The sequence below is a fragment of the Microcoleus sp. B4-D4 genome, from assembly GCF_036705185.1.
Taxonomy (GTDB): Bacteria; Cyanobacteriota; Cyanobacteriia; order Cyanobacteriales; family Microcoleaceae; genus Microcoleus.
Genome location: NZ_JAUBTX010000006.1, coordinates 1 through 115,343, shown reverse-complemented (window position 1 = coordinate 115,343; position 115,343 = coordinate 1). Strand labels below are relative to the sequence as shown.

Genomic DNA, 115,343 nt, shown 5'->3' with positions numbered 1-115,343 from the left:
CCCTAGGTTGACTTGAATTTGAGATATTGCACCATTGTCAAGAACAGGCTTTCTGGCCTGTTCCACAAGAGATAAATTATTGTGGAGGTAAGGTGGGCCACAAGCCCCCAGCACTGTTAAAGTGCTGATATATCTACTCGTTTCAATCTTGAAGAATACAGCGAATCAATCAAAGTTTAATGAATCTGTATCGATCGCACTTAAAAGCCAATAAAAACCTAAGACTACCATAAATCATGGAAATTACGATCGCCCTTCCCGACAATCTCCCCCTGACTGAAGCCGATGTGCGGATAGAATTGGCGATCGTACTTTATCACCAACACAGCCTCAGTCTCGATCGAGCCGCTCAACTCGCTGTAATGTCTGTGGACGACTTCTACCAACTATTAATCACCCGCCATATCGTCAGTCCGCCCGCAGATGCCGATGACGAGCCCGCCGAACTCGTCCTAGCCAGCCTCCGTAACTCCCTCCAGCAAATTAAAGAAGGCAAATTACATCCTATTTCCGAACTGTGGGATGGAATTGATGACTGACGAGACACCCCAAATCCAACTTCTTTTTTGCGATGACTGCAAAACACCTATGCGTAAGTCCTGTTTGTGCTAAAATTGAGAACAGAATTTAAAGGGAAAATGCCATTTCAAAACAAGACATCGCTACGATCGTGACGGTCGAACCTGGTAAGCGATGTGGTAAACCTTGTATTCGAGGCATGAGAATTACGGTTGATAACCTGTTGGAATATCTTGCTTCTGGGATGAACGATCGAGAAATCCTAGATAATTTCCCCTATTTCACACAACAGGATATTTTGGCTGATTTGAGTTTTTCGTAAGAGGTAAGTATGTCAACAACTGCGATCGACATCGGCACGCTGGTTGTCAGTACCCCTGAAACCTGTGGAGGGCGTCCCCGCATTGCGGGAACTAGAATTTCTATCGCTCAAATTGCCGTTTGGCATCAACAAGGGATGAGCCCAGAAGCAATACTTGAAGAAATTTCCTATTTAAATTTAGCACAAATTTATGCAGCGCTATCTTACTATCACGCTAACCGCAATGAAATTGAGGCTGATTTAGCTGCCGAATTAGCTGAGTACGAGCGATTGGAAGCCGATCGCAGGGCTGGGAGAATTTAATGAGCCAGATTCGTTTGTATTTAGATGAAGATACGCTCAGAAAAGCTTTCGTGCAAGCCTTGCGAGAAAATGGGATTGATGTAGTAACTGTCTCAGATGCCAATAATTTAGGACGTATAGATGAAGAACAATTGATATGGGCAACAGAGCAAGGTCGAGTCATTTATACTTTTAATAGTCGAGATTTCTGTCGGCTGCACGGGAGCTTTTTTGCAGTAGGCAACAGTCATGCAGGAATTATTGTTGTGCCGCGACAAAGTTATTCTGTCGGCGAACAGTTGCGCGGTTTGTTGAATTTGATTGGTAGCAAGTCTGCTGAAGAAATGATGAATCAACTGGAATTTTTAGGTACTTACATCAGGTCTGAATAAAGGCATCTAATATTAGGTACGATCGATCGCTGGTAATATACGGTTGAACGATCGGTCGCGTTTGAAAAAGCAACCAAATTCATAATAATCCTAGGACGATCGCGCTAAAAGTAACTGCGATCGACTATTGAAATTAAAAGATACCGTAAATCATGCAAATTACGATCGACCTTCCCGACAATCTGCCCCTGACTGAAGCCGATGTGCGACTCGAACTCGCGATCGTGCTTTATCAGCAGCACAGCGATCATAACTGAAATATTGAAGTGCGATCGGGCGTCATTGTAAAGTTTTATGGTTGAGTTTGCGATTTACCACAGACATCGACATTGTAGCTTAATAGGGCAAATCTTGGAAGCGATTGGATTTCGGCGGAGGTTGAGATCCCTCAGTTTAGTCAAAGATGTCAAGGGTTTGATGTCGCTGATTTGATTGTTTGCCAGTGTGATCCCCTTCAGGTTAGTTAATGAGGCTAGTGGTTCAATGTCACTGATTTGATTGTCTTCGAGATTGAGACCGTACAGCTTAGTCAAAGATGCTAGCGGTTTGAGGTCGCTGATTTGATTCCTAGAAAGTTGGATATGGCTCAGGTAAGTGAGGGATGCTAGCGGTTCGATGTCACTGATTTGATTGTCTTCGAGATTGAGTTGCGTCAGGTAAGTGAGGGATGCTAGCGGTTTGATGTCACTGATTTGATTGTGTTCGAGGTTGAGGTGCGTCAGGTAAGTGAAGGAGGCTAGCGGTTTGATGTCACTGATTTGATTGTGTTCGACGTTGATCCCAGTTAGCTTAGTTAAGGAGGCTAGCGGTTTGATGTCACTGATTTGATTGTGTTCGAGTTTGAGTGCCGTCAGGTTAGTGAAGGAGGCTAGCGGTTTGATGTCACTGATTTGATTGTTGTTGAGGAAGAGTGCCGTCAGGTTAGTTAAGGATGCTAACGGTTTGATGTCACTGATTTGATTGTTGTTGAGGAAGAGTTCCGTCAGGTTAGTTAAGGATGCTAGCGGTTTGATGTCACTGATTTGATTGTGTTCGAGGTTGAGGTGCGTCAGGTAAGTGAAGGAGGCTAGCGGTTTGATGTCACTGATTTGATTGTGTTCGACGTTGATCCCAGTTAGCTTAGTTAAGGAGGCTAGCGGTTTGATGTCACTGATTTGATTGTGTTCGAGTTTGAGTGCCGTCAGGTTAGTTAAGGAGGCTAGCGGTTTGATGTCACTGATTTGATTGTTGTTGAGTTTGAGTGCCGTCAGGTTAGTTAAGGAGGCTAGCGGTTTGATGTCGCTGAGAGGAGTTTCATAAATGCTGATCCAAGTCAGGTTAGTTAAGGATGCTAGGGGTTTGATGTCCCTGAGAGGAGTGTTATAAACGGTGAGATGAGTCAGGTTAGTTAAGGATGCTAGTGGTTTGATGTCACTGATTTGACTGTATTGGAGAACGAGTTGCTTCAAGTTAGTCAAGGATGCTATTGGTTTGAGATCAGTGATGTTACTGCCATAAAGCTCGAGTTCCGTGAGAGTCGAAAGTTTTCGACCGGCTGTATCGCAGTGAGTAGTTTTTACTATTTTCAACAGCAATTCAACAGTATGTTTAGCTTCTGGAGTCAATAAATCTTTTTTGCGACACCAAGAATCAGCAAATATTAATCCATTATTTCCAGGTGTCGCTGCGGAGACTAACGCCGCAGGTTTATTTAAACATGATGCTAGACCCAGCCCCATACAAGTAACTGCGAGCGACTGTGATAAATTCATCTGTTTCTGTGCAACTATAAGTTTCACCGTCTTGTACCTCTGATTTCCCGAACAGACAATGGCAGGTTGGAAAACTGTCACGACACAGCTATAAAGTTCTAAAATAACAGTGATATTACACTTGTAAGCAATAATTTTATTTGCGAAAACTCTGGAAAATAATTATGAACCACCCCGCACCTGATACCCACTCTCACATGACCGATCGCGATCGCGCTAACCTCAGCCAGCTAATCGATTACAGTTCCATTGAATCTGTACCAGAAATTTGGGCGATCGTCAAACAGCGATTTCCCCAAACCGTCGCCCTCCACGACCCCCACAGCCAGCCAGAAATCAAACTCACCTACACCGACCTCTACCACCAAATCCAGCAATTCGCCCGCGGCTTGCAAGCCCTCGGCATCGAATCCAATCCCGAAGAAGCAATCCCTCCCCGCGTCGCCCTCTTCGCCGACAACAGCCCCCGCTGGCTGATAGCCGACCAAGGCATCATGACCGCCGGGGCCGCCAACGTCGTTCGAGGTGCCACCGCCGACCCCGAAGAACTCCTCCACATCATCCAAGACAGCGGCAGTACCGCCTTAGTAGTCGAAAATCAGGCATTACTCAAAAAACTCCAACACCGCCTCCCCGATTTGCCCATTCAACTCGTCGTCCTCCTCTCCGACGAAGAATCGGAAACCAACCAAACCCTCAACACAGTCAAATTTTCTGAAGTCATGGCCACAGGGGCAAGTAGCACCCTCAAACCCACCAACCACAACCCGCAAACCCTCGCCACTCTCCTCTACACCAGCGGCACCACCGGCAAACCCAAAGGCGTTATGCTGACCCACGGCAATTTGCTGCACCAACTCACCACCTTGGGGACAATTCTCCAGCCAGAAGCAGGCGATGGCGTTCTCAGCATCCTCCCCAGTTGGCACGCCTACGAACGCACGGTTGAATATTTCATGTTTTCCCAAGGATGCACCCAAATTTACACCAGCATTCGCTATTTCAAACAAGACTTTAAAACTTACAAACCCCAGTACATGGTCAGCGTTCCGCGCATCTGGGAATCGATTTACGAGGCAGTACAAAAGCAATTTCGGGAACAGCCTCCCAACAAACAAAAATTGGTGAATTTCCTGTTATCTGCCAGCCAACAATACATAGAAGCCCGCCGGATTGTCGAAGGATTAACTCTCAATTTACAACCTGCATCAGTTTCTGAAAACTTGATCGCCCGGATCAAAATCATTCTGTTGTCGCCCGTTTACGCCCTTGCCGAAAAACTCGTTTACCAAAAAGTCCGGGAAGCTACGGGAGGACGTTTTAAGTGGGCAATCAGCGGCGGCGGTTCTTTGGCGGCGCATTTAGACAATTTCTTTGAAATTGCGAATATCGGTTTGTTGGTGGGATACGGTTTGACCGAAACATCCCCGGTTTTGACAGTCCGCCGCCCTTGGCACAATCTTAAAGGTTCTGCCGGACAGCCTATTCCAGGTACGGAAATTAAAATAGTAGACTCGGAGACTCGGCAACAACTGCTTCCGGGCCAGCGCGGCTTGGTATTGGCAAAAGGGCCGCAAATCATGGCGGGCTATTATCTCAATCCCCAAGCTACCTCAAAGGTGATGGACTCGATGGGCTGGTTTGACACCGGCGATTTAGGCTGGCTGACACCTGGAAACGACTTAGTTTTGACCGGGCGGGCCAAAGATACGATCGTCCTCAGCAACGGCGAAAATATCGAACCGCAGCCGATCGAAGATGCCTGCATCCGCAGCCCCTACATCGACCAAATTATCGTAGTAGGTCAAGACCAGAAATCGATCGGCGCCTTAATTGTCCCCAATTCAGAAGCCCTACTCAAATGGGGCGAAACTCAGAGTCCGCCCATACAGGAAATTGACTGGAATAGCAAGATAATTCAAGACTTATTCCGCCAAGAGTTGAACCGGGAGGTGAAAAATCGCCCTGGATACCGCGCGGACGATCGCATCGGCCCGTTCCGGTTGATTCAGGAGCCATTTTCAATGGAAAATGGAATGTTGACCCAGACCCTGAAAATTAAGCGCCCGGTTGTGACTGAACACTACCGCGATATGATTGACGGGATGTTTTGAAAATATTCGCAGGACTTGGGGAATGGAGAAGCAAAAATGATCCCAACAACCGAGTCCCAATTGGTGTCAACAATCGCCTGAAAACCTTTGTATCTCTCGTTGATAGCAGAGGCCAGATCCCCCTCGCATCCCCCTTAAGAAGAGGGGTTGACTTTGAGAAGATTCTTATCCCCCCCGACCTAGGGGCGTACCCGCCCTGGGCTAGGCGGGATCTGACCTAAATCGCCAGACAGAAGACCGATCGTAGGTTTGAAGGTTAAGTTGACACCAACGCCCTAGTCTCGAATCCGAGTCCTCAGTCATTAGGAAATGTTTGCGAACTAATGACTAATGACGGATGACTTAGGACGAATGACTAATGACTAATTCCCCTTGATAATTGACAAGCAACAACATGGAACCACAATTACTCTTGAAGCGATCGATTAGCGTGAAAGTCATCGTTACTCCCCGCTGGAAAGAAGAAGCTCAACAACAACTCCAAGGCCAAATCAACCAAATAGATTCTCAGCTACAACAGCTAGAAATGCAAGGGAGCCGGATGATTTCTGAAATCCAAAAGCAAAACCTGCAACCCCCAGGCCCGCAAGTAACGCAGCAAATAGAAAACATTCAAGTGCAAGTGAATCAAAGAAAGAGCGAACTGCTAGAACAAAAAAACCAAAACCTGCAACAACTCCAACAAGTACAGGTTTTAGACCTCGAACAAGAAGTTAGTCAAGGTCAAATTGACGGCACGTTCACCGTCGGGATGGGAGAAAACTTGATTCAAAAAATGCAAGTAGAAATTCTACTCCGCGACGGCATAGTTGAAGAAATTCGAGGTGATATTTAGAAGTTAGAAATTGGTAATTGGTAATTGGTAATTGCTAATTGGTATGTAATTTTGAGTTGATAGTCGCACATCTTCGGACTAGAGGCTGGCATAATAATAATTATTGCCGATTGCCGATCGCCAATTATCAATCGCCAAATACCGATCGCCAATTACCAAATCAAAAGGACTTTTTACAGATGATTCGCGAAGTTTTCATGCCAGCCCTGAGTTCTACCATGACAGAGGGCAAAATTGTTTCCTGGGTCAAATCCGCCGGAGACAAAGTAGAAAAGGGCGAAACCGTAGTCGTAGTTGAATCCGACAAAGCCGACATGGATGTCGAGTCTTTCTACGAAGGCTATCTAGCAATAATTATTGTAGAAGCTGGCGAAGTTGCTCCGGTGGGAGCCGCGATCGCCCTAGTCGCGGAAACAGAAGCCGAAATTGCAGAAGCTCAGAAACAAGGAGCCGGCGCCCCAGCAGCCTCCGCCCCAGCCCCAGCAGCCTCCGCCCCAGTCGCAGCTACCGCATCAGCAGGTTTGCAGCAAAACGTCAGCCGCCAAAACGGCCGCAGCGTCGTTTCTCCCCGCGCTCGCAAATTAGCCAAAGAATTTAAAGTAGATTTGAATTCGATCAAAGGCAGCGGCCCCAACGGTCGCATTGTTGCAGAAGACGTGGAAGCAGCAGCCGGTAAAGCCCAACCAGCCCCGGTTCAGCAACCGGTAACAGTCCCCGCAACTCCCGCACCCGCAGCAGCAGCCGCACCCGCAGCAGCCAAACCTGCACCCGCACCAGTCCCAGCAGTGGCGCTTTCCGGTAACAGAGTACCGATGAACGCGCTGCAAAATGCGGTGGTACGCAACATGGAAGCAAGTTTGAGCGTGCCCTGTTTCCGCGTGGGTTACACAATTACTACTGACAATCTCGACAAACTCTACAAACAAATTAAGTCGAAGGGCGTCACGATGACGGCTATGCTGGCGAAGGCTGTAGCAGTAACTTTACAAAAACATCCTCTGCTGAATGCTTGTTATGTAGAGTCGGGAATTCAACACCGCGCTGATATTAATGTAGCGGTAGCGGTGGCTATGGACGGCGGCGGTTTGATTACGCCGGTGTTGCAAAATGCCGATCGCCTCGACATATATTCTCTCTCCCGCACTTGGAAGGATTTAGTCGATCGCGCCCGCGCCAAACAGTTAAAACCCGATGAATACAGCACGGGAACTTTTACTCTTTCCAATTTGGGAATGTTTGGAGTAGACAAGTTTGATGCGATTTTGCCGCCGAATCAAGGCTCGATTTTGGCGATCGGTTCTTCGCGGCCGCAAGTAGTAGCAAACGAGGAAGGTTTGATGGGAGTGAAGCGACAAATGCAGGTGAATATTACTTGCGATCACCGGATTATTTACGGTGCTGACGCTGCATCTTTCTTGAAAGATTTAGCCAAATTGATTGAGACAAATCCTCAATCTTTGACACTTTAATTAGGACTAAAGTCCTGACTACAAACCTTACTCTGAGGTTCGTAGTCAGGACTTCAGTCGGGAACATCTCAGTATTGCAAAAAGGATTTTTATGATTATAGAACCCATTTAACATCTTTTGTAAAATCCTTACAGGGCAACTATTCTAGCCTAAATTTAGGATTCTACTGATTCGCCCCAAACCTAGTTGTGGTAATAAGTCTGGAATAGATGTCAAATGGGTTCTATAGGCCTGAACTATGCCTACAGCCATACCCTCGATAATAAAGAAAGCATCTCCAAATTGAACGTTAATAACGTGTAATTTCTCAGCGTTAAAAAAGCACGCAATTCGGAAATACGTAAAAGGAAAATTATGAAAAATACTGTTTATCACCACCAAACTTTGGATTCAGGATGCCGGTTACGAAATCGCAAAGAAGGCTTTTGAAATATCTTTAGTGTGAGTGTGCAAAAAAGGAGATAACAGCCTAAACTTTTGCCTGCATCCCCTAAAAATCAAGTATTAAGTAGTTGTACAAAATTAATTACACAAAATATCCCCTGAAAGCCTTACAGCCTAAATAATCTTTATCTAATTAATTTCGTTTGGTTACTTACGTAGGCTCTAAATACCACGCGATTCCAATGCTTTTGCTAAGCGTTCTAAAACTTCTGTCATCCTTTCCTGGTTGAGAGTAGCAGCATCAACAAGTGCAACTTCTGCTTCTGCTTCTGCTGCTTGCCGACGAATTAATCTTTTTTTTGCAGATTCTACGCTTCGGAGTAATAGAAAAATAACAAAGGCGATAATCACAAAACTAATTACAGATGCCAGGAAAACACCCCATTTTATACCTCCTGGTGCCCAACTTTCCAGGTCTTTAGCTCCCGCAGCCGTTAAAGCAGGATTAAGAAGAATGGGAGTAATAATATCTTTGACTAAAGAATCAATGATTTTTCCAAAGGCTCCACCAATGATGACGGCAACTGCCAGTTCAAGGACATTTCCCTGAACTAAAAACTTCCAGAAATCGCTCCAAAATCCGCTACTACTTCTTGCCATGATGGATGTTCCCCTATAGATATGCCAGTAAAATTTATTTTCTCATGATTCAGGAAAAACTTTATTATATTTTAAACCAAACAAACTGGTCAAAGGCGATCGGGTTCAATCGAAGAACGGAGTGGCGCGACTTTTTGGTGCAACGGATGTTGTCCTTACTTTTCACGCTATCTCTGAAAGCCCTGTCAGGCAAGGGTTTCATCTGAAGACGTTTGTCAATGATTTCTACTTAGGGCTTGCTGAAAAAGTGTACGCAGTGGAAAAACGAGGCTACACAGCTTGAAAAATAGTAGGTTTATTGGTGAATTCCCAAATTTAGCCAGAGACGAACAACCAAGGTGCAAACGTTTTGAGCCTCTATAAAACCCGTTTGACATCTTTTATGCTGTTGTACGTGACCGCAAAAGCATTATCCAGCAGCAGCAGCCATGCCTTATTGTAGCAGTCTGACGGATTCAGAATGGGAAATAATTGAACCCATACTACATGAGATATTGCCCAGGAAGAAGCTAACTAAACCATGTAACTGGACAAAAAGAGAAATCTTAGACGGAATCTTCTATCAACTAAAAAATGGCTGCAATTGGTAAGACCTACCCAAGGATTGGCCCCCTTACAAGGGCCGTATATTGGCTTTACTTGCAGTGGCGAAAGGGAGTGATAGAAGAGCTGATGAGAGTGCTACATGGGCAAGTGCGTGAGCAGGTAAAAAAAGCCCAATGGACTACATTTTAGTTTTTCTTGATGCGGACTAAAGTCCTCACTACAAACCTTTGACTACTGACTATAAACTAATTACTCGATCGCACTGTCAAGACTTGCGGCGGCGTCGCATCCGGCGGATACAAAAAATCCACCTGAACCAAACGGCGTTCCCCCGGCTTCATATTCACATTCACCAAAGGTTCCCCCTGCTGTCCCCGGCGCTGCACAATGTGAATGTAGCGCGTCAAAGTCTTGCCCGTATCGTCATTAAATATCACCCGCACCGTACCTCGGAAAAATATCCGATTTTCCGGCGGATCGTAAAACATCAATCCACCCGATTTTGTATTTGCTTTAATCGGTGTTTGCATTCTAATGCTCACCGATTGAGACTCGCGAGATTTGTTGTAAAGCGGAAAAGCTAAGTTGTATTGAATCCCGTAATTGCCGTGAGCAAAATAAGCAGTATCGGGATAGCGAGCTAACATTTTAGCGCTTTGAACTTGGCCGGTGCCAAAAGTACCCGTATCCGTAGTGCTCAGAGCATAGGAAAATGACTCACCGCGCTTGGGAACAGTTAAATAATCGGTTCTAGAATTATCAGTAATTTTAGCTTTCCACTCCGAACCTTCAGCTACTCCCGCCACGCGGCCGTAAATTTTTTGCACCGGATTTTCGTCTGTCGGAGTTGGTGCTAAATCTCTGGGCCCCGCTAAACCTTTGGTGTTTAAAATATTTTCCCACTGTTCTAAAGTCGGAGATTGTTCGAGTCCATTTTTAGTTGGAGGAGCAAACATTGCTAAACTAGCAACATAAACCGAATTGCTGCTCGACATTCGCATCAAAGTCGATCGCCCGTTGGAAGCAGGCCTAATATTCCCCACAGGTATCGGCAAATTCATCAGCATTCGGCTCTGCATGGCCGGAATTTCGATCGCAGCGGGCAAAATGGCTTGTCTGTACCCCCGCAGCACATCGCTGGTAATCCGGCTTCCAGGCCCCGCAAACACGGTGCCGAATCGATTTTCTAAATACGAGGGCAAATCGACAAACAACGCATCCGGCTGAGTTAAATAGGTAGCTCCTTGCAAGACTTTTAAAGTAACAGGTTCCGAGTTGGGATTGTAGACAATTATTCCTTGAAATAAGGTGCGAGTTTCGTTGCGATTTTTAGCTTTGGCGATGTGGTGGGCGAAGATATCAAATCGATTTTTGAAGGGAAAGTTTAAGTGTGCAGAAGGTACTTGTTTACCTTCTTGGGGAAATGTGGAGAGCAAAATGCCTTCGGTTTGCACGACTTCCGGGCTGTTGCTGTTGAAAACGGGAATGTTGTCGAGTTTTCCCGGCAAAACGCGCACTTGCTGGGGCACTGTCACAGTATTCAGCGGGCTGCTGCTTGGCGGGGGCGGCTGCACATCTCGTTCGTTTTCCGGTAGGGGGACTTCTGGCTGGATAATCAGTTGCTGTTGGGTGGGAGGTGCGGCAATTGCTTGAGCTAAGGGTAGAATTGGTAAAAACATAGCTGCGATCGCGTTTAACTGAACTTGTGCTGATAATTCGATCGGGCGATCGACACAAAACTTTACCACAAGTTGGTTGATATTTTTTGGGGAATTTGGGATGTTAGGTCAATTTTTGTGGAAATTCTGGCATCGCAAATTTTTTGTTCTACTTAATGACAAAATGTAGAGCAAAAATAAGAGCCAGAAGCACTATAGCTGCGCTGGCTCTTATGAGTTGATACTAGAAGTTAACCTGAATTCACTAGAAATGGGACGAGCTTTTCTTTTCTGCCGATGGATGGCCTGCACCCCTGAGAAAATTTAAGCAAGAGCTTTTTTTGCCTGCTTGCGGCGGGCTGCGACTAAACTTCCCAACCCCATCACCATACCTGCGATAGTAGTTGGTTCGGGTACTGGCTCAGCATCAGCCGAAACTCCGGCCATAACTTTGTCACTGGTACCAACATTAGACCCATCTACCTGTTGGAAGCGAACTCCTGCCTTGAGCGTACCATTCTGAAATCCCGTCAAGAAAGCATTTTCTGCCTGAGACGCACTCAGACTGCTGCCAGTTAGCAAAAAGCTAACCAAAGTAGACTGATTTTTATATAAGCCTCCATTAGCGTTGCCACCATTAAACTCTTTGCGCGGAGTGCTAATGCCATAGTCGAAACCGTCTTTTTGCAAACCTTTAATTTCAACGTTTTGCCAAAACGCTGTAAAAGTGCTGCCTGCGGTAGATTTAACCGATGCATTAACGCCGCTCAATACGTCAAATGCCACCCCAACGAGAGAAGAGTTGGTTGCGCCACCGGCTGTAGTCTTAGTGCCAGTGGTATTGGTGATGCCCAAATTCAGGAGCAAGTCGGCTCCACTTTGGACAAAGTTGAAGTCCAATGTTGCAGTAGCACCGGTGCCAATGCCGTTGGTCGTACCGTACTCAGGAGCCACGGATAAACTGAATGCTTGGGCTTGCGTTGCAGTTAGTAAGGAAGAAGCAACAACTAAACCAGCAGTAGCTATACAGGCGGTTAGTGGTTGGGCGAAGTTGGTTTTCATAAGAGTAATACCTTTTTTATATCCTTTGGGGATTGACTTTATTGATTTATCCTGGTTTCTGTTTACATCATCTATCATGTAAAGGTCTTTGTCTATACATTTTTGATACCTTTACCAAAACAATATTTTGCGAGGTTTAAGAATAAACCTTTCGTAAACTTGGTTGTATCGCCAAGGCTAGGATGACTGCTGCTGAGGGATTCCACGCCTAACTATCCGTTATTGCAACTTTCGGTATCATCGGTTGTCACAACCGCTGACTACGTAATTTTACTAACAGTAAGTAATATATTATACAGATATTGAGAAATGTGTTGGTCGATCGCCTGATGTACGCGAAAGTAAATATGGAATTAGTAACTCTTCCCGGGCGCAGATAGCGGGTTTGAGCCACTAAAGTACGGCGTGGAGAACCCAAAATTTAGGCTGTTGTTCAATCTCCAAGATTCATCTGTGGAGTAAATCTAAAATCTAAAATCGACAGAATCCCCGCGACACCCTACAATTTGAGATTGCCTCGACTCGCCCGCCAGTGACACAATAACGTTACTAACAGACAAATTTTCAATGATAATTTTAACCAACGACGACGGAATAGACGCTCCGGGGATTCAGGCACTTTTGCAGGCTGTAGAAGGCAAAACAATTATGGTGGCTCCGCAGGGGCAATTGTCGGGCTGCGGGCATCAGGTGACGGCTCACAGTCCGATTCATGTCGATCGGCGATCGTCCGTGGAATATGCTGTAGGGGGAACACCTGCCGATTGCGTGCGTATTGCTCTTCATCACCTTTGTGCGAAGCCGGATTTGGTGCTTTCGGGTATTAACGCAGGTGGCAATTTGGGCGTTGACGTGTACATTTCGGGTACGGTTGCGGCTGTGCGGGAAGCAGCCATGCACGGTATTCCGGGAATCGCAATTTCCCACCGGATTAAAAGGCCGCTCGAAATAGATTGGGATGTCGCTACTCGGTGGACATCGCGGGTGTTGGCCCATTTGCTGAACCGGGAACCAAAGTCGGGGTGTTTTTGGAATGTGAATTTGCCGCATTTAGCGCCGGGAAGTGCGGAACCGGAAATAGTGTTTTGCCAGCCTTCGACGCAGCCGCTGCCTGTGGTTTACCGGGTGGAGGGAGAATACTTTTATTATGCCGGAGAATATGGCTCGCGCGATCGGGCGGCGGGGACTGATGTTGACGTGTGTTTTGAGGGTAATATTGCGGTGACTGAGATATCTCTATGAGCGGATTTTGAGCTGTTTGGGCGATCGAGATATTTTTTTATTGGTAAATTAATAGACTGTGTTAAATACGGCAAGGGAATATTTGATATTGATAGCTAAAAACTGAACTACACATACCCTAAATAAAATATCGTGTTCGCTCAATTACCAATAATAAACAAGGTTTGTAGTGAGGAATTTAGTCCTGATAACCAGAAGACTAAATTCTTCACTACATACGAATCTGATTATTAAGCTTCTTCGAGCGACATGACATAAGAAACAGATTTTCGGATTATCCCAAAAAGGGATATTTCGATGTTGGAAATTGTAGTAATGACCATTGCACAGCATTAATAGCCATCCCGAAATCGGCTGCTATCTCTACTTGCTGCCGTCACTGCTACCATGACTTTTTTTTGTCATCCTTCGGCTTAGCCGCAGCGTCAGGCTGTTTCTTGGGCTTTTTGACTTCTTTGTTGCTTTTTTTTTCTTTTGACATAATGATTCCTCTCTTTTGACTCAGCATAACATAGATTGAAACATCTGTCTAACTGCCCTTAAAACCGGTTGCCTCAAACTGATTTGAGAGTGTATCCGCTAAATTACCCTGAATAAAATAGGTTTGTAGTTAGGACTTTAGTCCACAGCATTTTCAGAGAAATTTAGTCCCAACTACAAACTTATTTCTTATTTCATTGCATATTTTTAGCAGACACAAGATTGCTTGCGGTTGATTTTTGATAATTTTTGGTAGATGACCGACCCGATTTTGCACAAAGAGCATCTACAGATATCATCGGTAAAATGTCGGAAATTACTTTTAACCGAACAGTTTTGATGTCGCAGCCTCAAACCCTTTATTTACCCGACAGCCTATAACCTGCCTCGGCCAGCGCTGCCTTCGTACCGCTCCCCTCAAACCCCTCTTCTAGGGTTGACTGTCCAAAACTGTCCGCAGCGTTGCAAAAAAAACCGAGTATCTTGAGAAATATCAAGTTAGTTTGTAGCTTTATCGAAAGTGCGATCGCCTCCGCTTCATTAGATATAAAATATTTATTAAGAGCTAAGAATTTTTAGAGAAATTTTCGCTATTAGGAATCTAACCGCTATGGAAGTCACTGAGCTACTCAAAGACTACGAAAATGGCAAAAGAGACTTTGTAGGTGCCGAGCTGAGCGGGGCCAATCTCAGTGGAGCTATCTTGGACGGAATAAACCTTTCGAGGGCTAACCTTGCGGGAGCTAACCTGAGTCGGGCGCATCTGACCAAAGCAGCACTCAACGGCGCAAACCTTTGCAGGGCAAATCTGAGTTTTGCCAAAATGGGCCAAGCCAGACTAGCCGACGCAGAGCTCACGAAAGCCAATCTCAGCGGAGCTTTCCTCGTCAAAGCAAAACTCCCCAGGGCTAAGTTGACCGGAGCTCAACTCATAGGTAGCAACCTGCGGAACGCCATTCTCTGGAACGCCAATCTGTGTACGGCAGACTTGCAATTCGTCAACCTGCGGGGAGCAAACCTCACGGGAGCAAACCTCAACTGGGCGCACTGTCCAGAGGTAAAACTCAGCGGTGCAAAGCTTTTTGGCGCTCAACTCACAGGTATCTATCTCAGGAAAGCTTACATGAACGGCATCGACCTCAGCAGGATAGACCTCAATGGTGTCAATCTCAGCGAAGCCAAACTCAACGGGGTCAACTTGGAAGGCTCCAATTTGTTAGCAGCAAATCTCAGCGGGGCTCAGTTGCGGGGCGTTCAGTTGAAGGGAGCAGATTTAACCAGAGCGAACTTGGTGGGAGTTTCTTTGGTGCAGGCAAACCTCGATTGGGCTAGGCTGTGTTATGCAGACTTGAGCGAGGCAGACTTGAGCGGCGCAACATTCTTGGGAGCTAACTTTGAGGGTACTTTGTTAGCTGGCTCGACAATGGGCGCATCTGTGAGCCTTGATGTCTGCTTAACTGCAACGAGTTGTGTCGCAGCCTAAGCATTTGGGAAAAGTTACTCTGGCATTGATTCGACTTGTGTTGCATAAATATTCGATATGTTAACCGCAGATTTCCAGCGGATAAACACTGATGGACGCAGATAATTCAATTTTGTCTGCGATGCAGAGTGCAACTCAAGTCTATGGAACTCACCCGATTAATTTTGCGACTCGCAAAGCAGAGGTAATCGCTCCTTCGTGCAAACCATCTCCCAAATAAGCTCCCGCATGATAAGTGTGGTTCTCGCCGTTAGTCTCGATAACTTCGTCTCGGTATCGAAAAGACTCGACATTATACATGGGTGTATGATGTTTTTGAATGTGAATAATCTGGTTTTGGTCGATCGACTGTTCCAGTCGAAATGCTAAACTGTACTCTCGCGGTGACGAAATGCCGCAAAGCTGATTCAAGCTCGCATTGTAGCCCCATCCTTTGTCCGTCTCGAAAAAATCAAATTCTGATAACTTGCGGATGCCGTAGCGATCGTACATCGAAGTATCGGAATGCAGCACAGTCGTGGCATAATTGGGTTGCCACGCCGCAAACCGCTTCGTTTCCGCCTCAGTCGGGTCAGCCAACAGCCTCATTACTTGGTCTGGCGGCATCGCAAAAACCACCTTATCAAACTCCTGAATCTCCCCATCAGAAAGCACAAATTTTACAGCATCAGCACTTCTAAAAATCTTGGCAATCTCCACATTTAGCAGTATATCGCCCTGAAAGCGCTCCAGAATCTTTTCAATGTAAGAATACACGCCGCCTTTAATCCTTACCCAGTTAACCAACGCATATTCCCGCAGCATGGGAATCGCCAACTCTGCCGGGAAATCGTCGAGCAATTCAAACGGTATCGAGTAGCTGTACATCGTCAACAACTTCAGCCAATCGTTGCGGATGCACGAACTTTTCAAACTCTGAGAAAGCGGCACATCGTAGAAATCGTGCTGTTTAGCAAACCGCATTTTTAAAATAAATCCAGCCGAACGAGCATAAAGAGCATCCAGCCGCAAATATTCGATCAGACGTTGAATTCCCGTGAAATTCTTTTTGATTGAAACAGCAGACAAAAAGTGACCGCCATCTTTAAAAAACAGCGCTGATCCAATCTGCACTGGTTCTAATTCAACGCCTAATTCCTGCATTAAAGCCGCAAAATTGTAAAACACTGTGGGAAATTCCAGAACCCCATTTTCTAATATTTCATTGCATTCAGATTGATTTGGCAAAACATTTTTATTGAGCGTGCGTATGTGTCCGCCTAAAATCGGTTGCTTTTCCAAAACAGTGACGTGATGTCCCTGTTTATCGAGCCAGTAAGCTGTGGCCATACCGCTAGCTCCGCCCCCAACAATTGCAATTTTCATAGTTCGCTCCTAGAAGTCATTAGTCATTAGTCATCAGTCATTAGTCATTAGTCATTAGTCATTAGTCATCAGTCATTAGTCATTAGTCATTAGTCATTAGTCATTAGTCATTATTAGTCATTTGTTACATGTTGTTTGTTATTGCTAACAACTGACAACTGACAACTGACAACTGGCAACTGCTTTCCGTACAACTTCATCAGGAAGATGGAAGATGGAAGATGGAAGAAATTCTCGTTTCCAGGTTATACCTGGGAACGCATTTCACTCTTGCTGTGCCTCGTCATTTTTAAGAGGAGGCAGAGCCTCCAGAAATTCATTCCTTGGCAGAGCCAAGGAACGAGATCAAGAGATAATTCATTCCTTGGCAGAGGCAAGGAACGAGATAAAATTCATTCCTTGGCAAAGCCAAAAAACGAGATAATGAGAGCAGAAACGAGAGATTTTTAAGAAGAGGCAGAGCAAGAGTGAAATTCATTCCTTGGCAGAGCCAAAAAACGAGAGAAACAGGAAAATAACCAATTGCTAATTTTCCTTAGCCTAAAATCGCATCGCCGGATAAACGTTGATAAAGCAGCGCCCCCGTCCAAAATGTCGGCGCAAAGCCTGGATAGCCCGATGAGGCGTTGCAGAAATAGAAATTGTTGAGGGATGTTTCGTGATTTAGCCGATCGATTCCCATGTTTTTCGGTGTCAGCCTAGAACCGTAGGAATTGCCGTTAGGACACCAACAGAAGCGCTCGTTAGTTGTAGGACTTCCGGTAATGTGAAATACCATGTGTTTGCGAAAATCTGGAACATAGTGTTTTTCAACTACGTCTAAAATCGAGTCCAGAATCTCTTGTTTTTTCTGTCTGTAAGCTTTGCGATCGGTATCCCAAAGTTGTTTAAAATAGCTGTAATTCGCAACAGTCAGAAATTCCACAATTTGACAATCTTCAGGACAATCCCCCCCCGCTTCGGTGAGTAAAGTGGGTGTGGTAATTGCAAAACTCGGACTAGAAAAATCATTATTATCGTACATTTGAGCAAAAGCTTCATTCAGATTCAAATGTTCCGAATGAAACGTATTCCATTTGCCAAATCCATAGTCTCGCAGGTCGATATCTTTGACAACACAGTAGACCATGTAATTAGATGCAGAATACTCGTAGTCGAGTTTCCGCCGCACTGTTTTCGAGAATAGTTCCTCTCCAATCATCTTGGCCGCTCGTTTGGGATCGAGGTTGCAAATCACCGTGTCGCCAGTGAATTCATGGGTTTGATGCGTGGTTAAATCCATCGCTTCAACTCCCGTTACCGTTCTATCTTTCACCCTAAAATTTGTGACTTCGTAGTTTAGAGAAACTTTCCCGCCGTTGGATTCAATGACTTTAACTAAAGAATTGATGACATCTTCAAAATGTTGCGTTGGGTAAAACGCACCTTCTTGATAGCCTCGAAACAAAGCAATCCAAGCATAGAAAGAAAGCTGGTTCGGAGGCAGCAAAAAGTCCGGCCATTGCAAAGCTAATAGGGTTTGGGCTGCTTGCGGGAGTTGGAATTTGTCGAACACGTCTTGAAGCGTGCTGTTGAGGTGTTGGACGGCACAGAATACGTCACTGAAATTTTTGATTAATTCAATTGGTTTGACGGGAGGAGCGAGTTTTCTGAGTCCTTCGCCGGTGTTTTCGACTTCGTTGACGAATTTGCGAATTCTCTCGCTTGCTTCGGGAAACAGGGCCGACAATCTGCGGATCAGTTCTTCTGATTCCGAGGGAATATCTAGTGCGTACCCAGGCATTCTCATGTGGTCGAAGCCATTCGGATCGTACCGTTCAAAGGTGACATCGCGATCGAGATTGAGTTTTTTGAGGACTCGATTCACTGTATGTCCTTCGCCGCAGTCCCAAACGTAGTGGAATTGGGCATTAAAGGTGTATTTTTTGGCCATTGTAAAGGTGTGGCCAAAGCCTCCGGGGTGTTCGTGAGCTTCAAGGATGTGTACGGTTTTGCCGGAGTTTGCCATCAAAGCTCCGAAAACCAGTGCTGATAAACCACTGCCGACGATGAGGTAATCTGTTTTCATGGGACATTTCCTCGATCGATTGAATCGGGCGATCGTTGTCTATTTAAACTAACTCTCAATTCTGAGGAAAGTGTGAAGTCCAGCAACAATTTTTTGAGGCGCGGTGGTTTAAGGATTGTATTAAAGTCTGAGTACGGTTGCTGTTAAGCTTAATTAACCTGTTGCGGATAGAACTTATAGCTGCGGAGGCGGACTGGAAAGCCCGCCCCAAAAAGGAAGAAACCGGGTTTATACCTTTGTTCTTAGTCTTAAGGTATAGAGTAGCCTACCTAATTAGGAGTATGTTAATTAGAGGCGCGATCGCCTATTTGTGCGGCACGATCACATCAAAAAAAGCATCCTCCAAATCATAACCAAACATTTGGGACATCGCCATCAACTTCGATTTGCTGGGAATTCCCTGCTGGTTCAACCAATCAGTCAACACAAAAATTTTGCTCATCAAAAACATTTCTAAAGCTTCAGGATTGTACTGAATGCCTTGGGTGCGGTGGAACTGATGCGGCACCAACATCGCCGCGTAGCGGGCCAATTCTCCACCTTTCCAATCTAGCAAAAATGGCAGCCAAGGATAACAAGCATCCAAGCGGATAAACCACAGCCGCACTTCTGGAATTTCGGATATTTCTCGCGGATCTAATTCTTCGCGCGGATACTCAATTTCAAATTGTACCTGTTGTTCGTTTTCGGCGATCGCCCCGGATGCCAGCCAATTTTCGATCGCACTCCGCACCGGAGACAAATCTAAACTGTTTATGCGATCGGCATCAATCGATATCATAATACTCATAAAAAGTCAACCTTATAACATTAAGTTTTAGATTAATCCCACAGATAAATCCGGGAGTCCAGTAACCAATTGCTTGATAGTCAACTGTATACCGTTTAGTTATCATACCACCAGCTATAAATATTTTAGCTGACTAATGACTAATGACTGCTGACTGCTGACTACTGACTACTGACTACTAAGAGGGCGGGCACGCACCATCCACTGCCCCTACCAACTGACTAATGACTAATGACTAATGACTAATGACTACTGCCAACTGCCAACTGCCAACTAACTAATTACCCATTTTTCCCAAACTTGCCATCCTGCAAAGAATTACCAATTCCCTGAATAATTCCCCGCCCGATCAAACCAATTCCCCGCCCTATCACCTGCGTCAAAACATAAACAACAGCAGCACCCAACAGCGAAATCACCGCGCGAACCCTAGGCGCGATCGCATCCCTAGCTTCCAGCAGCAAAGTCAACACCAACTGCAACCCAGAAAGCTGGGCCAACTCCCGATTTCTCGGAGCATAAATAGAAATTCTCTTAATTCCCGCATCCCCCAAAACAAACAGCCAAAATCTGCTTTCAAAAATGGCTTTTGGTTCTACAAAATAGTTGTCCCAGCGATATCTCCAGGATAAATTATTCCGAAACCGCTCAATTTCCCGCGTCGAAATCAACTTTCCATCATAAAAATTTTGCTTAATTTCCTCAATATTTGCAAAATTATTCAGTAGGGGCTGCACTACTCCGCTAGCAATTTGAATTGCCAAATTTTCTAACAAAGCTTCCGCTCGCTGCATTGCTTGCGGGCTGCCAGCAACACAAGAAAGATTGCCAACTGTCAGAGGAATTTCAAATAATAAATGGGCAAAAAAATCAACAGTCATCGGTATTTTGTCAAGAATTTCTGCCGCCACGGCTGTTTCTTCTGCCAACAGCACCGGCACCATTTCTACGCTACTGCCGTTTAATAAATTAGCAGCGGTTATCGCTGGATTTTCTGACAGTTTCAAGCTTGTTTGACTGTTGTCTAAAAGCAGATTTTCTTCTGTTTGTAGCGTATAATATTTGCCAAAAAAATCTATGATTGTTGCTTCCCACAAATCCCGCAAAATAGCAGGCATTTTTTCTGACAATTGAGTTGGCTGCACTTGCGAAAAGCGCAATTCCTCTAGCAAATCCTCTAACTTCCGCAGGATGGAACTCATCAATTCGCGCTTTTGAGCCGATCGCAAAATATCGATTTCCAAAGGCACGCCAGTCAAATTCACCAAATCAAACTGTAATTTAGCAGCCGCCGAGTCAAACAAACTCCCTTGCCAATCATTTGCCACCACCAAAGATTCCGCCGCCACTTGAGATTTCGCGACTTGCAACTGAGAATTATTCAACAAATTCTCTGCTTTTCCTTCTGCCTTCTCTCTTCTTTTTACATTGAGCGAAGCCCGATCGCCCTCTTGCTTCTTTTTACCTTGAGCGGAACCCGATCGCCCTCTTGCTTCCAATAATAACTGACTGACAATCCAGCGAGCAGCCAGCAATTCTCGGCGGTGTCCGCTGACTATAACCCGGTCTAAAATAGAGGGCAAATCCGTCGCATCTGCCGCTTTCACCTCTTCTAAATCAGCTTTGACAAGCGCCAAAGCTGAGTCTATTTCCCGCAATCCAGACACAAAAGCATCAGTCAGGATGTTTTGGCGTAAAGGGCGATCGACTATCCGATCATCTAAATTTTCCTCAGCAGCAATTGCTGCTGAGTTTTCTATTGCTGAAACTACGGCTGAATTTAGCTGTATTGTCGAGTTAGCCGTCGCATCCGCCGGCCAATAAGTGCTGCCCGAACCCACCGCGCGAATAGCTTCCATTGTCACGGAAATATCTCTACCTTTAGGACAATAGCCATTCGCGCCCGCAGCTTGTACGACCGCCAACAACTCCGGTGTCAGCGGTTCGCCTAGCAGCAAGAGCGGCAGGTTAGGGTACAAACTTTTGAGTTCGCCACAAGCTGCCAGCGCCGAATCTTGACCCGATCGCAAATTTAAGGTTTCAACACCCAAAATTGCCAAATCTGGGGGCTTCTCGGCCGCTCCAGAGTCGAGGGAGCGAGCTTCTAAAACCTGCAGGGCCTCCGAGACAGTCGAAACCTCTGCGACAACCTCCAAGTCTGGAGATTGTTCGCAGGCGACTCGCAATCCCAGCCGGAAAATGGGGTCGTTATCGATCGACAGCAGTTGCAAATTACTCACTCGATTTTAGATGTTAGAGGTCGATCGCCAGAAAACCCAATTACTCGGGGAGCAAATTAGCATCAGGAGGCCCAGCCGATTCAGGAATCGACGGCGGAGCCGGAGCTGGAGCCGGAGCTGGCTCTGGAGCTGGAGCCGGAGCCGGAGCCGGAGCCTCTTGTCTGGCGGGCGGATAGTAAGGTTCAGGCTCCCTCGCCGGAGGATAGTAAGGTTCAGGCTCCCTCGCCGGAGGATAGTAAGGTTCAGGCTCTCTCGCCGGAGGATAGTAAGGTTCAGGAGCCGGAGCCGGGGCCTCTTGTCTGGCGGGCGGATAGTAAGGTTCAGGTTCAGGAGCTGGCGCGTACTCCTCCTGTCGCGGAGCTGGCGCGTACTCTTCCTGTCGCGGAGCTGGCGCGTACTCCTCCTGTCGCGGTGCTGGTGCGTACTCGCGAGCGGGTTCAGGCGGTGGTGCAGTGTTGGCTCTGAGTTCGGCACTCCAGCGCCCGATCGCCCCTGCCGCCTCTGAATGCAGCGCTCTACCGTAACCGATTTGCGAAGCCATATCGATCGCCGCCGACAGACTACCTTGAGACGCCAATTCAGCAGCTCGATCCAGAATCGGTCTGTCTCTAGCAATTTGCAGTTCGCTCACCCACTGATAGATATTATCCTGAGCTTTGGCGTACAGAGTCCTACCGCTCTTAATTTCCGAAGCTTTATCAATAGCCGCGCTCAGTTTTCCTTCCTTCGCCAGGGCGATAGATTCATCCAAAAAAGGCTGATCTTCAATCACTTCAATGCGTTTCGTCCACTGAGCCAAGAGAGTTTGCGCCTCTATTCTCCGGGGGCGGTTGAGAGCCACCAAACGTACCTGAGCCATGCCGCCCTTTAGTCCTTCAACCGTTCCCGACTCTGCCAACTGCTTCGCCAGAGTCACAAAAGATTTGTCTTCGATCCGCTGAATTTCCCGGCGCCAAGTAGCCACCAAAGTTTGAGCGTGAATCCGCCGTGGCTGAGAAGGGCCGATGGTTTGCGCTTCAGCGATCGCTACCTGAAATGCCCCGACTTGACCCAAACCAGCGATCGTACTCGCCACTTGCAGCCGCACCAAATCTTGAAACTGCACCTGCAAATTTTCAATTTGAACTTGAGCCTGCTTGTACAGAGGGCGGCCCGGAGCAATTTGGCTAGCAGCGCCCTGCCCTTCGAGCAAACTAAAAATATGTTGTGGTAGCGGTGTGGAAATCGACTGATTCCACGTCACCGCCTTAGCCCTACCCAACTGCATCAAATCTTGAGCTTCCGCAAACAGCGGCGTATTTTGCGGCACCACAGAAGCCGCCTCCATCGTCCCCGGCAAGTCTTTCGCCTCCAACCGCTTAGTAGCCATTGCCAGCAAAGTCCGGCTCCAACCCTCAATTTCCTTCTCTGCTTTAGCGCGCGCAAAAAGCTGCGAGTCTATTTTACGAGCTAGGACGATCGCCTCAGCGAACTTTTGCGGAGTCCCATCCTGCGCCAAATCTCTCGCCTCTTGCAAGCGCTGCCAGCCGTTTCTTTCCAAAGAAATCTGCTGGATCAGCTCGTTGTAGCGCTTCTGACTCCAGAAAATATTTTCCAGCTTGAACAAAGCTTGAGCGTAATCCCAAGCCTTCTTTAAATCCTCGCTTTTCAAAGCTGTTAAGGCTGTATCGTAGAGTTTTTGACCCTCCTGCCAATTTTTTTCCCAAGCAGCAACAGCTTCCTCTACATCTGGGTAAGACGGACTGGTTTTGGGAATTTTCGCCACAATCTCCAGAGCCCCCTTCAAATCCCCTTGCTCAATTTTTGCCCTGGCAAAACGCAGCATGGCTTTTGACCATTCTCCGATCAAATGTTGCCCCTGCGAGTATAGCGGGTGTTCTTTGGGCCAAGCCTGCACCAGTGCAATTGCCGATTCTAGCTGTTCTAGTTTTCCCGACTTAGCCGCTTGTTGAGCGCAGTAAAGTCGCTCTCCATCCGCCGCCAGCGGCGACAGTTGTTGGCAATTTGGTGGTGGAGGCATAGTCAGCAACCACAGGAATGCGGCCGCACCGGTGACTCCAAATCCCACTAGGAGACTCAGCCAGATGAGCTGCCACTGCCAAAAAGTTCTTTTGCCCTCGTTGCTCGGCAGCACCCTTGCTGAGGTACTCGCATCGCCTATCGCCTCTGCACTCAATTGTGCTGTCGGCTTGGGTGATGGGTTGTACTGCGGTGCTCTGTGGAATTGGTCAGATTGTCGTCTCGCCATTACTTCAGCTTGTCCTGTAATGCGCTCTATGCGTGACACTCCCACATCAAATCCATAGATTGTGATGTGGGATTCTGACTCCTGTTAAGGAGATCGAGAACTTCCTTCAAGGTACTGGCAATCTTTCCCTTTACGGCATTTTATAGTGAGGTTTGTGTCCCGCCCCACTGCTGGCTTTGGAGTATTTTAGGCTCTGTAAGCACGTAGATCATACCAGTTATCAAACTGTTATTCACAGCTCTCGCTGGCAGTTTAGCAGAAAAAACTGTATTAAGCCCCGTCAGTAGATTTTAGATTTTAGATTTGACTCTGCTTTTGAATTAGGGAGTTTCACTAAAGTTTTAACTTTTTTGCCCGAAAAAATGGGTTTAAAGTCTCCCCCTTGTAAGATCCAAGGAAAAATTAATTTCCCTCAGAGACAATCTCCTGGCGATCGCCCGAAGTAACTGTCCCAGCTCAGCAGTCAACTGTTGAACGTACAGAATTGCTCTGCGCCCGACGGCGATCGATCGCCGTCAGGCGCAGAGCAATCATACTGAAATCATTTTATACTGCCGACAGGTTTATTTCCAACATTGCTTTAACAGCAGGCAGCCTAGGGATTTCTGGTTAAAAAGCCTTTGGTGTCTCGCTAACACTCGATGCTTCCGCCTCTGCCCCTGCCGAGCGGTATCCGTAGAAATCTATCCGGTAGTCTACAATTTTGACACCAGTTTGCTGTTGAATTTGTTCGATCAACTCGATCGGCAATTCCACATGAACGTCGAGAATCTGAGCCGTATCCAGACAGTTGACATGAGAGTGAGAGTCGCTGACATTCCCGTACAAGCGTCCCTCCGAGCGTTCTATGCACTCAATAATCCCTTCTCTCGAAAGAGCTTCCAGATTTTGATAAACAGAAGTATGACCGATCGAATGCGCTTGTCGGTTCAGGCGATCGTAAATTTCTCGAGCCGATAGGTGTTCTTTTGCATCCCACAAAAGCTCTAGAATAAATCGACGCTGGCGGCTCAAGCGCATTCCCGCCGCCTGACAGCGGTTTAAAGCATCTTCTAATGAACGAATTGGTTTCACAGCTACCGCCTTCTAGAGCCTGCTCGATGTTTAATTCTGGTACAATACTGCACGCCGATCTTAATATCTAAATTCTAACGCAGGGTTGCCCAACAGTAGAAGATAGAAGGCAAAAATCAAAAATCCGTAAATCTTCAATGCCCCTACCGACTAACCGTTGCCGCACTAGACCAGAGTTGCACTCAATCGCTTTCAATTATTGAATTATCTGCGTCCATCAGTGTTTGTACGCTAGAAATCTGCGGTTAACAGATCGATCGAATACTTGTGCAACTCAAGTCTACGAGCCTGCTGTGAGCGCGCAGCAGAAAATTTCCGTTTCAAAAATATTGCTTTGACCTTATTTTCTACTGCAACAACTCCTATTTCGAGGATTTGATAGCATGAACCAGTAACTTGGCAATTTCCGAAAGTTGCTTTTTGTTGAAAGTTTTGAGCAAAAGCTTTACTACCGCCTTCGGGTCGGCGGGAAGAGCTACTTCCTTCGATGCCGGTGGTGCTGCGGTTGCTGGGGCGCTTGCTTCTACAGTTTTTGGGCTTGCTGCCAAAAGTAGCAAATTTTTACTTGGAGCGATCGTCTTAACTTTCCCCCCTTGCACCAAATCCCCAGCCTCCTTGAGTTCTTTGATAATCAGCGGAGCTAAGACTTTATAAGAGTTTTTGGGATTAACGATCGCCCCTCTAGCTATTTTCACTAAATTTTGCCAAGTCTCAATTTTACCTCCCAACTTATACAGGCGAACGCACACAGCCGCCAACTGCTCGCGACTAGCAGCCGATTCTTTCTGTTTGAACCCCTGCAACATTTCTTTCAGTAAAACCATCACTTCCGCAGCAAAATTCGCCGGCACACCGCCCGCTGTTTGAGCGGCCCCGGCCCCGCGAGCCACCGCAGCAGCAGCCGGAACTTTACCCGCAGCCAAGTTTTTGAGATGAGTTTCCAGTTGAGCAAAAACTGGCATCACCTGTTGAACGAGTTTTTCTCCCTCTTCATTCCTCAAGCCAAAAGGCCCTTCCAGTCGCGCCAGCAAATCTTTAAGCGTATCAACTCCCTTTAAAAATAGGGATTCTGCCGTTTGGTCAACCTGCTTGACGGGCCCGTCCTTGAGTACCTTAAAACAATCTTCCAAGCGGTGAGCGGTTGTTTTGATACTATCCAAACTGAGCATCGCCGCCCCTCCTTTGACGGAATGGGCGGCTCGGAACATCTCTTGAACGCTTTCGGGGTCTTTCATCGTGGACTTCAAATCCACTAAACCATTTTCTAGAGTATCGAGGTGCTCCTTAGCCTCCTCGATAAACAAACGCATAATTCGATCTTGCTGATCTGACACGACAGTTCTCCTAACAATCTCAGCCCCCCCTCCAGAAAGCACCATCTTCGCGGGAGGAAACAGGACTCCTGCCAAAAGTCAGAAGCTTCCATGCAAAATATTCTAGCCTGACTAACATAGCAGGCTCAAAATACTGTCGGGCCAGTCTTAATCTGTAAAACTGGTGCGGTGCAGATTAAACCTATAGTTCTGAAGGAGTATCGGGAGCGATTTCAATGCCCCTGCCTTGTTTCATCATCTGCTGATCCGTAATTAAATCGCTCAATTCCTTAACTTCAACGCCGATGTTTTGGCAAGCCTGTTTCAATTCCCGCTGGAAGCTGTTGAGGTCGGCTTCGTAGCCGCAAAGCTGCGCGGCTGTGACGATTCCTTGTTGGGCGTTTGCTTTGGCGCAGTCGATTAATTCAAGGCCTGTGAGGGGTTGAGAGGATGCCATAGTGTCAAACCACAATTTATATTTTGTCCCACTGTACCGAAAATGTTGAGATCGATCGATCTATCAAAAGGCATGAAACATCCTGTCTGTGCTGCGCGTTATCCATTCTTACCTTTTTTTGGGGAGTTCCTGGCAAGATAGCAGTAATTGGCATTTTTTAATCTAGATTGTGCCTAACTTCATATTGAATCGTAGTGAAAAACCTTCGCTTATCTAAAATGCACTGGCTTTGGAGCGTCCGGCATCGCCTTTTGGTGTCTGTTCTGTTCGCTATAGCAGTTACTGTTGTCCTGCCGCCTGACTATTTCCTCCTGACTCGGATGCTGTGCATTTGGAACGCAGGCGCTGTCAGTTTCCTAATTTTGACTTGGATGCTGATGCTGCAAGGCACTCCAGAACTGATGCGCCACCACGCTCAGCAGTTGGATGCAGGTCGCTTGACTATCTTAAGTACGATCGTCGCAGCCGCTTGTGCTAGCTTGTTGGCGATCGTCTTCCTGCTGCGCGATACCAAAGGCTTGCCCCCCGATTTGCTATTTTTGCACTTGGGGCTTTCTGTGCTGACAATTGTTGGCTCTTGGATGCAGGTGCACACTATTTTCACCATGCACTATGCCCGCAGCTACTACGGAAACAGCAGCAAGCAGCACAGCAGCCATTCGCAGGCGAAGGGTTTGGATTTTCCCGGCGACGAGGAACCAGACTACAAAGATTTTTTATATTTCTCCTTTGGGATCGGGATGACTTGTCAGGTTGCAGACGTGCAGACAACCTCTCGTTCCATGAGGTATCTCGTGCTTTTTCACAGCGTGTTGTCGTTTTTTTTTAACACTGCTATTTTGGCTATGAGCGTGAATATTATTGCTGGATTGAGTTGATAGGAATCAGTAGAATTGGCAAACAGAAAGATTGATATCATATCAAATTCGGTAGTATATAAATTATTAGCTATCATCGTTCCCACTCTGGCAGATCTAACAATATAATTTCAATGGAACCGGAAACGATCATGAAATATATTCAGCCAAATTACCCAGATTTGTCTGACGCAATATGAATAACAACCAAAATAATAGAACTAGCATCTTGCACAATTTTAATCGCTTTGAAGATATCGATTATTGGCGTTGTTGAGTTAAACTATGAATAGTAAAAATATCGGTTTGCTCGATCGGAATATGAGATCGCATCCGGTCAATTAAGTTATTAAATTTTCATTCTTTAATCACAAAAACCATTTGTTCGTAGTGCGGAATTTAGTCCGCACTACGAACCTGATTTAAACCCGTCAATCGACCGAACACGAGTTCAAAAGTAACCGTACAAAAATTCTGATTTTTTGTACACAATAGTTAGTTGTGGGATTTGTATATTTAGCCGTTCATACTCTAACTCAGCAACGCCCGATTATTTGGCTGCGATTGTTAAAGCTGTATTTGCCGCATAACTTGGGAATATCGTCAATATTTTTTTTCAACCATAAAGCGATGAGACAGTTAGTTTAAGGACGCATCTCCTGCATTGGATAAATTATTTTTTGCTTGATTGCTGTCCCCGAAGAGCGAGTTGTATAATAATAATTGCGATCGTCTCCGCTCGCACTGTAAAAAAAATGCTTTTTGTCAACCCGGAGATGCTCCCGAAAAAGTTCCCTCAAATAAGCTTAAATTTATGCTACTTAAATCGTTTCTATTGCAACTGCGCTTAGCCTTACCGCTCTTAATACTAGCCTGTGCGCTCACATCTCTAGCGCTCAACTACTACGTCAAACTTGTTACCAGCAACTACCGTCACAGCGATATAGCTAAGGTTCCAGCAGAACCTATCGCCATTGTTTTTGGTGCTGGAATTTGGGAAGATGGCACTCCGACTCCAATGTTAGCCGATCGAGTGCAAGCGGCGGTCGATTTGTACAAAACTGGGCGAGTGCGCCAAATTTTGATGACAGGAGACAACAGCAGCCCAGATTACAACGAAGTCAAAGCAATGCAGGAGTACGCCCAAGCACAGGGCGTACCGCTAAATAATATCACTCTCGATTATGCTGGTTTGAGCACCTACGAAAGCTGCTATCGGGCGAAAGAGATTTTTGGCATCACCCAGGCTGTTTTAGTGACTCAAAACTTTCACATAGCCCGCGCTGTTTATACCTGTCGCCAGTTGGGCGTACAGGCGATCGGCTTGGGAACCCCCGATTGGGGGAAATTTCGCCAATCTAGCATGATCCGTTACAGTTTTCGCGAATTTTTGGCAGTCCTCAAAGCGCTTTGGGAAGTGCGCGTTTCCCGTCCCAAACCGACTTTTTTGGGGCCGTTTGAAGGAATAAAATAAAAAATATGGGCGATAAGTTGAAGAGTTAAGTCCTTAGATAGAGGAATTTAGTCCGAACGATCGAACTAATTTGTTTAAAAAGAAGCCGTAAGTTTTAATTGAAGCAAAATTATCAATCCAACTCACAGCTTACTTGGGTTTGGAAAGTCCTGCCAGCGACCAAGTTAGGCTCACCATCATCAAACGGCCCAGAGCCTTCATACGGTCTTCGGCGTTATTTTCAACCAATTGAGACAGAGTTTCCGAATTCAGATTTATCGAGGATTCTTCAGCGACTACTGCTGGTTCTTCTAACGGGACTTGTTCCGCAAATGTCTCAAGGCTGACTTGTCGCTGCTGATTTTTTTGTTCGGTCATTTCTGAGTCACCTCCTGGAGCGATCGCATACATAACCCCTACTACAAATGTAACTTATGTGTATCCGGGATTCGGCAATTAAATTTTTCTGTACCCAACAATCACAATTACCAACAAACTTCTAAGCTTTGAGCTCATTTATAAGTTATCTTCATCAAAACTTATGCACTTTCCCTCAAAAACCAGGTTCTTTGATATAAATATTGTTAAATTCCCAGCTTGTATTATGTCCGGGAAAATAAGCTGCAGCGCGTTGGTAGTGAGGATTTTAGTTTTGTGAATTTTCTGGGGACTCATCTGGTCACTACAAAACCAATTTAATTGTAGTCGTGACTGCAGACACGATATTACGCATTCTCGGCTCGCACGCTACTGCTTGTGATGCACATCACTGAATTGTTATATTTACTTAAGAGTAAGATTTCCGAGATTCTGATATTGTTAAAGCTTGTCTAATGAATTTTGCTCAAATTTATCTCAAGCTGAAAGCAAGCGTCTGGAAAATATTAAGAAACTAAAGGTGTAGAGCCGATGGCAATTTATGTTGATACTGCAATTATAGCAACTGCCGCACGGGCGATCGAGTTCGGATGGATAGCGGGAATTACTACTAATCCCACACTTTTGGCAAAAAGCGAGCTAGCTGCTGATGAGACACTAAAACAACTGGCACAACTGACTTCTGGAGAAGTGTACTATCAGCTAACGGCATCTGATTTTGATGGCATGGTAGCAGAAGGAAAGGCTGCTTTTGAGTCGATCGGGCGGCAAACAGTTTTGAAAATTCCAGCAACAGCGGCGGGCTTCCAAGCAGTAGCTTATTTGTCGGGGGAAATTCCTTGTGCGGTGACAGCTATTTACAGTGCCGCCCAAGCCGTTGTGGCGGCCGAAGCGGGGGCCAAATATGCGATCGCCTATGTGAATCGCGCCACCAGATTCCTCGGAGACGGTTTTGCCTTAGTGCGGGATATGGCAAATGTTTTAGAGAGAACAAATACAGAGATTTTAGCAGCTAGCATTAAATCGCCGGAAGAAGCAGTCAAGACTTTATTAGCCGGCGCGCATCATTTGACATTGCCTTTTGACGTGTTGGAAGCAATGGCAGTTCACGAATTATCCCAGCAAACTGTAGATGAATTTGCCAAAAATGGGCGGGGAATTTTGGGATAATAGCAAATCCAGTTGCACAACCTGTTGATTATTTGGAAATTGGTAATTGGGAATTGGCTATTAGTAAGTACGGGCGGGTGCGGGTTGATGCAATTGTTGGTACTGCCAGCAAGAGCTGTATCATACAAAATTAGTCATTAGCAATGATTCAATTTGTTCATCTAGAATCTCAAGTTTACAGTGGTTTGACTAAGGCATTCGCCAAATCTTAATAGTGTGATCGGGACTGCCACTTACCACAGTCTTACTATCTTTGGTAATAGCAATAGAATTCACAAACTGACTGTGACCCGAAAGAGTGGCTCTTTCTTTTCCCGTCTTCAAATCCCAAACTATAATCTCTCCGCCCGCGCTAATCAAAGTGCGACTGTCCGGGCTAAAAGCGATCGCCCTCACCCAACTCGAATGCCCTTTAAAAGTGCGGGTACGCTTTCCGTCTCGCACGTTTGACAAACGGATTGTATTGTCGTTGCTCGCACTAGCCACAAGTTGCCCGTTGGGGCTAAAATCTACAGCATTAACCGCGCCCCCGTGACCGGTGATAATTCTTCTGACTTCTCCGGTGTCGAGATTCCACAAACGCACAGTCTTGTCCTCGCTGCCGCTGGCGAGAGTTTTACCGTCTCGGCTCAAAGCGATCGCATTTACTCCTCCAGCGTGGCCGCCCAAAGTCCGCAACCTGCTGCCGGTTTTGGCATTCCACAAACGCACAGTTTTGTCATCGCTGCCGGTAGCCAGAGTTTTACTGTCACTGCTAAAAGCGATGGCGTTGACGGCGGCTTGGTGAGCGGCAATTGTCCGAATCCGCCGCCCAGTCTTCAAATCCCACAAAATCAGATTCTTGTCGTCGCCACCGCTGGCAAAAATCGAGCCATCCGGGCTCACCGCCAGCGACTTGACCGATTTTTTAGAATGCACCCCATTCAGAGTCCGCACGAGCAGTCCCGTCTTCACGTTCCACATCCTAATTGTCCCAAAGCTGGCGCTGACTAAAGTTTTACCATCTGGCGACAGGGCGATCGCATTTACACTCCCGACATTATCTAAACTTCTTTCCAAAAACCTACTGCTAGGCAAACTAGAAAGCAGCCACACCGGGTTTGCCGGAAACAACCCGTAACGCATCGAACCGTAAATTTGAGACGCACCAATACCCAGCATCAAGACAGCAGCGCCTGAGAGCAACTTCTTTTTCCAATCAAAAACATTTTTATCGGCCTTGTTCAAGCCCGAATTCAGAGGTCTGAGGCGCTTCATCAAACTCTGCTTCGTCGCCCCAGATCCCACGGAACTTGCGCGAATTTTAGTTTGCCCCGTCGTCGGTAACTGAGTTGGTAACTGAGTTTCTGCCGCGTCTAGATTAATTTCCTCCAAGCACTGCAAAACCATCTGGGGACTTTGAGGTCGATTTCCAGGAAAAGGTGCCATCAGGTAGTCGATCACATTAGCCAAGGGATCAGAAACTTGAGGAGCTCCCTTGCGCCACATTAATCTGCCCGTGCGCGGGTTTTCGGGAAACGCAGTCGGCGGCTTCCCTGTCAGCAAATAAACAAAAGTGCGCCCCAATGCAAAAAAATCCGACTGCGGAACAGCTTTGCCATTAGTTTGTTCCGGCGGTGTGTAGCCAGGCGAAACGATGCCAGTCACATTTGCCCCCTGACCCACCTTAGCGAAATAAGTCGCCGACACTTCCCTAGCAGTCCCAAAATCAATCAGCACTAACTGCCCGTTGGGCTTGCACATAATGTTGTGCGGCTTGATATCTCGATGAAAATAGTTGAGTCGGTGAACTTGGTCTAAAATTTCCGACAGTTGTTTGAGCCAGTTGAGAGCTTGTTGTTCGCTGATCGGGCGGCCCCGATGTTTCAACCAGTCTTGCAAATTTGCACCAGCAATTTTCTCCATCACCAGACAGTGAAAAGACTCTGTGCTGTGAGCTGGCGAAAATGTAAAATAACCGTCGCGATCGACTTTTGGAATACCTGGATGTCTCAGCCTGACCAATACGTCGGCTTCTTGCTTAAACAGTTCTACAGCTTTGGGATGTTCTTTGAGTAGGACTTTGATCACTTTTCGGGTGCCGTTGTCGTCTACTTCAAAGGTTCTGCCAAAGCCGCCGCTTCCGAGAGGCGCGACTAGGCGATATCGACCTTGCAACAAAAGTTCAGACCCGCAGTGAATGCACGCGGGTTTACCAGAGTTGGCTGGATCGGAGGGATTCGGGCATTTGGGATTGAGGCAATAACTCACGAAGCCACATAACCCTGATTGAGGTTGCTCTATCAAGTTTTACTCGGGCATTCTCAGCACTGTGTTGTGACTGAGATTCTTGCTTGGGCGAACTCACTTACTGGCGACTGGATTGCTCCAGCCTTGGGTAGAGGTGTTTTCTCCTCAAGCGTCAATTCCGGTATGCCCTACCGTATTCGATTAGTCGTTTTTATCTAGTTCGGTTTTTTTGCGAGTGCCAGCTTTCCCAGAGGGCAACACCGTTAGGTGTGACTGCACGCTCAACAACCTAGTTAAATTTTTACCTGGTCTACTTATACTCAATCTTCAGATTGTGACGATCGTAGCACACCTAGTACAACACTCATCAGCACTTGCTGATTGAAGTCCAGAAGGGTCGATCGAGCCAAGCAGACGGATTAAAGTTAAAGTCTCGATCGCGAGTGCGAATCCAATCTTTTTCTAGAACTTACGCCAGCTATATTTCAATTGTACGATCGCCACGACCACTTTCAAAAAAAAGAAGTCCTGCAAGCAGAGCGTCCGGGGAACATCGATCGCCCAAGCATTTGTAGTGCCAGCGTCCTCTTCGAGAGATTATATACTCCCTCGAAGAGGACGCTGACAAGTCGTCAAAAAAATACTGGAAAACGGAGAGGCTTTTGAGTGGGAGAGTGGGGGAGAGTTTGAAAATCCACCATCTTCCTTCTTGCATCTTGCTTCTTCCTTCAGCACGAGAAAGCCTGTTAAACAAGTCCCTCGATTACCGGATGGAAGTAGAACGCCAGCGCCAAAACCGCATAAGCTGCCAAAAGCAAAGTACCTTCGAGCCAGTTAGACTTCCCATCAGAACTGATAGAATTGGCGATCAGCACCGACACCGTAACCGCTACCAGCTCAAACGGGTTGAAGTTCAAGTCCATCGGTTTTCCCAGGATAAAACCTGCCAAAACCAACACCGGCGCAACAAACAAAGCAATTTGCAAACTCGAACCCACGGCCACAGAAACCGACAAATCCATTTTATTTTTCATCGCCACCGTCACCGCCGTCGTGTGTTCGGCCGCATTGCCAATAATCGGCACTAAAATCACCCCGGTAAACAGTGATGTCAGCCCCAAAGTGGCGGTAGCTTCTTCTAGGGTACCCACCAGCAATTCTGACTCGATCGCTACCATGACAGTACAGGTCAACAGCACCCCAATCCACAGCGGCAGATTGACCTTGTGGTCGGGACTGTCTGGCGCTAAATTACTTTCGGCTAATTCTTGAATTTCGACTTCTGCTACCCCAGCATCGTACAAATAACTGTGGGTTTTCATCGAAAACAGCAGCGTCAGCACGTAGACGAGAATCAGGACTACAGCCACAGCGCTAGAGAGGTTCTGCATAGTTGCCTCTGGGATGCCGACAGAGGTGACATCAACAGCAGTCGGCACCAAAATGGCAATCACGGCTAAGTTCATCGCTGAAGCGTTCAACCGGGCGACTGTCGGCTGAAATTCTTGTTCTTTGTAGCGCAAGCCGCCTAGCAGCATTGCAAATCCCATCACTAGAAGCAGGTTGCTGATGATTGAACCGGTGATGCTGGCTTTGACAACATCTATTAATCCGGCGTTGAGGGCGACGATGCCGATGATCAATTCTGTGGCATTTCCGAAGGTAGCGTTGAGCAAACCCCCCAAGTTTGCGCCGAGCACGACGGCGATTTCTTCGGTAGCCGTGCCCATCCAGGCGGCTAGGGGGATGATGGCTAGGGCTGATGTAATGAAGATTGTGGAGGATTCCCAGCCGAGAAAGTGTCCAGCGATGGAAACTGGGATAAATATCAGCAGGCTGGAAATTATTGTAGTTGTGTTTGGCATTTAGATTGTTAAAAGCTCGCAACTGTCAATCATAGCCTGCCACAAAGTTGCAAGAAGGTGGAGGAAAGGAAATTTGGGTTCGCTCAAAGCTTGGGGTGGCGCTCTTCTTTATTGGCCTACTCCTTTGTCGGGCTTTCCCTGTCGCGACGCTGGAGGGAGAGCAACTTTACACAAAGGGCGATCGGGCGATTTGAAATTTCGCTCCCAAACAGTCAGTTTTTCCCCGTTATCCGTATGTTTAAGAGTTTTGCGCGCAGCCGGTAAATGAGTAATGATAAAATCAGTGTCGGTTAAATGCGATCGTCAACTCATCTGAAATCACAAAAGCCGCAAATAATTATCAGTCATGTCAATAAAACTAGATTTTTTCAAAGTAGAAGTCGTCCCCCACGATCCAAGTTGGCGAGACGCTTTTGAAACTGAGTCGAAACAGATTGCACTTGCACTTGCCGAAAATGCGATCGCTATACATCACATCGGTAGCACAGCCATTCCACAAATTTATGCAAAGCCGATTATCGATATGCTAGTTGAGGTCAAAGATATTATGAAAGTCGATGCACAGAGTTCGGGAGTTGAGGCATTAGGTTATGAAGCAATGGGTGAGTTTGGGATACCGGGCCGCCGTTTTTTTCGTAAAAGTAATGAACTAGGGATTAGAACGCACCACATTCACACGTTTGAATTGAACTCAGCACAGATATATCGCCACTTAGCGTTTCGAGATTATCTGATTTCCCATCCTGAAGACGCGCAGCAATACAGCGAACTTAAAATAAAACTTGCAAACACTTACCAGGATAACATTCAGGGGTACATGGACGGAAAAGATGAGTTTATTCAAGAAATGGATCGAAAAGCAGCAAATGGGCGATCGCCAGATTAAATCTATGATATTAGAAGTTGCAATTCTTGATGTTAAGCCTAATATGTCTGCTGAATTTGAAAGTGCTTTCAAAACAGCTTCAGCTATTATTTCTTCTAGGCCGGGGTATATTTCGCACGAGCTGCAACGGTGTATCGAAATTAGAAATCGCTATATTCTGCTGGTGCGATGGCAGAATTTGGAAGACCATACTGTGGGATTTCGAGAATCGCCAGATTATCAAAAGTGGCGTTCTTTATTGCATCACTTTTACGATCCTTTTCCAACAGTGGAACATTACGAAGTCATTTGATCGTGACTTATAGAACCCATTTGATATCTTTGAGTTTTTGGGTTGGGTGACGATAAATATAGAGAAAAACTGATTTCTGAGATTTACGCAAGGGGCGAGAAACCGGGTTTCTAGGAGTTTTTGGTTGGGTGACGAGAAATATAGAGAGAAACCCGGTTTCTGAGATTTACGCAGAATAGATATCAAATGGGTTCTATATCGTATACGGTGGATTGACTGGTTTCGGATTGGTTCGTATTGCGGACTTTAGTCCGTAATAATGAGCGGAAATTTTCATCTAAATCAAAGATTTATGCAAGAGATTTAATATGTATAATTGCATGACTGTTCGCTTTTTTAACGGATCTTGCACACAATGAACATCTCTATTCGACTACTTCAAGAAAATGAGTTGGCGGCGGCTGAACATATTTTTCGACTGGCTTTTGGTACTTTTATTGGATTGGCTCAACCGACGGATTTTGGTGGTGATGCGAACTATGTTCAAACGCGATGGTTAGTCGATCGCACGGCGGCTTTCGCAGCGGAGGTTGACGGGCAGCTAGTTGGCTCGAATATAGCTGTTTGTTGGGGGAGTGTGGGTTTTTTTGGGCCGCTGAGTGTTCATCCTGACTTCTGGAATCAAGGTGTTGCTCAAGGTTTGATTGAATGTGCGATCGGGAAATTCTCGGAATGGGGGACGCGACAGGCGGGGTTATTTACTTTTCCCAACAGTCCAAAACACCAGGGGCTTTATCATAAATTCGGGTTTTACCCGCGTTTTCTGACTTTCATTATGGCAAAACCAATTCAGTTTGTGGATCGGGATTTTCCGGTAATAAAATATTCTGAATTAAATTCACAGGAGCGATCGCACTTTCTGAAAGAATGTTATGAATTGACGGATGGTATTTATGCAGGGCTGGATTTATCGCGGGAGATTTTGGCGGTTGAGGCTCAAAATTTGGGCGATACGGTTTTATTGTGGGATGACAAGGGTTTGGCGGGATTTGCTGTTTGTCATTGCGGTGCGGGTAGCGAAGCTGGTTCTAATGTATGTTATGTCAAATTTGGAGTTGTGCGATCGGGTGTTGGCGCAGGCGATCGATTTGAACAGTTGCTGGATGTCTGTGAAGCGTTTGGGGCGAGTGAAAAAATGTTGCGTCTGATGGCTGGAGTGAATACGAGCCATGATGTGGCCTATGGTAAAATGGTCGATCGGCATTTTCGCACAGAAAGTACAGGTGTAGTAATGCACAGGCCAAACGAGCCCGGTTACAATCGATCGGAGGTTTTTGTATTAGACAATTGGCGCTAATTCAAGGTTGTTTGGCGATGTTTAACAGACATTTACCGCCTGTTAATCGGATTTTTAGGTTCTTCCTCACTTACTATGCTAAATCAAGAGCTCAATCTTTCTCAAAATTTGAATAGATGTTTAATAAAGTAAATCAACTTTTTGTCGGGCTTGATATTTAGACTTGTTTAATTGTCCACTCTCAAGAGCCAAAAGAATTTTTGAGAGCGAATTACAGTCACGAGCGCAAAAAGGGTATTCATACCAATTCACTGGTTCATGACTTTAGCCAACTATCAATCATTTTGGCAAAGAAGGCGGTGCAGGTGGAGACTGAGAAGGTCGGGGAATATAGCTCGGTTTAGGACGGCAAGCTTCTATTATTTCGTTCCTAAACTGGTTAATTTTATCACTTTTTGAATAAAACAGAATTAAATTATTGCTACTCGTGTAAATAACAATATAACGCTGTTTTACAACAAAAGCCAACACAATGAAAATAATACCAATAAAGAAGATCCCCAGGGTCAAAATTCCCAGTCCGAGCAGCCACCAAGTACAGCCTTCCCCAATTTCAACAGCTTTGACATTTTGAATCGGAATGATAATTTCTTTGATTTCTAAGCCAAAAAATGAAGTAAAATTTCCTTGTAAGGTGTCTCCAACTATTTTAATAGTTCCTGTACCGCTGGTTCGGAGTGGAACTGCACCGACTAATTGACCGGGAAGACCGCTGATTTGCGTAACTGATTTAGACTTCATTTTTTTTGATGATTGTTGGATTAAGAATTACCGGGATCGCGCAGTATTTGTTTTCCGCTGTGCCTGAGTTCCTGGTAGGGACACGGCAATGCCGTGTCCCTACACCGATCGCTCTGCTGAGTTGGTATTACATGAAACCTTGAAGTCTTTTCTAGTGCTTTCTTCTGTTTCAGGAATTTGAACTTAGTTACTGTCTTTGCTTTTTAAACAGCAACTTTTTGGTAAATATAATCAACAGCCTGTTGAACTGTTTCTATTTTCTCCGCAGCTTCATCGGGAATTTCAATGTCGAATTCCTCCTCAATCGCCATAATGAGCTCTACTGCATCAAGAGAATCGGCTCCTAAATCCTTGGCAAAATTAGCGTTGATGGTGACTTTACTTGCATCAACTTCTAGCTGATTGGCAACAACCGCTTTAAGTTTTTCATAGATTTGCTGCTTAACCTTATCATTTGGGTAAGATTCAGCAACAACGTTAGGAGTAGCAGTATCAGTCGTAGTTGCATCAGAATTTAATTCTGATTCGTCTTCCGATTTATCCCGGACTCTGAAGTAGTGAAAGAGATTAGCAACAGCCAAATCTGAGGCTTTTTCCAAATTCGACGCTACTAAACTTTTATGACCAGCTATTTCCCCTTGCTCAATAATATAATTTTCATGCTCTTTTCGTTGCTGCGGATCGAGCATAAATTCCAGTTGAGTGTAAAGCGCATAAAAATGAGACTTCGGCCTCAAATTCTCATAAAATAACTGTTCATCTGGTATTGCTAACGCTGTTGTTGCTGATTTTTTATCTTCAATAACAGCTAAGTTTGATTTGCTGAAATCAGCACTTTGTAGCTCTTCAAATTCACTGGGCGGCAAAGCTTTCGTCCATTCAATCTGATTCAGCCAAATGTCTAAGGCGGCTAAATCATGATTGTGAATTCGCGTGATTTCAGGAAAGAGAAAGTCAAGCTCTTCGTCGGAGTCACAGCATTGTATAATACCGAGGCCATCTTGACGGATTTGTTGTTGAAGTTGAGAAATGCGATCGCCCGCAGCACCAAATTCATTCTGCACCTGATACGTGCCGATAATACTTTGCTCGATCGCCCAACTGCACTCTAACCGCCGCAACTGTCCCGCCGCACAGGTTTCTGCCAACAAATGCGGATTTCTGTAATCTGCTAAAGCTTCAAACAGCATCCCCCGCGCGGCATCAATTTCAGCATTGCGGCGGTTGATATCTTGCAGTTGCAAAGCCGATCGCATTCGTTGAATTGCTTGATTGAATAACCCGTAAGCCCGCACTAAAACTAAACGGTGGTTCTCAAATTTTATATCTGCAACAACTTCCGAAATTAATTGCTTAATTTCCGCGCCTTGGCCTTTCACAAGTTGTTCTAAATTGATGAAACCATTTTCTACTTTAACTTCCAGCCTTTCTACCGCTTTTTTTAATTTCAAAGTCTGGTGCAAATTCACCGCTGACAAAGCTACCCCAGCCGCAACTCCCACACCAATGACGGCTGTAGTCGCTTGCAGCACCCCCAAACTCGCTTGGACGGCTTGAAAGCCCATGTGCGTTTGGTGCATCTGCAAGCCGCCCATAACAAGCTGCACGGGAGACACTAAGGGCGATAGTGGGCTGTTGTTGACCACCGCACCAACGGCATGGGCCGCAAACTGTCCCGTGGCTGCATCTCTCGCCATGCCGATCGGCACTCCAGCCGATGTAAACACTTGTACGTACTTGCCAGCCTCGATCGCAGCCTGTACCGCTGCGGGAAATACAAAGTTCATCATCAATTTTTACCCTGGTAGCAACCCACAGAACAACTGATCTATTATGATCCATTTAATAAAAGAAATATTATTAGGCGCTACAAATGAATACTTCGTTAATTAGTTCCCAAACAGTTGAGCTTGTTTCGCGGCTGACCGGGCAAAACCTACGAAAAGAGGATATTACTCCTCCGATTCTGTTTCTGGCGGCGCTGATAACTGTGTTGCTGGGAGTCATTAATGCCGACGGTACTTTTGGCGCTGAAGAAAAGCAGCAACTGGCGACAACTTTGAAGGAACTTATTCCTGCTAATAACAGTTTGCAAAAATTGGTAATGCCAATGCTTAAAAGCGTGACGCAACATCAAGTTTACAAGAGATTTCCGGTGTTGTTGGCGCTGACAGCGTGTTTTTCTGAGGTGGAAAAATTGCTGCTAATTAGTTTTGGCTATCAGATGTCGGCAGCCGATGGAACGATGGACGATCGCGAAAAAGAGTATTTGAAAATCATCGCTAGCCGACTCGGAATCGACGGGCGATATTTGACTGTTTTGGAAGCGAGTTTTAGCAATCAATCAATAAGCGATACAGCAGCTTTAGCAGAAGTCCACTCGTTACTCGATCCAGCAAGATTTCAATCTCTCGATTCTTTGTTTGTCCGTGCAGCCAGTCACATTATCGGACATTTACCAGCAAAACCCAAACAGCAAACAAATCGCAAACAGTCAGTTTCGTCCTATCAGGAGTTGAAAAAGTTTCAGGAGTATCGTCAAGAACTGAACGATGTTTGTAAGACACTATCTTCAAGTCTGCGAGATGGAAGCGATCGCAAGGTGTTCTCTCCTAATTTAACAGAAGAAGTAACAAAAATATCTCAGAGATTGAAATCTCAATGTTTTCGCGTGGCTGTTGTCGGCGACTTTAGTAAGGGCAAATCAACCTTACTAAATGCTTTGGTGGGCGAGAAAATCCAACCAGCGAGGGCTACTCCCTGTAGCGGTACGGTGACTATTTTGAAATATGGCTCGAAGCGGCGGGTTATTTGTCACTACAAAAATGGATGTAAGGAAGAGATTTCGCCGGAAGAATATAAAGAGAAAGCTGCTATTTCTAAAAAGGCGGCTTCTGGTTCTATTGCAGATGAAATAGCCAAATCGGAAATTGCAGAAATCGTTTTTGAGCATCCCGAATTAGAGTTGTGCAGCAATGGCGTAGAAATTATTGATACTCCCGGATTGAACGAACAAGCGGAACGCACATTGGCGACTCAGCAAGTTCTGAAAACGGCTGATGCAGTTATTTTTTTGACTAATGCTAACAATGTTTTACCACAGACAGAAGAAAAACTGCTTTTCTACTTGAAAAAAGAATTGAATTATGGTAAAGAAGATGAAGGTGCAAGAAACATTTTTATTGCAGTGAATTTTTTCGATGGGCTGGAGACTGAAGAGGATCGCCAGGATGTAAAAGAAAGGGTAGAAACAATTGTTAATGGGGAAAAACCAATTATTGCTGGTGAAAACCGGATTCATTTTATTTCTGCTAAATCTGCACTAGATGCGATTTTGGACGGGACGGAAAATGAGTATGTGAAATCTTTTCAGGATTTTACCAAATCTCTGGAACAGTTTTTGACAGTTGAACGAGGGGCGATCGCACTTCGGCAATCAGCCACCGGAATTAAGCAAATTATTAATGCTGGCTGCGATAAATTGAATCAAATGCGGGAAATTTCAGAAGGAAAGCTGACACTTTCTCAAGGAGATAAGGCGAAGATTTTTGAAGAAATGGCGGAAGCAAGCGGTCGCGATGTTAAGATTAGACTTTTAGCTAATAAACTGAGGGAGGAATCTTTAGAAGAAGCTCGTGAATCTTGGCACGAATGGGTGAAAATATTGGACGATCGCATGGCTACAAAAAGTAAGAAATGGACTTCAGAGCATAATCATATTTGGAGCCAAGACAAGTTAATCCGAGATTATGCCAAACAATTTGTGTGGGAATTAACACAAGAAATTGATGTTTGGAGCGACCAAAAAATGCAGTTTATATTAAAACAAAAAATAGAAACTTTAGACTTCAAAATTAAGGAAGAGTTTTATGCAATCCGACAAGAGTTTCAAGAGTTCGATCTGCGACTTAGCACTAGCCTTGTTACTCAATTCAATAACTTAGGAATAGCAAAAAATTTGGGTGGAATTGGCATCGGTGGAAGCAGTATCGCTTCATCAATTAACTCAGATATTGGAGGTCCTGGAGGTTTTCTTGGCGGTTTAGGTCTTGGTGGAGCCGTCGCGGCGGGATTGCTGTTTTTCGCAGGACTTGGTATTATTCCAGTTATTTTGGGTGGCTTAGCTGCTGGTGGGGGTGGCGCATTTGGATTGGGAATGCTAGATGTTGATGGAATTCATAAGCAGATTAAGCAAAAAGTCGTTATGTTAGGCTATGAGAAGTTTAATGAATCTTCACAGTCTATTTTTGATAAAATACAAGAAAGAATTATTGCAGTATTTGAAGAAAGAGTTGAGACGAGTAGCGGTGCGATCGCCCAAGCAATGTCTCTGTGGGAAAATTTATTGGAACAGCAGGAAAAGCGCGATCGCCAAAATCAAGCAGAATGCGACACCGAAAAAGTTTGGCTGGCTGAAAAACGCCGAGAACTCGAACAAGTACAGAATCAAATTGAGGCTATTTTAAATCAGAGCGATCGGCTAATTCAATAAGTAACGGGTAAACGCAAAAAAACCATAGTACGTTGTAAATACTATGGTTTTGTCGCATTGCGTGACAGTCAATAGTCCCACCGCCACGAGTTAAAGTTTTCCCGTTGTCACGCACCCTACCACTGATATCTTGCACAGAGTACGATCGCACTTAATCAATCAATCAATTCCGCTTCTTCAAAAATCTGCCGAGTTGTTAACTCCAAACCAGGCAGCAACTCATCCACAATCGGTGTATTATCCGTATAAACTTGACTAGAACCATCGGTCAAAAAACTTCTAATTAAAATAGCCTCTGGATCTATCACCCAAACTCGCGGAACGCCCGCCGCCAAATAATCTTTCGCCTTCTCTTCAAATTCCTTCATACTTTGATCCGGCGATATAATCTCAATCACCAGTTCAGGAATTGCCGGACAAGCTTCATTCCGCCGCCAACTTTTCGGCAGACGCGCATAAGAAATGTACGTTAAATCGGGAACAGGTGCCCAATCTTTACCCTGACGTTTTAACAAAATCGCCCATTCTGGAAGCACTCGCCCGCGACTTTTACACCATCCACGAATTAGGAGACACAAAGCTCCCTGTAAACTGGAATGAAAAAATTTTGGAGACACTTTAGGAACTGCTTCACCATCTACAAACTCATAATATACATCTGGGTCGGGCAAAGCTAGAAATTCTGCTAAAGTGAGTTTGGTTCCGATGCCTACCATGAATCCCAGCCCTCTCGCTAATTAACTCAAATATCAATTATACAAAATTTCCCAACATTCCTAGAAGTACGATCGCCCTTCTCCCTCTCTTCCAAAAACCGAATAACAAAATCCCCGACTTCTTAAAGAAGTCGGGGATTTAACCCAATACGCTTGGGTTAAAACTGTTCATTCCCCGGAGATCCCCCTAAATCCCCCTTAAGAAGGGGGACTTTGATCAATTTCTTATTCCCCCCTTTTTAAGGGGGGTTAGGGGGGATCCGCCGAGGCTAAATCCTAGTGACTGATTACCGATCTTTCTACGCCAAAACTGGCACGGGTTGCGGCCAACGTTTCATGACTTTACCAATCACCGCCAATTCTTCCATCAAGTTGTCGAACTGATCCGGTGTTAAAGATTGCGGCCCGTCAGACAAAGCTTTTTTCGGATTCGGGTGCACTTCTATCATCAGGGAATCTGTACCCGAGGCGATCGACGCAAACGCCATCGAAGGTACAAACTGCGCCCAACCAGTCCCGTGACTCGGATCAACCATAATCGGTAAGTGAGTCAGGGTTCGCAGCACTGGAACCGCCGACAAATCCAGCGTATTCCGCGTATACTGCCTGTCATACCCGCGAATGCCGCGCTCGCACAAAATCACGTTCGGATTGCCCGCAGCCATGATATACTCGGCAGCCATCAACCATTCTTCAATGGTGGCCGAAATGCCGCGCTTCAGCAAAATCGGTTTGTCTTGAGCTCCGACTTTCTTCAACAGCGAGAAATTCTGCATATTTCGGGCTCCGACTTGGATCACGTCGGCTACTTCTACGATCGCACTTAAGTCCGCCGCATCCATAACTTCGGTAATAATTCCCAAACCGCTAGCTTCCCGCGCCGCCGCCAGCAGTCCCAAAGCACTCTCGCCGTGTCCTTGGAAAGCGTAGGGAGAGGTTCTCGGTTTGTAGGCTCCACCGCGCAAAAATTGAGCGCCAGCAGCTTTGACACGCATCGCCGTCTCGACAATCATTTCTTCGTTTTCGACCGAGCAAGGGCCTGCTACGACTGCGATCGGGTGATTTAAGCCGATCGTCACAGTTCCCAAGGGAGTAGCAATCGCGACTCCGCTGGGTTCACCTTGGCGGTATTCCAGAGAAGCGCGTTTGTAGGGTTTTTCTACCCGCAGCACTTCTTCAATCCAAGTGCTCATTTCGCGCAGTTGCATCGCTTCGAGCTCTGCGGTGTCGCCTACCAAACCCATGACGACTTTGTAACGCCCAACGATTTTTTCTGGTATCAAACCCCAGTTAGTGCGGAGTTCTTCGTCTAGTCGATCGATCTCGGCTGCTGGAGTGCCGACTTTCATGACAATAATCATATTTTTTTTCCCTTGGTCTGTTGCGCTCAACACGGATTATGGCACGGATGCACGAAGAAAAACTGATGTAATTTTAATTCTGCATTCATCTAGATTCTTTCACCTGTCATCATTTCTCAGTTAGCAATTGCCCAAATCTATTATAACAACCTGTTTATAGTAATGACTAAAGTCCTTACTGGCAATTTTACCTAGAAAAAACTGAAGTTTTTACTAAAAACATTTGAAATTTTGGTAATTTTGTCTGTTAGCTAAATTACTGATGACTGATGACTCAGAGGGCGGATTTTGCAATTTTTTTAGTCACTTGTATCATATATCCTCTTCTAAACCCGCCCCTACAAAATGCTAATGACTAATGACTGCTGACTAATGACTGCTGACTAATGACTAATGACTAATGACGAATGATTTTTAACTTTTTGGTTTAGCGGCGCGCCATGCTTCTCGCATCCGTCCAAAATTGGTAGTGAATTCTTCCCACCCCAGAGTGCTTCCTGAAGTTTCTTCATCCCAGGAAGCTGAGAGGAGTCCGTAGCTCAATCCCAATACGCCTAAACCAAAACAGCCCATGCTTACCAGCAATACTGCTGTGTTCGGCAAGTCAAACAAGCCTTTGCTGACTATCAAATAACTCACAAAAAATGTGGAAATTCCCAGAATGGTCGGTATGCCGCAAAATACCGCTATGCGCGATATCATGCGTTTGCTGACTGCTTCTGGGATGGATTGCGCCTGTTTTCGTGTTTTGTTAGCTGGAGGCTGCTTGTCGGCAACATTTGACTCTAAGGCTGCATTTGTTTCAGGTTCTGGGGGCTTTTTAGGCGTTTTTTTACGATTTGTGACCGGTTCAAACGGTAAGCGCTGGCGGGGTGGTTCGGAGGACATATTTTATCTCTAACCTGAATTCTCGAACATTTATTCAATAGGTCTTGGTTTTTGTCCAAGATTCTTGAATATTGTCGCAAATTTTGGCTTTGATGTTTAGCCGCGAATGCCTAGACGGGCAATCAATGCTTTGTAGCGTTCAACGCTTCCCTTTTGGATGTAGGCTAGGAGGCGCTTGCGACGGCCGATCATCATCATTAAACCGCGCCGGGAGGCGAAGTCTTTTTGGTTGATTTTCAGGTGGGCGCTGAGTTTGCTGATGCGATCGGTCAGCATGGCGACTTGGACATCTGCCGATCCGGTATCAGTTTCATGGGTTTGGTAATCGCCCATGATTTCTAGTTTGCGCTGTTGTGTAAGTGGCATGAATTGATTTTATGTTTTTTTGTACGATGTCACAATCTGGGATCTTATCACAGATCGAGAACGGTGGGGGTTGATTTTTTGGCGGCAAGGGTTGACCGGGCGATCGGGCGAGTTTAAATCCCCTTGGGGGGAAGTCAATTCCGCTACAGCGAAGTGGCGGCTGCTTGTCGCCAACTGATTTAGTTATCGGCTTAAATAGCTGATCGCCTCGCGTATCCAATCATCCGCATTACCTTTGTTGGACAAATTGCTGTCTTGACTGAGGGTTTGCAAGGCTTGCAAGACTTCCGCCCCAGTGTATCCCATCGCCAGCAGGATCATCTCGACTTCTTCTTGAATAGCTGCGGGGACTCCGGCGGCGACAGAAGTTGTCAAACCTGCTTCCTGTCTCCATTCCGAGAGTTTGCTTTTGAGTTCCAAGGCGAGGCGTTCGGCGGTTTTTGTACCCACTCCGGGGGTTTTGGCGAGGATGCGGGTGTTTCCGCCGACGATCGCCTGGACTAAATCTTGCATTCCTAAAGTATCCAAAAGGGCGATCGCCAGTTGAGCACCAACACCGCTAACACTCGTCAACTGCCTAAACAAATCGCGTTCTGCCGCGCTACCAAAACCGTATAATACGATTTGGTCTTCCTTAACTTGCTGGTGAGTAAATATTTGGGCGATTTCGCCGGAAGCTGGCAATTGACCCGTCACGCGGGGTAAAATTTGGATTTCATAGCCAACTTGATTGACTTCGAGAGTCAAAATGACGCGGTTGCTGCCTTTGGCGATATTGGCGACAGTGCCTTTGAGATAGCTGATCATATTGTTTTTTACTAGACTTATTGCATAGATATTTGATTGATGGGCAAACCGCAGATGTCAGGTAGATAAACGCCCATCGACGCAGATAATTTCAACTCTTGAAAACCAATTAATTCAATCTTGTTTACTGAATAATACTACACTTTTGTATCAACTTATAGCGGTTCGATCGCGTGGTGATATCGTTTCCGGTTGCATCGGAATGATTTAACCGGCGCTAGAACACAGAGTACACAGAGTCCGAGAATATATATCTGAATCATTCCGATGCTACCGGATTTGATATGAGGTATGCCCGCAGAGGCCTATGCCCAAGGCCCAAGGCCCAAGGCCCAATGCCCAATGCCCGTAGCCCTATGCCCGTAGCCCAATGCCCGCCCAATGCCCGCCCAATGCCCTATGCCCAATGCCCAATCCCGCATAGTATCTCATCTTTATGAGAAAGGCTATAGTTATTTTTTAATTCAAAATAAGATGCTTTTTGATCAAAGACAAATCCGTTTTTCCAAAATTCACCGCCAAAGCCACATTTAAATTTTCTAATGATTTTATAAACCACATAATTTCATCAGAAGCTTTACCTTCATAGTGATTGAACAAAATAGACAATCGCTTTTCCAACTCAGGCTTAACTTTGCCCGAAAGCAGCAGGATTTTGAGCATTAAAGCAATTGTCCGGCTGGGGCCGAGGTTGTATACCAAGTCGTAAAAAACGTAGTGACTGAGATGTTGAGAATTTTCCACTACTAAAAAGTTGAACAATTGGTTGCAAGTCCGAGCCAACAATATATTATTTAATTTCCCCGAATCGCTTTCAGAAAATGTATTTTTGATGTACCTGTACAAGCGGTCATTAAATTGACGACCGCCGTATTCTGGCTCCACTGCCGAGATTAAATATTCATACAAATCAACTTTAAATGAACTGTAAGATGGAGTTTGTCTGGCATCTCTTAAGAAAAACTGAGCCGATTCTTTGTGGGTGCGCTCGCCTGCCACTTTTCCGACAAATTCCCTAACAGCTAAGTGCAGTTCTGAATCATTCAAAAGTGTAGGATTAGGCGCGCGTTCCACAATGCCGATCTCTGTATTTCTCGGCTCAACTAAATAATTCAAATATTGAGATAAATTATTTTCAAATTTTCGCAATCTTTGAATTTCTAGTTTTTTGATTGTTTGCTGGTCTTCCTCAACGCTGTCCTTGCTCAGCAGAGAATGCCCGTACAAATAAGGATACCGATAAATCAATTGACCCAAGGGGTAACGACTATTTTCTTGCTCTGCTTCCGGGTCTTGTTCTACGGCTTTTACTAAACGCTCTAAGGTCTGGAATTCTTGACTTTTAGTAAAGAATTTTATTTGTTCTTGCAAGCGCTTGACTATGTAAAATTCCATCCCGAATCGGGGAGAAGTCTGTTTAAATAAAGCTATTAGGTTGGCGATCGCAAATTTGTTCTGCGAGTGCAATTGCCAGCGGTTGATCGGGATGTAGCAGCAGCGGTGGAGGATATATTTAAAGTTCCGATCCGATCGCTTGACGGAGATTATGTTGTACAGAGTTGCTTCAATGGAGCGATCGGGATAGCCCATACCGTCGATAAATAGCTTGCGGAACCGCTCGATTACCTGCGAGGGGGATTCTGTTTCCACGCAGAAGACGATGTGATCGTACAATCTCTGTTCGTTACTGCCTGGTTGAACAGTATCTGAGGGCGGGGTGAGAATGCTGCTGTCTGCATCGGTTTCTGGACTGCGGTCTGCAACTTGTGCGACAATGATGGTCGGTTTTTCCTGAAAAGTTCCCGGATGCAAAAACCAATAGTGTTCTTGGCTTAATTGTTTGTTCGCCGCCCAATCCAAGGCTGACTGCAAACTTTCTCCGGTCAATAAGTGCGACTCATCTTCGCGATCGGAAGCCAGCCACGCTGCCAGCGCCTCGCGGTAGGGTGCCAGATTTCCTAATTCTTTTTCCACCCAGAATTGATTGAAAACTGACTGATAAATTAGGTTGGCGACTCTTAATTTACCCTGAACTTTAACAACCAGTCCTGACAGTTGCAATTCTATTTGTTCGGCAGAGTAATCTGCCGCTAATCCCGGCGCTTCTGCTAGTTTTGTCGGGTCTGGCGGTCGCAAAATTTGCTGGTACGAGGTTAACAGCTTGGTGAGGTCGTAGCGGCTGTGGAAAATGCGTTTGCGAATTGTTGTCAAATGTAGGGGTTCGTCCCATTCTTCCCAATTTTTAATAATTCGATGTTTGAGTATTGTTTTGACTTGCTGGGCTTCGCAATTTCGGCCAATAAAAGACCCGTATTCAAGTACCAAGTTGCAAAGTTTTTGAGTCAAAAACGGTTGGCCGCCCGTCCAAACTAATATTTCTTGGAGCACTTTTTGGGGACGAAAAGCTTTGAGTGCCAATCCTTTTGCTAGTGGCAAACTTTCTTCGAGTTGGAATTGACTTAAATTAATCGATCTTCCAATATTAAAAGGGTTGCAGCTTGAATCTCGGATCGATTCTAACGGGGCGGCTGTTCCAAAAACTGCAAAAGTCAGGCGATCGTATTCGGGTTGTTCTGCCCGCTTGGAGTAACAAGCCCGGATCGTGGCAAAAAAATCGTTGGTACTGAAATTTAGGTTTCTAGTGCTGTCAATGTCATCGATGAAAATTACCAGATTTTGCCGAACTGACTTGAGCAAAACTTTTTCAATAAATATCTCTAATCGGTACGCTGGCGACAGCAGTTCGCGATCGTTCCACCACTTGATGGCATCAAACCTGTTGGTGAGGTGCAAACTGCTGGCGATGCGGTGTACGATCGCCCCGTACCACTTTTGGGGGGAGATATCCGGGCTGCTGATGCTTTTCAAGTTGATGGCGGCAAAAACTGTACCTTCTGCTTGCAACTTTTTGGCTGTTTGCACTAGCAGGCTGGATTTGCCCATTTGTGGCGAACTCAACACGTAGCAGAATTGTCCGGCTTTGAGTCCTTCGTAGAGTTCGCTGTCTGCGGGTCGCCTGACATAGGTGGGCGCACCGGCAGGCAAATATCCTCCGACTTGATATTGGTAGGTTGAGTTGACCAATGCTGTCATCTGGGAATTCATCAAGATCCTGCGCCCCTATACTGTGCGATCGAAAGGTTACAAATTGCAATAATTATTATTGCCAGCTTACTCTTGTGGAAAATTTTTGTGCCTCTTTCTCTATTGTCTACTAACTAAACTTTCTGCTGCTCAATCTTTACCGTATCTTTGCAACTGTTGACCTCAAATCCGGTTGGGCGGGCGATCGGACTCCCAGATCCGATTATTTACATTGGTTTACATAAACTATAACTATATCTATTTTTTGGGCTCGATCGGATTGAAAACATCAAAACGCCATTAAGTTCATATTTTTTGACAATAATACTTTAAAATTCACCCGATGGTATGATATTGCCAGGGAAATTCATAACTGCAATGCCCTCAACCTTCTGCCTTCTGCTCCGTCTGGCGAATGCAGACAAAAAATGCTCAGCAATGAGTAGCAATAAAAAACCTCAGCATTTGGCTGAGGACTGCTTGAGTGGGAGATATCGTTAATCTGCGTTTTTTTTGTTGACTTAGATAGCATGGAATTCCATGCTGCTGACACTCCCCCGACTTCGATGAGCGCGGGGATTTTTAAGGAAAAACTTTTTGGAATGAATCCACAAAAAGTTTAATTCTTAAAGGCATTGTCAGTGCCCGCCAACCACTCGCTCAACTATAAAAGCTAAGTCTGTGGCTAATTGTAGAAGATGCGCCCTGATGAATTAACTACCCGATAGATGAGCACCCTGATGACATAACTCCCTGATGGATCGACGCCCTGATGGCTTTAGCCCCACTACCCAAAAAATTCAGGTTGGTGGATGATCGTGGACATTAGTAACACGTCACTTTTGGCGTTTTCGATCGCAAGCGGGTGTGCCTGTCTGAATTGATTATGGCAGGTAGATTTATCAGAAGACAAGTGGGCTATTGCATCAACCCACTTCTGAAAGATCGGGTTAGCCAAAAAGTGCCAATCTACGGAAATCAGGGTCATCGAACATGAAAAACAGCATCTTAGTATTAGGGGTAATTGCCTCGGCGGGCGTCGGCTTTTTCCAGGCAGGTAGCGCCAGCGCTTCTGCGATCGTCCCACAACCAAAAACAGCCAGCAGTTTGACGGTTTCCGGGAGTCATCCCGACTTCAACTACACTGGAACGAATGAGGATGGGGACCAGGAAGAGGTCAAAACGGGTAAAGGCAGGAAATAATTGGCGATATTGTGTGGTTTGCCCGCAGTGCGGTTGCGATCGTAGTTGTGGTTGTGATGTTTGTTGTCGCAACCGCCTCGGCTTGAGGCGGTCAAAAGTCGATCGCGAATATCAGTCTACCTAATATCGGGGGGTGGAGTCAGCTTCCAAGAACGGTGAATGAGAAAATAAAGAGGTGAGGCGAGTCTGTCGGTGGAGTTTCCCGACCTTGGGACTTCCTTACCTTCTGATGTTCGGGATTCGGATCTGGCACAATCGTATTTCATATCTTAAAAATCCAATGGAAAATATTCTCGAAACTACCCGCAGACAGCGGGTATTGACCAGAACCCAGGAAAGGCGTCAGGCGACACCCAAAGAAAAACAGTTAATTCACCTGCTGGCAAATATGGCTTGCAGTTTAATTAACTATGACTACAAACACTCGAACGGGAAGGGAACTCTCGCGCCTTCGGAACGCAAGCGTTTAGCGGAATGGCACTACCTGCGAGTTCAGCAAATTCGCCGGATCGAACGGTCGTTAGAACCCGTAGCTACCCTCAAGCGCGTGTACTACAAGAGCATTCTCAGTCCGAGGGATCTCAAGTCTTTGAAATTTCTGTGGCTGGATGAGGAGGACAAAAACCGCGTCAAACGGGTAGATCCTGACTTGGACGACATTCTCAGCGAAGCTTTGGATCGGGGAGATACTTTGAAACAGCTATTTCACTCGATCGAATCGAAAGACCGAATCTTTGCGGCAACTCCTAGCCCCGGCGTTGTACCGCTTTGGGTCAAAGAGTGGGAAGATTCCGAATATGACATCAACTATTTTCCGCCTTCTTTCTCTGCATGGGTGTCGATCGTGGACGACTAAGCTGGGTAAGAAACTTTTTTGCACGGGATCGATCGCAAATTTCAGATGGTAAAGGGCGGTTGCGATTGCCGCCACCGACTCTCGACTTGGCCGGGGGCGGAGTTAGGGCGCTAAGGTACGAGCAACCATCGGAGTACAGAGAAGTGAATCGAAGTCAGTACCGTTGTACAATGGAGCAAAACCAGGGCTTCAGCTAATAGCTGATAGCTGATAGCTGATAGCTGATAGTTTCCCATGACTGACTCGATTTCTACTTCTCCTTTAGACTCGGCGGCCGATACAGCCGAACTACGCTCTCAGTTGAGGTCTGGTTCGGAAAAAGCTCAACTGCAACTGCTGCAACAACACATAGCAGATGCCGGTTGGGACGTATTGATGGAATTTTTATTAGAACGCAAGTCGGAGGAACCGACAGCGGTAATGGGTAAGGCTTACCAAATTCTTTACAGTGCTGACTCTCCGAGAGCTACGGAGTTTTTGCAGGCAAATTTTCCGACTGGAGTTGTGCCGCTGCGATCGGACTCTAACATTGATTACACTCCGCTGCAACAATTATTGGCGCTACAGGAATTTCAAGAAGCCGATCGCTTGACATTAGAGAAGCTTTGTGAATTGGCGGGCGAAACAGCTTTGCAAAGAAAGTGGCTGTATTTTACGCAAGTTGAGAGTTTGCCGGTGGCGGATTTGCAAACAATGAATGTGCTGTGGAAAGTTCATTCCGAAGGTAAATTTGGCTTTTCGGTGCAGCGCGAAATTTGGATGAGTTCGGGCAAGAATTGGGATAAATTGTGGCCGCTAATTGGCTGGAAGAAGGGGAATAATTGGACGCGCTACCCGCAGGAGTTTATTTGGGATTTGAGCGCGCCTAGGGGTCATTTGCCGCTGTCGAATCAGTTGCGGGGAGTGCGGCCGTTTGCGGCGTTGATGGGTCATCGGGCTTGGGTGAAGTGAAAGGTTTGGGGCGGGCTGGACGATCGCCGGCCCGCGATAGTTAGCGCGGAGATGGAATTTTTAGATTTAACCGCAGAGGGCGCAGAGATCGCAGAGGTGGAGGGGTGAAGAGAATAGGGGCGATCGTGCTATTCGATTTTTCGCTCGAAAGGCATCAAACTCTTGCAGCATCTACATGACAGCCTCAAAATTCAACATTGCAAATTTTACACCTACTGGCTACCGCACTTTTCAACAAAAAATATAGTTCCATCTACACCCCAGCTTCCATAAAACCCATCAACCAATTAGCCATCGTCGCCCTGCGAGTCTGTCTGGGCCCGAATTCCCCAATTTTATAGCCCTTAAACCCCAATTTTTCCTTCAGTAACTGCTTGTTTTCTGGAGGGGTCGATCGCGTCAATTTCACCGTCGCAGGCCTAGAATCGATAAAATCCGGCGGTTCCGGGTAATCTTGACACCATTCCGGTGCAACATTTTCATTATTCCACACCCCAGTCTCGGCATCGCAGCGGTAGCCCAGATACAGCCAAACTAATCTGTTAACAGCAGCATCGTCCATTTCTTCGTTGAGGATAGCCCAAATAGTTTCGTGATTGAGTGGCGGTAATTCAGACATGATTAAAGTGCGATCGCAAATAACAACAATTTAACCTATAGCGGTCTACCGAAATAGTAGGTTCAGCGGGGGAAAACCTGCATTGATTAGTGCTAGCAGTCGATCGCCCCGCCGAACCACAATACAATACTACTTACTCAAAATACCGTCCTTCTCGGCCATCGACAGCATCAAATCGATCGCGCGCCAAGAATAACCCCACTCGTTGTCATACCAGGAAATGACTTTAAAAAACGTAGAATTCAGTTCAAGTCCCGCACCTGCATCAAAAATGCTCGATCGCGCGTCGCCCCGAAAATCCGTCGAAACCACCGCATCCTCAGTATATCCAAGAATGCCTTTCAGTTCGCCCTCCGAGGCTTTTTTCATGGCCTCGCAAATTTCTTTGTAGCTAGTTTCCTTACTCGTTTTAAAAGTAAGATCGACTACAGAAACGTCAGGAGTTGGGACTCGCAAAGCCATTCCCGTCAATTTTCCCTTCAATTCCGGCAACACCAAAGTAACAGCTTTCGCCGCACCAGTTGAAGATGGAATAATATTTTGAGCCGCGCCTCGTCCTCCCCGCCAATCTTTTTGGCTTGGCCCATCTACAGTAGGCTGAGTAGAAGTCATCGCGTGAACAGTAGTCATTAAACCTTCTTCCAAACCGAAGTTATCGTTAATAACTTTGGCAATTGGTGCTAAACAATTCGTAGTGCAGCTAGCATTAGAAACAACAGTATCTTTTGCCGGATCAAATTTGTGGTGATTGACGCCTACTAGATATGTTGGTACTTTTTCCGGGTCTTTAGTCGGTGCTGAAAGTATTACTCGTTTTGCTCCCGCCGTCAAGTGTTTTGATGCGCCTTCAAAATCTGTAAACAATCCCGTAGATTCTACAACATAATCTGCACCTGTTTTAGCCCAAGGCAATTCGGCTGGATTTCTAATTGACGTACAGGGGATAAATTTTCCGTCAACGATGATACCGTCTGGCTTACCTTCAACTTCGCCGTCATAAATTCCGTGGGTGGAGTCGTATTTGAAAAGATAAGCCAGGTTTTCTGGCGAAACTAAGTCGTTAATGCCGACGAATTCGATGTTGGGGTTTTTGATGCCGGCACGCATGACTAACCGTCCGATGCGACCAAATCCGTTGATGCCGACTTTTAATGCAGCCATTGTTAAACTCCTCTTGAAAATATCGTTAATCGATCGCCTAGTGTGGGTTAGAATTTACCACGCTTGCCTGTTTTGACAACTGATTCTTTTCTATATCTTAAGGATTCTGACTTCGGCCTCCATTTGGGTGCAATTCATCCTGAAATCACCGCAGGTTAAGGGCTGATGGCTGACGATCCATAATTGTAAATTTTCTATAACGATAGCAGGCGCTGTTTTTTTTTTCACAATGGCTTTTTTGCAATCAAAGGAAAGTGATAACCAAAGATTTATCTCAAAGCAAAAACCGATTAGAAACGAAAATTTAATAATTCAAACATTTGCTACATTAATAATATCGATTAATTGCGGTGATTGTTGCTGTACTTAATTCTAGCTCCTGCCCATTGCAGTTTTTCCCTCAAAGTGCCGTAATAAGAATAGTTTTCCCGCAAAATGATAAACTTGGCTTCGCACTCTGCCATCCGCACATCTACGCGCTGTCCCGGCCAAATTGCAGTACCCAAAATGCCGTCTGTCCAGAGTTTTGTACTGAGTTCGTAATCTGCTAGGGGCCAAATGCTGACGACTGAACCGGGCGGCAAAACTACAGCCCGACTCGATAAGCTTAAAGGGCAAATTGGAGTAACTGCGATCGCATCCATTCCGGGATGAATAATCGGCCCGTTGGCGGAGGCGGTGTAGCAAGTCGAACCGGTGGGAGTTGCCACAATTAAGCCGTCGCCTTGGTATTGATCGACTACTTCGCCGTCAACTTCCATTTCTAGAATACAGCTAGGCATTCGATCGGCAGAAGCTGGTTTAATGCACATTTCATTGAGTGCCAAAAATCGATCGCTCTGGGGTTCGAGATTGGTTCTGTTTCCCTCAAAAATCGCCGCCTGCAACATCATCCGCTTCTGCACGGCATACCTGTCTTGGGCCAGTCTGTCCCAAATTTCCTCAGTATTCTGGAAATCCTCAAAAGACTCAGTTAAAAAACCCAGATGTCCCCCCACATTCACCGCCAAAATCGGGATGCCGTCAGCAGCTAAATTCCGCGCTGCAGCCAGGGCGGTACCGTCGCCCCCCAGAACCACGGCTAAATCTATGGGACTGTTGCTAGAAGCTAAAAACACCGGATACGGATTATCTTTCGCGCCGCTAGGGCCCATCAAAACTTGACACCCGCGACTTTCTAACTGGCGGGCACATTGTTCTGCCCACTTCTTGCTGAGGGTATCTCGGGCTTTGTGGGCGATAATTACTTGTTTTAGTTGCACAACCTATCTATTTTAGATTTTAGATTTTGGATTTTGGATTTTGAGATTTTAGAGTGAGCTCACAATCTATGGATTTTGGATTTTTGATTGTTAGATTTTAGGCTGATTGAAATATCTTAAAATATTCGATCGCACAAATTGGTTTTGGACATCAGGTTAGATTTTAAACTATTTTTGAGCATTGCGAGGCAGAGCCTGTGGATCTGTGTTACCCGGATCTGCCTGGTAAGGAGAAAGCCGGGAAGAAATATTATTATGACCGCATTTCCACATCTTCCCTCTTCCCTCTTCCTGATGACGTTGGACGTTGGACGGAAAGCTAGGAGGCGACAGCACTAATGACTGATGACTGATGACTAATGACATCTTCCCTCTTCCCTCTTCGTTCTTCCCTCTTCCTTCTTCCGACGGACTTACATCCGTTACATCCGTTACATCCCGTACATAATCCGTTGCCGAACTTCCTTCTTCCTTCTTCCCTCTCCCCATCATCCGTCGTTGATTCGGGATTTGGGGCGCGGCCAGATAATGCTGGTATCGGATGCTAGCAGGCGAGAAACGGCGATCGCCCCAAAACGGTTGAGGTGGCTTGGATCGAAAAAAAAGTCGTTGCGGCCAGGCCACCGCTGGGACAAGTCGCGAAAAGCGAAGCCTTTTTGCTGCGAGAGTTGCTGCATTCGCTGCCGGAACTGCTGTTCTGCCTGCAGTCGCGCGGGATCTAAGTAGTCGTCGGAGAGGGGTAAATTGACGAAAATTAGGGGGATTTTGCGCGTTTTGGTAAATGCTACGACTGAGTTAAAGGCTGTTGCTTGTTTTCCGCCGAGGTTGAAGTTTTCGTAGTCGCGATCGTACCTACCTGAAACGTAGGGGCGTTGTTGATAATAGGTGTTGGGATTGTAGCGCGCCGATAGGGGCATGAATCCGTTGGAGTCGATCGAATGTGCGGATGCGCTGACTTGTCTGATTGCTACTGTTGTCGGCTGCGCTGCATCATAGACAACGGGCAAGATTTCCGTTCCACCAGAGAGGAATTTGATTGTGGGGCTCGCCTCTTCCCCGCCTCCTCCCTGAGCTCTGCGGAAAATACCATCGCCGCCACCGCCGCCACCACCACCACAGGGCTGCGGGAATTTGTAACATCGGGGAATCACGTTGGGTTCACCAGACGGGAGTTTGGGACGAATGCCTGTTGCTAAAAGTTGGCTGCCTTGTGAATCGACGATTGAATTAAAAGTGCGATCGTCCCGGCCGCTGTTAAATGCGCGCACACCGTCCGCCCAGACAATCATTTGAGGCAAATAATCCGGCTTCAAAAGCCGCCGCAGTTGAAAGTCAACTACTTGTGCAGTTGCGCCGTTGATTGAAAAGTTGAATATTGTTAAGCCCGGACGCCCGGACGCCGCCAAAGATTGTTTTAGCTGTTTGGGATCGACGCCTTGCAAGGCGCGGGAACTGCCGACAATCAAAACATCTGGCGGCCCAACAGTCGCAACATAGGATAGGTAAAGTTCTAGTTGTTCGTTGAGTAAATCGCTGCTGAAACTAACTGTACTGGCGGCTTGCGATCGGGTTGCGCTCGCTTGCTGTTGGGAATAAACCAGGTTTTTTGTGTACTCGATGACTTTTTTCTCGGCAAACGCCCGCCTGGGACTGCCGGGGGGAACTGCTTGCATCCAAGCGACGGCTTGCACCCACAGGGCTGCTACTTCGTCCCAGTCTTCTTTGGAATTGGCTGATTGAGCCAAATTAGAAGCTTGGGTGGCAAAGCTAATTGACTCGGCAAATGGGTCGTTTTGGGTGCAGGAAGAAGCGCTGAGGGATTTTTGGGTTTTGTTGGGGTTTCGAGCCAACACAGAGGTTGGCGGCTCTTCTAGGGCTGCCGGTTCGATGGTGTTAGATGCCCCAGGGCTGTTGGGCTGGTTGGGTTGCGAACATCCGGCTGTTAGGGCGATCGCGGTTGCGCCGGCGCAGGTAAGTTTTAAGATGTTAGTGGTCAGGGTAGCAATATAGCGGCGAATCATACAGCTTTCACCGTTGGCGAAACATTAATAGATATTACTAATTATCCGGCGGATGAAGCAATTAGCTCACTCAAACAGATGTTTTAACCATTTAATAAAAATTAAGGCGATCGGGCAATCGCAGTTGAGTACCTGCGCTGTTATTGCTTGTCCCATCGGCATTGCCGGCGTTTTTTGCCATGCCAGCCAAGTGTGGATTAGCACTTTGGGACGATGAATTAAAGTGTAGCGGTTAAGTCCTGCTTGTTCGATGTCTTGTAAAATTGCTTCGGCTTTCGGATGCAGGATGTCACCGGGGGGGATTAGATAGGCGACAAAATCTTCTAACATTCCAGGAAGTTGATTGTCTGGCATCAACCAAACTCCGACGCGAGGCAAGTAGGGATCTGAAGGTGCGTAAACCCAGCCTTCGGGAGGGGGAGATTGGGGGATGTCTCGATAGCCGATCGAACTCAGTTTATCTTTAATCGATTGCCACCGCGCACTTAAATTGCGATCGGCATCAACCACAATTCCCAACGTGCGTAAATTCTCTGCTTTCAATCTTTCTGGCAAGCCATTGAGCAGCGCTTCAACTCCTTCTGTACCTTCTTCTTGAGGTACTTCGACGGAAAATGTTTCTGGTAGTTGACATTGCTGGCACAAAGCCCAGATTACGTGTCTGTCGTTCTTACCTTCTACCAATAACTGTTGAGGTTTTGGTTGAGGGGGTTTTCGTGCTTTTGGCATCAGCGCACCTCGATACTTTGGCGCACTGCAACGGACAATTCATCGGGAGTGTATTCAACTGCACGGATATCCTCACCGCGCCGGCTCAAGCGAAATAATTTGCCAACCGAACTATCTTCTGAGTTGTCTAAGGCTTCTTGAAATGCCGCTATGCAATCCCAACTGTGGGTAGTTGCAAACACTTGAACGTTCAGTCGCTTTGCTGTTTCAAATATCAATCGCCACATATCAGTTTGGGTTTGATAGTAAAGACCTGTATCAATTTCATCGACTAGCAAAAAACCATTTTCTGATGATACGGCTGCCATTGCTATATTAATAATTCGTCGCATACCATCTCCCATACTGCCTAGAGGAACTGGGTGAGGCTCGCCCCGAAGTTTAAGCAAAATACCACTATTAGAAGTCTGGCGACTCGTGAAACTAATCCGTTCCACATCCGGCTCCAGAATTTGCAATGCTTCTACTACACTTTGTTCTTTCGGTGTGAGTGTTATTCTATCCCACAGTACAGACAGTCGCGCAAAGCTGATATTAGTGGTTGTCAGAAAATAATTTTGATTGCTGCTCCCTCTAGGAAAAACTAACTTAGATGTGTTGCCCAACCGCAAGTAACGCGAATCGCCTATAGTTCCATCAGTACGGATAGGAATTCTTATTTTGCTATACTGTCCGTATGAAACAACTAGCTCACCGAACAAATCTCCACCTAAAACTAAATCCTCTAATCCAGGAAGTGTAAGTTGCTGGTCAATAGGATTAGGCTGAATTTTTAATGAGAGTGGCTCCTCTTTTGTAGAGCGGATATGAATAGCCCCACCGAAGTTATTAAGTTGATGACCGTAAAAAAGATGTAAAGTCTGATAATGACGCTGAGAAACGACTTCGCCATTTCTTTGTCTAGAAGGCTCGACTGTTAGTTCACCTCGGCTATTTAGCACCTCAAGTAAAAACTGAATGTTTCCTTCATTAACTAATAAATAAATGGCTTCCAAAAAAGTAGTTTTACCGCTATTGTTCTGACCGACTATCAGATTAACCCTAGCTAGGTCGTCGATATGAAAATCTTTAAAACAGCGATAATTTTGGATGGTGAGATCGCGCAACATGGATTCCTCGCATATTAACTATATTCTATCATTTCTCCGTTCAGACTAGAAACCAGTATGAGATTCGATGACGGCTTCGGCTTGCAGGGCGATCGATCGCAATTTATCCAATGTATCCTGATTAGCACTCTGCCACAATCCCCGCTGGCGAGCTTCTAGCAATCTCTCCGCCATATCTCGCAGCGCCCAAGGATTATTTTCCTGAATAAATCCCTGCACTTTTTCATCAAAAATGTAAGCCTCTGCAATTCCTTCATACATAAAATCTTCTACACAATTTGCCGTCGCATCGTAAGCAAACAAAAAATCCACCGTTGCAGCAATTTCAAAAGCACCTTTATAACCGTGGCGCATCGCCCCTTCAATCCATTTCGGATTTACCGCCCTGCTGCGATAAACCCGCGCTATTTCTTCTTTCAGTTTTCGCACTTTCGGATTTTCGGGAATCGAATTATCGCCGAAATAAGTTTCAGGATTTTTGCCTTGCAAATTGCGAATTGCGGCAGTCATTCCCCCTTGGAATTGATAATAATCGTCGGAGTCGAGGATGTCGTGTTCGCGGTTGTCTTGGTTTTGCAGAACTATTTGCATTTCGCCGAGGCGTTTTTCAAATGCTTCGGGTGCACAACATCCCCATTCACGCCCGGTAAATTCACCCCCCCTAGCCCCCCCTTGGTAAGGGGGGGGACAAGAGTTGGATTTAGCCCCCCCTTGATAAGGGGGGGTTGGGGGGGTATGGGAATTAGCCCCCCCTTGTAGGGGCGGTGAATGGTGCGTGCCCGCCCCGGCTGGGGTACTTGTATAGGCGTAACTACTCCAATTAATGTAAGCTTTTGCTAAATCGCCGTCGCCTGTCCAGTTTTGAGCTTCAATTATGCCTTGAAGTCCCGCGCCGTAAGCCCCCGGTTTTGAACCAAAGACTCGAAATTGCGATCGCACTTCTGCATCTTCTCGACTCAAACCCGCCGCTTCCCAATCCAAAATCTCTTGTTTAACTTGCGCTGCTAAAGGATTATCTTCGGCAGGTTCTTCTAAATTTGCCACAGCTTTTACCGCACTGTCAAACAAATCAATTAAATTAAAAAAAGCATCGCGGAAAAACCCAGAAATTCGCAAAGTAACATCAACGCGCGGCCGCCCCAAAACAGCAACAGGCAATATTTCAAAATCTACAACCCGGCGCGAAGGCCCATCCCAAATTGGCTGAACTCCTAGCAATGCTAGTGCTTCTGCAATGTCGTCTCCCCCTGTCCGCATGGTGGATGTTCCCCACACTGACAAACCCAAAGTTTTGGGATATTCGCCGTTTTCTTGGGTGTATCTTTCGATTAAAGTTTCAGCAGCAACTCTGCCAACTCTCCAAGCGGTTTCTGTGGGAATAGCGCGGATATCTACTGAGTAAAAATTGCGACCGGTGGGCAATACATCGGGTCTGCCGCGAGTGGGCGCGCCGGATGCGCCGCTGGGGATGTGCCGCCCATCTAGTCCGCCCAACAGGTTAGTAATTTCTTGGTTTGTTTGGAGGAGTGAAGGCAAAAGATAGTTTTCGATCCAGTCTAATTCTAGTTTGGTTGCTTCTCCAATTTCTGGATTGGCAACGGCAGATAAGCGCGGAGAAACGCGGATATTTTCGATTAAATTATCTACTAATTCAGCGGCTGTTTCTTCGAGTTCTGCTGTTAAATCGCCCGCTGTACGGTTCTGAATTATCGACGTTGGATCGGCAGTTAAGGGGTCGAAATCGTAGCCTGAGTCTTCAGCTAGGGCGCGGGTTAAGCCCGATCGCGCGTTGGTGGGATGGCGGGCGATCGCAATTATCAAATCTCTCAACTGTCTACCTTCAGGACACTGCCCGAAAATGTGCAATCCGTCGCGAATTTGCGATTCTTTTAGTTCGCAAAGATAGCCGTCGGTACGGGTGATAAATTCGGTAAATTCGGATTTATTTAGCTGGATTCCTAAGTCTTTATCTAAGTTTTCCTGGTTGGTGAGGGCTACAATGCGATCGCGAATCATCGGTAATCTAGACGGATCTAAGCTTTGGGCTTCGCAATATTCGTCGATTAAGGCTTCTAATTGCTGCAAGGGCCCGTAAAGTTCGGCGCGAGTCATCGGCGGGGTCAGGTGGTCGATTATCACCGCTTGCGATCGTCTTTTTGCCTGGGAACCTTCCCCCGGATCGTTGACAATGAAGGGATAAAAATTCGGCATCGCGCCTAATGCTACTTCGGGATAACATTTGTTAGACAAGGCGATACTTTTACCGGGAAGCCATTCTAAATTGCCGTGTTTTCCCGCATGAATTATCGCATCAATTCCTAATTTTTCTCGCAACCAGTAATAGTAAGCTAGATAATTGTGGGTAGGTTCCAAATCTGGGGCGTGATAGTTTAAGGCTGGGTCTAGTTCGTATCCCCGCGATGGTTGAATTCCCACAAATACATTGCCGAATTGAATTCCTGGAATCGGGAAAGAGTTATTGTTACTTATAAAATCTTGTGCATAGCTTCCCGGAAGCCCCCATCTTTGACAAATTCCCTCCTGTACTTCCGGCGGTAAAGTAGCAAAGTATTTTTGATATTCTGCTAAATCCAAAGATTGACGAACAGGCTGTAATTCGCGTCCTTCCGGGTCATTTGTTACGCCAGAAGTCAACAGTTCAATTAACTCGTTGCCGCTAGCGGGGATATTTTCAATTTGATAGCCAGCTTGCTGCATAGCTTTGAGGATTTCGACACAGCTAGCGGGCGTATCTAAGCCTACGCCGTTGGCTAAGCGGGCGTTGCGAGTGGGATAGTTGGCGAGAATTATGGCAATGCGTCTGTTGGCGGCTGGGGTTTGTTTCATTTTCACCCAATTCGCGGTTAAATCTGCTACAAATGAAATGCGATCGTCCGCTGCGACATAGCCTACCACATCTGTTTCTAATTCATCGTTCCAAGTCTGTACAGCTTTAAAAGAAACAGCCCTAGTAATGATTTTTCCGTCTACTTCGGGCAATGCTACATTCATCGCCACATCGCGGGGCGAAAGTCCTTGTAATTGTGTTTCCCACTGTTCCAAACCGCCACCGCTGAAGATTGCTTGCAATACGGGAATGTCTAAGGATTTTAAACTGTTTTGTTCCGGTTCAGGGCTGCTGAAACCGGAGACTGCAAAACTTGTGGTGTTTAGCAATAATTGAATTTTTTCTGAGTCTTTTGGCTGGAAATATTGCAGCAATTCTATTTGCAAATCTGGTTCTCGCAGCGAAGATACAAACACGGGAACTGGCACTAAGTTTCGCTCTGTTAAAGCTTGACAAAGTGCATCAATAGGTGCGAGATTTCCTGATAAGTAATGAGCCCGATAAAATAAAATTCCGACTTTAGTTTGTGATGGTAAATCTGGAGATCCCCCCCAGCCCCCCTTAATAAGGGGGGAGCAAGAATTTGTCAAAGTCCCCCTTAATAAGGGGGGTTCTGCATCTTGTGTCAAAGTCTCCCTTAATAAGGGGGATTTAGGGGGTTCTGCATCTGGTTGTAAAATCTCTAAACAGGCTTCACCACCTCCCCGCCAATCGTAAATTCCGACGCGGGAAACTGTTTGAGGAAGAGGCGGATTGTAAGCAGTTTTCAGACAAGTATCAGCAGTAAATTTGAGGGCGTTAACAAAATTTTGGACTCCGCCTTCGGTGAAGTAGCGCCACAGTCTATCGACTGCTGACAGCGATACATTGGAATGGCTGATTAAATCGGGATCTGGACTGTTTTCACCGGGCATCACAATCAATGCTGCATTAGTTTTCTGCGCCGTTTCCCGCAGAATTTCTAATCCGTAAGACCAATAGGAACGCCCGCCTAATAGCCTTAAAATTATCACCTCCGCCTGTTCTAAAATTTCCTCTGCATAGGTATCTATGGTTAATTGTTGCTGTAACTGAAGCAAGTTTACGGCGCGCACTTTGGGGAATTCTGGCGGCATTTTGGAGGAGGCGGCCGCGAGTGTTTGAATGTCGGTGTCAGCAGCACTAATAAATACGATTGGTGCTGGGGTTTGTTGAATAAAAATTACTCCTTCTGCTTGAGGGTTCCAACCTCCGGGTGTGGCTGCTATTTTGTGCATTATTTTTTCCTCTATAATAAGTTAAATTTTTACAATTTTTAGAGACAAAAGCTCTTACTTAAGTATTACACGAAAAAAGATGTTTGTAGTGAGGACTTTAGTTATCGTATTTGGAGCGGACTGAAGTCCGCACTACGAACATATAAAAGTCATAATGTGATAAAGAAAACTCCCACAATCATGATAGCAGCTCCTAACAATCTTTGCTGGATATCTTTTTCTTTGAAAATGAAATGACCGAACAGTACACCCATTAATACGCTGGTACGTTTAACTGCTATTACTTGCACGACTAAAGTCATTGTTAAAGCTTGCATCTGAAAAATGACTCCTAAAGCATTGACAAAACCCATTGTTGCTAGCATTGGTAATTGCTGCATGATTTTGCGGCTGGGGTTAGGGGTTTTGTTGAGTAAAACTGGTAGCAATAAAAGACTCATAGTCGTAAATAAAGAGAACAACCAAAAAATTGGGGAGGAGTTCTGCACGCCTATTTTATCAAAGTTTGAGGTGATACTCCAGAGAAATGCTACGATTAACATTAATTTTGGCCCTGGCTGGTGCAGCAATGCTTTGAAGGGCGCTAGGTATCCTTGAGATTTTTCTTTAATGTTTAATAGATAGGAGCCTGTGACTATGAGAAAAATTCCGATATAATCAAAAAAATTGGGATATTCGCCGACAATTAACGGTGAGGTTAGCAGCATGAATAAGGGTGTCAAAGCTACTAACGGGACGGTGAGGGATAAGTCCGAGAGTTTGATGGCTTTTATGTAGAGGATAACTGTGACTGCGTTGATGCTTCCTCCGATTGACAAAGCTATCCAAAATTGCGGGTTTAGTTGCGGATTTAATTGGGGTATTTCTATGAAAAATAGAAAGGGAGTTAAAAAGACGGCTGAAAAAGATGCTAGCGACCAAGCTACTACATATTCATCGTTTTTTTTCAGGTTTTGCTTGCTTAAAACGTCTTTTATTGCTTCAAAAAAAGCGGTGAGAATTCCAAAGATTAACCAAGTCAACCTAAATATGCGCTCCTGATTCGCTCGTCGTTTAGCAAGTCCAATCCTATACCGGTGAGGGTGATTTTACCAGCTTCTAGTACGTAAGCCCGATCGGCAATTTGCAGTGCTAAATTCGCGTTTTGTTCTACCAAGAGAATTGTAACGCCCGTGGAGCGCAGGTTTTGAATAATTGTGAAAATTTCTTTGACGATCGCCGGTGCTAAGCCTAAACTGGGTTCGTCTAATAATAGCAGTTTGGGGCGCGACATCAGAGCGCGGGCGATCGCCAGCATTTGCTGTTCCCCACCGCTAAGGGTTCCAGCTAGTTGAGTGCGCCTTTCTGCTAAGCGCGGAAATATCTCGAATTGGCGGGCTAAATCGGCTTTGACGGCCGCAAAGTCCGATCGCACGTAAGCCCCCAATTCCAAGTTAGCCAACACCGTTTGCTGCGCCAAAACCCGCCTTCCTTCTGGACTGTGGGCGATTCCCAATTTCACAACTTCGTGGGCTTGGCGGCGGCTGATATCGCGGCCGTTATAGATAATTTGTCCTTGGCGCAAATTAACTATTTTAGAAATTGCTCTCAGGGCGGTGCTTTTCCCCGCACCGTTAGCACCGATGAGGCTGACAACTTCGCCTGCATTAATTGTCAGATCAATATTTTGTAGGGCTTGAATTCCGCCGTAGTTTACGCAGAGGTTTTTGAGTTCTAAGAGGATATTTTCGGTAGTTTTTGGTGGGGTTATGTGCATTTTTTGTAACTTGATTTGTTGATAATCTTACTCGTTCCCAGGCTCTGCCTGGTAACGCAGATGCTTTGGCTCTGCCTCGATTTTTTCTGTTACTAAACGAGGCAGAGCCTCTAGATATCGGTTCCCAGGCAGAGCCTGGGAACCAGTGAATTATGCGAGAGGTCTATTTAATACTAACTATTACTCTTAGTCCGCGCAGGCGGACATTGTTTGTGTAGACGCGATTTCCAATCGCCGGGTTATTTTGCTTCCAATCGCCGGGTTTTCTGAGTTATTTTTCATCTCCTAAATAAGCCTCAATCACAGCAGGATTATTCCTGACGACAGCAGGTTCGCCCAAAGCAATAAGCTGACCAAAATTCAAAACAGCAATGCGATCGCACAATCCCATAACTAGGGGTACGTGATGCTCGATCAATATTACAGTTAAATTGAATTGTTCCCGCACTTCGCGGATAAAATCGCTTAACTTTTGCTTTTCATTGGGATTCATCCCCGCCGCCGGTTCATCTAACAGCAATACTGTCGGTTCTAGGGCTAAGGCGCGGGCAATTTCTAAGCGCCTCTGGTCGCCGTAGGGCAGGTTTTTGGCTGGTTCGGCCACGCGATCGCCCAATCCGACCAAATCCAACAATTCCCGCGCTTTCCGCTGGGTTTGGCGCTCCATTGCGTTAGACTCTGGTAAGGCTAAAATCCCCGATAGTAGCGATAATACCGGATTTTGCGATCGGCTGTGGATGTGTCGGGCGATCGCCACATTATCCAACACAGAAAGTTCGCCAAACAACCTAATATTTTGAAATGTTCTGGCAATACCTTTATTCGCAATTTGATAAGGCCGCAATTTAGAAATATTTTCGTCTTGATAAATCAGATTGCCACTAGAGGCAGGTATCAGTCCAGTCATTACATTAAACAGAGTAGTCTTGCCAGCGCCGTTAGGGCCGATCAATCCAAAAATTTCGTGTTTTTGAACTGTGAAAGATACGTCATTTACAGCCACTAAACCGCCAAAGCGGCGAGTTAATCCTTGGGCTTCTAAGACGGGATTAGTTTGTGATAAGGTAAGTGGTTCGCCAATCATCAAATATGATAGAATAGTGATTATCTAATTATGCCTCAAATTATGGATGCTCAAAAACTTTTAGAACGAATCACCGTAAACCCCAAAATATTTAACGGCAAACCGATTATCCGGGGTCGCCGACTGGCAGTTGAGCATATTCTAGGAATGTTAGCGGCTGGCGACACTCCTGAAACGATTTTAGAATGCTATTCGTGGCTAGAAAGAGAAGATATTCAAGCTTGTCTAATGAATTAGGTCGATTGAGAATCCGAAATCCGGGATAATGAGGATAAACTAATGCGAGAAATCCGATGCAATACCTGCGGTAGCAACAGTTACGAAGAACGTAAAATCAATTACCTTTACAGCCATCAAGGTAAATACTTGCTAGTTCCTAACACGCCCGTTGAGATTTGTATTGATTGTGGCATGATTTATTATGATGCAGCAGTGCTTAAAGAAATTGAGCGCCGCTTCTTTGCTATTCACCAGCAGAATGAAATGCCGGATTCATATATCCAAATTCCCAGCAAAAGTTACACGTAAATAAATTTTGGTTGGTTTGGGAAGATACGATTGTCGCCCTAAATTCGAGATTTCCCGATCGCGCGATCGCCATTGGCAGCACTCAGCAGAAATGGAAAACCGCTATAATGTCTGCAATGCCGTACCGCCTCAATCTCCTTCAGCCGTTTCGCCAGGGCAATCTTATGACGATGCACGTACCAGATTCGCAATCTTCCCCAACAAAAGTGCTGCCGACGATGTACGATCTACCCAGTGAAGACCCGGAGGAACCCGGTTTGCCTGACGTATATCACCGATGGCAAGCACAACTTTTGTGCGATAGCTGCATTCCCCCCCATTATCCGCCCGATCGCGTATTTTCTGCCAGCAATCTCAATCTATACTACGACTCCAACCATCTCAATTGGTACAAAAGACCAGATTGGTACTTAGTGGTGGGCGTTTCGAGATTTTACCGAGACAGAGACTTGCGCCAAAGTTACGTGATTTGGGACGAAGCAGTCAATCCTTTAATTGCGATCGAATTTCTGTCACCCGGTACGGAAGATGAAGATTTGGGGCTGACAGAATCTGCACCAAACAAGCCGCCGACTAAGTGGCAGGTTTACGAAAGAATTTTGCAGATTCCCTATTATTTTGTGTTTAGCAAATACAACAACCAATTGAGAGTATTTCGCTTAATTGGCAACCGTTACCGCGAACAATTGTTAACAGGTTCTCGATTCTGGATACCAGAAATACAGTTAAGTTTGGGTTTGTGGGAAGGTGCTTTCCTGCAAAATGAAAGGTTGTGGCTGCGCTGGTACGATATTAATGGGAATTTGGTTCTGACTCCTGAAGAATTTGAAAGACAGCGAGCTCAATTGGAAAGCCAACGAGCTGAAATTGAAAGGCAGCAAGCTGAAATTGAAAGACAGCGGGCTGAATCGGAAAGACAGCGGGCTGAATCAGAAAGACAGCGAGCCAATCAATTGGCCGATCGCCTGCGAGCAATGGGCATTAATCCAGACGAGCTGTAAAATGAAGTAGCAGCCTGCAATACTTCCTGCTGTCTCAATAAAAACTTATTAACTAAAAATAAATTATGCCAGAATCTACCTCATTGCGCGATCGCTACCTAGCACTGATCGATAAAATTGTCGAAATCACCCTCAAAGGTCAAATTCGCTCTAAAGAACAAGTTTATCAAATGCTGGTGGAAGACATTAGCACCGGCACCGGCGAAATCTTTGAACGCTGTTTTGGCGAACGCCTTGACGCTACCGACAACCTGCTAAGAAACGAAAAAGACGAAATCAAACAAGCAAAGGCAAATCGCAGCCTCAGAGCGCTAAAAACCATCCAAGGAGAATGGGAACGCTGGCAGAAAGATAACCGCGTCGATCGCGAAATCGCATCATCCATCCAACAAATCCTTACCGCCGAATCAAACGGCCGTCTCCTGGCAATATTGCAAGTAATCGATCCCAATAAAGAACATCCGCTGACTCTCGCTCAATTGCAGCAATTAGCAAAATCCCTGCACCAACAAATGCTGCAAACAACTAATCCCGAAACCGAGCGAGATTTGCAGCAAATTACCGCCGGTATTGCCAAAGGTTTAGAATCTTGGCAGCGGTTGGAACCGGAACTCGTCGGTTGGATTTATCAGCCGCAGCAGCTAGGATTCGCTGGCAGTCCCGAACAAAATGGGCCTTGGGCTTTTTGGGCGAAAAAGGTTAACAGTCCTTTGCCTCATGCTCTTTTGCAGACTATTTCAATCGGTGAATCTATAGTTGAATTTGCAGCCAAGCAATCTACTGTAGAAATAGGTACATTGGTGGAATTGGCGATTATTTTGCAGTGTTTGCAACGGGCTTTGGCGACATGGTTTGACAAGCAAGTTTATGATTCCAAAGTATCCACAAAAGCTTCAATTTCTACTTACATTACTTTTGCGGTAATTTGGAGCCAGCTAGCTAGTGGGTTTAATAATTCTACTAAGAGCGGGGAACAGTTGGCTAATGCTTGTTTTCAAGTAACTTTGCAAATTTTGCGGGCTTTTTCTGTGCGGGAATACTTTCCGCTTTACGGGGGAATTTTTGCTTCGTTTGACGGTAAAGCTCTGCGCCATACTTTGGATTATTTAGATGAACCGCTGCGCCGTGTTGAAGGTACTCAAGCGAAAGCTCGGATTCTGACGCTTTTGGGTTATTCGATGCAGGCGGCGGGGGCTTACGAGCGATCGATCTTGCTGCACAAACAATCGCTGGAAATTGCCCGCCTCGAAGGAGACAAAGCTTGCGAAGTTGCTAATCTCAATCACATCAGCCGCAACTATGTTGCTCAAAAAAATTATCAGGAAGCGATTAATTACAGCCAGCGGGCTTTAATTATGGCACGACAAGCGGGAGAGCGGCAAGGTGAGGCAAATGCCTTGGCTAATTTGGGCTACAGCGAAGTGTTTCAGGCGCGGCAGTTGGAGGAGGTGGAACCGGAGGTTTATGAAAGTGCGATCGGCTATTTGGAGCAAGGTTTGTTGTTGTCGGAAAAATTGGGCGATCGCCAAAGTCAAGCTTTTTGCTCTAGCAGCCTCGGAATTGCTAAAATTGCTCTGGAAAATCCCGCAGGTGCGATCGAGTATTTGATTGAAGGTTGGCAAGCTGCCCAATTTTCGGGCGATTTGTATTTGCAAGGTCTGAATTTAGCTTATTTGGCTCAAGCTTATTACAGCTTGAATGAACTAGAACAAGCGATATTTGCTGGCTGTTTGGGGATGTATACTTTGGAGCAAATTGGGGCGGTAGAGTGGCGGCAATCGGCTGGTTTGCTGACAATTTTGCGGGGACAAATGGGTTCTGAAGCTTTTAAAGAATCTTTGGCCAAAAGCCGATCGAAGATCATTCCGGCGATCGGCGTTGATGGCTACGATTACATCCCAGAATTGCTGGAAAAATACCAGCAATCTATTTGATATTCGTAATGTTGAAAAATCAGGGCGGGCACTCTTGGCACCGCCCCTACGGAAACTACGATTACTTCTCAACAATCACAGACGTACCAACTGCGACTTTCTCAAATAAAGCTTGGGCATCTTTATCGAACATTCTGACACAACCGTGAGAAGCCGCTCGCCCGATCGACTCTAGAGTCGGAGTCCCGTGAAAACCGATCACATTCTTACCATCAGTCCAAAACCCGATCCACCTACTCCCCAGCGGATTGTCGGGCCCTGCGGGTACAAGTTCTCCCGTCCAAGGATGTTCCCAAACAGGATCTTTAATCATTTGCATGACTTTAAAGCTGCCCGTGGGAGTTTCCCAGCCCTGTTTCCCGACAGCAACCGGGAAACTCGCTTGCACCTTATTTTTGCGGTAAACATAGACGCGGCGTTCTCGCAATCTCAGCACTAAACGGACTTCCTCAACGGGATTTTCTACAGCCTTTGGTTCCTGGGGAATAAACTGCAAAGATTCGCCCAGGGGCGGCAGTTCTGGGGCTGCGAGATTCGGCAATTTTACCTCAGATTTTGATCGCTCAGTGGCGGCACTATTGCTTGGATTTGCAACAGATTGGGCAGTCGCCTGCTGCTGTAAGGCTACAGACAGCGCCGCCGCACTCAAACTCAGCACAATTAACTTGTTAAATAAAAATTTGCTGTTTACCATTTTTTGTTCGCTGAACTCCTCACTAGAACTTGCTACAAAGCTGCTATCCAATTATCCGCCAACTGCACCCGATATGCAAATTTTCGAGCTGAATTTTTGACTGTAAATTCGCCCCAATCTTTTGTTTCCATTTCACAAATTATAACTTGTTTAACGGTAACAGCAAAGGTTTGTAGTGAGGAATTTAGTCCTCAGATGGGATGCGAACTTTAGTCCGCAATTTAGGACAAAGTAAAGTCCGTACTACGAACTGTTTTTGCGATCGAGCTGCCGGACATAATTATGATGCGTAAATCCTGCAAACCCATGATTTAATTTTACCTGGGACTAATTTTGATTTTTTAGCTGTGGCAGACTGGCGATCGACAATTAAAACTGTGGCACTGCTGAATCCGGCAAGCGCAATCTGTCTTTTTGCCGATTTTCCCGCCCGGGAGCGACAGTTAGGTGGGCCTAAAAAAACGGAAATGGTCGATCGAACAAACTCAATATATCACGCCTGCACAAAGAGAGATCCCAAGTGCTGAACTTATGGTAAATCGGGAACTTTTGATATAAAATTCAGTCGCTAATAAGTTATTCGATAATCTTTTGTAATATTGTTATAAATTTCCTACTCCGGGGATTAAACTGGATTAGGTGTAGAGGTTGGGATTTTCGCGCAGCGAAAGCAAACCCAACCCAGAATAGTAGTTAATGTGAGGTTTCAATGCGTCTTCAGAAAATCAAATTATTGACAGGTGCAACCCTGTCGGTGCTAATTTCGGCTGTCTCAGTGCATCCGGCGATGGCTAACCCTGCAACTCAAATAGCCCAAACGCAGACCACCACAACAGCAAACACTCAAACCCTGACCGGTTTTGTCAAAAGTATTGTCGGCGACGTAGTAACAATTAGCCCCGAAAATGCACGGTACAGGACTCTCAGGATTCAAAAATGCGTCCTGAAAATTATTGGCCTCGTACCGGGAATGAAAGTCAGAGTTTTGGTAGCCGGAGATATGGTGCAAAATATCGCCGTGATCTCCGACTACAAGGTGGTAGCTACAACGGTTGTTCGTCCCGCCATCCCAGCACCGCGTCCGGCCCCTGAACCGCCACCAATGCTTCCGGCTCCCGCTCCCCGTCCGGTACCCCGTCCGGCTCCCGCTCCGATTCCGGCTCCCCGTCCGATTCCGGCTCCCCGTCCGGCTCCTGTGAGAGGACTTTGGTAGAGCTAGGTTTTTAAACGGAATTAAGTCACCGCGCGCGGTGGCTTCGCTGTTTAATAGCAATTAGAATCAAAGAATTGTCGAGCAATTGTGGAGAAATCGCTGCTATGTCTTACCTGCGTTTCCTGTTGCTAATTCTGCTGCTGCCGTTGATTGGGTGCGATCGAGCTACAGATGCCACAGCCACTCCTGTTCCCCAGCAAAATCCGCTGTCGCAAATTCCCTCCCCTGCACCGCTGACAAATGGTCGGACAAATCAAATTGTACCGACCAAACCGCTTTCCCCGCAGCCGATCGGCATTGTGGCAAATTCTTTGCCGCAGCCAGGAGCCACCGAAAGCGCCTCGAAACCTCCTCAAGTAATACCGATTCCCCCATCGCCAGTGCTGCGAGTGCCTCCGGGCTTTGTCGTCAACGTGTTTGCTGACAATTTAGACGCTCCCCGATGGCTGGCTTTGACACCGACTGGGGATGTTTTGGTAACAGAAACCCGGCAGAATCGGATTACGCTGTTGCGGGATGGTAACGGCGACGGTGTTGCTGAGGTTCGCAAGACTTTTGCTAGCGCCCAAAATAATTTAAATATTCCCTTTGGCATGGCTTTTGCCGATCGCTATTTTTTCCTAGGAAACACCGCCGAAGTCCGCCGGTTTCCCTACACAAAAGGGCAGGAACAATTAACTGGAACAGGGCAAAAAATTGCCGATTTACCGGGCGGTGGCTACAACCAACACTGGACGCGAAACGTTGTCGCTTCCCCAGACAACCGCCAGTTGTTTGTATCAGTTGGTTCCCAGTCTAATGCCAACTCCGAACCGCTGCCGAGGGCGTCTGTGCAAGTGATGAATTTGGACGGCACAAACCAGCAAACATTTGCTTCCGGTTTGCGAAATCCGGTGGGATTGGATTTTCACCCCAAAACTAATCAACTCTACGCCACAGTCAACGAACGCGACGGTTTGGGAGATGATTTGGTGCCGGATTACTTGACAAGAATTCGTAAAGGCGAGTTTTACGGCTGGCCTTACGCTTATTTTAAGCCGAATTTGCTCGACCCGCGCCACGCTAAAAACGGCAAGAGCGATCGACCTGATTTAGCGGCCAAAACATTGATGCCAGACGTGCTGTTTCAGGCGCACTCGGCAGCTTTGGGACTTCAGTTTTACGACGGAAAAACGTTTCCCAAAAGATTTTTTAACGGGGCGTTTGTGGCGTTTCGCGGCAGTTGGAACCGCAACGCAGGAACTGGTTACAAAATTGTGTTTGTACCTTTTAATGCGGCTACCGGACGACCTCAAGGTTATTATGAGGATTTTTTGACTGGTTTTCTCACCGATCCTTCTGGCCCGAAAACTTGGGGGCGGCCGGTTGGTTTGCTGGTTTTACCTGACGGGAGTTTGCTGTTTACTGAGGAAGCGAACAACCGGATTTATCGGGTTCAGTATCGCGGGTGAAAAAAGGGCGATCGATTAGATACCGACTTTTTCAAGAAGTCGGGAATCTGATTTTTTAGTCAGCTTCAAACCTTACTTATATCAAATCCGGTAACATCGGAATGATTCAGATATATATTCTCTCCCTCTGTGTACTCTGTGTTCTAGTAAGGTTAAATCATTCCGATGCTACCGGAAACGATATAAGTTGAGATTTACCGGAAATTTTTTGAATAATTAATAACCTATCTGCTTCCGCAGTTTCGCGATTTAAATCCGACAGTTCGTAAAATGATAATTTTAGTAGCCAATTTGATTTGAAATTTTAAATGTTAGCCGAAAATCGCTATTTTTTATATCAATTTCAGTCTGTGCTTTTTGCTTTAAAGTCAGTGAGATATTCCTCTTAATATCGTTTCCGGTGGCATCGGAATGATTTAACCACAGAGACCGCAGAGAACACAGAGGAAGACTAGAGAGAGATGAATACAGGACGATGAAGCGCGGATTTGATCTGACTCGATTTTATAATTGGGATGCTACCGGATTTGATATAAATATAGCATTTTCTAGTTTGTAGAGCAAATAACCTAAAAGTTTTGCAATCGCGCTTTAAAATCTCGAACCTGGTTGTTTGAGAAACTCTGCTTCTTCGGGTGTTGTTTCGCGTCCGAGAATCTGGTTGCGGTGGGGAAATCTGCCAAAACGCTCGATTATTTTAAAATGTCGGATTGCGTATTCAATCATTGAATCTCTGTCAGTTTCGCCGTAGAGTTCGCGAAATAGTTCCACAGATTTGTGCTGGTGTTCTAAGTTTTCGCTATGTTCAAAAGGTAGGTAAATAAACCATTTTTCTACTTGCAGCAATTCGCGATCGAAGTTATTGTTAACAGCGTGTTGGGCGGCGGCTAAGGCTTTGCTGTCAGTGGCGAATGCTTTCGGCGTTTCGCGAAACATATTGCGCGGAAACTGATCGAGCAGTACAATTAATGCTAGGCAGTTTTTGGGGGAATCTTGCCAATAGTCTAGTTTGCCGGAGGCGGCTAGTTCGTATTGGGACAGAAAGTGCGATCCTCTTCGAGGGCTTCGCTAACGCACTTGGGCATCAAAATCCGCATCTTTTTCAAACCATTTCTTGTGGACTTTGCCAAACTCAGGAGAGTGCGATCGACCAAACCAAAAATCTAAAACTTCATTCATTAGCAATCTAATATGCGATTGATTCTTGATGGCAATGTAGGTATCTTTAGTTGCACAAAATCTACTTGATGTGCAACTACAAATCCAGGGATTAATTATTACCAAAGATGACTCCAACCAAACACAGGTACTTGCTTTCCGAGGCTATCGAGGGTCGAGAAAAAAAATTAGATTACAGAGTTTAAGCTTCCAGATTCATCTGTTATCGAGTAAATCTAAAATCTAAAATCTAAAATCTAAAATCCACTGACTTAGGAACTTTTGTTTTCCGGTACTTAAACTTAGGAACTAGCAAACAGTCTGTCCCAAGTTTTGCCTCCCACAATTCCGTCTACAGGAAGGTGGGCTTGCCGCTGAAATCTCTTCACTCCATCTAGGGTTGTCGGGCCGAATACGCCATCAAGTGCGATCGGCTCTGGGCACACACCCTGCGCGTTCAACAATTTTTGCAGTTGTTTGACATCTGCCCCTCTCGATCCGTGCTTCAAAATCCTTTTATGGAATCTAACTTGTGGTTCGTGGCAATCATTAGTCGGACAAACAGTGCCGCCCGCTGAATAACTGGCTGCATTGGCACCAGTCAAAACTAATAAAGCCAGAACTGCTAGTAAATAATAAAAAGTCTGCGATCCAACCATACTTTCCCTGTTAATTTTCTCAAGCGTTTTCTGCAAGTTTGACGATTGTTTGAGAGTAATAAACCGGGTTTCTGGGATGGAGGTGTCCAATCTCGACCGGGTTTCTGGCAACAATCAACCGACATTTTACAATATAAGTGGCTGTACTGCAAAATCTCCGATCGTGCAAGTTAAATTTTGTTGCTCTTTGGTAGCAGCAAAGGTAACAATTACTTTGCAGGCGACTGCAACTGTCAGCATTACCAAGTTTCTCGCCAGGGGGTAATCGCAAACGCGATCATTTGCTGCTGAAGGAACCCGATAGTGTTGGTTCCAAATTATTTCGGAGTAATCGGCTGCTAATCGGACGCGCAAGCAGGGAATGGAGACTCTGGTACAGTAATCTTTGACTGCTTGCCGCCCGACGCTGTTATCAAAAGTATCGATCGCGACGGCGCTATTGGCAAGCAGTCGATCGGCATTTGCGCGTGTCAATTCTTTGGAGTGCGCGTCAATGCTGACGGATAAAGCGCGGTACGGGTTGTTGGCGAGAATTTTGGCTTTAAATGCGCCGATGTCCGATCGATAATAAGGTTGAGTGGAAAGGTTGCGCTCTTCGATGCGATCGCGATCGATGACTCTTAACTGGCAAAAGCCCGATCGCGCCAGACTTTCTGTAATATTCGCACCCAAAGCGCCCGCGCCGCAAACCGTTACCGAAAAGTTTTTTAGCAGCGACATTACTTCGGAACTTCTGTAAAGTTGTTTGTGAAAAAATATACTTATAGTAATTGGGAATTGGGAATTGGGAATTGGGAATTGGGAATTGGGAATTGGGAATTGGGAATTCGTTATTTGACCAAATACTAACAAGTAACCACTAACCACTAACTACTAACTACTAACTACTAACTACTAACTATTTCCGATGCCCCATCCCTCCGCTTCGCTCCGCCCATTATCTATCTTCAACTACTCCAACTAACGACTTTTAAATTAATCGAGTATTAATTTTTCTAAAGATTCTTGACATCAATAAATATTCTAATATAATAGTGAGCAATCGTCAAGATAAATCTTGTAAAGCTCTGAATCGAATATGTTGCAAAATCTCTTTTTCAAGTTGGTTGGAGTGACAGTTTTGACAGTTTCAATCTTGGGCTATGCCCCAGTTGTTCGAGCTGAAAATACTCATGGAGCTACTGCTTATTCTCCGACTTCTGACGCGACGGGTATTAGTTGGGATCATGCTACAGAGAAAGAAGCGCTAGACGCAGCAGTCGCCGCGTGCAATCAGCAAAGTGATGGGGCTAACGACTGCGAACCCCTGACATCTAATACGAATAACTGTGGAGCGATCGCAGTAGGTAAAGGAGGAGCGGGCGCGGGTTGGGGCGATGATAAATCAGCAGCAGAAGCTCAAGCTTTGGCTGGTTGCAGCGAACTAGACGGCGGCAACTGCAAAGTGCAGCTTTCGGCTTGCAACAAGTAATTGAATTGATAAAAATCGGTCGGAGGGATGTATATTTCCGATCGCAAAACAGCTTAAAAAATATCTCTATTATATCCAGTCAGTTATGCAAAAAAAAGGCTTGTAGTGAATACTTTAGTCATGATAATCTGATGACTAAAGCTCTCACTACAAACCACTTGGGTGCGCCACAAGCACCTTACCCAGTTAATCACCTATTTCGGAAGTAACTGGATCGGGTGGCAGTAAACTTTCTAATCTATCTTTTGACCAGTATTCAGTAGGATAGGCGAGTCCAATAATATCAGAGAGTCGAATCAGCCACGTAACTTGTCCGTAAGCATCAGTATTTTCTCCCTGTTCGTTTGGGGGAACAATTACCAAAAGTTCGATAAATTCTCCAAACAAATTAATCGGAATGCCGCCGAAACTACTATTATTTGTTTTAATCCAAATTTTACTGCCTCGATCGAGAGCTTCTTGCAGTCGCTGGAAGAGCAAACTGGATTTTTTGACCAGGGATTTTTGGGTTTTTGACTTTTTTCCCATAGTTTTAAGAAGTTAAAGTAGTTGTACTGTCGGTTGCACGGTGGCTTGAGGTTAACGCGCGCTCCTCTGCTGCAAGCTTCGCTAACGCGATTTGGTATTTCAACGAACAAAAAAAGGTGGTGAAGCGGGCTTATCCCCTAGGGAATCGCCTTGTCAACACCCTATCAGTGTAGTCTACAAGAAAGTGCTGCAGTGCGATCGTAACAACAATTTAATTGCCAAATCGGGAAATGACACCAGTTTACAAAAAATGTAAGTTTAGCAAAGCTTCAAACCCTTAACTCATAAGTGATTCCCAATTATTCAATTATTTCATATAAAATCTAAAATCCTCCGATATTCGGTGGGAGTGTTACAGAATCAGTTAGGGATACCCGTATTTATACTGTGCCCAAATTGCAGTATAATCGACGAAATCTTCCCAAATCGTTTAAGTAAAAAAATGGACTGGCGAAAGCTCATTCATCCCAACCGGAAAACTTCAACAAGTCCACCAGCAGCGCCAGAAACTCGATTGTCTGTAGAATTCTTGTTGGGGCTGTTTGCGGCGGGATGGACGGAACAACAGGTATTAGAAAAATATCCCGCATTCACTTCGGAAAAGTTGCGCGAGGCTTTGGCTGCTGCTGATTCAAAGTTAATTTCATCCATCGCCAATCCAGAGTTACTAGAAATTGTCGAGCAAACTAGAGAAGAATTGAAAAACGGGAAAAAGTTATCGCTTGAGGATATTGAGGGAGATGTTTGGGAGTAATCTTAAATATGGTTAGATGGGAATTATACAGTAGTGCGATCGTCCTCGATCGCGATTATTTGTCGCCAGCGGGGACGATCGCACTGCACTCGGAAAATTACCATTCTGTTTCTGCCAAATGTCGATGATTTTGACGCATTCCCTCTAGCATAACTTGTTCTGACACCACATTCAGAATTACGCCCCAACTGCGACAGTAATTCCTATCGGCATCAACAAAATAAGGTGCAGAATTTTCGCCTTCATCTGTTACCATAATGAACTGCTCGACAACTTGCTTCTTAAGTCGCATTGCTTCCACCGCGCAACCGCAGCTAGTGCCGCCGCCTGCGTTAATATAACTCTTGCAAAAATCCAAAGCACCCCACCCCAACCCTCCCCTTATTAAGGGGAGGGAGCAAGATTATTCTTGTTTCTCCCCTTAATAAGGGGGGACTTGCGGAGGGTAAATTTGACTTTTGCAAGAGGTCTAATGTGCTTGAATGCGCGTTCCCAATCAATCAATTCGCTGCCGTTTGCTTGGACTTGGTACGGCATCGTGTCAAAGGCCCAGACGAACAGTACAGCTTCGCAAATGCCCGAAATCATGGCAGCGAGACGCTTGGAAACCCGGTTTCTCAAACCCTGCGCGCAAGTCTCAAATCGCTCAAACATCCTTTACATAAAAAATGCTATCGCGAATTTTGTGGAAGCCGGCTGACTCATAAAGTCGCAATGCACCGGAAGGGTTTGCAGCATCTACGCCGATAATTGCAGTCTCGACACCGGCAGCTTTCAGTCGATGCAAACCAGCCAGCAACATAGCCCGTCCCAATCCAATTTTGCGGAAACCTCGCCTTGTACCGAGAACAGTAATCCAGCCTTCATTTCGTCCTGTGCGATCGCACTCTTCCGGGCTAATTTCGCAATAACAAAAAGCTGCAAAAGTCTCGTCAGCAGCAACTGCAATCAAGTCTAAATCTTTTCTATAATTGGGTTGGGCTAAATCGTATTTGAATTTTTCGACTGTTAAATCGCGGTGGTTCCAGTGATCGATAAACGATTGGTTGTACATTTCTACCCAAGCTTCCGAATCCTGCGCGCCGGGGAATAGACGCAGCACAAAACCTTCTGGGAATTCGGGTTGTGCGATCGATTCCGAGAGCGATCGCGCCATGCGGCAAAAATGCCGATCGACTCGAAAACCGCAACTTTCCAGCACAGAAATGCGATCGGCATCCTGTGCCCTAGCCCAGGATCGCAGCTTCACAGGCGCGCCCCGCTCTTTTACAACTTCGCGCATCCGCGTTTCGCCCCAAGCGACGGCTACCGCTTCCACATCCCCGGATCGGGCGTCGGGGTGGATGCGAAACGACAGCAAACCCTGGATTGGCTCTCCAGTTTCCGAAATCGACAACGAGGCGAAACCGATTAATTTGCCCTCGGCATCTTCCCAAAGGCGGATATCGCGCGCTAAATCTCGCGACGGTTCGTTAATTTTTTGTTGCAATTCCGAGATGGAAGTGCTTTGATCGAGCCGATCGACTGCTTCGCAAATATCGATCAAATCGACGATCGCACTTAAATCGCGATCGCCTCCATAGCAGCGCGCCGAGAGATTTGCTATCATAGCTAATCACCATTTCCTGTTGTTATTCAATTTAAAAATAGCTTGGGCGATCGCGCGATCGGGTCGATCGACATTAAAAATCCCAAAACGCAAATACTCACAGTAATCCAACCCCTACAGCAGTTGATTGCACTCGTGAGTTTCGCTCGATTCAGGTTAAGGATTTGGGATGGGAGTAGAAGGACTTGAACCTTCGACCTTGAGATTAAGAGTCACCTGCTCTAACCAACTGAGCTATACTCCCGCATCGGAGCTAATATAACACAACTATTCTGAAAAATCAAGTGTTTTCGTAAAAATTTGTGGCGATCGCCCCAATCACCCGAAAAGTCTCTCAACGGATACGCGAATGTCGGGAAATGCCAGCGGTATAACTGTTCCCGCCTCGATCTTTTGCTCTGTAGCGTACTCGCCATTCTGAGGATAGCGAAACACGATGATTTGCTTAGCAGATAAATTTAAAACCCAATATTCTTGAATTTGTGCCGAGGCATAAATGGCGGCTTTCAACTCTAAATCCTTCTTCAAGCTAGTTTGAGCAACCTCTACAATCCAAAAGATATCTTGAGGTTCGGGATGGCGATCGTTGTAAGCAGACTCCGGCAATCGCACGATCGCAATATCTGGTTCTGGTTCAGAGTCTGATAGCGTAATTGGCCCGTTGAAGCGGACATCAGCTTTACCTGCGAGTAGTTCTTCGAGATATTTAGTACCTCGTTTGGTTGTGTTGTAATGAATTGGGGTTTCTGGACTCATCTGGCAAACTTCACCGGCTAGCAACTCCACAGGGCGATCGCGTAGAATCCCTGCTTCAATCATGCGGTGATAGTCGCCCACAGACCATTTAGCTAGCGTTTTCATTGCAGAATCGACGCATTTTCTTAAAGAACAACTTTATTTTACACGAGCGCCCTTATTCAATACCGCTCTGCCAACCACCCTTAAAATTTCTGTTTTTGCGTTGTAATTCCTAGAAAATCATTTTTTAGTAAAGACTTCAGTCCTTTTTTCCCCCAGAAATTGCCACAGCTAAACTCTATATTGCTAATGCTTCAGTCGATAGTGAAGCAACATGAAACCGTTGCTGTAGATTTTGCGATCGACCAATTCCAGATTCGTCGGTGCGATCGCCCTCCCAAACACAGGAATTCCCGCCCCAATCACTACCGGGTTCAACTTCACAATCATCTCGTCAATCTCAGAAAAAAGAGTTGCAGCTAAATTGCCACCGCCGCACAGCCAGATATCTTGACTCGCTTCCTTTTTCAATTCTTTAACGAATGCAGCTGGATTGTCTGAAACGAGTTTAACATTCTTATCTGGACTGGCTTCCATACTGCGCGAAAAGACATACTGTTTCAAGCTGGGATAAGGATTAGTCAGACCCACATTTAGACCTACCTCATAGGTTTTCCGTCCCATCAAAACAGCATCAAACTGCTTGTTCTCTGGACCAATGCCGAGAGCCTTTTGAACGTGAGCCGGAAAAGTTTCAGGAAAAAACTCAAACAAATCAGCAAAATGCTCTCCTTGCATAGGAAAACAATCAAATGAGCCATCTTCGCGAGCAATAAACCCATCAACGGTGGAAGCAACGTAATATTTTAGTTTTCTCATGTTTAACCTTTATTTTGATAATTATTTTTTACAACAATTTTACATCGTACTGTTTGAACCTATCGTCATGTGTAATGATAGTGTAATCTTCTGCTTGGGCTTGAAAAATAATTAGGTGATCGAAAGGATCTTGATGATAAAAAGGGAGATTTTGCAATTTCTAGTAATAAATGAACTTAGTTTCTAGAATTTGAAAATCGTGGTTAATCAGAAACTTTTCTAACTCGGACACAGAAATAGACAAAGATAACTTACCGATGCTGATTTTGATCGTAAGTTCCCACAGACTAGCTTGGCTGATATAGATTTCATTGACAGGATTAGCAATCAGCGATCGCACATCTTCATCAAGCCGAGCGTTACCTTCAACAAACCAAATTAGAATGTGAGTGTCAATTAGATATTTCATGGCAACATATATTCTTCAAAGCCTGGAGGCGTTTCATCAAAATCATCCGCAACGCAAGTAAAAATTCCTTTTCCGCAGCCAAATTGACGAGGTTTGAGGACATCAGTCTTTTCAGGTGACTTTTCTTTCAGTTTTTGGATTTCGTTTAAAATTTGATTATCCTTTAATAACAAGATCCACTGAATTAATTCTAATTTGAGAACTTGAATGCTCATGGCTTCTAGGTGGAATAACTACTAAATTTAGACTTATTATAAACCAATCCATCCACCGAGGAGGTACTGCCCCTCCTATCGCCGCGTTATCAGCACGGTGTCTCGCTTTTCGACTTCCGGTGGTTAATTAAAAGGAAGATGAAGGAATCGAACCCTTACAGTTAACTGTACCCCAGTTTTCAAGACTGGTTGCCAACCATTTAGCGGCATCTTCCGAGGGGTGTCTGACGGGAATTGAACCCGCTATTACTGGTTCCACAAACCAGCGCCACTACCGCTTTGGCTTCAGACACCGCAGTTGAATCAAGGAGCATCGTAGGCGAAGCTTTCCCGAGGGCTACTCCTAACCTCTTGCGTGCCAAGCAAGCGCTCTACCAATTGAGCTATGAGCCAGCTTAAAAGATTCACCTGTCGAGTAAATCTAAAATCTAAAATCTAAAATTGGTGTGGTGGATTGCGATCGGATTTGAACCGATATCTTTCTAACAGCCAGTTAGATGCTTTACCAATTAAGCTACGAACCCCAGACAGCAGGAGCGGTAGGACTTGAACCCACAACATTCGAGGTAGAAGCTCGACACTCTATCCAGTTGAGTTACGCTCCCATGTTTTTTTGTTAATGGCAGATGGCGAGATTTGAACCTGCAAGAAAGCTTTACAAGAGCCTCATGTTACCAATTACATCACACCTGCATTTTTGGTGGCGGGGGCAGGAGTTGAACCTGCTATGAAGAGGCTTATGAGACCTCCAAGCCTACCCAGGCTACTTCACCCGCGATGTCACCAAATACCCCTGACTGGCATCGAACCAGCACTGACTAGATCCTAAATCTAGCGCCTCTACCGATTGGGCTACAGGGGCAAAACCGATTTGAAATTTGAGATTTGAGATTGAATAAAACCTCATACCCCTGACTGGACTCGAACCAGCAAAACACTCGTTCTAAGCGAGCGATGTTTTCCAATTACATCACAGAGGTAAAGTCGGGATGGTTGGATTTGAACCAACGACTCCATGCTCCCAAAGCATGGCTTCTGGCCGCTGAATTACATCCCGTTCATGCTCCCGGTGAGACTCGAACTCACAATCAAAATAGAACAGATTTTAAGTCTGCCGCGTCTGCCAATTCCGCCACAGGAGCAAGTAGAAACTTAGTTAAAAATTTGGTACTCCTGGTGAGATTTGAACTCACACAACACAATTCTTGAAATTGCGGCCTCTGCCAATTGGGCTACAGGAGTACGATCGATCTGCTTTTGCAGCAGAACTGGGAAGGTAGGACTTGAACCTACATTTGTCCGCTTTCAAAGAGCGGTGCCATGCCAATTAGGCGACTTCCCAATAATTGGATGCCGGGGTAGGCTTTGAACCTACATAAACTCCTATTTCAGAGATAGGCGACTTTACCAATTTGTCTACCCGGCAATTTGAAAAATGGCTGCCTCAGTAGGACTCGAACCTACAACCTAGCGGTTAACAACCGCTTGCTCTACCATTGAGCTATAAGGCAACGCAATCCCCCAAGTCAGTATCGAACTGACGACTTCTTGTTCTTCAAACAAGCGCTCTACCAACTGAGCTATGGGGGGAAACGGAGAAGGTAGGATTTGAACCCACGACGGGTGTTAAACCGCTCTTTCTTAGCAGGAAAGCGCCATAAGCCGCTCGGCCACTTCTCCACAGCGAGAACGGAGGGATTTGAACCCCCAAATGTTCAGTCGCGCAAACTGAATTGTTGTCCAGTTACAACTCATTCTCAAAATTGCAACGGCATATTAAATACACAGGACTTACCCAAGGGGTCAAAAACCCGGTTTCTCTCTTAATATCTCTCGTAGAGATGCAAGATTTTTCTCAGAAACTGGGTTTTCTGTATAAGTCATAATACAGTTGCAAATGGGTCGGGCTGGAATTGAACCAGCAACGCTTTAAGCTACTGTTTTACAGACAGCTACCCACACCAATAGGAGGGCCAACCCAAGATGGAAAATTTGGTAGGTCGCCAAGGAATTGAACCTCGATCCATCCGCTTAAAAGGCGGCTGCAAAACCATTCTGCCAACGACCCACACAAAGTGCTGACGGGAGTTGAACCCGCAATTCACTTGGGTGAAAACCAAGCGGCTTAAACCATTTGCCTACAGCACTATTTATTTGAGATTTGAGATTTGAGATTGCTCCTGCGAATTAGTAAGAACAGAGGTTAGGGCGGGATTTGAACCCGCGAAATTCGGTTTTGCAGACCGATGCTTTGAGCCACTCAGCCACCTAACCTGGGAGTCCCGACGAGGTTTGAACTCGCAATTTTCACCTTGAGAGGGTGACGGCTTAAACCAATTTGCCTACGGGACTTTGAAAGTTTTGAGTTTTAAGTTATGGGTTTTGAGTTAAAGAAAATTGTTAATTCAAAACTCATAAATTTGTTACTCATAATTTGTTACTCGCAACTCCGGGAAACGGAGACGAGGCTGACGGGTTTCGATCCCGCTACCTTCGCTGTGACAGAGCGACGCTCTCCCAATTGAGCTACAGCCTCAAGAAATTGCTGTTTGGACGGGTGGCGGTTGATTCCGCGTACTACAAGCCGATCGGGCTTTTGTTGCCGGAGTCTAAACCGCCGATGTCCGCAATTATGTGACACGATTAATTTTCTATTCGGTTTTCAAGGTTCGTATTGCTTGTGGAATAAGGCTTTTAAGCTCTTCCTCCTTCGCCGTACATTTATACTACATTGCGTATTACAAAACTGTCAAGGGGGTAATACAACTTTTTTTTAAAATTGGGTTTTTTCAATGGGTGTCGATCGCCCAAACCAACACTTTTACATCCCAGAGTTACCAAAAATCAAGACATTAGGCTGATAACCCGGTGGTGCAGCCCGTAATAAATCCGATGGTGAGACTGTACTACACACAGATATTAACCGTGCTGAGGTTTTTTGAGGGTTTGCTGGCGGAACAGTTTTCTTTGGCGGAAGTCGTGGCGGGGACTGCGATGCCTTCTGTAGGGATGTTTGAGATATCTTTTGATCGGAAATCGCCGCGATACAAACAAAGTCCACCTGCGCGCACTCAAGAAACTCTTAACTCTTGCCGGTTTTGTCTGTGTCGGCGCGCATTCGATCGCTGTCAATCCCGGCTGAGACATAATAAAAAATTTAGTTTTTTTCCCTGGAATTCCCATTATCATTATCCGCAGTGTGGAGTGAAAGGAATTTCAAGTGAGCGGAAATCATCTGTTTGAGAGACTGCGAAAAAAATGGCGTTTTGTGGCGATCGCCCTAACAGCGACTGCGATTAGCTTTGTCATCGGTACGCTGATGCCAGGAAACCAACAGGGAAGCAATAATCATGCAACCGCTCAGGTGCAGGTGCAGAATCTCAACCAATTTTTAACGGTAAATCCGCTAGCAAAGGAAGTAGGGGACGATCGCACAGCGTTGAATGTCGATCGCACAATTGAGAAACTTCTCACTGTATTGGAATCGCAAGAAAAACTTTTGACTTTTGTGCCGCCGGAACAGTTTCAGGGAAAAACTGTTTTTGAGGGAAAAGTCAAAGATTCTGAGAAAGTTATTGCTTTAACGGTTGATGACGGGCCGTGGCCGAAAACGACGGAACAAATGCTCGATATTTTCCAGCAAAATGATGTTAAAGCCACCTTTTTTTGGATAGGTAAATCTATCGAAAATTCTCCTGAAATTGCTCGAAAAGTTGTGGCGGCAGGTCACGCGATCGGCAATCATACGTGGCATCACTGGTACGATCCGATGGATGCAGCGACGGTGGCTGATGAAATCGATCGCACGGCAAAACTTATTTACGAAACGACGGGAGTTAAGACTACTTTTTTCCGTCCGCCGGGAGGTGTTTTGAATAATGGTTTGGCTAAGTATGCTAAGGATCGCAATTATTCTGTGGTGATGTGGTCGGTAACTTCTGCAGATACCGATCCGCACGCTCAACCGTCGGCTTTTGTTAATAATGTGTTGAAGGGTGCGAAGCCGGGGGCGATTGTTTTGATGCACGATGGCGGGGGCGATCGATCTCGTACTGTTAAGGCTTTACCGGAGATGATTGCGGGTTTGAAAAAGCAGGGATATCGGTTTGTGACGGTTCCTGAGTTGCTGGAAATGCAAGACCAATCAGCGTAAATTGTGGGGCGATTGCTTGTCTTTTTTTGAGGGTAATACTAAGGCTAAACAAACCCGGTTTCTTATCGCAGAAATCGGGTTTCTGACTCTCTGTGCGTCCAAGACTGATATCAATTACGGCTGTAGGGGAATGATTTAACCACAGAGAACGCAGAGAACACAGAGGAAGAGAAGAGAGAGATGAATAATTTCGATACTAACGGATTTGATATGACTGAGGAAAATGCCGATCGCCCAAATCACCTAAAAAAAACCTATCGGCCTGCGATAATCAGCTTTGAGATATCAAATATTACAAATCAAACCTTGTCTGAACAGCCATTAATTCCACCCGAATCACCCGCCGATAGCCCAAACTTCCCTCACTGGCTGCACTCGTTAGAAACCTGCGAGAGTACAAACAGTTGGGCGATCGCCCGCGCGGCCAAACTCCACCACGGAGATGTAATATTTACTAAGCAGCAAACCAGCGGGCGCGGTCAACACGGACGCACTTGGTACTCCCCAACAGGTGTTTTTACTGCTAGCTTTGTCCTAGACAATCTCAATCCCAATCTGTTACCCGGACTCAGTTTAGCAGTCGGTTTGGCGGTGATTTACGCGATCGAGGATTTGGTTCCCGAATGCCGCGATATGCTGCGCCTGAAATGGCCGAATGATGTTTGGATCGATCGCCACAAATTAGCCGGAATTCTCTGTGAAGCCACTTCTAGCAATGTTTCTGGCAAAACTCGCGCCGTTGTGGGAATTGGACTCAACCGCTGCGTAGATTTCGCGGCTGCGGGATTGGATGAAAGGGATCTCGGCAATGCGGTAAGCCTGCATTCGATTGCTACTACAGTACCAGATGAATTGTGTTTGCTCGATCGACTGCGGCACTATTTACTCGAACTAGCCGATATGTTTTCCACAACAGACAAGCCAGCCGAAAAGTCTGGTTTAGGGCTACTTTTGCCGGAATTGCGACGCCGCGACGGGCTGATTGGCTGTAATGTGGCGATCGAACTTTCCTCAGAAACCATCTGCGGAAAAGCCGCCGGCATTGACGGAAGCGGTCGCTTGTTAGTATGCTTGGCGGGCGATCGAATACAAGCCTTTACCTCCGGGCGAATTCGATTAAATTAAAAGTCATTAGTCATTAGTCATTAGTCATCAGTCATCAGTCATCAGTCATCAGTCATTAGGTAAAATTCCCAATTACCAATTACCAATTACCAATTCCCAATTCCCAATTCCCAATTCCCAATTCCCAATTCCTGAATTTAATTAACCACCTCAAATACTACTAATCTTCTCAGCCAGAGCGGTTGATTAGCCTCCACACCTTCAGGACTGCCCTTAGTAGAAGCCACCTGTATTCTGTTACCACTTATCCCTTGTTTAACCAGAGCAGTTTTCACATTTGCCGCCCTTCCCAGTGCCAATTTTTGATTTTCCGCCGGACTGCTCTTAAAATCACTGTAGCCAATAATTCTTAAATTCTTCGTACTATTTTCCTTCATATATTCCTTGACTTTTGTCAGCTTTTGTGTGAGGTCTTTTGGCGATAAAATTGCTGAACCCACACCAAAATAAAGGCGAATATCTATTGCTTGTGAGGAAGGTTGAGTGCCTATTCCCACTGTATTTGTTACAGACTTCACCCCCGGAATTTTTTCAAAAGCTTGAGTTATTTTCTCAGCATCTGCGGCCTTGCTCACGCTACCTGCAACGGCGACTTTTCCCTCTGCATAGCGAGCCGAAATATTAATGCTTTCTAATTTATTCAAAAGCTCCACAGTACGTTTGACATCGGCTGCAGCTAAAACTGGATCGGGAGGTACTTCAACGGCGATGATTTTATTGTCAATTGTTAATTTGGGAGCAGTTTGTTGAGCGATTTTTTCCGCTTGCAATCGCAGTTTTTGATTCGGTACTCGTCCCGAAATCTCCAATATTCGATCTTTAACATCTGCCGCGAGGCGATAAACCGATAACTCTGGACTAGATTGTAAAGCTAAATTTGTATCTGCTTCTATGCTAGCTGCAATCCCGCTGCGGTATTGATGAATTCCCCAAGGTATGCCAATTAAACCTAACGCTGCTAAACCGATAATTGGTAAAATTGGCTTTTTAGGAGATTTGACTTTTATATCTGTCTCGATTAACTTTTGCAAATTTGTGTTGATTTCGGGCGGCACTGCGGTGGAATCGCCGTTAAATGATTGGATTATATCTCCATATTCTTGAACAATATTTTTGAATATTGCTCGCATTTTGTACTTAAACCACTGCCTCGTTTCTCCCTGCATTACTACTGCGAGATAACATGAACCAGCGACTTCCAACACAATTGTAGATGTGCCGTATTCTATGGCATCAATCTCGGCAATGTTTCCCGATTGAGAGATACAATCGTTGACAAAAGCGCGAATAGCAGTCAGCATTCCCGCTACCATGTCTGATTCTAATTGTTCGCGTTCAGAATGCTGTACTGCTGAAATTACTAAGCCTGATTGTTTTTGAATTAAAAAAACAGCTTTAACAGTCAGCGGTGTTGTTTGCTGCATCAGCAATTCTGCTTCAGAAACTCCCTGTAATTTGGATTGAATTTTGCGACTAATTCCCTCTGTACTTAAGGATGATTCGACTTTTTCATTGATCTGGTGCATCATCTCTGCGATGTACTTTAAAATCGTGCTACCGACGATCGGATAAAGTGCATCCGACATTGCTTCTCGTTTGAGATGAATTTGCTGTTTGATAGCAGAGGCCATTTCCGGTGCGATCGCCATTGCAATTGCATCGGGCGATTCACTGACTGTGTGACGGATTCCCGCAGGAAGAGCAGGCGCTATGGCTACTCCCATCGAGTGTTTATTTTCTCGGGTTTTGGTATTAATTACTTCATCAATTATCGGAGTTATGCTTTCTGTAAATGATTGTCTCGACTGATTTATTGTTTCGAGCATCATTTCGGGAAATATCAGTTGAATTTGCCTCACTAATTCTTCCCGATCGCCTCCCCATTGAGCATCGGTTATTTTGCGTTCGAGTTCCTCTACTTTACCGTTGAGTTTGTAATTATAACCTACAACTTCATCTAACAATGGTAAAATAGATTCGATCGCAGACTTTTGTAGTTGCGCGTGATGGTTAGCCATCAACTCGTCAATCAAAGGTTTCAGTAAATCTGTAAACAAGTCTGTGGATTCATAAATCCGGTGTTCGATCGCCACAATCTTTTCTTCGATGTTTGCAAGTCTTGCATCGATTCTTTGATTCTGAAGGATGGCATCGACAGCGGGGGCGATCGCAGATTCTATCTCTAGCTTCGCTTCCCGAAGGCTTCCCGACACCATCTCTACGATCGCAGGCATGATTCTGCCCATCAACCCTTCTATTTCCGCTAAAACTTGCTGCTGAACTTCGACAATCCTACTTTCATTTTGCAATATTTGTGCTGCAATACCGCTGTTTTGAATGGCAGTGTTGACAGCCGGGGCGATCGCCTCTCTGACTTCTAACTTTGTCTCATCAATTTTCCGGTTTAGCGACTCAATCATTAGCGGCATCAACCGCGCCATGATTTCTTCCGGCTGAGACTTTTGCTGTCGCTGAAGATTGTTTAATCTACTTTCAACATCGCTCAATTTTCCTTGAACTTCTCTTTGCAGAATTGCTGATTCTATCAAAGGTTCGATCGCCGCTGCTACTTCTAATTTTGATCGATCAATTTTTTGGTTCAGCAAATCAGTGATTGCGGGCATCAGCATCGCCACGATCTCTTCTGGCTTCTGAATTGGCGACTGTTGCACCGCCAGCCGGGCCTCAATGATGCTTAATACTTTTTCTTCTATTTCTACCCAAGCTATTCTTACCTGTACCGACGGCGCGACAGCTTCGACAACCTCTAACTTTAATTCACTAATTTTGCGGTTCAGCAAGTCGCTAACTACCGGAACTAATTGCTTGATTAAATCTTCCGGTTGCTGCTGGGAACGCTGCTGAATGTTCGCCAGTTTATCTTCAATTGTTACTACTTTCTTTTCCAGCCCGTTGTGATTGTGAATTATTTGATTGACTGTCGGTGCGATCGCCGAAGCTACTTCTAACTTAGACTCCTCTACCCTGCGGTTGAGCAACTCGCCCACCACAGGCATCAGCCGTTGGATGAATTGTTCGGGATTCGGTAGTTGCTGGTGGTTGAAACTAGCAATTTGATTTTCCAAATCCGCTAACTTTGCCTGGAATTCGAGGGGATTAATTCCATCGTTGGTGGCGAGTTCGATCGCCTTTTTTAATTCCAACTTAAACCCCTCTACTTCTTCTCTCACCAACTCAGGAATTAACGGTCTGACTAAATTCATCAACTCCTTCGGTTCAGACATCAAACTTTCAAAATTTTCTAACCTTTGTTCCGCGTTCAAAATATGACTGTAAAATTCCGGCACATCCCTTTCAAAAAGCAATTGCTGCAACCTTTTGAACTCCTCCACTGCTTGTGCTAATTCTTCCTCCGAAGGTCGATAATTTTTGGCTACCTTTGCCGCACTCGATCCACCTGGTTCTTCATTATTTATTTGTCGTCTTTGTGATGGAATTTCTTCATTGTTAGTCAATACTTCCGGTACAACAGCAGAGGATTCGATTATAAAAGACAATCGCTTTCGCTGAGTTTCCTGTCGATCAAAATCCTCGATTTGTTGTTGAGATGACAGCGGTAATTTCAACTCATTTGGTCTTTTTTTAAAGTTTTTTACTAATTGCAATTCAGTCAGTATTGTTAGCAATTCCTGAAGTTGGTCTCCAGCGTTAGGGATTGCCAAATTTTCATCTGCAACTTCTGGTTCTGACTGATATACTTTGCCTAAATTATCATTAGATGCTGCCATACTTTGTTACCAAAATCTGATTTTAACCGATCGCCAAAAATGACCTGTTGGTTTATCGCCTCACTACTGCGAAAATCAATAGACATCTCCAATAATTCTTGTGGAACTGGCAGGATACCTGCTGTTTACAGGCTTTTTAGGATTTGTCTAATAGGAATGACACAATTAATTTTTCGCCCTGGGCCGATCTCGCGCCTATCGGCCTATCTTAACTGCTGTTCTGCGACTGGCCAACTCGGCCGCCAACTGCAATGCTGCTTTCATGCTGGAAGCATCGGCAATCCCTTGACCTACAATATCAAAAGCTGTGCCGTGATCTGGAGATGTGCGAACAAAGGGCAAACCAATTGTTGTATTGACTGCTTTGTCGAAAGCCATCAATTTTACTGGAATCAACCCTTGGTCGTGGTACATTGCCAAGTAACCGTCGTGAGCTTCCTTGGCTAAGCCGTACCAAACTTTAGCCGGTTTTACCCACAGGGTATCCGGGGGTACTGGCCCGTCTAACTGCACTTGAGGAAAGCGATCGCGCTGCGTTTCCAACCAAGGTATCATCCAGTCTTGCTCTTCCTTTCCCAATTTGCCATTTTCGCCACTGTGAGGATTTAAGCCAGAAATTGCAATTTTCGGTCTTTCTATCCCAAAATCTTCCCGCAAACACTCTACCAGCAATTCTAGTTTTTCGCTCAGCAATTCTGGAGTCAAAGCATCGGGTACTTGACGCAGGGAAATATGTGTGGTGGCGAGTAAAGTTACTAGCGTCCAACCGCTGTGGGGAGATGTGGCGGCAAACAGCATTCCGAAGCGCTGCGATGAAGATTTTTCTGCGAGGAGTTCTGTTTGTCCGGGATAATTGTAACCGGCCGCTTGCCAGCAAGTTTTGGAAATTGGCCCGGTGACGATCGCCCCAAATTCGCCGGCAAGGGTACGGGCGATCGCCCTTTCCATATACGCAAAGCTAGCCGCCCCGCTAGCTGCACTTCCAACACCGGGGACAATAGCGCCCCATTTGCTGTCTGGTTCTATATCAATAATGTTTAATGTTTCGGGATTTGCCAAAGATGCCGCAGCAGGATGGCCGGATCGCCACCCGTCGTAAGTTTGCTGCAAAATTGCCCGATCGCCAAAAACCGTCACTTTCAAAGCTGCAGCGGGATCTGCCAAAGCCTTGAGAATCACTTCCGGGCCTATTCCCGCCGGATCTCCGAGAGTTACAGCTAGTTTTGATTCCCGATCCAGACTCAAGGCAGTTTTCTCCCACAAAATACAGGAATTTCGGCAATGAAATTTTAACATTTAAGTAGCTAGTTTCCTAAAATTATCCAAGACCTGCCGAAAATCCCGGAAATCCCCGACTGCGGATGAAAACTCGCTGCTGGATTAACCCAGGCTGTGAAGTTTTTGAATGGCGATCGTTGATCTAAGTAACTTGATACAGTAAAATACCACCATGACACAGGCCATAACACCGTTGATACGTTAAAGCGCGATCGGCAAGTGGAACAATTGGTCAACCAGAAGTAGCAATCTCAAGTGAGATACCCAGCCGCTCTCAAAACAGTACGGCGAAACTTGACCCAGAAACCAGCAAAACTCAAATTTTCAATCCAAAAGTAGGGTGGGACACGCCCAAACTCTAGGCCAGTATCCTAGTAGGCTTGATTCAGATGAACCGGCAAAGATTGTCTAAACTCGACTGTTTGGTTGTGACTTGGGTAGAATCGAACTGTTCGGAAATTGCTCGCAAGAGATAGCTAATTTTCCGGTGAATCAAGGAATTGAGAATCTCCGTCTCTAACAAAGCCGAGAGTGTCAAAGTATGTTTATTTAATTTGCGATCGTCAAGGAACTCTAAAACACATGAACCCTGAATTTATCAGCGCAGCCTTTTTGTCATTTTCCCTAATTTTCGTCGGTATCGGTGGAGGCTTCTTGCTGCTCAAACTCCAAGGCGGCGGCGAAGAATAGGCGATCGTACCGAGCGTCGTAACCGGGTTTTTTTACTATAAAAATCGTGCAGGATCGTTGGCAAGATTAGAAAAACCCGGTTTATTAAAATTTATTGTCAGAGTCCTGAGTTATTACAACATATCGTCAACAAGACATCAGTATCAAAGCCACAAGCAAAATTTTTATAAGTCGATAAATACGCAACGCTTTCTCTCAAACTCTGGGACTCTCGGACTCTGAGACTCTCTCGCCTGCTGGATACCGATCGTTATATGAGACGATTTCAGGTTTTTGTTAAGTTTTTATAAAAAAATGAGAAAGACCTGATACTATTGTATAGAAAGTTTAAGATTCATAAATAAATCCCTAGATGACTTTATTGATTGTAGGTGCCACCGGCACTCTCGGCCGCCAAATAGCCCGCCGCGCCCTAGACGAGGGCTACCAGGTGCGCTGTTTAGTTAGAAATTACAGAAAAGCTGCATTTTTGAAAGAATGGGGCGCCGAACTGGTACCGGGGAATCTTTGCCAGCCCGACAGCCTGATTCCTGCACTAGAAGGCGTCAGTGCTATCATCGATGCAGCAACAGCCAGTGCCGGCGATTCTGTCAGCATCAAAAGAGTAGACTGGGATGGAAAAGTATCGCTGATCCAAGCAGCAGCAGCAGCAGGTATCAAGCGTTACATCTTCTTTTCCTTTCTCGATGCCGAGAAATATCCGCAAGTCCCCTTGTTGGAAATTAAGCGCTGTACAGAGCTGTTTTTAGCAGAATCCGGTCTAGATTACACAATCTTGAGACCTTGCGGCTTTTTGCAAGGACTGGTGAACCTGTACGCGATGCCGATTTTGGACAATCAGGCAGTTTGGCTGCCTAACAAGCCGTCAGCCCTTGCCTACATGAACACTCAGGACGTTGCGAAGTTTGCCGTCCGGGCGCTTTCGGTTCCCGAAACCGAGAAAAAAACTTTTCCGGTAGTGGGAAATCGAGCTTGGGATGCTGAAGAAATCGTGCGGTTGTGCGAGCGGCTTTCTGGGAAGCAAGCGAAAATTACGCGCACCCCAGATGCCTTGTTGCAAGCCACCCGTCAATTTGCTAAGTTCTTTCAGTGGAGTTGGAACGTAGCTGACAGATTGGCTTTTTCAGAAGTTTTGGCCGCCGGAAAACCCTTGAAAGCTCCGATGGATGATGTTTACAGTGTCTTCGGAATCGACCCCAAAGAAACTACTACTTTGGAGTCTTATCTCGAAGAATACTTTAATCTGATTCTGAAGAAGCTCAAGGAAATAGAGTACGAGCAGCTTAAGACGAAAAAACGGAGTAAACAAAAAATGCCCTTTACATTTTAAAGTGCCGAAAGCTGGGATTATATACAACGACGTTAAACCAGTCTCTTGTCGCATCGCCGAAGAGTTGAAAGACAAGCTGACTGCCCGCGGCTGGGAGGTCTGCGCGGTTTCCGGTGCCGGGGGAATTTTGGGCTATTCTAGCCCCGATCGCCCCATGTGCCACACTCCTATCGACCAACTTGTCCCTCCCGGTTTTGACAGTGACATGGAGTTTGCAGTGGTTTTGGGCGGCGACGGTACGGTGCTGTCTGCATTTCGCCAAGTTGCTCCCATCGGAGTGCCACTGCTGACTGTCAATACCGGTCATATGGGCTTTTTAACAGAAACTTACCTAAACTTGCTCCCGCAAGCTTTGGAAAAGGCGATCGCCGGAGAATACGAAATAGAAGAAAGGTCAATGCTGGCCGTGCGGCTGTTTAGAGACAATGACTGCCTCTGGGAAGCCCTTTGTCTCAATGAAATGGTTCTGCACCGCGAACCGCTGACTTGTATGTGTCATTTTGAAGTGGCGATCGGTCAGCACGCCTCTATTGACATTGCCGCAGATGGAGTAATTATCTCGACTCCGACAGGATCGACAGCTTACGCCCTTTCTGCCGGCGGGCCTGTAATTATTCCCGGAATACCGGTGCTGCAATTGATCCCTATTTGCCCCCATTCGATGGCTTCGCGGGCTTTGGTGTTTTCCAACACCGAACCGGTCAAAATTTTGCCGGCGAGTCCGAGCCGCCTGGTAATGGTGGTAGATGGGAACGGCGGATGTTATGTTTTGCCGGAGGATTGGGTACAAGTCGAGCGATCGCCCTACTCAGCCCGCTTTGTTCGGATACAGTCTTTTGAGTTTTTCCACATTTTGCGGGAAAAATTGGGCTGGGGCTTGCCTCACATTGCTAAACCGAGTTCCGTTGAGTTGCCTTAATAGTTGTTGTTGACACTCCCCGACTATCAAGGTACGGGGATTGTTAGCTCAACCAGTTGGAAAAAGCCTTTTTGTTAAACGTGCCGAATTTAAGTCCTTGAGTGCTATTGAGTAATGCGAATCGAATCTTGAATTTGCTGAACTTGTTTTTCTGTATCACTGTCGGAGTAGAAAGTTCCTAGCATAATTGTTTCTTTTTTTCCTGTGGCAACATAGGTGACAATGCCTGCGGGAAACCCGTCGTTATAGTCTTCATACAAGCGCACTGCTTTTTTGCCGTTAATCGTTAGACGTTCGGTTTTAGTCGTGGTCTTAGGCCAAACTCTAGAATTCGGTTTTGTCGCGGTCGCGGTTTCCAGGTCTTCTTCACTGATGGTTGCAACCACGCGAATCAAACCCTTGGGGGCAAATCCACCGCCTCTGTCGGGGAACTTTTTGTTATGTAATTCAAGGCTATTCGCACTTGCGCCCCTGGGATTTTCGAGCCAATTTCGGGGTGCTTTGAAGGTCAGATTGCCGATCGCGTGGGTTTTGAGCTGTGATTCTTGGATTTGGGCTTGGGCGAGTAGGGTACTGTGTTCTAAGAATAGGGTGGGTGTCGCGATCGCGATCATACTGGCGAGGATAGTCAGGAATTTCTTCATTGGCGAGTATGTCCGATTGATAGTTTTGGCAAATATTATGCAGGCTTAAAATGCCCACCATGTTTCACGATTCAAGAAAAAGCCATTACCTTTCCCATTCGTACAAGTCAAACCGGCTGCCATTGCCTTACAGCTCTGTTTATTCTACCAATTTTCTGTAGGTCAAGCTCTCGATCGAGCTTCCGAATCATCTCCAAAGTCAGGCAGTGTTTACGAGATAACGGCCTGCGCTTCACCGGACGGCAATGGAGTTTGCTACACAACTAGCAGCGTATGCCGCCGTTCCGTGTGCAAGCGCTTGTTAGACTGTTTGGATTGATTTTGCACGGCAATAATTATTTACGCTATTACCTATGTCAAAAATAAAATCTATTAGTTCCTGCCTGTACTCTATTACGATGCTACGACATGGCATTTCTGGAAAATGACTTCCTTTATAGTCGAATTCCTCTAATTTGAAACCTATATCAATTAGGCTTCCACGGTCAACTTGAAGATGGTAAGTTGTATTCAATAACCTGCGATGCTTAATGGTATTAACAAAAGCTGAAATATATAAAAATTCCGACGAGTTAGATAGGTTCTCAATACTATCAATTATCTGGCTAATATATCTGTCCTTCGCTGAATCTAGTGTTAACCCAACTAATTTAGTCTTAACTTTATCTAATTTAGTCTTAACTTTATTAAGATCAACTTGTTCACTACTGATATGTTCAGCACAGGGTAGTAAAGGCTTCAGAACTATTTCATTAATGATTTGTGCTAAAACATCTGCAAGTGAATGAAGATTTGAAGCTATAGATTCAAGATAAATTTCAACTTCAAGCTGAGTATTGAGAAATTGAGCAGATCCAAGTTCTAATGTCAGATCTTCAGTAACAGTAAAACGATCTACTAGAAATAATATCCGATCTATCTTGCTTTTAGCTGATGCCACATAAACTTCAGCATTATCTGTTAAATCTTTTGGACAAAAATCTAGTAGCTCTTGAGTCTTCCAAGTTTTATCACTCATTGAATTTCTTAAATAAAATCTTAAAAAATTATGAAGTCTACCTTATAATTGTATCGCCGTTGCTGTACAATACTGGATATAGTCGAATAATACCGCAGCTCAAGGATGTATGTCAACCCCTTCTTACTCCCCATCAGAATCTCCTTTCCTCGATCGAGTTCGCCGCACGATTTGACTCAATCACTTAAGCCGTCGCACTGAAAAAACCTATCTATATTAGATTTTAGATGAGAGAGCATTTAGAGTCGAACTCACACTGGGGCGAGCTGTGCATTATGATAAAGCAAGCAGCGATAAACTCTCATCTTCATAAAATAACTTAATCGCGTTGAACTCCCGACGTAGCAAATTTTCAACTTGTGATGTCGAACAGTTTCCAAGGCAAAGCCAAATAACTTTCGGTGGATTCCCAAATACTAAGCTCAGGTCGTGCATATCCGCGTCTTTCGAGACAATCATCAAATTATTGTCTTTTGCATAATCCCAAACTATTGGGTCGATCGTTGCTTTCATGCCCACATCTCGAACGTGAAGCGAATTTGGAAAAATATCGCTCAAACGGTTCGGCAACTTGGGCGACAAGTTTTCATCAAAAAGTAATTTCATGCCGATAAGGTCGCAGTCATAAACCGACGCTCGCGGTCAGCAGCATAAGCTATACAAGCTTTTAAATCTTCTCGCGTCAAATCGGGAAAATCGTCGAGAATTTCTGCTTCGGTCATCTCGGAAGCCAGGTACTCAAGCACTTCATAAACCGTAATTCGCAAGCCGCGTACACAAGGCTTACCACCGCGTTTATTTGCCTCGATAGTGATGTGGTTTCGGTAGTTCATAGTTTGATATGGGATTTTTAGCAGACCAGTTTAGAGAACAGATTTCAGTCCAAGACGAGCAACACTACATTAGTTCCTGCCCTATAGCGTTCGACATATTTTCCTCTAACGCCACCCTTCATCTTACTAAAATTATACTCAGGACGTAACTCGTCCTCTAGCTCTTGATTATTATCCATCTTCATAAAATCTCCGCTCATTTCGGGTTGCCTCTCGCGCACTGATAATCCGAACGGGATCTTCTCGATCGGCTCATGTTTGTTTTCGTAGGCTTCAACTAAGGTGACTAATATTTCTAATCGATCGAATTCTGGAGTTCCTTGAGGAGCTTCAAACAAACGCTCTATTTCTTTCAGCGATGCTTTGTAATCTTCTTGGCTTCTAATAGGTTGTAGGCTGTACATAAATCATTTGCGAATTTCTTGCTCCCTCCCCTTACTAAGGGGAGGGCTGGGGTGGGGTCAAAAATTTACGATTCATTTAGGATTGCTATATGACTCCATACTAAACCGCATCAGGCGATCGGTCGAAAACAATTTCTTCATAGAATTGCTCGATCGCCAAACTCAACCCAATACTTTTAAGTTCGACGCGATCGCCCGCTCGATAGCTCAGAATCAACCAATCCCCCGCATCATTTCTGTGATAAATATCGATCGCCATCTCATCAGAACTCACCAACACATAATCAATTAAATTCGGGTTGCGGCGATATTTTTCAAACTTCTTGCCTCGGTCGTAAGCCTCGGTACTATCCGATAAAACCTCAACGATTAAGCAGGGATAGGTAATATATTGAGGGCTAGAATTATCTCGCCGATCGCAAGTGACACTCAGATCGGGATAGGTATAGTTGCGAGTATTGAGAATATTAACCTTTAAATCCGAATTAAAAACTCTACATTGATTTCCTCGCAAGTGAGATCTAATCGATAATAAGAAATTAATAGCGATCGCACTATGATTTTGCGTACCCCCACTCATCGCATATACGCGACCATCGATTAGCTCATGTTTTTCTAATTGTTGCTCCTCCCAAGCAAAATACTCTTCAGGTGTAAAGTACCGCTCCTGCTCTCTAGCTGCAATCATAACAATCTCCTAATTTAATCGCTCTATCAATTTTAAGCTGTTGTTTCTGGGGTCAGGTCGAGGTTGCGATAGACTTGTTCGATCGCAAAACTGAGATTGATGCTTTTTAGTTCGATGGTATCACCTTCTTGGTAGTTAATGATGAGCCATTCACCAGCATCATTTTTGTGATACAAATCCATTTCGATACTGGTGGAACTAACCAATAGGTAATCTTGTAAGACAGGGTTGTTACGGTACATTCTAAATTTGCCACCGCGATCGTATCCCTCAGTGCTGGGAGAGAGAACTTCCACGATTAAGCAGGGGTAAGTAATGTATTGGGTTGTGGTTTGATCGTGATCGTCGCAGGTGACACTTGCATCGGGGTAGATGTAGTTTTTGGTTCCGGCGATGTTGACTCTCAGATCGGAGTTTCCTGTTTCGCAACTGCTGCTTTCTAGATGATTGGAGAAGAGAGTTGTGAGTCTGACGGCAATGCGGCTATGGTTCACGCTGCCGCCGCTCATGGCGTAGACTTGACCATTGATATACTCATGCTTTTCTAGCTGCTTTTCTTCCCAAGCAAAGTATTCTTCTGGGGTTATTTGAGGAAAGTTTTCTTTTCCGGCAATCATTGTTTTAGGTAATGAGTGGTAGGTAATAGGTAATGGAGTTTATTTATATTCCCTATTTTAGTCTCACACAAACATTTTTTGCAGAAAGCCTTTTTAGAATAATTTGGACAGTTTTTAAAGAGGGATGCGATCGCGAACATCCCGCAAAGCACCAAAGTTTCAATCTTCCACGCGATAGCCCAATTCTGCTAAACGAGTGCGCGACTGCCGCCACTTCGGCTGCACCTTCACAAATAACTCTAAATACACTTTGCCTTCAATTAACTTTTGAATCTGTTCGCGGGCCGCACTGCCGATCGACTTCAGCATACTGCCGCTTTTACCGATTAAAATACCTTTTTGGGAATCCCGTTCGACGTGAATTGTCGCCAGAATCCGCGTAATTTTGGCTTCTTCTTGAACAATGTCGATCGCAATTGCTACAGAATGCGGCACTTCTTCCCGCGTCAGCAGCAAAATCTGTTCCCGAATCAATTCGCCCATAATAAAGCGTTCCGGCTGGTCAGTCACCAAATCGGGCGGATAATAGTAAGGCCCAACCTCCAGATGTTCGATTAACAATTGTTGCAGCGGTTCCACACCTTCGCCCGTGAGAGCGGAAAACTTGACGACTGGCCACTCAGGATTGACAATTTGCTCGTAAGTGCGATCGATCAACACGGAATCCTCCGGTTGTTCGTCCAACTTATTCATCCCCAAAATCACCGGAATTTTGCAATTGCTGAGAATTTCGATGATATATCGATCGCCCCCTCCCGATTCCACCGAACCATCCACCACAAACAGCACCACATCCACCGACTGAATCGCGGTGCGCGCATTCTGCACCAAAACCTTACCCAATTGGTGATGAGGCTTGTGAATTCCGGGAGTATCGACAAAAATAATTTGTGCTTCATCCGTCGTCAGGATGCCCCGCAGCCTGTTGCGCGTCGTCTGAGACACCGGCGAAGTAATCGCAATTTTCTGCCCCACCAACTGATTCATCAGCGTGGATTTGCCGACATTCGGCCGCCCGATAATACCCACAAAGCCCGATTTGTAACCCGCAGGAGCCGCGGGAACACCCATGATTTCCGATAAGTCTATAATCTTGCTATCTTCCACTAAATTCACCTATTTTCAAGCCCCTTCTCTGCCTATTGTCGCTTGAAAATACTCAAACGCCCATCGATGTACTTTAGCATCTTTCTCGCTCTGGTATAGCCCGTAACACTCAAAGGGCGATCGACCTGCTGGGACGGTGTTAAAATGCGATGTGCGATCGACAAAACTTGATATCTGAGACAAAATTTGATAAAGTTCCAATGACATCGATCTAAAATGAATCATTCTGGTCAAATCGAGTCTCCAATACTGTAACAACTTCAGATGTGTAAATGTCTTACTCAACTGAAACCATTTTACAGTTTGTCAGGCAAACCAGTTTTCACATTTTTGAGGATGTATATTAAAAAATTAGGTGGGTCAAACTTCAGATAAAAAGCTCATTAGCCTCATATTTTTGATAAATATAAGCTAATGTTTTTGGAGCCTATCTAATTAGTGCTAATCGTCATACAGTTGAGGAGATGAATCGGATGAAATCGAAATTATTTTGGAGTTGCTGCACCGTCTTGGTAGCAAGCTTGCCTATTCCAGCCTTCGCTCAAACAGCCCCCGAAGCAAGTATTGACTACAAGGGTGGCTCGATGAAGTACCAGATAGTACCGGGCAAAATACCTGACAGAACCTTGCCCAAAGCCTTTGACTTTCCAATTATTATCAATGTTGCTACTGACACTAGCATCACCACGGATCACATAATTACCGATCAGTTTCGCGCACCAGCGACTCGTACAGAATACACCAGCGCTCTCACCGCCTGGTCAGAATCAATCAAAGAATGTCTGGGTAAACAGCCCCGCTTGATTCGAGCCAGCACCAAAAACCCGATTATGATTAATGGCAGAGTAGGCACGATTGTCAGAAACGCCAATAACCGTGCTGTTTGCAAATAAGCGAATAAGTTCCGCTGTCTGAAGACAAAAACTAGAGAGTGTTTTTGCACAAGACAAAAAGAGCAATAGGTTTTCTACTGCTCTTTTTGTTGTCAAAATTTTAATTAATTGGTTTGTAGTGAAAACACTCTCTAGTCCTGCTTAATCCTTGAGGACTGAAGTCTTCACTACAAACGAGATAATTCCGAAAAGACCTGGTTTTTTCCAAAAATATGCTTTGAAGCCTGAAAAATATGGATTTCCACACTTTAATTTTTGATTAAGTAGCGCAAAATTCATTCGTATTCAGCAAAATTTCCCCATGATCGGGAATCCAAGCTAGCCACTTGTCTTCTGAGTGCTGACACAACAGCCGCGCTTCGTCAAAACTAAATGCTGTTGGGGGATTGAACAATCTTACCCACAGGTCAGGAGCCAATTTTGGTGCAGGTACGGCGCAGCCGAATCTTTCCCGATCGCGATCGCTCGTGATGCCGGCTGGCGGTTGCCAAGTACGAATATCTGTTTGCAGTTGCATAATTACTCCTGTCTGTTGAGCTAAGAGTCTGCACTCCTTGCGGGGTTTTAACAACCCAGAGCTGCAGATAAATTTTGATTATGTAGTCTATGTTACTGAATTATTAGGGTGAACGTGTAGTTTGTTGCAAAAATTTACAATCTAGAGGGGAAAAGTGGCTCTAAGGTCGATCGGCTATTTGGGCGATCGACAGCGATCGACTACCATAGCCAACAACCTCTGATTTATAGCAACCATAGCCAACGCTTAGGATATTCTTAATTATTTTTTGCCTGTTCCTTCTTCCTGATGACATTGGACGTTCGATCGGGGGGACAGCACTAACAACTAACAACCAACAACCAAAAACTAAAAACTAAAAACTAAAAACTAAAAACTAACAACATGAACCAAAACCAAAAATCCCACTGGAAAACCCTAGATCGCTTTGTAGAAATCAACTCTCATTGGGTAAAACTAATCGCCGAACATCTCGAAACTACCGAAGGGCAAATTGTAGAATATTGGCGAGTTGAAAGAGCAGATTCAGTTGTAATCTTGACCATTCAAGCTGACAAATTGCTGTTTCCCTCACCAACGTATCGCCCCGGCGTGGCATCCGCCACCCTCGATTTTCCCGGCGGTCGCGTACCAGAAGCAGTAACGCCAGCAGCGGCAGTTCCAGTTATAATCAAAAAAGAACTAGGCTTGACAGAAAGTGCGATCGCCCGCATCCAACCCCTCAACACCACAGGCTGGGCCATCAACAGTTCATTCTCCAATCAAAAACTCTACGGTTTTGTGGCAGAATTGCACCCGACAGCCACAGTCAACCCCGAACTTCTCGGCGCTGTATATCCTGTCACCCCCGACGGCATTCGAGACTTGCTCAAAAAATTAACTTGCCTCCAATGTCGAGCCTTGTTGCTAGAATGGCAAAACCACGACAATTTTAGATTGTAGATTTTGGATTTTAGATTTTAAATTGTTCCGCGACGCTAGCCGATTGACGATTTATTATAACCAACATCACCGAAACTAATCATGGCTGTCAATAATCATGAAGTTGCTGTCGAATGCCTTGAAGTCACTTACCGTCTCAACCGCAGGCATTTAGTAGAAAAAATCAATTTTCAAGTGCTGCAAGGAGAAGTTTTAGTATTGCTGGGACGCAGCGGTAGTGGCAAAACTACTACCATGAAATTGATTAACAATTTACTCGCACCAACTAGCGGTGAAGTGCTTGTCATGGGAAAACCGACAACTGAATGGAACCCCATTCAATTGCGGCGAAAAATTGGCTATGTAATTCAAGAAATCGGTTTGTTTCCCCATTTTACCGTCGAGCAAAACGTCGGTTTAGTCCCGAAATTGGAAGGTTGGGAGCGATCGCGCATTCAATCTCGCGTCCGCCAACTGTTAGAATTAGTCAACCTCGATCCGCAGCACTTCGCCAAACGTTATCCCCATCAGTTATCTGGCGGACAGCGGCAGCGCGTGGGTGTCGCCAGAGCACTGGCCGCTGACCCTCCGATGCTATTAATGGACGAACCGTTTGGCGCTTTAGACCCGATTACTCGCCTGGAATTGCAGCGGGAATTCGGTCAATTGCAGCAGCAACTTGGCAAAACTGTGATTTTTGTAACTCACGGCATTCAAGAAGCTTTTTTGTTAGCTTCTAAAATTGGTTTAATGCAGGATGGACGATTGGTTGAATTGGGCTCACCCGACGATTTTTTAAAATCTCAGCATCCAGAAGCTCAGGCATTTCTTGAATGTTTGCAAGTAGCTAGATTTGAATAATTTTAGCAAAAATTCTATAATATAGTTTTAGTAACTAAGCTGATAATCAAACGATGCACAGTCTTTACGAGACAGACTTCTATGCTTGGACGCAAGAACAAGCCAAGTTACTTCGCAAGTGTCAGTGGAGTGAACTTGACTTGCCAAATTTAATTGAGGAGATTGAATCTTTGGGCAAACAGGAACGTCAAGAACTTAGAAATCGTTTGAGCATTTTGCTGGGACATTTGCTGAAGTGGCAATATCAGCCCCAGCAGCGCAGTCGTAGCTGGCTGTCTACAATTCGAGTGCAGCGGCGGGACACTCAGAGACTGATACAAGATAACCCAAGTCTGAAACCTTACTTGCAAGAAGCTTTCCAAGAAGCTTATCAAAACGGTAGAGATTTGGCAGTAGGAGAAACCGATTTACCTCTTAAAACATTTCCTCCAAACTGCTTTTACAGCTTAGAGGAAATTCTGGACTTTCGCTTCTATCCTGGTGAAGAAAGTCCTGAAATGGAAAATGATTTATAAGATTGACAGCAATCAGCAATAACCAATAACCCGATGATAATTTTTATCAACCGCTATGGCGCTGAAATAATTCAGCGCGTACTCGAACACTTATATTTAGTAACTATCGCAATTTCGATCGCGATTATTGTCGGGATTCCCCTCGGAATTTTAGTAACGAGAAAACCCCAATTGAAAAAGCCGATTTTGGGATTTGCAAATATTATGCAAACAATTCCCAGTTTAGCTTTGTTTGGCTTGCTCATTCCGATGCCCGTTGTGGGAGGAATAGGCGATCGCACCGCAATCATCGCCCTCACACTTTATTCCCTACTGCCCATTATCCGCAACACTTATACCGGGATTGTCGGTGTGGATTCGGCGATTGTGGCAGCCGGGAGAGGCATGGGAATGACGGATTTGCAACTGTTATGGCAAGTGGAACTTCCCCTAGCGCTGGGCGTAATTTTGGCGGGAGTGCGAGTTGCTGCGGTAATTGCGATCGGGCTAGCAACGATCGCCGCTGCAATTGGTGCCGGCGGCTTGGGCGTGTTTATTTTTCGTGGCGTTGCTACAATCAACAATCAGTTACTTTTAGCTGGGGCAATTCCGTCAGCTTTAATGGCATTAGCAGCAGATTTTGGGCTGGGTTTAGTAGAAGGACACCTCTCTAAAAGATCAGACGGCGGTTGAAACCGCGTCTACAAAAACGAAGTCTGCCTCCGCAGACTGAAGAAAATTATGTTTTACGTTATTTTCACCGCCCATTCTTCAACCCACGGAGGTGGGTTTTGTTTGTATAGACGCGGTTTCAACCGCCCGGTCTTCTGAAGAAAATCCTGTTTTACGTTATTTTCACCGCCCATTCTTCAACCCGCGGAGGTGGGTTTTGTTTGTATAGACGCGGTTTCAACCGCCTGTTCTTCTTCAAGCTTCGGAGAATTCGCGATCAGATTGCGGATTTCATTTGAACGTTCAAGGTATTCTCGATTGCATAAAACAGCTTCGCTTCCCTCCAGGGAAATAGGACTAGCCAAATCTATCCAAGAACGGCAACCGCCGTAGGCAGAAATGTACGGAATTTCTAGATTTTGGGCTAACCGATAAGCCCGCAGTAGTAAAATATAAATTGGCTGATTTTGTTTCCATTTCAGGCGATCGCCGACAAATTTTTCATTCCAGATATGGTAAGGAAAAAGCGCCGTAATTGCAGGTTCCCAAGCTACCAAAAAAACATCGGTAATCTCCGCCCAACTGCTAATTTTAATAAATTCTGGATGCCAACCAGATTCTACCGTTTTCACCTGACTCGCAAAATCTGGCTTTAATAAATCAGGCTGTTGGTGTTCAAAAGTTGGATAAAGCAAAACCTGCTTGTCAGCAACATTAAACTGTCCTGCTTGCTCGCGAATACCCCCCTTTCGCAACAGTACAATCGTTTTGCCCTGTTCCAAAGCATTAACCGCTACATTCCATTCTTTCAGCGCGCGAGTAGTTGATTTCATAGGATTTAGTTTGGTTTTAACCAAAGTAACAAAATCGGTAATTTATAGCAATTATAACAACTTTTTTCTGTTAAAATTAGATAGTTTGAGGGTAAATAGTAAAAATCCAAATTAGGGCTATAGCTATGGAAAAGCGACAATTGGGGACATCGGGAATTCAAATTAGCCCGATAATTATGGGGACTTGGCAAGCTGGGAAGCGGATGTGGGTGGGAATTGAGGATGCCGAAACTGTCAAAGCAATGCGCGCCGCTTTTGAGGCCGGTATTACCACCTTTGATACGGCGGAGGTTTACGGAGAAGGACATTCGGAACAAATTATCGGCAAAGCGCTTTCAGATGTGCGATCACAAGTAGTTTATGCTAGCAAAGTTTTTGCCAACCATCTCAAACCCGATTTGGTAGTCGAGGCGTGCGATCGATCGCTAAAAAACCTCAACACCGATTATATCGACCTTTACCAAATCCACTGGCCCGCCGGGACTTGGAATTCCGAATTAGTGCCCATTGCAGAAACAATGGACGCGCTGAACAAATTAAAAGAACAGGGGAAGATTCGGGCGATCGGTGTTTCCAACTTTTCCCGCGCCCAAATAGCAGAAGCCGCCCAATACGGACGCATCGACAGCTTGCAACCGCCCTATTCTCTATTTTGGCGCTGGGTAGAAAAAGAGGCTATGTCCTACTGTGTAGAAAATAATATCTCAATCATTGCCTACTAATCTCTAGCTCAAGGAATATTAACAGGTAAATTTGGGCCAGAACACAAATTTGAAGAAGGCGATCACCGCGCCAAAAGCAAGCTGTTTATCAAAGAAAATTACGCCAGAGTGCAAACAGCATTAAATCAACTCCGGCCAATTGCCGATCGCCACCAAACAAGCTTGGGCAATTTAGCATTAGCGTGGTTAATCGCCCAGCCACAAACCAACGCAATTGTTGGCGCGCGCAATGCCGAACAAGCCACCGCTAATGCCAAAGCTGCCGAAGTAAAGTTGAGTCAAGAGGACTTAAAAGCAATAGACGCGATCGGGCGAACCGTCACCGATAGTTTAGATGACAACCCAGTTATGTGGAACTTCTAAAATAGTTAATTTTTCGCGGTTCACAGTGAGGACTGAAGTCCTTCTTTTCTCAACTTAAAAAAGAAGACTAAAGTCCTCACTACAAACCAAATTTGGTATTTTATGTTAATTTTTAAATGTTCGTAATGAGGACTGAAGTCTTTCTTGATCTAAGATAGAAGGATTAAAGTCCTCACTACAAACCAAATTATCTAGACTCTGGAAACAGGTATAATATTTACTGCCTGATACAAATAATCTAAAATCCAAAATCTAAAATCGAATGAGTTATTGCCTAAACCCCAACTGTTCCAAGCCCGAAAACCCGGATACAGCCAAAATTTGCCGAAATTGTCGGTCAAAACTGCTGTTGCGCGACAGATATCGGGCCATAAAGGCGATCGGACAAGGAGGTTTTGGCAGAACATTACTCGCCGTTGACGAAGACAAACCATCAAAACCCCGCTGCGTCATCAAACAATTCTTACCCCCAGAAACCCCACTCATCCCATCAGCCAGCAATCGCAATAGCAAAAAAGCAGCCGAACTTTTTGAACAAGAAGCAATGCGATTAGACGAATTAGGGAAACATCCTCAAATTCCCGAACTCTTAGCATATTCCATCCAAGACAACCGACAATATGTAGTCCAAGAATTTATCGACGGACAAAATCTAGCACAAATTGTAGCAACAGAAGGTACGTTTACACAAACTCAAATTCAAGACTTACTCAACAGCTTATTACCCGTACTTCACTTCATCCACTCCCACAACGTAATTCACCGAGATATCAAACCAGAAAACATCATCCGCCGCGCCGACAAACAATTAGTTTTAGTAGACTTTGGTGCAGCAAAAATAGCTACAGGTACAGCCTTACTCAAAACAGGAACTAGCATCGGTAGCCCCGAATACATCGCCCCCGAACAAGCCAGAGGCAAAGCATTTTTCACCAGTGATTTGTACAGTTTAGGCGTAACTTGCCTGTATTTGCTAACTCAAGTTTCTCCCTTTGATCTCTTCGATCCGGGCGAAGATGCCTGGATTTGGCGGCAATATTTGGCAAACAACCCGGTGAGTGAAGAAACGGGCAAAATCTTAGACCAATTGATTGAAAATGCTACGAACCGTCGCTATCAAACGGCTGTTGAAGTCTTAACTCAACTGAATCCAGAAGCAGCTATTAAACTCACCATTCCTCAAACAATAATTACCAAAGCAATTAAACCTGCTGCCAATCCCAATCCGCCTCCTCAGTCAACTCATAACTGGCAATGTATTCACACCTTAACCGGACACAAAAATTTAATTTCCTCTGTAGCTTTCAGCCCTAACGGAGAAGTTATCGCCAGCGGTAGCGATGACAAAACAATCAAGCTTTGGCAAGTACAAGATAGGCAAGAAATAGTAACTCTCGCCGGACACACCAACTCAGTTCATACAGTAGTTTTTAGCCCCGATGGAAAAATACTTGCCAGCAGTAGTCACGACAAAACAATCAAATTTTGGCGAATGAAAGACGGGCAAGAAATACGCACGCTTGCAGGTCACAGCAACTCAGTTTATGGCTTAGTTTTCAGTCCCGACGGCGAAACTGTAGCTAGCAGCAGTTGGGACAAAACAATTAAGCTTTGGCGCGTGAAAGACGGGCAAGAAATCCGCACATTTAGCGGTCACAGTAACTTAGTTTACTGCGTCGCCTTCAGTCCTGACGGAGAAACTCTGGCTAGCAGCAGTTGGGACAGAACTATTAAGATTTGGCGAGTCAAAGATGGCAAGCTAATTCGCACGCTGACTGGTCATACAGACTGCGTGCGTTGTGTAGCTTTTAGTCCCAACGGAGAGTTTCTGGCGAGTGGCAGTCACGACAATACTATCAAAATTTGGTGGGTCAAAGATTGGCAAGAAATTTTAACAATTGCAGGTCATTCTTGGTATGTAGATTCGATCGCGTTTAGTCCCGATGGCGAAGTAATTGCCAGCAGTAGCAATCAAATTATCAAGATTTGGCGGGTAAAAAATGGTCAAGAACTTTGTAATATTTTAGGTCATACAAATTCTGTTTATTCCGTAAATTTTACCCCGGAAGGAGAGTTTTTGGCTAGCGGTAGTAGTGACAAAACTATTAAAATTTGGCAGAATATCATGTTTGTTTGATGACCCACAATCAAAATTATTTATAGTCGTTGGGCGGGGGCAGGTTTATGATAATTTTCGGTTTTAGGCAATTATTGTTGGTGAACCTGCCTCTACAGGAATTACAATCCATTCACCGGACACGATGATTCAACCGTTCTCCCTCTCAATTTTTTGCCGCAACTCCCGAATTACTGTACTTGTATGGCGATCGCGCGACATTTGCCAGCATTCTTCCACAATTGCTGATACATTAAAATTGGGAAAATAACGGCTAACTGAACTTTCGACATAGCGATCGTTTTGCAAGCCGTAAATTCTGAGCTTATTTTTCTTAAACAGCCACACTTCCGGCACTTGATAAGGCAAGTAATCATTTACATCCGTGTAGCTAGTTACATCTACTTCAATTACTAAATCGGGCGGCGGTTCAACACCCCAAGCAATCCGATCTTTAGCCAGAATTGCGGCGCAATTATCGATATAAAAACAATAATCGGGTTCAATTCCTCTTTCTTCCGGCAAATCCATCGTAATTGGTGTAAACGCTTCATAATCTGGCCCCAAGAAATCTAGCAGAACTATTGCCACAATTGCGATAATATGAGCTTGTTTTCCGTGTACGGGTAAAGGGGACATTAATAAAATCTCTCCTGGTCGATATTTGATGCGCGGAATTGAACGATCGCCCAATTGTTCTACAAGTGCTTGGTAATCCTGCCAACTACCGGGAAATTTTATCAGTGTTCCTGGTGGCAAATGAATCTTTTCTGGGGTGACGACTGCGAACATAAAACTTATACCTCCTGACTGAATTATATGTGTTTCAACCCAGAGTCGCCACTGTTTCAGATAAAGGGTTTGAGACTACAAATAAACTCATTCTTTTCAATCTACCTGTTTCACCGCCTCCAAGGCTAGTCCTAGCACCCCTGCAATTTGCTCATCCTTCAAGCCCAACTCCCGTAATTTACCAACCATTTCAGTTTTACCTTGATTCGCGCCGTCATGGTAGTCGGGAGTCGCAGGCTGACTTTTATCTGGCGTAGGAGTGAGTAGTTCTGAGCACCCATTGATATAGTTAATTGTGTGGCTATTACCAGAATTAGTAGTGCGATCGACCAAATTGATCTTCAGATTTAATTGCCGTTCTAAAACAGATTCCAGATTACCTTTGTCAACTGGTTCACCAAAAACATTAGATAACATTTGTAAAAGCTTATAACCTACATCCTTAGCATGACCAGCCGTACAGCCATAAGTATCTGCAATATAATAATACTTTTGTCGCTTAAGTATTCCCTCTATAATTTTACGCTGCAAGTCATTTAGACGTTTGCCTGTCTTCGCGCTGAGCACTTCATCTACAAATTGCAATATATGGGCAGTGTCCATCAGTAGGGTTGTCAGAGAACTACGGTTAGTATAGCCGACTTTTTCCGTCTTTTTCCGTCTTTTTCCGCCTTGCATCCACATTTTATAAAGACCCGTCTTTTTCCGTCTTTTTTCACTTTTCAGTTTTGGGCGATCGATATATGATACTCAAAAGTATAAAATTAGCTTCGCAAGAAAAACATTAATTGTCTGTAGGGATTGTCTTTTTGAGATAGTCACGGCGATTTAGACTAGATTTTTATATATAAAAAAACTAAAATGAAAAAACTAAGTTTATGGGCGCAAAAACTCAGCCTAATTTTGGGAGGAATTATGGCTGGTGTTTTTATGGGAGAATTAGCTCTGCATCTGGGGGGAATTAAAGGTATAGAAAAACCAAGCGATCTTGCTTCTTTTGCAAGTTACACATTAGACGATCCCGCTGGTTGGTCATTGAAACCGGGTGCGTCTTTCGAGTGGCAGGGGGAAGGCGATCGCTCCTTAATTCGCGCAAATAAAGATGGTTTGCGCGATCGCGAACATACTAAAGAAAAACCACCAAAAACTTTTCGGATCGCAGTGTTGGGAGATTCCTTTGCTGAATCTTTACAAGTACCGATGGAAAATACTTTTTGGTGGAAAATGAGAAAGCAACTCAATAAACAATGTACTGCTTTAGGCGATCGCAAAGTAGAGGTAATTAATTTTGGCGTTCAGGGCTATGGGACGGATCAAGAACTAATCACTCTGCGCCATAAAGTCTGGCAATATTCTCCAGATTTAGTGCTCTTAGCTTTTCTTCCTGGTAACGATATCATTAATAATTCAAAAAAACTTGAATTTTCTCAACGTAAGCCATTTTTTGTCTATAATAATGGCGAATTAGTTCTAGATGATTCTGGGTTGAACATTTCACAAAGACAACATAACTATTTAGAGTTTTCATCTGTTGATTATCTTCCGACTTGGTTGGTCAATCATTCACGCATCTTGCGGTTAGTCAGACAAATTGATTTAAATAATAAGAAACGTCTAGTTGAGACGATAGACAGAAAGCGCTCAGGTCATAACTTTCAAGAACCTATCGATCCAGTATGGAAAGAGGCTTGGCAAGTAACAGAAGGATTAATTACACTAATGAATCGGGAAGTCAAGACCCAAAAAGCAGATTTTATGATTTTGATTGTCAGTTCGGGAGTTCAAGTCAATCCTGAGCCTATGATGCGTCAAAGCTATGTGAAACGATTTAGGATTAAGGACTTGTATTATCCTAATCAGAGGATCAAAGCCCTTGGCGATCGCCTCAATATTACAACATTGGATACAGTCCCGCGATTGCGAGAGTATGCAGAAAAAAATAAAACTTGCGTACATGGCTTTCCCAATGCTATGCGCTGTGACGGTCATTGGAATAGTCAAGGTCATGAACAAGTTGCTCAACTTATGGCACAAAACTTATGCGATCGGTTCAAAGCAGAAGGTAAGAATTCCACCAACAATAACGCCCTAGTCAAGCAAAAGTAATATGATTCTTCTCACCTAAATAATAAAATTCTTAATAATTGTACATCATTGATATAGCCATTGATGAGGATGGGGCAAAATCGTAATACTATCTGTTTTTAAACAGAAGTGCGATCGCCCTTTCTCAACTTCTTCAACAACTCCGGCGTCACCAAACCTTGCGGAAAAAATATCGTCCCCAAAACAATCAGCAACCCAAAAATAATTAAACGTCCATCCCGCAGAAATTGCGCCAGCCAAACCGGCAATCCCTGAATAGTCGCCGTCCCCCTCAAAACCTCCGGTAAAGCAGTAAAAATCATCCCACCCAAAACCGACCCGACAAAAGTTCTACTACCACCAATTAACACAAAAGTTAAGTAAATAATACTAGCATCAAAAGTACCTTGACGGGCGTTCCAAGTATTGAGGAAATGCGCGCTAACCGCACCGACAACTCCTGCTAAAATAGCACCCAATGTAAAAGCCAGAACCTTATAAAAAGTCGGGTTAATGCCGATCGCATCAGCCGCCAACTCATCAGCCCGAATCGCCGCAAAAGCCCGTCCCACCCGGATGCGTTCCAGTCGGTACAGAATCGCCATACTTACCAGCAGCAAAGGCAGTACAATCCATAAATACTCGATCGACGTTGCAAACGGTTGCGGAATTCCAAAAATCCCCACAGCCCCGCCAGTAATATCGAGATTCAGGGATAAAACCCGCAGAATTTCCACAAAAGCAATAGTGGCGAGCGCCAAATAAATCCCCCTCAACCGCAACGCCGGAATACCCACCAAAATACCCAGCAACCCCGAAACAGCCCCTGCAATTATCATCTCCAATAACAGCAACGGCAGCGGAAACAAACCCCCCGTCGTTTGAAACACCGTCGTAGACAAAATCGCTGCAATATAGCCACCCAAAGCATAAAAACCGGGGCTAGCCAGAGACAACTGCCCAGTCATCAAAGGCAAATATAACGACAATCCCAACATTGCACCCAGCAACATCAAGACAATCAGAAACCCGTAAGTAGTAAAAAATGCAGCCATGATTTTATTTTAAATAATAAACATACTTAAATACCAACTTTATCTCCAATGCAGTCCCATCATAATCATTCATTTCTCCCTTCTCTTTCTCTGCGTCCTCTGCGTCCTCTGCGGTTAAATCATTCCGATCTAATTAGTTTCTGTAGGGGCAATCCCCCGTGGTTGACCCAATTTCAATCATCCTACACTTTCTGAATCAAACGCCGCCCAAACAAACCCTGCGGCCTAACCAACAACATCACAAACAAGATCGCAAAAGCCACAGCATCCTTATAAGCCGAAAAATCACCAGGAACAAAAGCCTCCACCAAACCAATTATAAACCCACCAAAAACAGCCCCAGGAATACTCCCCAACCCACCAAGCACAATCACAGCCAAACCCTTCAAACCAAAAGCAATTCCAAAATATGGCCCAGCAATACTCACACTAGAACCCACCAAACCCCCCGCCAAACCAGCCAGAAAACTGCTCACAAAAAACGTCAAAACAATATATCTATCAGTATTAATTCCCAACAAACTAGAAGTAGTCGCATCTTCCGCCACCGCCTGCATTGCTTTACCAAATTTTGTAAAATTTATCAAGTAAGTTAGCAGGCTAACAATCGCCACAGCTACCCCAAAAATCACTATTTGCACAGTGCGAATCGGAATCTGTCTATCCGCCGTACCAAAGTTAATAGCTGCTGGCAAATTACCGTAAGTATTAGCTGGAAAAGTATAAATTTCAGCCCCGACTAGATATTGGATAATATTGGCGATCGCCACAGCCGCCCCCAAACTAGAAACAACTGTCAGCAAAGGATCTGAGTTTCTGCGGCGTAAAGGCAAAAAAGCAACTCTTTCCACAATTACTCCCACCAAACCAGCCAGCGTACTACCCAAAATTAGCGCCACAGCAAAAGGCAATTGTACGGGAATTCTCGCATTAGCTAACAACCCGTTAAAACCGAAAGCGCCCCCCATCAGTGTATAGGTGAAATAAGCACCCACAGTAAAGACTGCACCGTGAGCAAAATTAATAATTCCTAGAATAGAAAACACCAGCGTGTATCCCAGTGCAAAAATAGCATACACGCTGCCGATCGACAAACCATTCAGAAATTGTTGCAGAAACAGAGTTAAGTCCATCGCCAGTTAAAAAATGGGCATCAATTTAAGTCATTGAATCACAAATAAGCTCAAATTTTTCTTTCTTCGTTTATTTCAAAAACTCAAACCTACCGTTATTTCCATCCGCATCCATTTTAATCCGTGCCACATAAAAGTCTTTCTGATTGATTTCACCTTCCGGCGTAAAAGAAATTTCCCCTAAAGGCGTATCGTACTTACCTATCAACAACTGCTGATTCAGCTTTGTCCGCAATTGGGCTAAAGGCGTTTCACTAATCTTAGACTGAGCATTAATTGCTTTTAATGACTCAACAAAAACTTGTACCCCAGTAAAAGCTTGAGCGCTAAACTGAGGCGGTTCTTTCTTGAATTGCGCGCGATAAGCGTCGCGGAAAGCCTTATTAACTTCATTCTGATATTCCGGGCTGTATGCTTGGGCAATCAAAACCCCATCGCAAAGAGCCTTGCAAACGGTAAATACGTTGGAAGTATTCAGACCGTTGCCCCCAATAATAACGCCTTTGTAGCCCAACTCCCGCAACTGCTTAATTAAATTGCCTCCGTCTGCCGCCAACCCGGAAATAATTATCAAATCGGGCTTGACATTGATCGCATTAGTGGCTTGAGATTGAAAATCTGTATCAGTAGTCAAGAATTTTTGAACTGTTGCCAATTCCAGTCCCATCTCTTTAACTGTTTTCTGGAAAGTTTCAGTCTCAGATTTGCTAAAAGCATCATTCTGAGCAAAAAACACGGCTACTTTCTTGATATTGGGATTTTGCTTGAGGGCGGCTTTAACTGCGTTAGGTGCTACCACGGCGACGGGCGCGGAGACTCTGGCGACATAATCGCCAATCTGGGGAATGCCTTTAGCTGTGTTGGAGGGTGCGAGCACGGGAACTTGGGCGCGATCGGCGATCGGATCTGCACCAAAAGCCTGTTGCGATAGAGTAGGGCCCACAATACCCACCACCTTATCCTGATTGATCAAAGTATTAAAAGCATTGATCGCCCCCTGTTCGTCTCCACCCGTATCTTGTAACACCACTCTAATCGGCGTCCCATCTACACCGCCGCGATCGTTGAAATACTTTTCAGCAATTTTCGCCCCTGCCACCTGTTCCTGGCCAAGTAAGGCGACATTGCTGGTTTGCGCCACCCCAACTCCAACGGGAATAGCGGCTGAGTTCGCCGCACCCGCACCCTGTGGCGAAGTTGCTGGAGATGGCGAAGTAGCTGTAGATACTGTTGTGGAGGTCTGAGGAGTGTTGGTCTGACTGCAACCAATCAGCAGTGAAGCACAGGTAACGAATAAGGCACAAGGACGAGTAGTAGGGTTTTTCATGGGCGATCGAACACATATATATATAGAACATCTGTCTGTACAGATATTCTACCCATTGGCGGAAGAGTCCCCTGAAAAAACCTTACTAATACCGATCAAAAGAAGCGATATCTGGAGAACCAGAACCCGGCAATAATAGAATTGATTTGACTCAGCAGTGGAAAGCTCTGCTGTGTATGGCTTTCAAGACAAGCAAAAAACTTTGCAAAAAAGCTTGACAACTCAAGGGAGAGTTGATATATTAATAAAGCGCCAAAGAGAAGGCGGTTCA

104 protein-coding genes, 23 tRNA genes and 1 pseudogene are annotated in these 115,343 nt (G+C 45.3%); 41 read left to right on the top strand and 87 right to left on the bottom strand.

Annotated features, from left to right (window positions below):
* The first annotated feature begins 236 nt into the window (after nt 1–236).
* The 4 genes from QUB13_RS07650 (at nt 237) to QUB13_RS07635 (ending at nt 1,515) form a co-directional block, all read left to right on the top strand.
* The gene (locus tag QUB13_RS07650) at nt 237–539 is read left to right on the top strand and encodes a UPF0175 family protein (protein ID WP_333379918.1); all 303 of its coding nucleotides are present in this window, start codon (nt 237–239) and stop codon (nt 537–539) included.
* Nucleotides 540–643: 104 nt separating this feature from the next.
* On the top strand, nt 644–841 hold the full coding sequence (locus QUB13_RS07645) for a DUF433 domain-containing protein (RefSeq protein ID WP_333380001.1): 198 nt from the start codon (nt 644–646) through the stop codon (nt 839–841).
* A gap of 9 nt (nt 842–850) precedes the next feature.
* Nucleotides 851–1,144: a DUF433 domain-containing protein gene (locus QUB13_RS07640; protein ID WP_333108254.1), complete on the top strand. Its 294-nt coding sequence runs from the start codon at nt 851–853 to the stop codon at nt 1,142–1,144.
* Nucleotides 1,144–1,515 carry a DUF5615 family PIN-like protein gene (locus QUB13_RS07635; protein WP_333379917.1) on the top strand — a complete coding sequence of 124 codons (372 nt, stop codon included), beginning with the start codon at nt 1,144–1,146 and terminating at the stop codon, nt 1,513–1,515. Before QUB13_RS07640 ends, QUB13_RS07635 begins: the two co-directional genes overlap by 1 nt.
* 311 nt (nt 1,516–1,826) lie before the next feature.
* Here QUB13_RS07635 and QUB13_RS07630 read toward each other — a convergent pair whose 3' ends face one another.
* A complete protein-coding gene (locus QUB13_RS07630; protein ID WP_333379916.1) occupies nt 1,827–3,266 on the bottom strand; it encodes a leucine-rich repeat domain-containing protein in 1,440 nt (479 codons plus the stop codon).
* Nucleotides 3,267–3,430: 164 nt separating this feature from the next.
* Between QUB13_RS07630 and QUB13_RS07625 the strand changes: the two genes are divergently transcribed.
* From QUB13_RS07625 to QUB13_RS07615, 3 genes are all read left to right on the top strand, one after another.
* On the top strand, nt 3,431–5,380 hold the full coding sequence (locus tag QUB13_RS07625; protein ID WP_333379915.1) for a long-chain fatty acid--CoA ligase: 1,950 nt from the start codon (nt 3,431–3,433) through the stop codon (nt 5,378–5,380).
* Between the two features lie 394 nt (nt 5,381–5,774).
* Entirely contained in the window at nt 5,775–6,215 is a 441-nt protein-coding gene (locus QUB13_RS07620; RefSeq protein ID WP_194011841.1) for a YlqD family protein, read from the top strand.
* A 179-nt stretch (nt 6,216–6,394) separates the two neighbouring features.
* On the top strand, nt 6,395–7,684 hold the full coding sequence (locus tag QUB13_RS07615; protein WP_333380000.1) for a dihydrolipoamide acetyltransferase family protein: 1,290 nt from the start codon (nt 6,395–6,397) through the stop codon (nt 7,682–7,684).
* Between the two features lie 607 nt (nt 7,685–8,291).
* Here the strand turns inward: QUB13_RS07615 and mscL are convergent.
* The gene (gene mscL, locus QUB13_RS07610) at nt 8,292–8,729 is read right to left on the bottom strand and encodes a large conductance mechanosensitive channel protein MscL (RefSeq protein ID WP_333379914.1); all 438 of its coding nucleotides are present in this window, start codon (nt 8,727–8,729) and stop codon (nt 8,292–8,294) included.
* Nucleotides 8,730–9,157: 428 nt separating this feature from the next.
* Between mscL and QUB13_RS30400 the strand changes: the two genes are divergently transcribed.
* Nucleotides 9,158–9,319 (top strand): transposase, encoded by a 162-nt coding sequence (locus QUB13_RS30400; RefSeq protein WP_194067976.1) that lies wholly within the window; start codon nt 9,158–9,160, stop codon nt 9,317–9,319.
* A 201-nt stretch (nt 9,320–9,520) separates the two neighbouring features.
* On the opposite strand, the gene QUB13_RS07605 is transcribed toward QUB13_RS30400, so the two are convergent.
* Nucleotides 9,521–10,954 (bottom strand): DUF3370 domain-containing protein, encoded by a 1,434-nt coding sequence (locus tag QUB13_RS07605; protein ID WP_442922144.1) that lies wholly within the window; start codon nt 10,952–10,954, stop codon nt 9,521–9,523.
* Between the two features lie 303 nt (nt 10,955–11,257).
* Complete coding sequence (locus QUB13_RS07600; protein WP_333379912.1) at nt 11,258–11,995, bottom strand: PEP-CTERM sorting domain-containing protein; 738 nt, start codon at nt 11,993–11,995, stop codon at nt 11,258–11,260.
* A gap of 567 nt (nt 11,996–12,562) precedes the next feature.
* Here QUB13_RS07600 and surE point away from each other — a divergent pair.
* Both surE and QUB13_RS07590 read left to right on the top strand, forming a co-directional pair.
* Nucleotides 12,563–13,237 (top strand): 5'/3'-nucleotidase SurE, encoded by a 675-nt coding sequence (gene surE, locus QUB13_RS07595; RefSeq protein ID WP_333166413.1) that lies wholly within the window; start codon nt 12,563–12,565, stop codon nt 13,235–13,237.
* Nucleotides 13,238–14,327: 1,090 nt separating this feature from the next.
* Nucleotides 14,328–15,200, top strand: coding sequence for a pentapeptide repeat-containing protein (locus QUB13_RS07590; protein ID WP_333379911.1), 873 nt, complete (start codon nt 14,328–14,330; stop codon nt 15,198–15,200).
* Between the two features lie 150 nt (nt 15,201–15,350).
* On the opposite strand, the gene QUB13_RS07585 is transcribed toward QUB13_RS07590, so the two are convergent.
* The 8 genes from QUB13_RS07585 to QUB13_RS07550 all read right to left on the bottom strand — a co-directional run bounded on the left by QUB13_RS07585 (nt 15,351) and on the right by QUB13_RS07550 (nt 26,755).
* Nucleotides 15,351–16,565, bottom strand: a complete 1,215-nt coding sequence (locus QUB13_RS07585) for an FAD-dependent oxidoreductase (protein ID WP_333379910.1) — start codon at nt 16,563–16,565, stop codon at nt 15,351–15,353.
* 535 nt (nt 16,566–17,100) lie between these two features.
* Nucleotides 17,101–18,633, bottom strand: a complete 1,533-nt coding sequence (locus tag QUB13_RS07580; protein WP_333379909.1) for a phytoene desaturase family protein — start codon at nt 18,631–18,633, stop codon at nt 17,101–17,103.
* Between the two features lie 304 nt (nt 18,634–18,937).
* The gene (locus QUB13_RS07575; RefSeq protein WP_333379908.1) at nt 18,938–19,423 is read right to left on the bottom strand and encodes a CRR6 family NdhI maturation factor; all 486 of its coding nucleotides are present in this window, start codon (nt 19,421–19,423) and stop codon (nt 18,938–18,940) included.
* Between the two features lie 281 nt (nt 19,424–19,704).
* Nucleotides 19,705–21,663 (bottom strand): DUF3685 domain-containing protein, encoded by a 1,959-nt coding sequence (locus QUB13_RS07570; RefSeq protein WP_333379907.1) that lies wholly within the window; start codon nt 21,661–21,663, stop codon nt 19,705–19,707.
* Nucleotides 21,664–21,703: 40 nt separating this feature from the next.
* On the bottom strand, nt 21,704–23,950 hold the full coding sequence (locus QUB13_RS07565; protein WP_333379906.1) for a hypothetical protein: 2,247 nt from the start codon (nt 23,948–23,950) through the stop codon (nt 21,704–21,706).
* Between the two features lie 570 nt (nt 23,951–24,520).
* Nucleotides 24,521–24,985 (bottom strand): Fur family transcriptional regulator, encoded by a 465-nt coding sequence (locus tag QUB13_RS07560; RefSeq protein WP_194067121.1) that lies wholly within the window; start codon nt 24,983–24,985, stop codon nt 24,521–24,523.
* Between the two features lie 362 nt (nt 24,986–25,347).
* Nucleotides 25,348–26,319, bottom strand: a complete 972-nt coding sequence (locus tag QUB13_RS07555) for an Hpt domain-containing protein (RefSeq protein WP_333117753.1) — start codon at nt 26,317–26,319, stop codon at nt 25,348–25,350.
* 181 nt (nt 26,320–26,500) lie between these two features.
* Nucleotides 26,501–26,755 (bottom strand): hypothetical protein, encoded by a 255-nt coding sequence (locus tag QUB13_RS07550; protein WP_333093449.1) that lies wholly within the window; start codon nt 26,753–26,755, stop codon nt 26,501–26,503.
* A 194-nt stretch (nt 26,756–26,949) separates the two neighbouring features.
* Here QUB13_RS07550 and QUB13_RS07545 point away from each other — a divergent pair, with 194 nt between their 5' ends.
* Together QUB13_RS07545 and QUB13_RS07540 are read left to right on the top strand one after the other, a co-directional pair.
* Complete coding sequence (locus tag QUB13_RS07545; RefSeq protein ID WP_333379905.1) at nt 26,950–27,633, top strand: DUF1345 domain-containing protein; 684 nt, start codon at nt 26,950–26,952, stop codon at nt 27,631–27,633.
* A gap of 793 nt (nt 27,634–28,426) precedes the next feature.
* Nucleotides 28,427–29,086, top strand: coding sequence for a SanA/YdcF family protein (locus QUB13_RS07540; protein ID WP_333379904.1), 660 nt, complete (start codon nt 28,427–28,429; stop codon nt 29,084–29,086).
* A gap of 129 nt (nt 29,087–29,215) precedes the next feature.
* Here QUB13_RS07540 and QUB13_RS07535 read toward each other — a convergent pair whose 3' ends face one another.
* Nucleotides 29,216–29,443, bottom strand: a complete 228-nt coding sequence (locus QUB13_RS07535) for a hypothetical protein (protein WP_333093452.1) — start codon at nt 29,441–29,443, stop codon at nt 29,216–29,218.
* A 531-nt stretch (nt 29,444–29,974) separates the two neighbouring features.
* Here QUB13_RS07535 and QUB13_RS07530 point away from each other — a divergent pair.
* Entirely contained in the window at nt 29,975–30,613 is a 639-nt protein-coding gene (locus QUB13_RS07530; protein ID WP_333379903.1) for a transaldolase family protein, read from the top strand.
* A gap of 189 nt (nt 30,614–30,802) precedes the next feature.
* Here the strand turns inward: QUB13_RS07530 and QUB13_RS07525 are convergent, their stop codons facing one another.
* Together QUB13_RS07525 and cax are read right to left on the bottom strand one after the other, a co-directional pair.
* Nucleotides 30,803–32,863 carry a protein kinase domain-containing protein gene (locus QUB13_RS07525; protein WP_442922143.1) on the bottom strand — a complete coding sequence of 687 codons (2,061 nt, stop codon included), beginning with the start codon at nt 32,861–32,863 and terminating at the stop codon, nt 30,803–30,805.
* A 725-nt stretch (nt 32,864–33,588) separates the two neighbouring features.
* The gene (gene cax, locus QUB13_RS07520) at nt 33,589–34,707 is read right to left on the bottom strand and encodes a calcium/proton exchanger (protein ID WP_333379901.1); all 1,119 of its coding nucleotides are present in this window, start codon (nt 34,705–34,707) and stop codon (nt 33,589–33,591) included.
* Nucleotides 34,708–35,053: 346 nt separating this feature from the next.
* On the opposite strand from cax, the gene QUB13_RS07515 reads away from it, so the two are divergent.
* The 3 genes from QUB13_RS07515 to QUB13_RS07505 all read left to right on the top strand — a co-directional run bounded on the left by QUB13_RS07515 (nt 35,054) and on the right by QUB13_RS07505 (nt 37,182).
* Nucleotides 35,054–35,593, top strand: a complete 540-nt coding sequence (locus QUB13_RS07515; RefSeq protein WP_333379900.1) for a GrpB family protein — start codon at nt 35,054–35,056, stop codon at nt 35,591–35,593.
* 4 nt (nt 35,594–35,597) lie between these two features.
* Nucleotides 35,598–35,885 (top strand): antibiotic biosynthesis monooxygenase family protein, encoded by a 288-nt coding sequence (locus QUB13_RS07510; RefSeq protein WP_333379899.1) that lies wholly within the window; start codon nt 35,598–35,600, stop codon nt 35,883–35,885.
* Between the two features lie 355 nt (nt 35,886–36,240).
* Nucleotides 36,241–37,182, top strand: a complete 942-nt coding sequence (locus QUB13_RS07505) for a GNAT family N-acetyltransferase (protein ID WP_333379898.1) — start codon at nt 36,241–36,243, stop codon at nt 37,180–37,182.
* A 279-nt stretch (nt 37,183–37,461) separates the two neighbouring features.
* Here QUB13_RS07505 and QUB13_RS07500 read toward each other — a convergent pair whose 3' ends face one another.
* Nucleotides 37,462–37,923 (bottom strand): hypothetical protein, encoded by a 462-nt coding sequence (locus QUB13_RS07500; RefSeq protein ID WP_333093129.1) that lies wholly within the window; start codon nt 37,921–37,923, stop codon nt 37,462–37,464.
* 203 nt (nt 37,924–38,126) lie between these two features.
* On the bottom strand, nt 38,127–38,357 hold the full coding sequence (acpP, locus tag QUB13_RS07495; RefSeq protein ID WP_333093147.1) for an acyl carrier protein: 231 nt from the start codon (nt 38,355–38,357) through the stop codon (nt 38,127–38,129).
* 1,439 nt (nt 38,358–39,796) lie between these two features.
* Here acpP and QUB13_RS07490 point away from each other — a divergent pair.
* Nucleotides 39,797–42,415 (top strand): dynamin family protein, encoded by a 2,619-nt coding sequence (locus QUB13_RS07490; protein WP_333379897.1) that lies wholly within the window; start codon nt 39,797–39,799, stop codon nt 42,413–42,415.
* A 155-nt stretch (nt 42,416–42,570) separates the two neighbouring features.
* Here QUB13_RS07490 and QUB13_RS07485 read toward each other — a convergent pair whose 3' ends face one another.
* The 6 genes from QUB13_RS07485 to QUB13_RS07460 all read right to left on the bottom strand — a co-directional run bounded on the left by QUB13_RS07485 (nt 42,571) and on the right by QUB13_RS07460 (nt 49,646).
* Entirely contained in the window at nt 42,571–43,131 is a 561-nt protein-coding gene (locus QUB13_RS07485) for a Uma2 family endonuclease (protein ID WP_333379896.1), read from the bottom strand.
* Between the two features lie 299 nt (nt 43,132–43,430).
* Nucleotides 43,431–44,492 (bottom strand): 3-deoxy-7-phosphoheptulonate synthase, encoded by a 1,062-nt coding sequence (gene aroF, locus QUB13_RS07480; protein WP_194067112.1) that lies wholly within the window; start codon nt 44,490–44,492, stop codon nt 43,431–43,433.
* 414 nt (nt 44,493–44,906) lie between these two features.
* Entirely contained in the window at nt 44,907–45,380 is a 474-nt protein-coding gene (locus QUB13_RS07475) for a PAM68 family protein (RefSeq protein WP_333093132.1), read from the bottom strand.
* A gap of 96 nt (nt 45,381–45,476) precedes the next feature.
* On the bottom strand, nt 45,477–45,746 hold the full coding sequence (gene rpsO / locus QUB13_RS07470; RefSeq protein ID WP_194012436.1) for a 30S ribosomal protein S15: 270 nt from the start codon (nt 45,744–45,746) through the stop codon (nt 45,477–45,479).
* Between the two features lie 183 nt (nt 45,747–45,929).
* Nucleotides 45,930–46,553, bottom strand: coding sequence for a Holliday junction branch migration protein RuvA (gene ruvA, locus QUB13_RS07465; RefSeq protein ID WP_333379895.1), 624 nt, complete (start codon nt 46,551–46,553; stop codon nt 45,930–45,932).
* A 459-nt stretch (nt 46,554–47,012) separates the two neighbouring features.
* On the bottom strand, nt 47,013–49,646 hold the full coding sequence (locus tag QUB13_RS07460; protein WP_333379894.1) for an AAA-like domain-containing protein: 2,634 nt from the start codon (nt 49,644–49,646) through the stop codon (nt 47,013–47,015).
* Nucleotides 49,647–50,630: 984 nt separating this feature from the next.
* Between QUB13_RS07460 and QUB13_RS07455 the strand changes: the two genes are divergently transcribed.
* The 3 genes from QUB13_RS07455 (at nt 50,631) to QUB13_RS07445 (ending at nt 52,647) form a co-directional block, all read left to right on the top strand.
* On the top strand, nt 50,631–50,840 hold the full coding sequence (locus QUB13_RS07455; protein WP_194012439.1) for a hypothetical protein: 210 nt from the start codon (nt 50,631–50,633) through the stop codon (nt 50,838–50,840).
* Nucleotides 50,841–51,120: 280 nt separating this feature from the next.
* Nucleotides 51,121–51,696: a hypothetical protein gene (locus QUB13_RS07450; RefSeq protein ID WP_194012440.1), complete on the top strand. Its 576-nt coding sequence runs from the start codon at nt 51,121–51,123 to the stop codon at nt 51,694–51,696.
* Nucleotides 51,697–51,930: 234 nt separating this feature from the next.
* Nucleotides 51,931–52,647: a GUN4 N-terminal ARM-like repeat domain-containing protein gene (locus QUB13_RS07445; protein WP_333117776.1), complete on the top strand. Its 717-nt coding sequence runs from the start codon at nt 51,931–51,933 to the stop codon at nt 52,645–52,647.
* A gap of 253 nt (nt 52,648–52,900) precedes the next feature.
* Here QUB13_RS07445 and QUB13_RS07440 read toward each other — a convergent pair whose 3' ends face one another.
* The 11 genes from QUB13_RS07440 to QUB13_RS07390 all read right to left on the bottom strand — a co-directional run bounded on the left by QUB13_RS07440 (nt 52,901) and on the right by QUB13_RS07390 (nt 66,492).
* Nucleotides 52,901–53,266 (bottom strand): DUF1823 family protein, encoded by a 366-nt coding sequence (locus QUB13_RS07440; protein WP_333117778.1) that lies wholly within the window; start codon nt 53,264–53,266, stop codon nt 52,901–52,903.
* A gap of 129 nt (nt 53,267–53,395) precedes the next feature.
* Nucleotides 53,396–54,427, bottom strand: coding sequence for a type I glyceraldehyde-3-phosphate dehydrogenase (gene gap, locus QUB13_RS07435; protein WP_333093135.1), 1,032 nt, complete (start codon nt 54,425–54,427; stop codon nt 53,396–53,398).
* A gap of 341 nt (nt 54,428–54,768) precedes the next feature.
* The gene (locus QUB13_RS07430) at nt 54,769–55,689 is read right to left on the bottom strand and encodes an NAD(+) kinase (RefSeq protein WP_333379893.1); all 921 of its coding nucleotides are present in this window, start codon (nt 55,687–55,689) and stop codon (nt 54,769–54,771) included.
* A 168-nt stretch (nt 55,690–55,857) separates the two neighbouring features.
* Nucleotides 55,858–56,181, bottom strand: a complete 324-nt coding sequence (locus tag QUB13_RS07425) for a hypothetical protein (protein WP_333379892.1) — start codon at nt 56,179–56,181, stop codon at nt 55,858–55,860.
* The gene (locus QUB13_RS07420; protein ID WP_333379891.1) at nt 56,178–57,710 is read right to left on the bottom strand and encodes a hypothetical protein; all 1,533 of its coding nucleotides are present in this window, start codon (nt 57,708–57,710) and stop codon (nt 56,178–56,180) included. The genes QUB13_RS07425 and QUB13_RS07420 overlap by 4 nt, the downstream gene beginning before the upstream one ends.
* 66 nt (nt 57,711–57,776) lie before the next feature.
* Entirely contained in the window at nt 57,777–58,439 is a 663-nt protein-coding gene (locus QUB13_RS07415) for a DUF3226 domain-containing protein (RefSeq protein WP_333379890.1), read from the bottom strand.
* Complete coding sequence (locus tag QUB13_RS07410) at nt 58,439–59,548, bottom strand: AAA family ATPase (protein WP_333379889.1); 1,110 nt, start codon at nt 59,546–59,548, stop codon at nt 58,439–58,441. The genes QUB13_RS07415 and QUB13_RS07410 overlap by 1 nt, the downstream gene beginning before the upstream one ends.
* 45 nt (nt 59,549–59,593) lie before the next feature.
* Nucleotides 59,594–63,652, bottom strand: coding sequence for a cobaltochelatase subunit CobN (gene cobN / locus QUB13_RS07405; RefSeq protein ID WP_333379888.1), 4,059 nt, complete (start codon nt 63,650–63,652; stop codon nt 59,594–59,596).
* Nucleotides 63,653–63,801: 149 nt separating this feature from the next.
* Entirely contained in the window at nt 63,802–64,674 is an 873-nt protein-coding gene (locus tag QUB13_RS07400) for an EamA family transporter (RefSeq protein WP_333379887.1), read from the bottom strand.
* The gene (locus tag QUB13_RS07395) at nt 64,671–65,408 is read right to left on the bottom strand and encodes an ABC transporter ATP-binding protein (protein WP_333379886.1); all 738 of its coding nucleotides are present in this window, start codon (nt 65,406–65,408) and stop codon (nt 64,671–64,673) included. The genes QUB13_RS07400 and QUB13_RS07395 overlap by 4 nt, the downstream gene beginning before the upstream one ends.
* Before the next feature lie 271 nt (nt 65,409–65,679).
* Complete coding sequence (locus tag QUB13_RS07390) at nt 65,680–66,492, bottom strand: ABC transporter ATP-binding protein (RefSeq protein WP_333379885.1); 813 nt, start codon at nt 66,490–66,492, stop codon at nt 65,680–65,682.
* Nucleotides 66,493–66,522: 30 nt separating this feature from the next.
* Between QUB13_RS07390 and QUB13_RS07385 the strand changes: the two genes are divergently transcribed.
* From QUB13_RS07385 to QUB13_RS07370, 4 genes are all read left to right on the top strand, one after another.
* The gene (locus QUB13_RS07385; RefSeq protein WP_333379884.1) at nt 66,523–66,729 is read left to right on the top strand and encodes a DUF433 domain-containing protein; all 207 of its coding nucleotides are present in this window, start codon (nt 66,523–66,525) and stop codon (nt 66,727–66,729) included.
* 42 nt (nt 66,730–66,771) lie between these two features.
* Nucleotides 66,772–67,020, top strand: a complete 249-nt coding sequence (locus QUB13_RS07380) for a type II toxin-antitoxin system MqsA family antitoxin (RefSeq protein WP_333379883.1) — start codon at nt 66,772–66,774, stop codon at nt 67,018–67,020.
* An 11-nt stretch (nt 67,021–67,031) separates the two neighbouring features.
* Entirely contained in the window at nt 67,032–68,021 is a 990-nt protein-coding gene (locus QUB13_RS07375) for a Uma2 family endonuclease (protein ID WP_333379882.1), read from the top strand.
* 65 nt (nt 68,022–68,086) lie between these two features.
* Nucleotides 68,087–69,955 (top strand): tetratricopeptide repeat protein, encoded by a 1,869-nt coding sequence (locus QUB13_RS07370; protein WP_333379881.1) that lies wholly within the window; start codon nt 68,087–68,089, stop codon nt 69,953–69,955.
* Between the two features lie 61 nt (nt 69,956–70,016).
* On the opposite strand, the gene QUB13_RS07365 is transcribed toward QUB13_RS07370, so the two are convergent.
* Complete coding sequence (locus QUB13_RS07365; protein ID WP_194012195.1) at nt 70,017–70,649, bottom strand: L,D-transpeptidase; 633 nt, start codon at nt 70,647–70,649, stop codon at nt 70,017–70,019.
* Between the two features lie 709 nt (nt 70,650–71,358).
* On the opposite strand from QUB13_RS07365, the gene QUB13_RS07360 reads away from it, so the two are divergent.
* Together QUB13_RS07360 and QUB13_RS07355 are read left to right on the top strand one after the other, a co-directional pair.
* Nucleotides 71,359–71,862, top strand: a complete 504-nt coding sequence (locus QUB13_RS07360) for an autotransporter (protein WP_333379880.1) — start codon at nt 71,359–71,361, stop codon at nt 71,860–71,862.
* A gap of 104 nt (nt 71,863–71,966) precedes the next feature.
* Entirely contained in the window at nt 71,967–73,313 is a 1,347-nt protein-coding gene (locus QUB13_RS07355) for a sorbosone dehydrogenase family protein (RefSeq protein WP_333379879.1), read from the top strand.
* Between the two features lie 591 nt (nt 73,314–73,904).
* On the opposite strand, the gene QUB13_RS07350 is transcribed toward QUB13_RS07355, so the two are convergent.
* From QUB13_RS07350 to QUB13_RS07340, 3 genes are all read right to left on the bottom strand, one after another.
* Entirely contained in the window at nt 73,905–74,354 is a 450-nt protein-coding gene (locus tag QUB13_RS07350) for a DUF924 family protein (RefSeq protein ID WP_333379999.1), read from the bottom strand.
* 419 nt (nt 74,355–74,773) lie between these two features.
* Entirely contained in the window at nt 74,774–75,130 is a 357-nt protein-coding gene (locus tag QUB13_RS07345; RefSeq protein WP_333379878.1) for a peptidoglycan-binding domain-containing protein, read from the bottom strand.
* Nucleotides 75,131–75,256: 126 nt separating this feature from the next.
* The gene (locus QUB13_RS07340; protein WP_333379998.1) at nt 75,257–75,895 is read right to left on the bottom strand and encodes a HesA/MoeB/ThiF family protein; all 639 of its coding nucleotides are present in this window, start codon (nt 75,893–75,895) and stop codon (nt 75,257–75,259) included.
* A gap of 346 nt (nt 75,896–76,241) precedes the next feature.
* Here QUB13_RS07340 and QUB13_RS07335 point away from each other — a divergent pair, with 346 nt between their 5' ends.
* Nucleotides 76,242–76,601, top strand: a complete 360-nt coding sequence (locus QUB13_RS07335; protein WP_333092928.1) for a DUF4189 domain-containing protein — start codon at nt 76,242–76,244, stop codon at nt 76,599–76,601.
* Between the two features lie 186 nt (nt 76,602–76,787).
* On the opposite strand, the gene QUB13_RS07330 is transcribed toward QUB13_RS07335, so the two are convergent.
* Nucleotides 76,788–77,129: a hypothetical protein gene (locus tag QUB13_RS07330; protein WP_333092927.1), complete on the bottom strand. Its 342-nt coding sequence runs from the start codon at nt 77,127–77,129 to the stop codon at nt 76,788–76,790.
* Nucleotides 77,130–77,571: 442 nt separating this feature from the next.
* Between QUB13_RS07330 and QUB13_RS07325 the strand changes: the two genes are divergently transcribed.
* A complete protein-coding gene (locus tag QUB13_RS07325) occupies nt 77,572–77,883 on the top strand; it encodes a DUF433 domain-containing protein (RefSeq protein WP_333379877.1) in 312 nt (103 codons plus the stop codon).
* A 97-nt stretch (nt 77,884–77,980) separates the two neighbouring features.
* Here QUB13_RS07325 and QUB13_RS07320 read toward each other — a convergent pair whose 3' ends face one another.
* The 30 genes from QUB13_RS07320 to QUB13_RS07175 all read right to left on the bottom strand — a co-directional run bounded on the left by QUB13_RS07320 (nt 77,981) and on the right by QUB13_RS07175 (nt 84,916).
* Complete coding sequence (locus QUB13_RS07320; protein ID WP_333379876.1) at nt 77,981–78,241, bottom strand: hypothetical protein; 261 nt, start codon at nt 78,239–78,241, stop codon at nt 77,981–77,983.
* A gap of 288 nt (nt 78,242–78,529) precedes the next feature.
* On the bottom strand, nt 78,530–79,492 hold the full coding sequence (locus QUB13_RS07315) for a GNAT family N-acetyltransferase (RefSeq protein ID WP_333379875.1): 963 nt from the start codon (nt 79,490–79,492) through the stop codon (nt 78,530–78,532).
* 170 nt (nt 79,493–79,662) lie between these two features.
* Nucleotides 79,663–79,736, bottom strand: a tRNA-Lys gene (locus tag QUB13_RS07310).
* 74 nt (nt 79,737–79,810) lie between these two features.
* On the bottom strand, nt 79,811–80,353 hold the full coding sequence (locus QUB13_RS07305) for a Uma2 family endonuclease (RefSeq protein ID WP_333379874.1): 543 nt from the start codon (nt 80,351–80,353) through the stop codon (nt 79,811–79,813).
* Nucleotides 80,354–80,536: 183 nt separating this feature from the next.
* Entirely contained in the window at nt 80,537–81,109 is a 573-nt protein-coding gene (locus tag QUB13_RS07300; RefSeq protein WP_333379873.1) for a dihydrofolate reductase family protein, read from the bottom strand.
* Between the two features lie 160 nt (nt 81,110–81,269).
* The gene (locus tag QUB13_RS07295; RefSeq protein ID WP_333379872.1) at nt 81,270–81,518 is read right to left on the bottom strand and encodes a type II toxin-antitoxin system VapC family toxin; all 249 of its coding nucleotides are present in this window, start codon (nt 81,516–81,518) and stop codon (nt 81,270–81,272) included.
* Nucleotides 81,515–81,733, bottom strand: a complete 219-nt coding sequence (locus QUB13_RS07290; protein WP_333379871.1) for a hypothetical protein — start codon at nt 81,731–81,733, stop codon at nt 81,515–81,517. The genes QUB13_RS07295 and QUB13_RS07290 overlap by 4 nt, the downstream gene beginning before the upstream one ends.
* A gap of 132 nt (nt 81,734–81,865) precedes the next feature.
* A tRNA-Ser gene (locus tag QUB13_RS07285) sits at nt 81,866–81,948 on the bottom strand.
* Between the two features lie 4 nt (nt 81,949–81,952).
* Nucleotides 81,953–82,026 (bottom strand) — tRNA-His (locus tag QUB13_RS07280).
* A gap of 5 nt (nt 82,027–82,031) precedes the next feature.
* Nucleotides 82,032–82,126, bottom strand: a tRNA-Ala gene (locus QUB13_RS07275).
* Between the two features lie 54 nt (nt 82,127–82,180).
* Nucleotides 82,181–82,257: transfer RNA gene (locus QUB13_RS07270), tRNA-Ala, on the bottom strand.
* Nucleotides 82,258–82,264: 7 nt separating this feature from the next.
* Nucleotides 82,265–82,338, bottom strand: a tRNA-Arg gene (locus QUB13_RS07265).
* A gap of 16 nt (nt 82,339–82,354) precedes the next feature.
* Nucleotides 82,355–82,426 (bottom strand) — tRNA-Thr (locus tag QUB13_RS07260).
* A gap of 95 nt (nt 82,427–82,521) precedes the next feature.
* A tRNA-Leu gene (locus QUB13_RS07255) sits at nt 82,522–82,595 on the bottom strand.
* 44 nt (nt 82,596–82,639) lie between these two features.
* Nucleotides 82,640–82,713: transfer RNA gene (locus QUB13_RS07250), tRNA-Leu, on the bottom strand.
* A gap of 4 nt (nt 82,714–82,717) precedes the next feature.
* Nucleotides 82,718–82,790: transfer RNA gene (locus QUB13_RS07245), tRNA-Pro, on the bottom strand.
* Nucleotides 82,791–82,794: 4 nt separating this feature from the next.
* Nucleotides 82,795–82,875, bottom strand: a tRNA-Leu gene (locus QUB13_RS07240).
* Between the two features lie 23 nt (nt 82,876–82,898).
* A tRNA-Leu gene (locus QUB13_RS07235) sits at nt 82,899–82,975 on the bottom strand.
* 26 nt (nt 82,976–83,001) lie between these two features.
* A tRNA-Gln gene (locus QUB13_RS07230) sits at nt 83,002–83,075 on the bottom strand.
* Nucleotides 83,076–83,080: 5 nt separating this feature from the next.
* A tRNA-Gln gene (locus tag QUB13_RS07225) sits at nt 83,081–83,159 on the bottom strand.
* Nucleotides 83,160–83,169: 10 nt separating this feature from the next.
* A tRNA-Asn gene (locus tag QUB13_RS07220) sits at nt 83,170–83,244 on the bottom strand.
* A 6-nt stretch (nt 83,245–83,250) separates the two neighbouring features.
* Nucleotides 83,251–83,323, bottom strand: a tRNA-Phe gene (locus QUB13_RS07215).
* Between the two features lie 3 nt (nt 83,324–83,326).
* Nucleotides 83,327–83,413: transfer RNA gene (locus QUB13_RS07210), tRNA-Ser, on the bottom strand.
* A gap of 218 nt (nt 83,414–83,631) precedes the next feature.
* A tRNA-Tyr gene (locus QUB13_RS07205) sits at nt 83,632–83,713 on the bottom strand.
* A gap of 13 nt (nt 83,714–83,726) precedes the next feature.
* Nucleotides 83,727–83,801, bottom strand: a tRNA-Lys gene (locus tag QUB13_RS07200).
* Nucleotides 83,802–83,806: 5 nt separating this feature from the next.
* Nucleotides 83,807–83,881, bottom strand: a tRNA-Glu gene (locus QUB13_RS07195).
* 52 nt (nt 83,882–83,933) lie between these two features.
* A tRNA-Cys gene (locus QUB13_RS07190) sits at nt 83,934–84,007 on the bottom strand.
* Nucleotides 84,008–84,085, bottom strand: a tRNA-Glu gene (locus tag QUB13_RS07185).
* A gap of 111 nt (nt 84,086–84,196) precedes the next feature.
* Nucleotides 84,197–84,269 (bottom strand) — tRNA-Asp (locus tag QUB13_RS07180).
* Nucleotides 84,270–84,652: 383 nt separating this feature from the next.
* Nucleotides 84,653–84,916, bottom strand: coding sequence for a hypothetical protein (locus tag QUB13_RS07175; protein WP_333379870.1), 264 nt, complete (start codon nt 84,914–84,916; stop codon nt 84,653–84,655).
* Between the two features lie 37 nt (nt 84,917–84,953).
* Between QUB13_RS07175 and QUB13_RS07170 the strand changes: the two genes are divergently transcribed.
* Both QUB13_RS07170 and QUB13_RS07165 read left to right on the top strand, forming a co-directional pair.
* Nucleotides 84,954–85,886 (top strand): polysaccharide deacetylase family protein, encoded by a 933-nt coding sequence (locus QUB13_RS07170; protein ID WP_333379869.1) that lies wholly within the window; start codon nt 84,954–84,956, stop codon nt 85,884–85,886.
* 180 nt (nt 85,887–86,066) lie between these two features.
* Complete coding sequence (locus QUB13_RS07165; RefSeq protein WP_333379868.1) at nt 86,067–87,011, top strand: biotin--[acetyl-CoA-carboxylase] ligase; 945 nt, start codon at nt 86,067–86,069, stop codon at nt 87,009–87,011.
* A 137-nt stretch (nt 87,012–87,148) separates the two neighbouring features.
* Here the strand turns inward: QUB13_RS07165 and QUB13_RS07160 are convergent, their stop codons facing one another.
* The gene (locus tag QUB13_RS07160; RefSeq protein ID WP_333379867.1) at nt 87,149–90,760 is read right to left on the bottom strand and encodes an OmpA family protein; all 3,612 of its coding nucleotides are present in this window, start codon (nt 90,758–90,760) and stop codon (nt 87,149–87,151) included.
* A 195-nt stretch (nt 90,761–90,955) separates the two neighbouring features.
* Nucleotides 90,956–92,056, bottom strand: coding sequence for a 4-hydroxythreonine-4-phosphate dehydrogenase PdxA (pdxA, locus tag QUB13_RS07155; RefSeq protein WP_333379866.1), 1,101 nt, complete (start codon nt 92,054–92,056; stop codon nt 90,956–90,958).
* A gap of 513 nt (nt 92,057–92,569) precedes the next feature.
* Here pdxA and petM point away from each other — a divergent pair.
* The 3 genes from petM (at nt 92,570) to QUB13_RS07140 (ending at nt 94,977) form a co-directional block, all read left to right on the top strand.
* The gene (gene petM / locus QUB13_RS07150; RefSeq protein WP_370528839.1) at nt 92,570–92,728 is read left to right on the top strand and encodes a cytochrome b6-f complex subunit PetM; all 159 of its coding nucleotides are present in this window, start codon (nt 92,570–92,572) and stop codon (nt 92,726–92,728) included.
* Nucleotides 92,729–93,080: 352 nt separating this feature from the next.
* A complete protein-coding gene (locus tag QUB13_RS07145; protein ID WP_333092915.1) occupies nt 93,081–94,058 on the top strand; it encodes an SDR family oxidoreductase in 978 nt (325 codons plus the stop codon).
* A gap of 1 nt (nt 94,059) precedes the next feature.
* On the top strand, nt 94,060–94,977 hold the full coding sequence (locus tag QUB13_RS07140) for an NAD(+) kinase (RefSeq protein ID WP_333379865.1): 918 nt from the start codon (nt 94,060–94,062) through the stop codon (nt 94,975–94,977).
* A gap of 104 nt (nt 94,978–95,081) precedes the next feature.
* On the opposite strand, the gene QUB13_RS07135 is transcribed toward QUB13_RS07140, so the two are convergent.
* From QUB13_RS07135 to QUB13_RS07095, 9 genes are all read right to left on the bottom strand, one after another.
* Nucleotides 95,082–95,621, bottom strand: a complete 540-nt coding sequence (locus tag QUB13_RS07135) for a hypothetical protein (protein WP_333379864.1) — start codon at nt 95,619–95,621, stop codon at nt 95,082–95,084.
* Nucleotides 95,622–95,922: 301 nt separating this feature from the next.
* A complete protein-coding gene (locus tag QUB13_RS07130; RefSeq protein WP_333379863.1) occupies nt 95,923–96,639 on the bottom strand; it encodes a hypothetical protein in 717 nt (238 codons plus the stop codon).
* A 273-nt stretch (nt 96,640–96,912) separates the two neighbouring features.
* Nucleotides 96,913–97,245 carry a DUF5615 family PIN-like protein gene (locus tag QUB13_RS07125; RefSeq protein WP_333379862.1) on the bottom strand — a complete coding sequence of 111 codons (333 nt, stop codon included), beginning with the start codon at nt 97,243–97,245 and terminating at the stop codon, nt 96,913–96,915.
* The gene (locus QUB13_RS07120; RefSeq protein ID WP_006634608.1) at nt 97,242–97,472 is read right to left on the bottom strand and encodes a DUF433 domain-containing protein; all 231 of its coding nucleotides are present in this window, start codon (nt 97,470–97,472) and stop codon (nt 97,242–97,244) included. The genes QUB13_RS07125 and QUB13_RS07120 overlap by 4 nt, the downstream gene beginning before the upstream one ends.
* A 44-nt stretch (nt 97,473–97,516) precedes the next feature.
* Nucleotides 97,517–97,876, bottom strand: coding sequence for a hypothetical protein (locus QUB13_RS07115; protein WP_333379861.1), 360 nt, complete (start codon nt 97,874–97,876; stop codon nt 97,517–97,519).
* Between the two features lie 100 nt (nt 97,877–97,976).
* Complete coding sequence (locus tag QUB13_RS07110; RefSeq protein WP_333379860.1) at nt 97,977–98,564, bottom strand: Uma2 family endonuclease; 588 nt, start codon at nt 98,562–98,564, stop codon at nt 97,977–97,979.
* 32 nt (nt 98,565–98,596) lie between these two features.
* The gene (locus QUB13_RS07105; RefSeq protein WP_333379859.1) at nt 98,597–99,181 is read right to left on the bottom strand and encodes a Uma2 family endonuclease; all 585 of its coding nucleotides are present in this window, start codon (nt 99,179–99,181) and stop codon (nt 98,597–98,599) included.
* 159 nt (nt 99,182–99,340) lie between these two features.
* On the bottom strand, nt 99,341–100,252 hold the full coding sequence (gene era / locus QUB13_RS07100; RefSeq protein WP_333379997.1) for a GTPase Era: 912 nt from the start codon (nt 100,250–100,252) through the stop codon (nt 99,341–99,343).
* 51 nt (nt 100,253–100,303) lie between these two features.
* Nucleotides 100,304–100,513 carry a hypothetical protein gene (locus tag QUB13_RS07095; protein WP_333379858.1) on the bottom strand — a complete coding sequence of 70 codons (210 nt, stop codon included), beginning with the start codon at nt 100,511–100,513 and terminating at the stop codon, nt 100,304–100,306.
* Nucleotides 100,514–100,761: 248 nt separating this feature from the next.
* Here QUB13_RS07095 and QUB13_RS07090 point away from each other — a divergent pair, with 248 nt between their 5' ends.
* A complete protein-coding gene (locus QUB13_RS07090; RefSeq protein WP_333379857.1) occupies nt 100,762–101,181 on the top strand; it encodes a hypothetical protein in 420 nt (139 codons plus the stop codon).
* 259 nt (nt 101,182–101,440) lie between these two features.
* Here the strand turns inward: QUB13_RS07090 and QUB13_RS07085 are convergent, their stop codons facing one another.
* A complete protein-coding gene (locus QUB13_RS07085) occupies nt 101,441–101,698 on the bottom strand; it encodes a hypothetical protein (RefSeq protein ID WP_333092907.1) in 258 nt (85 codons plus the stop codon).
* 384 nt (nt 101,699–102,082) lie between these two features.
* Between QUB13_RS07085 and QUB13_RS07080 the strand changes: the two genes are divergently transcribed.
* The 4 genes from QUB13_RS07080 (at nt 102,083) to QUB13_RS07065 (ending at nt 104,667) form a co-directional block, all read left to right on the top strand.
* A complete protein-coding gene (locus QUB13_RS07080) occupies nt 102,083–102,640 on the top strand; it encodes an NUDIX hydrolase (protein ID WP_333379856.1) in 558 nt (185 codons plus the stop codon).
* 81 nt (nt 102,641–102,721) lie between these two features.
* Nucleotides 102,722–103,480 (top strand): ATP-binding cassette domain-containing protein, encoded by a 759-nt coding sequence (locus QUB13_RS07075; RefSeq protein WP_333379855.1) that lies wholly within the window; start codon nt 102,722–102,724, stop codon nt 103,478–103,480.
* A gap of 53 nt (nt 103,481–103,533) precedes the next feature.
* Nucleotides 103,534–103,995, top strand: coding sequence for a DUF29 domain-containing protein (locus QUB13_RS07070; RefSeq protein ID WP_194009938.1), 462 nt, complete (start codon nt 103,534–103,536; stop codon nt 103,993–103,995).
* A 33-nt stretch (nt 103,996–104,028) separates the two neighbouring features.
* Nucleotides 104,029–104,667, top strand: a complete 639-nt coding sequence (locus QUB13_RS07065) for an ABC transporter permease (protein ID WP_333379854.1) — start codon at nt 104,029–104,031, stop codon at nt 104,665–104,667.
* 176 nt (nt 104,668–104,843) lie between these two features.
* On the opposite strand, the gene QUB13_RS07060 is transcribed toward QUB13_RS07065, so the two are convergent.
* Complete coding sequence (locus QUB13_RS07060) at nt 104,844–105,479, bottom strand: DUF1802 family protein (protein ID WP_333379853.1); 636 nt, start codon at nt 105,477–105,479, stop codon at nt 104,844–104,846.
* A 125-nt stretch (nt 105,480–105,604) separates the two neighbouring features.
* Here QUB13_RS07060 and QUB13_RS07055 point away from each other — a divergent pair.
* Both QUB13_RS07055 and QUB13_RS07050 read left to right on the top strand, forming a co-directional pair.
* Nucleotides 105,605–106,564: pseudogene (locus tag QUB13_RS07055) on the top strand (aldo/keto reductase).
* Nucleotides 106,565–106,826: 262 nt separating this feature from the next.
* Nucleotides 106,827–108,701, top strand: coding sequence for a serine/threonine-protein kinase (locus tag QUB13_RS07050; protein ID WP_333379852.1), 1,875 nt, complete (start codon nt 106,827–106,829; stop codon nt 108,699–108,701).
* 129 nt (nt 108,702–108,830) lie between these two features.
* On the opposite strand, the gene QUB13_RS07045 is transcribed toward QUB13_RS07050, so the two are convergent.
* Complete coding sequence (locus tag QUB13_RS07045) at nt 108,831–109,472, bottom strand: Uma2 family endonuclease (protein WP_333379851.1); 642 nt, start codon at nt 109,470–109,472, stop codon at nt 108,831–108,833.
* Between the two features lie 96 nt (nt 109,473–109,568).
* A complete protein-coding gene (locus QUB13_RS07040) occupies nt 109,569–110,156 on the bottom strand; it encodes a hypothetical protein (RefSeq protein ID WP_333379850.1) in 588 nt (195 codons plus the stop codon).
* 177 nt (nt 110,157–110,333) lie between these two features.
* On the opposite strand from QUB13_RS07040, the gene QUB13_RS07035 reads away from it, so the two are divergent.
* Nucleotides 110,334–111,578, top strand: coding sequence for an SGNH/GDSL hydrolase family protein (locus QUB13_RS07035; RefSeq protein WP_333379849.1), 1,245 nt, complete (start codon nt 110,334–110,336; stop codon nt 111,576–111,578).
* Between the two features lie 98 nt (nt 111,579–111,676).
* On the opposite strand, the gene QUB13_RS07030 is transcribed toward QUB13_RS07035, so the two are convergent.
* From QUB13_RS07030 to QUB13_RS07020, 3 genes are all read right to left on the bottom strand, one after another.
* On the bottom strand, nt 111,677–112,612 hold the full coding sequence (locus QUB13_RS07030) for a branched-chain amino acid ABC transporter permease (RefSeq protein ID WP_333379848.1): 936 nt from the start codon (nt 112,610–112,612) through the stop codon (nt 111,677–111,679).
* Between the two features lie 182 nt (nt 112,613–112,794).
* Nucleotides 112,795–113,745, bottom strand: coding sequence for a branched-chain amino acid ABC transporter permease (locus QUB13_RS07025; protein ID WP_333379847.1), 951 nt, complete (start codon nt 113,743–113,745; stop codon nt 112,795–112,797).
* A 70-nt stretch (nt 113,746–113,815) separates the two neighbouring features.
* Nucleotides 113,816–115,072: an ABC transporter substrate-binding protein gene (locus QUB13_RS07020; RefSeq protein ID WP_333379846.1), complete on the bottom strand. Its 1,257-nt coding sequence runs from the start codon at nt 115,070–115,072 to the stop codon at nt 113,816–113,818.
* Nucleotides 115,073–115,343 lie beyond the last annotated feature (271 nt).

Excerpts from the sequence above, each read along its gene's own strand:
- QUB13_RS07650 (WP_333379918.1), top strand. The coding sequence starts at position 237 with ATGGAAATTACGATCGCCCTTCCCGACAATCTCCCCCTGACTGAAGCC.
- QUB13_RS07640 (WP_333108254.1), top strand. The coding sequence starts at position 851 with ATGTCAACAACTGCGATCGACATCGGCACGCTGGTTGTCAGTACCCCT.
- QUB13_RS07635 (WP_333379917.1), top strand. The coding sequence starts at position 1,144 with ATGAGCCAGATTCGTTTGTATTTAGATGAAGATACGCTCAGAAAAGCT.
- QUB13_RS07630 (WP_333379916.1), bottom strand. The coding sequence starts at position 3,266 with ATGAATTTATCACAGTCGCTCGCAGTTACTTGTATGGGGCTGGGTCTA.
- QUB13_RS07625 (WP_333379915.1), top strand. The coding sequence starts at position 3,431 with ATGAACCACCCCGCACCTGATACCCACTCTCACATGACCGATCGCGAT.
- QUB13_RS07620 (WP_194011841.1), top strand. The coding sequence starts at position 5,775 with ATGGAACCACAATTACTCTTGAAGCGATCGATTAGCGTGAAAGTCATC.
- QUB13_RS07615 (WP_333380000.1), top strand. The coding sequence starts at position 6,395 with ATGATTCGCGAAGTTTTCATGCCAGCCCTGAGTTCTACCATGACAGAG.
- mscL (WP_333379914.1), bottom strand. The coding sequence starts at position 8,729 with ATGGCAAGAAGTAGTAGCGGATTTTGGAGCGATTTCTGGAAGTTTTTA.
- QUB13_RS30400 (WP_194067976.1), top strand. The coding sequence starts at position 9,158 with ATGCCTTATTGTAGCAGTCTGACGGATTCAGAATGGGAAATAATTGAA.
- QUB13_RS07605 (WP_442922144.1), bottom strand. The coding sequence starts at position 10,954 with ATGTTTTTACCAATTCTACCCTTAGCTCAAGCAATTGCCGCACCTCCC.
- QUB13_RS07600 (WP_333379912.1), bottom strand. The coding sequence starts at position 11,995 with ATGAAAACCAACTTCGCCCAACCACTAACCGCCTGTATAGCTACTGCT.
- surE (WP_333166413.1), top strand. The coding sequence starts at position 12,563 with ATGATAATTTTAACCAACGACGACGGAATAGACGCTCCGGGGATTCAG.
- QUB13_RS07590 (WP_333379911.1), top strand. The coding sequence starts at position 14,328 with ATGGAAGTCACTGAGCTACTCAAAGACTACGAAAATGGCAAAAGAGAC.
- QUB13_RS07585 (WP_333379910.1), bottom strand. The coding sequence starts at position 16,565 with ATGAAAATTGCAATTGTTGGGGGCGGAGCTAGCGGTATGGCCACAGCT.
- QUB13_RS07580 (WP_333379909.1), bottom strand. The coding sequence starts at position 18,633 with ATGAAAACAGATTACCTCATCGTCGGCAGTGGTTTATCAGCACTGGTT.
- QUB13_RS07575 (WP_333379908.1), bottom strand. The coding sequence starts at position 19,423 with ATGAGTATTATGATATCGATTGATGCCGATCGCATAAACAGTTTAGAT.
- QUB13_RS07550 (WP_333093449.1), bottom strand. The coding sequence starts at position 26,755 with ATGGCATCCTCTCAACCCCTCACAGGCCTTGAATTAATCGACTGCGCC.
- QUB13_RS07540 (WP_333379904.1), top strand. The coding sequence starts at position 28,427 with ATGCTACTTAAATCGTTTCTATTGCAACTGCGCTTAGCCTTACCGCTC.
- QUB13_RS07535 (WP_333093452.1), bottom strand. The coding sequence starts at position 29,443 with ATGACCGAACAAAAAAATCAGCAGCGACAAGTCAGCCTTGAGACATTT.
- QUB13_RS07530 (WP_333379903.1), top strand. The coding sequence starts at position 29,975 with ATGGCAATTTATGTTGATACTGCAATTATAGCAACTGCCGCACGGGCG.
- cax (WP_333379901.1), bottom strand. The coding sequence starts at position 34,707 with ATGCCAAACACAACTACAATAATTTCCAGCCTGCTGATATTTATCCCA.
- QUB13_RS07515 (WP_333379900.1), top strand. The coding sequence starts at position 35,054 with ATGTCAATAAAACTAGATTTTTTCAAAGTAGAAGTCGTCCCCCACGAT.
- QUB13_RS07510 (WP_333379899.1), top strand. The coding sequence starts at position 35,598 with ATGATATTAGAAGTTGCAATTCTTGATGTTAAGCCTAATATGTCTGCT.
- QUB13_RS07505 (WP_333379898.1), top strand. The coding sequence starts at position 36,241 with ATGAACATCTCTATTCGACTACTTCAAGAAAATGAGTTGGCGGCGGCT.
- QUB13_RS07500 (WP_333093129.1), bottom strand. The coding sequence starts at position 37,923 with ATGAAGTCTAAATCAGTTACGCAAATCAGCGGTCTTCCCGGTCAATTA.
- QUB13_RS07490 (WP_333379897.1), top strand. The coding sequence starts at position 39,797 with ATGAATACTTCGTTAATTAGTTCCCAAACAGTTGAGCTTGTTTCGCGG.
- QUB13_RS07485 (WP_333379896.1), bottom strand. The coding sequence starts at position 43,131 with ATGGTAGGCATCGGAACCAAACTCACTTTAGCAGAATTTCTAGCTTTG.
- aroF (WP_194067112.1), bottom strand. The coding sequence starts at position 44,492 with ATGATTATTGTCATGAAAGTCGGCACTCCAGCAGCCGAGATCGATCGA.
- QUB13_RS07475 (WP_333093132.1), bottom strand. The coding sequence starts at position 45,380 with ATGTCCTCCGAACCACCCCGCCAGCGCTTACCGTTTGAACCGGTCACA.
- rpsO (WP_194012436.1), bottom strand. The coding sequence starts at position 45,746 with ATGCCACTTACACAACAGCGCAAACTAGAAATCATGGGCGATTACCAA.
- ruvA (WP_333379895.1), bottom strand. The coding sequence starts at position 46,553 with ATGATCAGCTATCTCAAAGGCACTGTCGCCAATATCGCCAAAGGCAGC.
- QUB13_RS07460 (WP_333379894.1), bottom strand. The coding sequence starts at position 49,646 with ATGACAGCATTGGTCAACTCAACCTACCAATATCAAGTCGGAGGATAT.
- QUB13_RS07455 (WP_194012439.1), top strand. The coding sequence starts at position 50,631 with ATGAAAAACAGCATCTTAGTATTAGGGGTAATTGCCTCGGCGGGCGTC.
- QUB13_RS07450 (WP_194012440.1), top strand. The coding sequence starts at position 51,121 with ATGGAAAATATTCTCGAAACTACCCGCAGACAGCGGGTATTGACCAGA.
- QUB13_RS07445 (WP_333117776.1), top strand. The coding sequence starts at position 51,931 with ATGACTGACTCGATTTCTACTTCTCCTTTAGACTCGGCGGCCGATACA.
- QUB13_RS07440 (WP_333117778.1), bottom strand. The coding sequence starts at position 53,266 with ATGTCTGAATTACCGCCACTCAATCACGAAACTATTTGGGCTATCCTC.
- gap (WP_333093135.1), bottom strand. The coding sequence starts at position 54,427 with ATGGCTGCATTAAAAGTCGGCATCAACGGATTTGGTCGCATCGGACGG.
- QUB13_RS07425 (WP_333379892.1), bottom strand. The coding sequence starts at position 56,181 with ATGATGGGGAGAGGGAAGAAGGAAGAAGGAAGTTCGGCAACGGATTAT.
- QUB13_RS07420 (WP_333379891.1), bottom strand. The coding sequence starts at position 57,710 with ATGATTCGCCGCTATATTGCTACCCTGACCACTAACATCTTAAAACTT.
- QUB13_RS07415 (WP_333379890.1), bottom strand. The coding sequence starts at position 58,439 with ATGCCAAAAGCACGAAAACCCCCTCAACCAAAACCTCAACAGTTATTG.
- QUB13_RS07410 (WP_333379889.1), bottom strand. The coding sequence starts at position 59,548 with ATGTTGCGCGATCTCACCATCCAAAATTATCGCTGTTTTAAAGATTTT.
- cobN (WP_333379888.1), bottom strand. The coding sequence starts at position 63,652 with ATGCACAAAATAGCAGCCACACCCGGAGGTTGGAACCCTCAAGCAGAA.
- QUB13_RS07395 (WP_333379886.1), bottom strand. The coding sequence starts at position 65,408 with ATGCACATAACCCCACCAAAAACTACCGAAAATATCCTCTTAGAACTC.
- QUB13_RS07390 (WP_333379885.1), bottom strand. The coding sequence starts at position 66,492 with ATGATTGGCGAACCACTTACCTTATCACAAACTAATCCCGTCTTAGAA.
- QUB13_RS07385 (WP_333379884.1), top strand. The coding sequence starts at position 66,523 with ATGCCTCAAATTATGGATGCTCAAAAACTTTTAGAACGAATCACCGTA.
- QUB13_RS07380 (WP_333379883.1), top strand. The coding sequence starts at position 66,772 with ATGCGAGAAATCCGATGCAATACCTGCGGTAGCAACAGTTACGAAGAA.
- QUB13_RS07370 (WP_333379881.1), top strand. The coding sequence starts at position 68,087 with ATGCCAGAATCTACCTCATTGCGCGATCGCTACCTAGCACTGATCGAT.
- QUB13_RS07365 (WP_194012195.1), bottom strand. The coding sequence starts at position 70,649 with ATGGTAAACAGCAAATTTTTATTTAACAAGTTAATTGTGCTGAGTTTG.
- QUB13_RS07360 (WP_333379880.1), top strand. The coding sequence starts at position 71,359 with ATGCGTCTTCAGAAAATCAAATTATTGACAGGTGCAACCCTGTCGGTG.
- QUB13_RS07355 (WP_333379879.1), top strand. The coding sequence starts at position 71,967 with ATGTCTTACCTGCGTTTCCTGTTGCTAATTCTGCTGCTGCCGTTGATT.
- QUB13_RS07345 (WP_333379878.1), bottom strand. The coding sequence starts at position 75,130 with ATGGTTGGATCGCAGACTTTTTATTATTTACTAGCAGTTCTGGCTTTA.
- QUB13_RS07330 (WP_333092927.1), bottom strand. The coding sequence starts at position 77,129 with ATGGGAAAAAAGTCAAAAACCCAAAAATCCCTGGTCAAAAAATCCAGT.
- QUB13_RS07325 (WP_333379877.1), top strand. The coding sequence starts at position 77,572 with ATGGACTGGCGAAAGCTCATTCATCCCAACCGGAAAACTTCAACAAGT.
- QUB13_RS07315 (WP_333379875.1), bottom strand. The coding sequence starts at position 79,492 with ATGATAGCAAATCTCTCGGCGCGCTGCTATGGAGGCGATCGCGATTTA.
- QUB13_RS07305 (WP_333379874.1), bottom strand. The coding sequence starts at position 80,353 with ATGAAAACGCTAGCTAAATGGTCTGTGGGCGACTATCACCGCATGATT.
- QUB13_RS07300 (WP_333379873.1), bottom strand. The coding sequence starts at position 81,109 with ATGAGAAAACTAAAATATTACGTTGCTTCCACCGTTGATGGGTTTATT.
- QUB13_RS07295 (WP_333379872.1), bottom strand. The coding sequence starts at position 81,518 with ATGAAATATCTAATTGACACTCACATTCTAATTTGGTTTGTTGAAGGT.
- QUB13_RS07290 (WP_333379871.1), bottom strand. The coding sequence starts at position 81,733 with ATGAGCATTCAAGTTCTCAAATTAGAATTAATTCAGTGGATCTTGTTA.
- QUB13_RS07175 (WP_333379870.1), bottom strand. The coding sequence starts at position 84,916 with ATGGGAATTCCAGGGAAAAAAACTAAATTTTTTATTATGTCTCAGCCG.
- QUB13_RS07165 (WP_333379868.1), top strand. The coding sequence starts at position 86,067 with ATGAATAATTTCGATACTAACGGATTTGATATGACTGAGGAAAATGCC.
- QUB13_RS07160 (WP_333379867.1), bottom strand. The coding sequence starts at position 90,760 with ATGGCAGCATCTAATGATAATTTAGGCAAAGTATATCAGTCAGAACCA.
- pdxA (WP_333379866.1), bottom strand. The coding sequence starts at position 92,056 with ATGTTAAAATTTCATTGCCGAAATTCCTGTATTTTGTGGGAGAAAACT.
- QUB13_RS07145 (WP_333092915.1), top strand. The coding sequence starts at position 93,081 with ATGACTTTATTGATTGTAGGTGCCACCGGCACTCTCGGCCGCCAAATA.
- QUB13_RS07135 (WP_333379864.1), bottom strand. The coding sequence starts at position 95,621 with ATGAAGAAATTCCTGACTATCCTCGCCAGTATGATCGCGATCGCGACA.
- QUB13_RS07130 (WP_333379863.1), bottom strand. The coding sequence starts at position 96,639 with ATGAGTGATAAAACTTGGAAGACTCAAGAGCTACTAGATTTTTGTCCA.
- QUB13_RS07125 (WP_333379862.1), bottom strand. The coding sequence starts at position 97,245 with ATGAAATTACTTTTTGATGAAAACTTGTCGCCCAAGTTGCCGAACCGT.
- QUB13_RS07120 (WP_006634608.1), bottom strand. The coding sequence starts at position 97,472 with ATGAACTACCGAAACCACATCACTATCGAGGCAAATAAACGCGGTGGT.
- QUB13_RS07115 (WP_333379861.1), bottom strand. The coding sequence starts at position 97,876 with ATGTACAGCCTACAACCTATTAGAAGCCAAGAAGATTACAAAGCATCG.
- QUB13_RS07110 (WP_333379860.1), bottom strand. The coding sequence starts at position 98,564 with ATGATTGCAGCTAGAGAGCAGGAGCGGTACTTTACACCTGAAGAGTAT.
- QUB13_RS07105 (WP_333379859.1), bottom strand. The coding sequence starts at position 99,181 with ATGATTGCCGGAAAAGAAAACTTTCCTCAAATAACCCCAGAAGAATAC.
- era (WP_333379997.1), bottom strand. The coding sequence starts at position 100,252 with ATGGGTGTTCCCGCGGCTCCTGCGGGTTACAAATCGGGCTTTGTGGGT.
- QUB13_RS07095 (WP_333379858.1), bottom strand. The coding sequence starts at position 100,513 with ATGATTCATTTTAGATCGATGTCATTGGAACTTTATCAAATTTTGTCT.
- QUB13_RS07090 (WP_333379857.1), top strand. The coding sequence starts at position 100,762 with ATGAAATCGAAATTATTTTGGAGTTGCTGCACCGTCTTGGTAGCAAGC.
- QUB13_RS07085 (WP_333092907.1), bottom strand. The coding sequence starts at position 101,698 with ATGCAACTGCAAACAGATATTCGTACTTGGCAACCGCCAGCCGGCATC.
- QUB13_RS07080 (WP_333379856.1), top strand. The coding sequence starts at position 102,083 with ATGAACCAAAACCAAAAATCCCACTGGAAAACCCTAGATCGCTTTGTA.
- QUB13_RS07075 (WP_333379855.1), top strand. The coding sequence starts at position 102,722 with ATGGCTGTCAATAATCATGAAGTTGCTGTCGAATGCCTTGAAGTCACT.
- QUB13_RS07070 (WP_194009938.1), top strand. The coding sequence starts at position 103,534 with ATGCACAGTCTTTACGAGACAGACTTCTATGCTTGGACGCAAGAACAA.
- QUB13_RS07065 (WP_333379854.1), top strand. The coding sequence starts at position 104,029 with ATGATAATTTTTATCAACCGCTATGGCGCTGAAATAATTCAGCGCGTA.
- QUB13_RS07060 (WP_333379853.1), bottom strand. The coding sequence starts at position 105,479 with ATGAAATCAACTACTCGCGCGCTGAAAGAATGGAATGTAGCGGTTAAT.
- QUB13_RS07050 (WP_333379852.1), top strand. The coding sequence starts at position 106,827 with ATGAGTTATTGCCTAAACCCCAACTGTTCCAAGCCCGAAAACCCGGAT.
- QUB13_RS07045 (WP_333379851.1), bottom strand. The coding sequence starts at position 109,472 with ATGTTCGCAGTCGTCACCCCAGAAAAGATTCATTTGCCACCAGGAACA.
- QUB13_RS07040 (WP_333379850.1), bottom strand. The coding sequence starts at position 110,156 with ATGTGGATGCAAGGCGGAAAAAGACGGAAAAAGACGGAAAAAGTCGGC.
- QUB13_RS07035 (WP_333379849.1), top strand. The coding sequence starts at position 110,334 with ATGAAAAAACTAAGTTTATGGGCGCAAAAACTCAGCCTAATTTTGGGA.
- QUB13_RS07030 (WP_333379848.1), bottom strand. The coding sequence starts at position 112,612 with ATGGCTGCATTTTTTACTACTTACGGGTTTCTGATTGTCTTGATGTTG.
- QUB13_RS07025 (WP_333379847.1), bottom strand. The coding sequence starts at position 113,745 with ATGGACTTAACTCTGTTTCTGCAACAATTTCTGAATGGTTTGTCGATC.
- QUB13_RS07020 (WP_333379846.1), bottom strand. The coding sequence starts at position 115,072 with ATGAAAAACCCTACTACTCGTCCTTGTGCCTTATTCGTTACCTGTGCT.